This is a genomic window from Azospirillum sp. ST 5-10, assembly GCF_051225715.1.
Lineage (GTDB): Bacteria > Pseudomonadota > Alphaproteobacteria > Azospirillales > Azospirillaceae > Azospirillum.
In genome coordinates, this window is sequence record NZ_JBPJSP010000002.1 from 115,343 (window position 1) to 226,140 (window position 110,798).

Annotated in this window: 100 protein-coding genes (1 of these 100 cut by a window edge); 61 read left to right on the forward strand and 39 right to left on the reverse strand. The window is 72.6% G+C overall.

Annotation, left to right across the window (positions count from 1 at the left end; translation table 11 throughout):
- Positions 1–265 precede the first annotated feature (265 nt).
- Together ACSBPG_RS02870 and ACSBPG_RS02875 are read left to right on the forward strand one after the other, a co-directional pair.
- Positions 266–1,507 (forward strand): glycosyltransferase family 4 protein, encoded by a 1,242-nt coding sequence (locus tag ACSBPG_RS02870; protein WP_435535594.1) that lies wholly within the window; start codon positions 266–268, stop codon positions 1,505–1,507.
- 10 nt (positions 1,508–1,517) lie between these two features.
- Positions 1,518–3,236 carry a tetratricopeptide repeat protein gene (locus tag ACSBPG_RS02875; protein WP_435535595.1) on the forward strand — a complete coding sequence of 573 codons (1,719 nt, stop codon included), beginning with the start codon at positions 1,518–1,520 and terminating at the stop codon, positions 3,234–3,236.
- Between the two features lie 3 nt (positions 3,237–3,239).
- On the opposite strand, the gene ACSBPG_RS02880 is transcribed toward ACSBPG_RS02875, so the two are convergent.
- From ACSBPG_RS02880 to aroF, 6 genes are all read right to left on the reverse strand, one after another.
- Positions 3,240–4,373: a LysM peptidoglycan-binding domain-containing protein gene (locus tag ACSBPG_RS02880; RefSeq protein ID WP_435535596.1), complete on the reverse strand. Its 1,134-nt coding sequence runs from the start codon at positions 4,371–4,373 to the stop codon at positions 3,240–3,242.
- A gap of 52 nt (positions 4,374–4,425) precedes the next feature.
- Entirely contained in the window at positions 4,426–5,130 is a 705-nt protein-coding gene (locus tag ACSBPG_RS02885) for a cytidylyltransferase domain-containing protein (protein WP_435535597.1), read from the reverse strand.
- Positions 5,127–5,804, reverse strand: coding sequence for an NTP transferase domain-containing protein (locus ACSBPG_RS02890; RefSeq protein WP_435535598.1), 678 nt, complete (start codon positions 5,802–5,804; stop codon positions 5,127–5,129). Before ACSBPG_RS02890 ends, ACSBPG_RS02885 begins: the two co-directional genes overlap by 4 nt.
- Positions 5,801–6,481, reverse strand: a complete 681-nt coding sequence (locus ACSBPG_RS02895) for a glycosyltransferase family 2 protein (RefSeq protein ID WP_435535599.1) — start codon at positions 6,479–6,481, stop codon at positions 5,801–5,803. The genes ACSBPG_RS02890 and ACSBPG_RS02895 overlap by 4 nt, the downstream gene beginning before the upstream one ends.
- A 131-nt stretch (positions 6,482–6,612) precedes the next feature.
- Positions 6,613–7,614 (reverse strand): matrixin family metalloprotease, encoded by a 1,002-nt coding sequence (locus ACSBPG_RS02900; protein ID WP_435535600.1) that lies wholly within the window; start codon positions 7,612–7,614, stop codon positions 6,613–6,615.
- Between the two features lie 337 nt (positions 7,615–7,951).
- Positions 7,952–8,839 (reverse strand): 3-deoxy-7-phosphoheptulonate synthase, encoded by an 888-nt coding sequence (aroF, locus tag ACSBPG_RS02905; RefSeq protein ID WP_435535601.1) that lies wholly within the window; start codon positions 8,837–8,839, stop codon positions 7,952–7,954.
- A gap of 178 nt (positions 8,840–9,017) precedes the next feature.
- Here aroF and ACSBPG_RS02910 point away from each other — a divergent pair, with 178 nt between their 5' ends.
- The 11 genes from ACSBPG_RS02910 (at position 9,018) to ACSBPG_RS02960 (ending at position 17,361) form a co-directional block, all read left to right on the forward strand.
- Positions 9,018–9,722, forward strand: a complete 705-nt coding sequence (locus tag ACSBPG_RS02910; RefSeq protein WP_435535602.1) for a hypothetical protein — start codon at positions 9,018–9,020, stop codon at positions 9,720–9,722.
- Positions 9,723–9,945: 223 nt separating this feature from the next.
- Positions 9,946–10,737, forward strand: a complete 792-nt coding sequence (locus ACSBPG_RS02915) for a TOBE domain-containing protein (RefSeq protein WP_435535603.1) — start codon at positions 9,946–9,948, stop codon at positions 10,735–10,737.
- 22 nt (positions 10,738–10,759) lie between these two features.
- Positions 10,760–11,515: a molybdate ABC transporter substrate-binding protein gene (gene modA, locus ACSBPG_RS02920; RefSeq protein ID WP_435535604.1), complete on the forward strand. Its 756-nt coding sequence runs from the start codon at positions 10,760–10,762 to the stop codon at positions 11,513–11,515.
- A 31-nt stretch (positions 11,516–11,546) separates the two neighbouring features.
- Positions 11,547–12,215 (forward strand): molybdate ABC transporter permease subunit, encoded by a 669-nt coding sequence (gene modB, locus ACSBPG_RS02925; RefSeq protein WP_435535605.1) that lies wholly within the window; start codon positions 11,547–11,549, stop codon positions 12,213–12,215.
- 20 nt (positions 12,216–12,235) lie between these two features.
- Positions 12,236–13,315, forward strand: coding sequence for a molybdenum ABC transporter ATP-binding protein (gene modC / locus ACSBPG_RS02930; protein ID WP_435535606.1), 1,080 nt, complete (start codon positions 12,236–12,238; stop codon positions 13,313–13,315).
- A gap of 345 nt (positions 13,316–13,660) precedes the next feature.
- On the forward strand, positions 13,661–14,389 hold the full coding sequence (locus ACSBPG_RS02935; RefSeq protein ID WP_435535607.1) for a Bax inhibitor-1/YccA family protein: 729 nt from the start codon (positions 13,661–13,663) through the stop codon (positions 14,387–14,389).
- 36 nt (positions 14,390–14,425) lie between these two features.
- The gene (locus ACSBPG_RS02940) at positions 14,426–15,100 is read left to right on the forward strand and encodes a DUF2076 domain-containing protein (protein ID WP_435535608.1); all 675 of its coding nucleotides are present in this window, start codon (positions 14,426–14,428) and stop codon (positions 15,098–15,100) included.
- A gap of 114 nt (positions 15,101–15,214) precedes the next feature.
- Complete coding sequence (locus ACSBPG_RS02945) at positions 15,215–15,631, forward strand: hypothetical protein (RefSeq protein WP_435535609.1); 417 nt, start codon at positions 15,215–15,217, stop codon at positions 15,629–15,631.
- 97 nt (positions 15,632–15,728) lie between these two features.
- Complete coding sequence (gene tatA, locus ACSBPG_RS02950; protein ID WP_435535610.1) at positions 15,729–15,884, forward strand: twin-arginine translocase TatA/TatE family subunit; 156 nt, start codon at positions 15,729–15,731, stop codon at positions 15,882–15,884.
- A gap of 155 nt (positions 15,885–16,039) precedes the next feature.
- Positions 16,040–16,465, forward strand: coding sequence for a YqaA family protein (locus ACSBPG_RS02955; RefSeq protein ID WP_435535611.1), 426 nt, complete (start codon positions 16,040–16,042; stop codon positions 16,463–16,465).
- A gap of 107 nt (positions 16,466–16,572) precedes the next feature.
- Complete coding sequence (locus ACSBPG_RS02960) at positions 16,573–17,361, forward strand: rhomboid family intramembrane serine protease (RefSeq protein WP_435535612.1); 789 nt, start codon at positions 16,573–16,575, stop codon at positions 17,359–17,361.
- A gap of 4 nt (positions 17,362–17,365) precedes the next feature.
- Here ACSBPG_RS02960 and ACSBPG_RS02965 read toward each other — a convergent pair whose 3' ends face one another.
- Entirely contained in the window at positions 17,366–17,743 is a 378-nt protein-coding gene (locus tag ACSBPG_RS02965) for a hypothetical protein (RefSeq protein WP_435535613.1), read from the reverse strand.
- A gap of 88 nt (positions 17,744–17,831) precedes the next feature.
- Between ACSBPG_RS02965 and ACSBPG_RS02970 the strand changes: the two genes are divergently transcribed.
- Complete coding sequence (locus ACSBPG_RS02970) at positions 17,832–18,473, forward strand: class I SAM-dependent methyltransferase (protein WP_435535614.1); 642 nt, start codon at positions 17,832–17,834, stop codon at positions 18,471–18,473.
- A 58-nt stretch (positions 18,474–18,531) separates the two neighbouring features.
- Positions 18,532–18,750 carry a hypothetical protein gene (locus ACSBPG_RS02975; RefSeq protein ID WP_435535615.1) on the forward strand — a complete coding sequence of 73 codons (219 nt, stop codon included), beginning with the start codon at positions 18,532–18,534 and terminating at the stop codon, positions 18,748–18,750.
- Here ACSBPG_RS02975 and ACSBPG_RS02980 read toward each other — a convergent pair.
- Entirely contained in the window at positions 18,723–19,133 is a 411-nt protein-coding gene (locus tag ACSBPG_RS02980) for a GIY-YIG nuclease family protein (protein ID WP_435535616.1), read from the reverse strand. The two genes, ACSBPG_RS02975 and ACSBPG_RS02980, sit on opposite strands and share 28 nt — an antisense overlap.
- Before the next feature lie 370 nt (positions 19,134–19,503).
- On the opposite strand from ACSBPG_RS02980, the gene ACSBPG_RS02985 reads away from it, so the two are divergent.
- The 6 genes from ACSBPG_RS02985 (at position 19,504) to ACSBPG_RS03010 (ending at position 24,751) form a co-directional block, all read left to right on the forward strand.
- Entirely contained in the window at positions 19,504–20,703 is a 1,200-nt protein-coding gene (locus tag ACSBPG_RS02985; protein WP_435535617.1) for a 4Fe-4S dicluster domain-containing protein, read from the forward strand.
- 21 nt (positions 20,704–20,724) lie between these two features.
- Complete coding sequence (locus ACSBPG_RS02990; protein ID WP_435535618.1) at positions 20,725–21,207, forward strand: cyclic nucleotide-binding domain-containing protein; 483 nt, start codon at positions 20,725–20,727, stop codon at positions 21,205–21,207.
- Between the two features lie 11 nt (positions 21,208–21,218).
- Positions 21,219–22,088, forward strand: a complete 870-nt coding sequence (locus ACSBPG_RS02995) for an FAD/NAD(P)-binding protein (RefSeq protein WP_435535619.1) — start codon at positions 21,219–21,221, stop codon at positions 22,086–22,088.
- Positions 22,089–22,090: 2 nt separating this feature from the next.
- Positions 22,091–22,894, forward strand: a complete 804-nt coding sequence (locus tag ACSBPG_RS03000; protein WP_435535620.1) for an oxidoreductase — start codon at positions 22,091–22,093, stop codon at positions 22,892–22,894.
- Between the two features lie 130 nt (positions 22,895–23,024).
- A complete protein-coding gene (locus ACSBPG_RS03005; RefSeq protein ID WP_435535621.1) occupies positions 23,025–23,441 on the forward strand; it encodes an endonuclease domain-containing protein in 417 nt (138 codons plus the stop codon).
- On the forward strand, positions 23,438–24,751 hold the full coding sequence (locus tag ACSBPG_RS03010; protein ID WP_435535622.1) for a Ni/Fe hydrogenase subunit alpha: 1,314 nt from the start codon (positions 23,438–23,440) through the stop codon (positions 24,749–24,751). Before ACSBPG_RS03005 ends, ACSBPG_RS03010 begins: the two co-directional genes overlap by 4 nt.
- Here ACSBPG_RS03010 and ACSBPG_RS03015 read toward each other — a convergent pair.
- Positions 24,732–25,904, reverse strand: a complete 1,173-nt coding sequence (locus ACSBPG_RS03015; RefSeq protein ID WP_435535623.1) for a PLP-dependent cysteine synthase family protein — start codon at positions 25,902–25,904, stop codon at positions 24,732–24,734. The genes ACSBPG_RS03010 and ACSBPG_RS03015 overlap by 20 nt on opposite strands.
- Before the next feature lie 118 nt (positions 25,905–26,022).
- Between ACSBPG_RS03015 and ACSBPG_RS03020 the strand changes: the two genes are divergently transcribed.
- Positions 26,023–26,493, forward strand: coding sequence for an Lrp/AsnC family transcriptional regulator (locus ACSBPG_RS03020; RefSeq protein WP_435535624.1), 471 nt, complete (start codon positions 26,023–26,025; stop codon positions 26,491–26,493).
- Between the two features lie 186 nt (positions 26,494–26,679).
- Here the strand turns inward: ACSBPG_RS03020 and ACSBPG_RS03025 are convergent, their stop codons facing one another.
- Positions 26,680–27,579 (reverse strand): DMT family transporter, encoded by a 900-nt coding sequence (locus ACSBPG_RS03025; protein WP_435535625.1) that lies wholly within the window; start codon positions 27,577–27,579, stop codon positions 26,680–26,682.
- A gap of 102 nt (positions 27,580–27,681) precedes the next feature.
- Between ACSBPG_RS03025 and ACSBPG_RS03030 the strand changes: the two genes are divergently transcribed.
- Positions 27,682–28,575, forward strand: coding sequence for a LysR substrate-binding domain-containing protein (locus ACSBPG_RS03030; RefSeq protein WP_435535626.1), 894 nt, complete (start codon positions 27,682–27,684; stop codon positions 28,573–28,575).
- Complete coding sequence (locus ACSBPG_RS03035; protein ID WP_435535627.1) at positions 28,560–29,015, forward strand: hydrogenase maturation protease; 456 nt, start codon at positions 28,560–28,562, stop codon at positions 29,013–29,015. Before ACSBPG_RS03030 ends, ACSBPG_RS03035 begins: the two co-directional genes overlap by 16 nt.
- Here ACSBPG_RS03035 and ACSBPG_RS03040 read toward each other — a convergent pair.
- On the reverse strand, positions 28,990–29,919 hold the full coding sequence (locus ACSBPG_RS03040; protein ID WP_435535628.1) for an NAD-dependent epimerase/dehydratase family protein: 930 nt from the start codon (positions 29,917–29,919) through the stop codon (positions 28,990–28,992). The genes ACSBPG_RS03035 and ACSBPG_RS03040 overlap by 26 nt on opposite strands.
- Before the next feature lie 340 nt (positions 29,920–30,259).
- Here ACSBPG_RS03040 and ACSBPG_RS03045 point away from each other — a divergent pair, with 340 nt between their 5' ends.
- From ACSBPG_RS03045 to ACSBPG_RS03060, 4 genes are all read left to right on the forward strand, one after another.
- Positions 30,260–30,493: a hypothetical protein gene (locus ACSBPG_RS03045; RefSeq protein ID WP_435535629.1), complete on the forward strand. Its 234-nt coding sequence runs from the start codon at positions 30,260–30,262 to the stop codon at positions 30,491–30,493.
- 372 nt (positions 30,494–30,865) lie between these two features.
- On the forward strand, positions 30,866–32,362 hold the full coding sequence (locus ACSBPG_RS03050) for a CHASE2 domain-containing protein (protein WP_435535630.1): 1,497 nt from the start codon (positions 30,866–30,868) through the stop codon (positions 32,360–32,362).
- A gap of 16 nt (positions 32,363–32,378) precedes the next feature.
- Positions 32,379–32,768 carry a hypothetical protein gene (locus ACSBPG_RS03055; RefSeq protein ID WP_435535631.1) on the forward strand — a complete coding sequence of 130 codons (390 nt, stop codon included), beginning with the start codon at positions 32,379–32,381 and terminating at the stop codon, positions 32,766–32,768.
- Positions 32,759–34,267 carry a M48 family metalloprotease gene (locus ACSBPG_RS03060; protein ID WP_435535632.1) on the forward strand — a complete coding sequence of 503 codons (1,509 nt, stop codon included), beginning with the start codon at positions 32,759–32,761 and terminating at the stop codon, positions 34,265–34,267. Before ACSBPG_RS03055 ends, ACSBPG_RS03060 begins: the two co-directional genes overlap by 10 nt.
- A gap of 19 nt (positions 34,268–34,286) precedes the next feature.
- On the opposite strand, the gene ACSBPG_RS03065 is transcribed toward ACSBPG_RS03060, so the two are convergent.
- Positions 34,287–35,036 (reverse strand): glycosyltransferase family 2 protein, encoded by a 750-nt coding sequence (locus ACSBPG_RS03065; RefSeq protein WP_435535633.1) that lies wholly within the window; start codon positions 35,034–35,036, stop codon positions 34,287–34,289.
- A gap of 243 nt (positions 35,037–35,279) precedes the next feature.
- Here ACSBPG_RS03065 and ACSBPG_RS03070 point away from each other — a divergent pair, with 243 nt between their 5' ends.
- From ACSBPG_RS03070 to alkB, 3 genes are read left to right on the forward strand one after another with little or no spacing between them, the layout of a single operon-like run.
- Entirely contained in the window at positions 35,280–35,561 is a 282-nt protein-coding gene (locus ACSBPG_RS03070) for an Ada metal-binding domain-containing protein (RefSeq protein WP_435535634.1), read from the forward strand.
- Positions 35,558–36,313: a 2OG-Fe(II) oxygenase gene (locus ACSBPG_RS03075; RefSeq protein ID WP_435535635.1), complete on the forward strand. Its 756-nt coding sequence runs from the start codon at positions 35,558–35,560 to the stop codon at positions 36,311–36,313. Before ACSBPG_RS03070 ends, ACSBPG_RS03075 begins: the two co-directional genes overlap by 4 nt.
- Positions 36,314–36,323: 10 nt before the next feature.
- Positions 36,324–36,965: a DNA oxidative demethylase AlkB gene (alkB, locus tag ACSBPG_RS03080; RefSeq protein WP_435535636.1), complete on the forward strand. Its 642-nt coding sequence runs from the start codon at positions 36,324–36,326 to the stop codon at positions 36,963–36,965.
- Between the two features lie 117 nt (positions 36,966–37,082).
- On the opposite strand, the gene mgrA is transcribed toward alkB, so the two are convergent.
- The 4 genes from mgrA to ACSBPG_RS03100 are packed head-to-tail and all read right to left on the reverse strand — an operon-like array spanning position 37,083 to position 41,050.
- On the reverse strand, positions 37,083–38,135 hold the full coding sequence (mgrA, locus tag ACSBPG_RS03085; protein WP_435535637.1) for an L-glyceraldehyde 3-phosphate reductase: 1,053 nt from the start codon (positions 38,133–38,135) through the stop codon (positions 37,083–37,085).
- Between the two features lie 34 nt (positions 38,136–38,169).
- On the reverse strand, positions 38,170–39,087 hold the full coding sequence (locus ACSBPG_RS03090; protein ID WP_435535638.1) for a sugar kinase: 918 nt from the start codon (positions 39,085–39,087) through the stop codon (positions 38,170–38,172).
- Positions 39,088–39,091: 4 nt separating this feature from the next.
- The gene (gene manD, locus ACSBPG_RS03095; RefSeq protein ID WP_435535639.1) at positions 39,092–40,297 is read right to left on the reverse strand and encodes a D-mannonate dehydratase ManD; all 1,206 of its coding nucleotides are present in this window, start codon (positions 40,295–40,297) and stop codon (positions 39,092–39,094) included.
- A gap of 30 nt (positions 40,298–40,327) precedes the next feature.
- Positions 40,328–41,050 carry a GntR family transcriptional regulator gene (locus ACSBPG_RS03100; RefSeq protein WP_435535640.1) on the reverse strand — a complete coding sequence of 241 codons (723 nt, stop codon included), beginning with the start codon at positions 41,048–41,050 and terminating at the stop codon, positions 40,328–40,330.
- Between the two features lie 167 nt (positions 41,051–41,217).
- Between ACSBPG_RS03100 and ACSBPG_RS03105 the strand changes: the two genes are divergently transcribed.
- The 14 genes from ACSBPG_RS03105 to ACSBPG_RS03170 all read left to right on the forward strand — a co-directional run bounded on the left by ACSBPG_RS03105 (position 41,218) and on the right by ACSBPG_RS03170 (position 57,775).
- Positions 41,218–42,201: a C4-dicarboxylate TRAP transporter substrate-binding protein gene (locus ACSBPG_RS03105; RefSeq protein WP_435535641.1), complete on the forward strand. Its 984-nt coding sequence runs from the start codon at positions 41,218–41,220 to the stop codon at positions 42,199–42,201.
- 80 nt (positions 42,202–42,281) lie between these two features.
- Positions 42,282–42,803, forward strand: a complete 522-nt coding sequence (locus ACSBPG_RS03110; protein WP_435535642.1) for a TRAP transporter small permease — start codon at positions 42,282–42,284, stop codon at positions 42,801–42,803.
- Complete coding sequence (locus ACSBPG_RS03115; RefSeq protein WP_435535643.1) at positions 42,800–44,077, forward strand: TRAP transporter large permease; 1,278 nt, start codon at positions 42,800–42,802, stop codon at positions 44,075–44,077. The genes ACSBPG_RS03110 and ACSBPG_RS03115 overlap by 4 nt, the downstream gene beginning before the upstream one ends.
- Positions 44,078–44,084: 7 nt before the next feature.
- Positions 44,085–45,485: a glucuronate isomerase gene (uxaC, locus tag ACSBPG_RS03120; RefSeq protein ID WP_435535644.1), complete on the forward strand. Its 1,401-nt coding sequence runs from the start codon at positions 44,085–44,087 to the stop codon at positions 45,483–45,485.
- Positions 45,482–46,960: a mannitol dehydrogenase family protein gene (locus tag ACSBPG_RS03125; protein WP_435535645.1), complete on the forward strand. Its 1,479-nt coding sequence runs from the start codon at positions 45,482–45,484 to the stop codon at positions 46,958–46,960. The genes uxaC and ACSBPG_RS03125 overlap by 4 nt, the downstream gene beginning before the upstream one ends.
- Positions 46,957–47,592, forward strand: a complete 636-nt coding sequence (eda, locus tag ACSBPG_RS03130; RefSeq protein WP_435535646.1) for a bifunctional 4-hydroxy-2-oxoglutarate aldolase/2-dehydro-3-deoxy-phosphogluconate aldolase — start codon at positions 46,957–46,959, stop codon at positions 47,590–47,592. Before ACSBPG_RS03125 ends, eda begins: the two co-directional genes overlap by 4 nt.
- A gap of 115 nt (positions 47,593–47,707) precedes the next feature.
- A complete protein-coding gene (locus tag ACSBPG_RS03135; protein WP_435535647.1) occupies positions 47,708–48,907 on the forward strand; it encodes a glycosyltransferase family 2 protein in 1,200 nt (399 codons plus the stop codon).
- A gap of 11 nt (positions 48,908–48,918) precedes the next feature.
- On the forward strand, positions 48,919–49,749 hold the full coding sequence (locus ACSBPG_RS03140) for a glycosyltransferase family 2 protein (RefSeq protein WP_435535648.1): 831 nt from the start codon (positions 48,919–48,921) through the stop codon (positions 49,747–49,749).
- Positions 49,746–50,933, forward strand: a complete 1,188-nt coding sequence (locus ACSBPG_RS03145) for a hypothetical protein (RefSeq protein ID WP_435535649.1) — start codon at positions 49,746–49,748, stop codon at positions 50,931–50,933. Before ACSBPG_RS03140 ends, ACSBPG_RS03145 begins: the two co-directional genes overlap by 4 nt.
- A 121-nt stretch (positions 50,934–51,054) precedes the next feature.
- Entirely contained in the window at positions 51,055–51,867 is an 813-nt protein-coding gene (locus tag ACSBPG_RS03150; RefSeq protein WP_435535650.1) for a hypothetical protein, read from the forward strand.
- Between the two features lie 123 nt (positions 51,868–51,990).
- The gene (locus ACSBPG_RS03155) at positions 51,991–54,225 is read left to right on the forward strand and encodes a helicase-related protein (RefSeq protein WP_435535651.1); all 2,235 of its coding nucleotides are present in this window, start codon (positions 51,991–51,993) and stop codon (positions 54,223–54,225) included.
- 550 nt (positions 54,226–54,775) lie between these two features.
- Complete coding sequence (locus ACSBPG_RS03160; protein ID WP_435535652.1) at positions 54,776–55,762, forward strand: hypothetical protein; 987 nt, start codon at positions 54,776–54,778, stop codon at positions 55,760–55,762.
- A gap of 110 nt (positions 55,763–55,872) precedes the next feature.
- A complete protein-coding gene (locus ACSBPG_RS03165; protein ID WP_435535653.1) occupies positions 55,873–56,856 on the forward strand; it encodes an SDR family NAD(P)-dependent oxidoreductase in 984 nt (327 codons plus the stop codon).
- Positions 56,857–56,998: 142 nt separating this feature from the next.
- Entirely contained in the window at positions 56,999–57,775 is a 777-nt protein-coding gene (locus tag ACSBPG_RS03170) for a class I SAM-dependent methyltransferase (RefSeq protein ID WP_435535654.1), read from the forward strand.
- Positions 57,776–57,840: 65 nt separating this feature from the next.
- On the opposite strand, the gene cysN (ACSBPG_RS03175) is transcribed toward ACSBPG_RS03170, so the two are convergent.
- The 9 genes from cysN (ACSBPG_RS03175) to ACSBPG_RS03215 form a co-directional block, all read right to left on the reverse strand.
- Positions 57,841–59,799: a sulfate adenylyltransferase subunit CysN gene (gene cysN, locus ACSBPG_RS03175; RefSeq protein WP_435535655.1), complete on the reverse strand. Its 1,959-nt coding sequence runs from the start codon at positions 59,797–59,799 to the stop codon at positions 57,841–57,843.
- A complete protein-coding gene (cysD, locus tag ACSBPG_RS03180; protein ID WP_435535880.1) occupies positions 59,799–60,692 on the reverse strand; it encodes a sulfate adenylyltransferase subunit CysD in 894 nt (297 codons plus the stop codon). Before cysD (ACSBPG_RS03180) ends, cysN (ACSBPG_RS03175) begins: the two co-directional genes overlap by 1 nt.
- On the reverse strand, positions 60,689–62,017 hold the full coding sequence (locus ACSBPG_RS03185) for an O-antigen ligase family protein (protein ID WP_435535656.1): 1,329 nt from the start codon (positions 62,015–62,017) through the stop codon (positions 60,689–60,691). Before ACSBPG_RS03185 ends, cysD (ACSBPG_RS03180) begins: the two co-directional genes overlap by 4 nt.
- A gap of 4 nt (positions 62,018–62,021) precedes the next feature.
- Entirely contained in the window at positions 62,022–64,259 is a 2,238-nt protein-coding gene (locus ACSBPG_RS03190) for a GumC family protein (RefSeq protein ID WP_435535657.1), read from the reverse strand.
- Between the two features lie 26 nt (positions 64,260–64,285).
- The gene (locus tag ACSBPG_RS03195) at positions 64,286–65,455 is read right to left on the reverse strand and encodes a glycosyltransferase family 4 protein (RefSeq protein WP_435535658.1); all 1,170 of its coding nucleotides are present in this window, start codon (positions 65,453–65,455) and stop codon (positions 64,286–64,288) included.
- 2 nt (positions 65,456–65,457) lie between these two features.
- Complete coding sequence (locus ACSBPG_RS03200; protein WP_435535659.1) at positions 65,458–66,669, reverse strand: glycosyltransferase; 1,212 nt, start codon at positions 66,667–66,669, stop codon at positions 65,458–65,460.
- 71 nt (positions 66,670–66,740) lie between these two features.
- The gene (locus ACSBPG_RS03205; protein ID WP_435535881.1) at positions 66,741–67,445 is read right to left on the reverse strand and encodes a sugar transferase; all 705 of its coding nucleotides are present in this window, start codon (positions 67,443–67,445) and stop codon (positions 66,741–66,743) included.
- A 356-nt stretch (positions 67,446–67,801) separates the two neighbouring features.
- Positions 67,802–69,142: a lipopolysaccharide biosynthesis protein gene (locus ACSBPG_RS03210; protein ID WP_435535660.1), complete on the reverse strand. Its 1,341-nt coding sequence runs from the start codon at positions 69,140–69,142 to the stop codon at positions 67,802–67,804.
- Positions 69,143–69,152: 10 nt separating this feature from the next.
- Entirely contained in the window at positions 69,153–69,983 is an 831-nt protein-coding gene (locus tag ACSBPG_RS03215) for a hypothetical protein (protein WP_435535661.1), read from the reverse strand.
- 364 nt (positions 69,984–70,347) lie between these two features.
- Between ACSBPG_RS03215 and ACSBPG_RS03220 the strand changes: the two genes are divergently transcribed.
- The gene (locus ACSBPG_RS03220; protein WP_435535662.1) at positions 70,348–71,871 is read left to right on the forward strand and encodes a hypothetical protein; all 1,524 of its coding nucleotides are present in this window, start codon (positions 70,348–70,350) and stop codon (positions 71,869–71,871) included.
- Positions 71,872–71,921: 50 nt separating this feature from the next.
- Here the strand turns inward: ACSBPG_RS03220 and ACSBPG_RS03225 are convergent, their stop codons facing one another.
- Complete coding sequence (locus ACSBPG_RS03225) at positions 71,922–74,129, reverse strand: family 16 glycosylhydrolase (RefSeq protein ID WP_435535663.1); 2,208 nt, start codon at positions 74,127–74,129, stop codon at positions 71,922–71,924.
- A 349-nt stretch (positions 74,130–74,478) separates the two neighbouring features.
- On the opposite strand from ACSBPG_RS03225, the gene ACSBPG_RS03230 reads away from it, so the two are divergent.
- Positions 74,479–75,312 carry a glycoside hydrolase family 16 protein gene (locus ACSBPG_RS03230; protein ID WP_435535664.1) on the forward strand — a complete coding sequence of 278 codons (834 nt, stop codon included), beginning with the start codon at positions 74,479–74,481 and terminating at the stop codon, positions 75,310–75,312.
- On the opposite strand, the gene ACSBPG_RS03235 is transcribed toward ACSBPG_RS03230, so the two are convergent.
- Positions 75,300–75,755: an Rrf2 family transcriptional regulator gene (locus tag ACSBPG_RS03235; RefSeq protein ID WP_435535665.1), complete on the reverse strand. Its 456-nt coding sequence runs from the start codon at positions 75,753–75,755 to the stop codon at positions 75,300–75,302. The two genes, ACSBPG_RS03230 and ACSBPG_RS03235, sit on opposite strands and share 13 nt — an antisense overlap.
- A gap of 185 nt (positions 75,756–75,940) precedes the next feature.
- Between ACSBPG_RS03235 and ACSBPG_RS03240 the strand changes: the two genes are divergently transcribed.
- Entirely contained in the window at positions 75,941–76,864 is a 924-nt protein-coding gene (locus tag ACSBPG_RS03240; protein ID WP_435535666.1) for an NAD(P)/FAD-dependent oxidoreductase, read from the forward strand.
- 67 nt (positions 76,865–76,931) lie between these two features.
- Here the strand turns inward: ACSBPG_RS03240 and ACSBPG_RS03245 are convergent, their stop codons facing one another.
- The 5 genes from ACSBPG_RS03245 to gpmA form a co-directional block, all read right to left on the reverse strand.
- Positions 76,932–77,891 carry a glycosyltransferase family 2 protein gene (locus tag ACSBPG_RS03245; protein WP_435535667.1) on the reverse strand — a complete coding sequence of 320 codons (960 nt, stop codon included), beginning with the start codon at positions 77,889–77,891 and terminating at the stop codon, positions 76,932–76,934.
- Between the two features lie 214 nt (positions 77,892–78,105).
- Positions 78,106–80,064 (reverse strand): sulfate adenylyltransferase subunit CysN, encoded by a 1,959-nt coding sequence (gene cysN, locus ACSBPG_RS03250; protein WP_435535668.1) that lies wholly within the window; start codon positions 80,062–80,064, stop codon positions 78,106–78,108.
- Complete coding sequence (gene cysD, locus ACSBPG_RS03255; RefSeq protein ID WP_435535669.1) at positions 80,064–80,975, reverse strand: sulfate adenylyltransferase subunit CysD; 912 nt, start codon at positions 80,973–80,975, stop codon at positions 80,064–80,066. The genes cysN (ACSBPG_RS03250) and cysD (ACSBPG_RS03255) overlap by 1 nt, the downstream gene beginning before the upstream one ends.
- Before the next feature lie 98 nt (positions 80,976–81,073).
- A complete protein-coding gene (locus tag ACSBPG_RS03260; protein WP_435535670.1) occupies positions 81,074–84,412 on the reverse strand; it encodes an SNF2-related protein in 3,339 nt (1,112 codons plus the stop codon).
- A 58-nt stretch (positions 84,413–84,470) separates the two neighbouring features.
- Entirely contained in the window at positions 84,471–85,205 is a 735-nt protein-coding gene (gene gpmA / locus ACSBPG_RS03265) for a 2,3-diphosphoglycerate-dependent phosphoglycerate mutase (protein ID WP_435535671.1), read from the reverse strand.
- A 232-nt stretch (positions 85,206–85,437) separates the two neighbouring features.
- On the opposite strand from gpmA, the gene ACSBPG_RS03270 reads away from it, so the two are divergent.
- Together ACSBPG_RS03270 and ACSBPG_RS03275 are read left to right on the forward strand one after the other, a co-directional pair.
- Positions 85,438–85,848, forward strand: a complete 411-nt coding sequence (locus tag ACSBPG_RS03270) for a MarR family transcriptional regulator (RefSeq protein WP_435535672.1) — start codon at positions 85,438–85,440, stop codon at positions 85,846–85,848.
- Positions 85,849–85,975: 127 nt separating this feature from the next.
- A complete protein-coding gene (locus ACSBPG_RS03275) occupies positions 85,976–86,752 on the forward strand; it encodes a glycosyltransferase family 2 protein (RefSeq protein ID WP_435535673.1) in 777 nt (258 codons plus the stop codon).
- A gap of 6 nt (positions 86,753–86,758) precedes the next feature.
- On the opposite strand, the gene glgX is transcribed toward ACSBPG_RS03275, so the two are convergent.
- On the reverse strand, positions 86,759–89,002 hold the full coding sequence (gene glgX / locus ACSBPG_RS03280) for a glycogen debranching protein GlgX (RefSeq protein WP_435535674.1): 2,244 nt from the start codon (positions 89,000–89,002) through the stop codon (positions 86,759–86,761).
- Between the two features lie 534 nt (positions 89,003–89,536).
- Here glgX and ACSBPG_RS03285 point away from each other — a divergent pair.
- From ACSBPG_RS03285 to ACSBPG_RS03310, 6 genes are all read left to right on the forward strand, one after another.
- Complete coding sequence (locus ACSBPG_RS03285) at positions 89,537–91,669, forward strand: ATP-binding response regulator (protein WP_435535675.1); 2,133 nt, start codon at positions 89,537–89,539, stop codon at positions 91,667–91,669.
- 85 nt (positions 91,670–91,754) lie between these two features.
- Positions 91,755–93,050, forward strand: a complete 1,296-nt coding sequence (locus ACSBPG_RS03290; RefSeq protein WP_435535676.1) for a pentapeptide repeat-containing protein — start codon at positions 91,755–91,757, stop codon at positions 93,048–93,050.
- A 215-nt stretch (positions 93,051–93,265) separates the two neighbouring features.
- Complete coding sequence (locus ACSBPG_RS03295) at positions 93,266–94,819, forward strand: acyl-CoA carboxylase subunit beta (RefSeq protein WP_435535677.1); 1,554 nt, start codon at positions 93,266–93,268, stop codon at positions 94,817–94,819.
- Positions 94,820–94,825: 6 nt separating this feature from the next.
- Positions 94,826–95,182 carry an OadG family transporter subunit gene (locus ACSBPG_RS03300; RefSeq protein WP_435535678.1) on the forward strand — a complete coding sequence of 119 codons (357 nt, stop codon included), beginning with the start codon at positions 94,826–94,828 and terminating at the stop codon, positions 95,180–95,182.
- 9 nt (positions 95,183–95,191) lie between these two features.
- Positions 95,192–95,599, forward strand: a complete 408-nt coding sequence (locus ACSBPG_RS03305; protein WP_435535679.1) for a biotin/lipoyl-containing protein — start codon at positions 95,192–95,194, stop codon at positions 95,597–95,599.
- Between the two features lie 10 nt (positions 95,600–95,609).
- Positions 95,610–96,737, forward strand: coding sequence for a sodium ion-translocating decarboxylase subunit beta (locus tag ACSBPG_RS03310; RefSeq protein WP_435535680.1), 1,128 nt, complete (start codon positions 95,610–95,612; stop codon positions 96,735–96,737).
- 19 nt (positions 96,738–96,756) lie between these two features.
- Here the strand turns inward: ACSBPG_RS03310 and ACSBPG_RS03315 are convergent, their stop codons facing one another.
- Positions 96,757–97,089, reverse strand: a complete 333-nt coding sequence (locus tag ACSBPG_RS03315; protein ID WP_435535681.1) for a hypothetical protein — start codon at positions 97,087–97,089, stop codon at positions 96,757–96,759.
- A gap of 205 nt (positions 97,090–97,294) precedes the next feature.
- Between ACSBPG_RS03315 and ACSBPG_RS03320 the strand changes: the two genes are divergently transcribed.
- On the forward strand, positions 97,295–101,020 hold the full coding sequence (locus ACSBPG_RS03320) for a tetratricopeptide repeat protein (RefSeq protein WP_435535682.1): 3,726 nt from the start codon (positions 97,295–97,297) through the stop codon (positions 101,018–101,020).
- Positions 101,021–101,217: 197 nt separating this feature from the next.
- Here the strand turns inward: ACSBPG_RS03320 and ACSBPG_RS03325 are convergent, their stop codons facing one another.
- Together ACSBPG_RS03325 and ACSBPG_RS03330 are read right to left on the reverse strand one after the other, a co-directional pair.
- The gene (locus ACSBPG_RS03325) at positions 101,218–102,129 is read right to left on the reverse strand and encodes a LysR family transcriptional regulator (protein ID WP_435535683.1); all 912 of its coding nucleotides are present in this window, start codon (positions 102,127–102,129) and stop codon (positions 101,218–101,220) included.
- 81 nt (positions 102,130–102,210) lie between these two features.
- Positions 102,211–103,161, reverse strand: a complete 951-nt coding sequence (locus ACSBPG_RS03330) for a hypothetical protein (protein WP_435535684.1) — start codon at positions 103,159–103,161, stop codon at positions 102,211–102,213.
- Between the two features lie 126 nt (positions 103,162–103,287).
- On the opposite strand from ACSBPG_RS03330, the gene ACSBPG_RS03335 reads away from it, so the two are divergent.
- Complete coding sequence (locus ACSBPG_RS03335; protein ID WP_435535685.1) at positions 103,288–104,214, forward strand: AraC family transcriptional regulator; 927 nt, start codon at positions 103,288–103,290, stop codon at positions 104,212–104,214.
- A gap of 159 nt (positions 104,215–104,373) precedes the next feature.
- Here the strand turns inward: ACSBPG_RS03335 and ACSBPG_RS03340 are convergent, their stop codons facing one another.
- The 3 genes from ACSBPG_RS03340 to uraD are packed head-to-tail and all read right to left on the reverse strand — an operon-like array spanning position 104,374 to position 107,335.
- Positions 104,374–105,600, reverse strand: a complete 1,227-nt coding sequence (locus ACSBPG_RS03340; protein WP_435535686.1) for a M20/M25/M40 family metallo-hydrolase — start codon at positions 105,598–105,600, stop codon at positions 104,374–104,376.
- Positions 105,597–106,835 (reverse strand): allantoate amidohydrolase, encoded by a 1,239-nt coding sequence (locus ACSBPG_RS03345; protein WP_435535687.1) that lies wholly within the window; start codon positions 106,833–106,835, stop codon positions 105,597–105,599. Before ACSBPG_RS03345 ends, ACSBPG_RS03340 begins: the two co-directional genes overlap by 4 nt.
- On the reverse strand, positions 106,832–107,335 hold the full coding sequence (gene uraD / locus ACSBPG_RS03350) for a 2-oxo-4-hydroxy-4-carboxy-5-ureidoimidazoline decarboxylase (protein ID WP_435535688.1): 504 nt from the start codon (positions 107,333–107,335) through the stop codon (positions 106,832–106,834). The genes ACSBPG_RS03345 and uraD overlap by 4 nt, the downstream gene beginning before the upstream one ends.
- Before the next feature lie 255 nt (positions 107,336–107,590).
- Here uraD and ACSBPG_RS03355 point away from each other — a divergent pair, with 255 nt between their 5' ends.
- From ACSBPG_RS03355 to ACSBPG_RS03365, 3 genes are all read left to right on the forward strand, one after another.
- On the forward strand, positions 107,591–108,796 hold the full coding sequence (locus ACSBPG_RS03355) for a urate hydroxylase PuuD (RefSeq protein WP_435535689.1): 1,206 nt from the start codon (positions 107,591–107,593) through the stop codon (positions 108,794–108,796).
- Between the two features lie 13 nt (positions 108,797–108,809).
- A complete protein-coding gene (gene guaD, locus ACSBPG_RS03360) occupies positions 108,810–110,132 on the forward strand; it encodes a guanine deaminase (protein ID WP_435535690.1) in 1,323 nt (440 codons plus the stop codon).
- Positions 110,133–110,199: 67 nt separating this feature from the next.
- Positions 110,200–110,798, forward strand: the 5' portion of a protein-coding gene (locus ACSBPG_RS03365; protein WP_435535691.1) for an IclR family transcriptional regulator domain-containing protein. It continues 253 nt past the right edge of the window; the window shows 599 of its 852 coding nt (coding positions 1–599); it begins with the start codon at positions 110,200–110,202; the stop codon falls past the right edge of the window.

Sequence of the window (110,798 nt, forward strand, 5' to 3'; positions counted from 1 at the left end):
TACGAAATCGGCGGGGGAAAGGGGCAGGACCTTTCGCGTTGCCAAATAAGATCTGCCCACTTCCGGTCGCGTCCGCCACCCCGGCGGGCGGCCGCACCCCCGAAGGACCCGCCCGGAATCGGCGGGCGCGGCGCGCGCATCGCGCATTGATCGGTTCATGGCCGAGAGTGTATAGCCCTGAGCCGCGTCGGGAACCAGCCGATTCTTTGCGGGCCCCCGGCCCCGCCCCCATCGCGCAACCACGGACACCGCACGGCCCCGCCCCATGAAGATCCTGTTCATCCACCAGAACATGCCCGGCCAGTACAAGCATCTGGCCCGCCTGATGGCCGAGGACAAGGCCAACCAGGTCGCCTTCATCACCCGTGAGGGCAAGCCGGACATGGCGGGTGTGCAGAAATCCACCTACAAGCCGTCGCGCGAGCCGCACCCCTCGACCCACCATTACCTCCGCCTGCTCGAGGGGCACGTGCTCTACGGCCAAGGGGTGGTGCGCGCCGCGCTGTCGCTGCAGCAGCGCGGCTTCCGTCCCGACGTCATCTGCGCCCACACCGGCTGGGGCGAGGCGATGTTCATCAAGGACGTCTTTCCCGACAGCCCGCTGCTGGCCTACTGCGAGTTCTACTACCGCGCCCGCGGCGCCGACATCGGCTTCGACCCCGAGTCCGCGCCCGACGTCGACAAGATGGCGCGCACCCGCTGCCGCAACGCCCACATGCTGATCGGCATGGAGGCGATGGACTGGGGCGTCACCCCCACCCGCTGGCAGTGGAGCCTGCACCCGGAACCCTTCCGCGAGCGCATCTCCGTCATCCACGAGGGCGTCGACACCGAGCTCTGCCGCCCCGACGAGACGGCGACCCTGCCGCTGCCCGACGGCACCGTGCTGACCCGGCGCGACGAGGTGATCACCTACGTCGCCCGCAACCTCGAACCGTACCGCGGCTTCCCCACCTTCATGCGGGCGCTGGAGGAGGTCTGCCGGCGCCGGCCCAACGCCCGCGTCGTCGTCGTCGGCGGCGACGAGGTCAGCTACGGCAGCGCCCCGGCCGACGCCGCCAACTGGCGGGAGAAGATGCTCGCCGAGGTGCGCATCGACCCGACCCGCGTCCACTTCCTCGGCAAGGTGCCCTACGACCGCTTCCTGCGCGTGCTGCAGGTGTCGCGGGCCCACGTCTACCTGACCTTCCCCTTCGTCCTGTCCTGGTCGATGCTGGAGGCCATGGCGGCCGGCTGCCTGATCGTCGGTTCCGACACCGCCCCCGTCGCCGAGGTCATCGAGGACGGCCGCAACGGCCTGCTGGTCGACTTCTGGGACCCCAGGGCCGTCGCCGACCGCCTCGACGCCGTCCTCGACCACCCCGACCACATGGCCGGCCTGCGCGCCGCGGCGCGGCGCACCGTGCAGGAGCGCTACGACCTGCGCAGCGTCTGCATCCCGGCGCAGATGAAGCTGATCGAGGACGTCGCGGCGCGGCGCCGGCCGGCCGGCCTCGGCGCGCCGTGACGGCGCCGGCATGAGCACCGGCGCGCCCGATCCCGTCGCCGCCGCGGCCGCCGCGGCGCGGCGCGGCGCCTTCGCCGAGACCTGCCGCCATCTCGAGGCGGCGCTTCGCCTCGGCGACCGCTCGGCGCGCGTGTACTACAACCTGGGCGTGGCGTACGGCCGGCTCGGCGATCTTCCCCGCGCGGTTGCCGGCTACCGGTTGGCGCTGGCCGAGGACCCCGCCCATGGCGGGGCGCACACCAACCTCGGGCAGGCGCTGCTGGCCCGGGGCGACCGCGCCGGCGCGGCGGCGGCGCTGCGCCGGGCGCTGCGGCTGGCACCGGACGACGCCCGCGCCCACAGCAACCTGGCCGTGCTGTTCATGAGCGGCGAGGGCGGTGACGGTGAAGGCGGGGGCGGCGAGGGCGCCGGCACCGCGCGCCGGCTGCGCGCCGCGCTGGCGCTGGCGCCGGCCTACGGGCAGGGCTGGTACAACCTGGCCCTGCTCGCCCAGAAGCGCGAGGCCGCCGACACCGGCACCCTCTTCGCCCGCGCCATCGCCTGCGGCGACGCCCCGGCCCGTGCCTGGTACGGCCTCGGCGTGGTCGAACAGCAGCGCGGCCGCGCCGACCTCGCCGAGGCGCTCTACGCCCGCACCCTCGCCGCCGATCCCGAGGACGTCGACGCCCGCGCCAACCGCATCATCGCCCTCCAGGAGGAGGGCCGGCTCGACGAGGCCATGGCCGAGGTGGACCGCCTGCTGGCGCGCGTTCCCGACCACGCGACCGCCGTCTACGTCCGCGGCTGGACGGCGCTGCTGCGCGGCGACCTCGCCGCCGGCTATCCCGACTACGACACCCGCTGGCGGCGGCCGGCGCCCGAGCTGCGCCAGCACCGCTTCTCCGCGCCCTTGTGGGACGGGCAGCCGCTCGGCAGCGGCCGGCTGCTGCTGTGGGGCGAGTTCGGCGTCGGCGACGAGATCGTCATGGCCGGCCTGCTGGACGAGGTGCTGGCGCGGGGCATCGCCGTCGTCCTGGAGACCGATCAGCGGTTCGTCGCGCTCTTCGCGCGGTCGTGGCCCGGGGTGACGGTGGTTCCCCGCGGCGACCCGCCGGACCCGCGGACCCTGGCCCCCGACATCGCGGCGCAGAGCTCGACCATGCGGCTGCCCCTGCTGCTCCGCCCCGACATCGCCGCCTTCCGCTCCCACCGTGGCTATCTCCGCCCCGATCCCGACCGCGTGCGCCACCACCGGGCGGCGTTCGCGGCGCTCGGGCCCGGCCGCACGGTGGGGCTGGCCTGGACCAGCGGCAACCCGCGCACCGGCGGGCGCAAGTCCATCCCGCTGGAACGCTGGGCCCCGGTGCTGGACGTGCCGGGGCTGCAGTTCGTCAGCCTGCAGTACGACGCGGCGGCGGCCGACCTCGCGGCGGCGCGCGCCGCCGGCCGGACCAACCTGTGGCCCAACGCCAATCCGGACTTGCGCGACGATCTGGAGGACCTGGCGGCCCAGGTGGCGGCCCTCGACGCCGTGGTCACCATCGCCGGCATCAACGCCCACATGGCCGGGGCGCTCGGCCGGCCCGGGCTGGTGCTGCTGCCGCGCACGCCTTTGTGGTTCTGGTTCGACCGCGGCGCCGACTGTCCCTGGTACCCCAGCCTGCGGCTGATCCGCCAGACCGCCGAGGGCGACTGGGCCGGTCCCATCGCCCGGCTGGCGCGGGAACTGCGGGCGCTGGCGGCCGCCTGACGGCTACCCCGCGGGCGCCACGTCGATCACCATCCGATGCCCCCGCTCGCCCGACGGCGCGAAGGGGGCGCTGTACTTCAGGCGGATCGGCGCGTCGGCGTCGAGGATCAGGCGGGTCCCCGCCGGGGGCAGCGGCTCGGTGCGGAAGCGCAGGCCCGGCGTTCCGCGCAGCGTGCCCTTGGGCGCCGCCGTCCAGCCGACGTCGGCCAGATCGAACACCAGGGTGCGGTCGTCGCGCCGGCGCGCCGGCGGCGGCGGCATCGGTCCGGACAGGTCGAGGACGATCCGCGTGGCATCGGGGTGCGCGCCGTAGCGGACCCCCGTCACCGTGAGCCGCGGCGCGGCGTCGGCGGCCGGCTTGCGCGGCGGCGCGGCCGGAGCGGGAGCGGCGGCGGGAGAAGGGGCAGAAGGGGCCGAAGGGGCGGGGGAGGCGGCCGGCGGAGCGGGAACGGCGGCTGGCGCCGCCGCCGGCGGAGCCGGGCGTGCGCCGTCCGCGGCCGGCAGACGGACCACCGTGCCGGCCGGCAGCCACGTGTCCGGCAGCTCCGGGTTGGCGGCGCGCAGGGCGGCGGCCGAGCGGCCGGTGATCTCCGCGACCCGGTCGAGGCTGCCGCCGCTGCGGACGACGTAGCGGCCGTCACCGCCAGCGGCGGGCCGGTCCCCGCCGCCAGCGGCCGGCCGGTCGTCGGCAGGCTCCGCCGGCGCGGTGGGGGGCGGTGCGGCGGATGGCGGCGGTTCGGGTGCGGCCGCGGCGGGCGGCTGGGACGGCGGCGGCGAGGGAACCGGCGGCGCCGACGGGGGGACCGCCGCGGGTGGCGTGTCCTGGGCGCGGTGCACGGTCGCGCCGGGCGCCAGCCCGGCGGTGCGCCCTTCGGCCTCGCCGAACTTGCGGTAGTGCTCGTAGCCGCTGGCGAACGTGCCGCGCAGCACGGCGGCGGCCACGTCCGGGTAGGCCGTGAGGTAGGCGTTCTCGCGCCAGCCCGGCGGCGGCGCGGCGGCGTCCCACACCGCCTCGTCCGGCGCCGGACCGAACAGCGCCTCGGCGAAGTCGCCGCGCACGCCCAGGCGGTCGGCCAGCGTCGAGGCCAGCCAGGGCAGCAGGACGACGCTCAGCAGCGCGACGAGGCTTTTCCACATCGCAGATCGGCCATCCCGTTGCGGTCGGCCCGGCCGTCCGGCCGGGGAGCGGTCAGCGCCCGCCCTTTTCGTTCAGGTACCGGTAGGCCTGATCGGCCAGCCACAGGTCGAAGGCGTCGTGGATGTCGATGCCGGACGCCGTGTCGGTGACCTCGATGATCTCGACCCGGTCGCCGATGCGGCGGCCCTGGCGGATCAGCGCGGACCGGCTGGCGCAGGCCAGCCCGGTGTCCTCCCGGAAGATCGGCGTGCGCGTCTGGCGCGGCCCGTACACCGCCATCCAGTCGAACACCCGCTTCAGCTCGCCCTCGGGCGTGCGGTACCAGAAGTTCTTGTGGGTCTTGTAGGCGGCGAAGACGCTCTCCAGCTCCGGGCGCTCCTTCAGCAGGGTGACGGCGCGGGTGATCCAGGCGGGATCGCGGAAGATGTCGGTGGGCTGCAGGAAGACGACGATGTCGAACGGCCCGTCCACCGCCTCGGCCCGCTCCAGCGCGTCCTTCAGCACCGGCTCGGTGGGCGTCAGGTCCTCGGCGAGCGACGGCTCGCGCAGGAACGGGGCCCAGGCGCCGGCGGCGACGGCGGCGTCGCGGATCGCCTCGCTGTCGGTGGTGATCAGCACCCGGTCGCAGACGCCGGAGCGCACGGCGTGCTCCACCGAATGGGCGATCAGCGGCTTGCCGCCCACCGGCAGCACGTTCTTGTTGGGCAGGCCCTTGGAGCCGCCGCGGGCGGGGAGGATGGCGATGACGCGGCTCATTGGATGCTGCCCTCCAGGCTTACGAGTTCGTCGGCGATCACCCGGGCCACCGCCAGGCTGACCGCATCGCGGATGTCGACGAGGCCCCAGAACTGGTCGACCACCTCGAAGCCGACGGCGTCCCCCAGGCGGCGCCCGTGGCGCAGCAGGTGCGGCCGCGTCGCCAGGCCGAGGCCGATCATCTCCTGATAGTACGTCCGGTCGCGCAGGTCGCCGCCGGGGCTCAGCGCTGTGATGGTGGAATCCTCGTCGAGGTGCCAGAGGTTGGCCTTGAACTGGCGCACGCACACCACGCTGTCGAGGTGCGGCCGGGCGCGCAGGTTCTCCACGGTGCGTCCCACCAGGCCGCGCGGGCGGAAGGGATGGGTGGCCTCCAGCACGGCGATCACCGCGGCGTCCGGCCGCAGGTCGGTCATCGCCGCCAGCAGGGCCGGCACGTAGTCGCGCTCCGTCCGCTCGTGCACCCGCACGCCGTGGCCGAAGGCGCGGGCGGCGTCCTTGACCTCGGCCGAGTCGGTGGTCACGGCGATGGTGGCGCCGGGCAGCTCCTCGACCGCGGCGGCCAGGGTGCGCTCCAGGCTGGAACGGCCGGCCAGCGGTTCCAGCAGGCGGTCGGTGCGGCCGCCGGCCAGCACCGGCACGAGGACGAGAAGGGCCTGCTCCGGCGCGCTCATCGCTTGGAACTCCGGATGATCTCGATGACCTCGGCGACCCGCTTGGCGCGGCCCTCGTCGCGGCCCTGGTGGATGCCGTGGTGGTGGTAGACCCGCATGTGCGGCTCGTAGACGATCTCGTAGCCGGCGCCGATCATGCGCCGGCCCCATTCGCGATCCTCGACGCCGCGGATCTCCTCGTCGAACGGCTGGTCGCGCCAGATCGACTTGCGGATGCCGGAATTGGCGTTGTGGAAGAAATAGTCCTTGCGCTGGCGCACCCGCTCCTCGCGGAAGGTGGTCCACAGGTCGCGGCGGTCCATGTAGGAGGTCTCCGGCAGCGGCTCCTGGCGGCCGTAGACGCCGCACACGCGCTCGTCGCCCTCCGGCCCGAGATGGGCCAGGAGATAGTCGCCCCACAGCTCGTCCACCGGCACGCAGTGGGCCGAGACGAGCGCCACCACCTCGTGGCTGGCCGCCTCGATGCCGATGTTGAGGGCGCGCCCGTAGCTGAACGCGTCGCGGCCGATGGTCAGAACCTTGCAGCCGAAGCGCCGCGCGATCGCCACGGTGTCGTCGGTGGAGTCGTTGTCCACCAGGACGATCTCGATGTCGCGCACGCGCTGGTTCCGCAGGGCGGTGCAACACCGCCCGATCCAGGCGGCTTCGTTTTTGGAGCGGAGGACGACGCTGATCATGGGGCCCGTTGCGGCGATCCGGAATCTCGCCGATCAAGTACCCCATCCACCCCCCTCGTTACAACCGGCCATCGGGCGGCCCGTCGCCGGACGACGCGGCGGCCGGTGCGGCACGGCGGCGCGGGCGCCGTTCAGACGGCGAGCCAGCCCGGCTCCAGCGCCGCGGGGTCGACCCCCTGGAGCGTCACCGACGCCCCGGCGCCGAGAGCGAGCCGGAGGCTGCCGTCCGCCGCGACCAACCATCCTTCCTCCGGCGGGAGGGCGCCGGCAAGGAGGACCAGGCGGTCGCCTTCGGCCGGGTCGAAGCCGATCACCGTGTCGGCGCCGCCGCCCGGGCCGAACACGAAGGAGTCGGCCCCGGCGCCGCCGTCCAGCGTGTCGTCGCCGGCGTTGCCGTGCAGCACGTCGTCCCCGGCGCCGCCCATCACCAGATCGGCCCCTTGCCCGCCGAACACGGTGTCGGCGCCCTGGCCGCCGTGCAGGGTGTCGTCGCCGCCGTGGCCGTAGAGGATGTCCGGGGCCTGGAAGCCGTGCACGAGGTCGGCGCCGTCGGCGCCGCGGATCAGGTCGTAGCCGGCGCCGCCCGCCAGCGGCGCGCCGCCGCCGTCGCCGAGGATCTCCTCGTCGTAGCCGTAGAGCCGCTGGACGGCCGCCACGTCCAGCGGCATGGGGGTGGAGGGGTAGCCGCCGTCCGGCGCCGGGTTGTAGGACATCACCGTGGCGGCGTGGTCGCCGGCCAGCCCCAGATCCTGCTGGAAGGGGTGCGACAGGCCGAGCACGTGGCCGATCTCGTGCACGGCGATCCACGCCGACTGCGCGGCCCCGTAGAACTCGGGCGAGTCCGGCAGGCCGACGAAGCCGCGGGTGATCGCCGCGCCCTCGTCGTCGGCCCAGAACAGCGACCAGCCCTTGGCGTCGGCGGGCGCCTCCAGCGCCTCCAGGGTGGTGATCCGTATGTCGGCCACGTCGGCCGACCCGACCTGGGTCAGCGTCAGGCCGCTGGCGCGATCCCACGCGCCCATCGCCGCATGGACGTACGGCGTCCAGGCCTCGAGGCTGCCGTCGATGTGGTAGGTCAGCCCGGTGTCCGCCCAGCGCCAGCCGGCGGGATACAGAATGGCGTCGACGTCCATGCCCGTGCCTCCGCGGACGCACGGTCGCGCCGTGCCTGCCGCCATGTCGTGCCGGACCGCGTCCAGCAGGCACGAGACGTGAGGAGGAATTCCCGTCCTTCCATGGTCGAAAAAGGAAGACAAGGGAACGCAGAGGGGCCGCTTCCTTCGGCGGTGCCCCTAATGCCGTCGATGTCCCGGCGGAGACCGGGCGGCAAGAACGGGGTCGGACGGCGGCACACCCGGAGAGGTCCGCCCGACGAGGATTGCCTCGGTCGGGCGGAACCGGTGCGGATTGCTTAGGGCGTCCTTGGTCCCCTTTCGGCGAGGGCGGGCCCGGCAGGGCCCGCGCAGGGGCTCAGACGGTGCGGCCGACCGCTTCGGCGACCGCGCGCATGGCGGTCACCATCGTCGCGAACTCGGCGAAATCGACGGGCTGCAGCGGGTCGACGGCGGCGTTGGCCGGGTCGGGGTGCACCTCGATCATCACGCCGTCGGCCCCGGCGGCGATCGAGGCCAGCGCCATCGGCTTCACCCAGGGGCGCCAGAAGGTGGCGTGCGAGGGGTCGGTGACCACCGGCAGGTGCGTCACCTCCTTGGCCGCCGGCACCACCTGCAGGTCGAGCAGGAAGCGCGAGGTGCCGCGGTGGGTGTGCGGGGCGACGATGCCGCGCTCGCACAGGATCACCTGGCTGTTGCCCTCGACCAGGATGTATTCGGCGGCGCCCAGCCAGTCGCGCAGCGAGCAGCCGAAGCCGCGCTTGAGCATCACCGGCTTGCCCGTGCGCCCCACCGCCGTCAGCAGCGGATAGTTCTGCATGTTGCGGGTGCCGATCTGCAGGATGTCGGCGACGGCGGCGACGGCGTCGAGATGCTCGGTGGCCATCACCTCGGTGATGATCGGCAGGCCGCTGGCCGCCCGCGCCTTGGCGAGCCATTCCAGGCCCTGCTCGCGGGTGTCGAAGTACTTCTCCGACCGGTAGGGGAAGGTCAGCGGCTTGAAGGCGCCGCCGCGCAGGATGTGGGCCCCGGCCGCCTTCACCGCCTTGGCGGTGTCGACGATCATCGCCTCGTTCTCCACCGTGTTGGGTCCGGCCATGATCGGCACCAGCGGCCCGCCGAACTCGACGCCGGCCACGGTGAAGCGGGTGACGTGATCGGGGTCCTTCTTGGCGGCGAGCGGGAACTTGGAGGCGAGATCCTCGGCCGAGATGTCCTTGCCGGGGGCTGCGTTGCTGATGGCCATGATCGATCCTGGTGCGTGAAGCCGACGTGGGTCGGGCGTCGAACGGCGCGGAGTATAGGCCCGCCCGCCGGCCCGGCCAACATCGTGTTCGGGCATCGTCTCCGGGGCGCGTCCCTTGACAGCGACCGGGAGCGTGGGTGTTGTGGAGGCCCGTTCCCTGCCGTCCGGTGCCGCGCCCATGTCCGATCAGCGTATCGTCGGCTTCATCGACTCCATCAGCGGCGACCGGGTGTACGGCTGGGTGTGGGACCGCGAGGAGCCGGAGCGGCGCCTGGAGGTGGAGATCCGCGACGGCGACCGCCGCCTCGGCGCCGTGGTCGCCGACCTGCCCCGTCCGGACCTGCGCATGAACGGCATCGGCGACGGCCGCTACGCCTTCGAGTTCCTGCTGAACGGGGCCGAGGTCGATCCGCTCCACCTGCGCGCCCTGGTGCGCCCGGCCCCGGACGCGGCCCCCGTCGAGGTGCCGAAGAGCGCCAACGCCGTGAACCCCGAGCTCCTCGACACGGGCAAGGCGCTGTTCCGCCTGATCGAGCTGTTCGAGATGCTGCACGGCAACCAGGTCGCCGTCGCCCGCTCCCTGCCGGCCTCGCTGGGCGAGCTGCGCGGCGCCGTCCAGCAGGATCTGCGCACCGAGGTGGTGCGCCCGCTCGACGGCCTCGCCGCCGCGTCCGGCGCCGGCTTCGCCGGCCTGGAGAAGCGGCTGTCCGACCTGGAGGTGTTCGTCACCCGGATCGACGCCACCCTGCGCTCCATCGACCGCAAGGTGGAGGCGGCCGCCGTCCGGCGCGACGACCGGGCGCTGCGCCTCATGGTGGGTGCCCTGCTGGCCGTGGTGCTCGCCGCCGTCGGCGCGGCGGCGGTCCTGTACGCCACCCCGTAGCCGCCACCGTTTTCGGCCTTTGCGCCGTCCGCCGCCGCGCCCTTTGCGGAGGCGGGCAGACTCGCAAAAGCCGCCCCCGGTCCCGAGGGCGGCTTCTTTCATGCCCGCACGCGCCGTGTGGACATGGGGCTGGACGCGGCCCGCCCACCGCTATATAGTCCGGCTATATTGCGCGGCCCGGACCTCCTCCAGGCGGACCGTGCCGCGGGACAGGGAGGACGGCATGCCGGTGGAGGCCTCGGTCGCGTTGCGCGGAGACGGTGGATCGCCGGTGGGGCGCGAGCGCATCCGCCTCCTCGAGGCGGTGGGCCGGCAGGGCAGCATCTCCGCCGCCGCCCGCACCGTGGGGCTGACCTACAAGGCGGCGTGGGACGCCATCGACGCCATGAACAACCTGTTCGGCCGGCCGCTGGTCGGCACCCGGGCCGGCGGGCGCAAGGGCGGCGGCGCCGTCCTCACCGCCGAGGGGGTGCGGGTGGTGGAGACCTTCCACCGCCTCGAGGCGGAACTGGCGCGGACCTTGAAAGCGCTCGAACCGCAGCTCGACGGGACGGGCATCTCGGCGACCAACCTGATGTGGGGATTCCTGATGCGGACCAGCGCGCGCAACGCCCTGCGCGGCACCGTGACCGCGGTCGCCGAGGACGCCGTCAACGCCGAGGTGTCCCTCGCCATTTCCGGAACGACCACGCTCCACGCCGTGATCACCCGCGACGGCGCCCGGACCCTCGGCCTGGTGCCCGGCCGCGAGGCGGTGGCGCTCATCAAGTCCTCCTTCGTGCTGCTGGCGCCGGCCGGCGAGGTCGGCCGGGTGTCGGCGCGCAACCAGATCGCCGGCACCGTCTGCCGGCGCGAGGAGGGCGGGGTGAACACCGAGATCGTGCTCGACATCGGCGGCGGCAAGACGCTGACCGCCGTCATCACCGCGCACAGCGCCGCCGAGCTGGACCTGCGGGTCGGCGCCCGCGCCTGCGCGCTCGTCAAGGCGTCGGACGTCCTCCTGGCGGTCGACTGAAGCAGAACCGGAGACCCAGCGCATGAAGCGGACCTTCCTTGCCCCCCTGGTCGCCCTGGCCCTTTCGGCGGCCGCCCTGCCGGCCGCGGCCGGCGAGACCAACATCGCCGTCGCCGCCAACTTCACCGAGGCCGCCAAGGAGATCGCCGCGGCCTTCGCGGCGAAGACCGGGCACAAGGCGGTGCTGAGCTTCGGCTCGACCGGGCAGCTCTACACCCAGATCACCCAGGACGCGCCGTTCGACGTCCTGCTGGCGGCCGACGACGAGCGTCCGCAGAGGGCGGTGGACGAAGGGCTGGGGGTCGCCGGCACCGTGTTCCCCTACGCCGTCGGCCGGCTGGTGCTGTGGAGCCGGGAGCCGGGCAAGGTCACCGGCGAGGACACCCTGACGTCCGGCGCCTTCGACAAGGTGGCGATTGCCAGCCCGAAGGCCGCGCCCTACGGGGCCGCCGCCGTGCAGGCGATGAAGGCGCTCGGCGTCTACGCCGCGCTGGAGCCGAAGATCGTCCAGGGCAACAACATCGCCCAGACCTTCCAGTTCGTCGACACCGGCAACGCCGAAGTGGGATTCGTCGCCCTGTCCCAGGTGATCGCCCGGGACGGGGGGTCGCGCTGGGTCGTTCCCGAGACGCTGCACGATCCGATCCGCCAGGACGCCGTCCTGCTGAAGAAGGGCGCCGACGACGCGGCGGCCAGGGCCTTCGTCGACTTCCTCAAGGGGCCGGAAGCTGCCAAGGTGATCCAGAAGTACGGCTACGGCACCGCGGCCAACGGCTGAGCGCCGTGCCGCCGGGAGGGGAGGACGGGCGATGATCTGGCCGCCGGTGCTGCTGACTCTGCAGCTTGCGACGCTCACCACGTTCATCCTGCTGCTGGTCGGCACGCCGGTGGCCTGGTGGCTCGCCCGCTCCGGCGCCTGGTGGAAGGAGGCGGTGGCGACGGTGGTGGCGCTGCCCCTGGTGCTGCCGCCGACGGTGCTCGGCTTCTACCTGCTGGTGCTGCTGGGCCCCGACGGCCCCGGCGGCTGGCTGGCCGGACTGTGGGGGGCGCGGTCGCTGGCCTTCACCTTCGAAGGGCTGGTCTTCGGCTCCGTCCTCTATTCCATGCCGTTCGTCGTGCAGCCCATCCGCAACGCCTTCGAGGCGTTCGGCGACCGTCCGCTGGAGGTGGCGGCGACCTTGCGCGCCTCGCCGCTCGACGCCTTCCTCACCGTGGCCCTGCCGCTGGCCCGGCCGGGCTTCCTCACCGGCGCCGTGCTGGGCTTCGCCCACACGGTGGGCGAGTTCGGCGTGGTGCTGATGATCGGCGGCAACATCCCTGGCGAGACCAAGGTGCTGTCGGTCGCCATCTACGACTATGTGGAGACGTTGGAGTGGGACAAGGCGCATCTGCTGGCCGGCGGCATGCTGGTGTTCTCGTTCGTCGTGATCCTGGCGATGATGACGCTGGAGAAGCGGATCGGCCGTCCGCGGAGCTGACCGGGGCGGCGCCCGCCGGCATGGCGGCCCGCTTCCGCGGGCCGCTCGGCGCGTTCCGGCTGGACGTCGCGTTCACCGCACCGGGACGCGGCGTCACCGCCCTGTTCGGGCCGTCGGGGTGCGGCAAGACGACGGTGCTGCGCTGCGTCGCCGGCCTGCACCGGCCGGGCGACGGGCATTTCTCCCTGGACGGCGAGGTCTGGCAGGACCATGCCACCTTCCGTCCCACCCACCGCCGTCCCGTCGGCTACGTCTTCCAGGAGGCGAGCCTCTTCGCCCACCTCTCGGTGCGCGACAACCTGCTGTTCGGCCGGCGCCGCGCCATGCGCGGCGGGGCGCCGGAGTCGGTGCGGTTCGACGACGTGGTCGGCCTGCTCGGCCTCGGCCGCCTGCTCGACCGCGCCCCGGCGCGGCTGTCGGGCGGCGAGCGCCAGCGGGTGGCGATGGGGCGGGCGCTCCTGTCGCAGCCGCGCCTCCTGCTGATGGACGAGCCGCTGGCGGCGCTCGACCGCTTCAGCAAGGAGGAGATCCTGCCCTACCTGGAGGCGCTGCACGACGCCCTGTCGATCCCGGTCCTCTACGTCAGCCACGACATCGCCGAGGTCGAGCGGCTGGCCGACCACCTCGTGCTGCTGCAGGAGGGGCGGGTGCTGGCGGCGGGGCCGCTGCCGCTGCTGCAGGCCGACCCGGCGCTGCCGATCGCCCGCATGCCCGACGCCGGGGTGACCTTGCCGGCGGTGGTCGTCGGCTTCGACGCGGCGTACGGGCTGACGGCCCTCGGCGTCGAGGGCGCCACCCTGCAGGTGCCGGGCGATCTCGGCGCCGTCGGCACCCGCCGCCGCGTGCGCATCGCCGCCTCCGACGTCAGCCTGGCGCGCCAGCCTTCGGCCGACAGCACCATCGTCAACACGCTGCCGGCCCGCATCCTCTCCGCCGACGTCCAGGACATCGCCCAGGTGACCGTCCTCCTCCGCCTCGGCGCCGAGCGGCAGGGCGCCCGCGTGCTCGCCCGCGTCACCCGCAAATCCTGGGAGGCGTTGCGCTTCACCCCCGGCGAGGCGGTGCACGTCCAGGTCAAGGGCATCGCCCTGGTGGCGTAGATCGGGCGCGCCGCCCCCCTTGACGGCGCGGCCGCGCCTCCTTACGTGATCGGCGCGAAATGGATCCGGGCCCCTCTGGCGGTCGAGTCGTCGACCGCGATGTCGGATCCCTTCACCTGCTCTTGCGCCGACGGGCGCGACCGCATCTGGAGGGTTCGATGACGACGGCGGTGCTGTGGTGGAACGGCGGCAGAGCCGTTGCGCCCGCGGCCGCGGTCCGCGTCCGGTCCCGTGATCCCCATCCAAGAAAAACCGTCCTGTCCATTGCCGGCGCCCGCCCGGCCGTTCCCCGTCCCGCGCGACGGGACGGCGGCGGGCGTCGTGCGTCCTGAGGGAGCTTCCGCTATGTTCGACCCGCACCCGCAACAGAGCCGCTGGGGCAGTCCCACCCGCGCCGTCGACGCGGGCGTCTTCGACGAGGGCCTGCGCCGGCACATGCTGCGCGTCTACAACTTCATGGTGCTGGGCCTGGCGCTGACCGGCGTCGTCGCCTTCGTCGTCGCCAGCACCCCGGCGCTCTACGTGCCGATCTTCACCACGCCGCTGAAGTGGGTGGTGATGCTGGCCCCGCTCGCCTTCGTCATGGTCCTGTCCTGGCGCTTCGACCGCATGTCGGCCAGCGGCCTGCAGGCCCTGTTCTGGACCTTCTGCGGCGTCATGGGCCTGTCCATGGCGTCGATCTTCCTGGTGTTCACCGGCGCCAGCGTGGCCCGGGTGTTCTTCATCACCGCCGCCATGTTCGCGGCGATGAGCCTGTGGGGCTACACCACGAAGGCCGACCTGTCGAAGATGGGCTCGTTCCTGATCATGGGCCTGATCGGCATCGTCATCGCCAGCCTGGTCAACATCTTCGTCGGCTCCAGCGCGCTGCAGTTCGCGATCTCGGTGATCGGCGTCATCGTCTTCACCGGCCTCACCGCCTACGACACGCAGACCATTAAGGAATCCTACGCCGAGCACTACGGCGAGGAGGCCAACACGAAACTGGCGGTGATGGGCGCGCTGTCGCTCTATCTCAACTTCATCAACCTGTTCCAGATGCTGCTGCAGCTCATGGGGCAGCGCGAGGAGTAAGGCGGCCGACGCCAACCCGAGGACATCGAGACGACCATGGACCAGACCGAACGCCAGATCATCGACGAGCTGTTCGCCAAGCTCCGCCAGGCCGAGGCCCAGTCGGGCCCCCGTGACGCCGAGGCCGAGGCCCACATCCGCGAACGCGTCACCGCCCAGCCCGCCGCGCCCTACCTGATGACCCAGGCGGTCGTCATGCTGGAGAACGCGCTGGCGGCCGCCCAGGCCCGCAGCCAGGAACTGGAGCGGGAGGTGCAGGAGCTGCGGGAGCGTCCGGCGGCGTCCGCCGGCATCTTCGGCGGCCTGTTCGGCGGCGGGGCCAAGCCGGCCGCCGCGCCGTCGCGTCCCGCGGTCCCGTCGGGCGGGCCGCGCCCCGGCTCGCCCTGGGGCGGGGCGCCGGCCGCGACGGTGCCCGGCGTCGACCCGCGCCTCGGCGCCTACGCTCAGCCGGGCGGCCGCTTCGGCGGCGGCGGCGGCGGCTTCCTGGCCGGCGCCATGCAGACGGCGCTGGGCGTTGCCGGCGGCGTGCTGCTGGGCAACGCGCTGGCCGACGCCTTCATGGGCAACGACGCGGCCGCCGCCGAGCCCGCGGCCGAACCGGCCGCCGAGCCCGCCGCCTACGAGGCTCCGGCCGAGGAGCCGCCGGCCGAGGACGCCGGCTGGGGCGGCGACTTCGGCGGCTTCGACGACGGCGGCGGCGAGGAGATCTGAGCCGCACGCGCGACGGGGCGGAAGGGGCGGGGCGGCGGACGCTCCGCCCCTTTCGCTTTCCCCCCGGACTTCCCACCCTATAGATCCTCGGAAGCAGGCGCCGGCGGAGGCGGGATGGCGGAGGAAGCGGCGGCGCGGCGGATCGCCGCGGTGGCGACGGGGGAAGGGCACGTGGTCTTCGTCACGTGGGGCGACGGAACCGACCACGACGTCGACCTCTCCGCCGCCTGTGCCCACCTCTGCGGCGGGCCCTTCCGCAGCGTCGCGGTGGTCGACGGCGGTGGCGCCCTGCGCTGGGCCGACGGCACCGGGATCGCCGTCGGGGAGCTCTGGGACATGGCGCTGGTCCAGGACGCCGAGCGGCTGCACCGCTGGGCGGACCGGCGCCGGCTGGCGCCGGACGCGCTCGCCGACGCGCTCGGGCTCGACGGCGCGGCGGCGCGGCGCTACCTCGCCGGGGAACGGCCGATCCCGAAGACGGTCAAGCTCGCCATGATCGGCTACGACGTGGTGTGCCGGCCGGCCCGGTGAACGGCCCGGGCTCCCGCCGTCGGGTTGCCGATTGCCAAGCCGCCGGATTCCCGCCACAGTCCGGCCGTCGACCGCTGCGGAGGGCGCCGTCTTGGGATTGAACGCCTGGGAAATCCTGATCGTCCTGGTGATCGTGCTGATCATCTTCGGGGCGGGAAAGCTGCCGTCGGTGATGGGCGACCTCGGCCGCAGCATCCGCGTCTTCAAGGCCGGCCTGAAGGACGGGAGTGACGACACGCCGCGCGGCGGCTGAGCGGCAGGGCACCAAAGCGCACCCTGCGCTGTTCGCTAAGCAAGTTTGCCCGGAGCGGGCCGCATGCGGCCCGCTCCGGGCAAACTTGCGGACACCATGGTTTTGCAGGATGTCCGGGACATCACCGGGAAGGGGGACAGGGTGCCGAGGCGGGCATGAACCATCTAGTGGCGTACGGCAGCCTGTTTCTGACGTCGCTGGGGGCCGCCACCTTCCTGCCGATCCAGTCGGAGTTCGTCCTGATCGGCCTCTACCTGTCCGGCGACTATTCGAACTTCTGGCTGCTGGTGATCTCGACGGTGGGCAACACCCTGGGCTCCACCGTCAACTGGGCGCTCGGCCGCTACATCGAGCACTTCAAGGACCGCCGCTGGTTCCCCATCAAGCCGGCGCTGATCGAGCGCGCCTCGGGCTGGTACGAGCGATGGGGGGCGTGGTCGCTGCTGCTGGCCTGGGCGCCCTTCATCGGCGATCCCCTGACCTTCGCCGCCGGCATCCTGCGCGTCAACTTCTGGCTCTTTGTGTCGCTCGTCGCCATGGGAAAGATGATGCGCTACGCGCTGGTGATGACGGCGCTGTGACCGGCGGGCGGCGGCTGCGGTGCGGAACACCGGCCTTCGCGGCGGCGTTCGTCCGCGGTAGGCTCGGGCTCGACCGTGGCGTCCGACACCACCAGGCAGGACCGGCGATGTTCTTCTTTCCCCTGTACGACGACAACCCGACCCGGCGCTTTCCGGCGGTGACGCTCGCCATCGTCGCGCTCTGCGTCCTGGTGTTCGCCTGGCAGTTCACGCTGGGGCCGCGCGCCGAGGCGCTGGCGGTGTTCTCCTACGGGCTGGTGCCGGCGCTGCTGTTCGGCTACGCCGAGCTGCCGCCGCAGGTGGCGGCGGTGCCGCCCTGGGCGACGGTGGTCACCTCGCTGTTCCTGCACGGCGGCTTCCTGCACCTCGGCGGCAACATGCTGTACCTCTGGATCTTCGGCAACAACGTCGAGGACAGCATGGGGCGCGGCCGCTTCGTCCTGTTCTACCTGCTGTGCGGGGTCGCGGCGGCGCTCGCCCAGAGCCTGGCCGCGCCGCAGTCGGAGGTGCCGATGATCGGCGCCAGCGGCGCCATCGGCGGCGTGCTCGGCGCCTATCTCGTGCTGCACCCGCGGGCCAACGTGCGGGTGCTGCTGTGGATCGTCATCTTCGTCACCCTGGTGAACGTGCCGGCGGTGATCGTGCTGGGCGTCTGGTTCCTCGGCCAGATCCTCAGCGGCATGGCCACCCCGACCGGCGGCGGCGGGGTCGCCTTCTGGGCCCATGTCGGCGGCTTCATCGCCGGGGTGGTGCTGATCCCTTTCTTCCGCCGCCGCGACGTCGGCCTGTGGCAGCCCGCCCACAGCCGCGCCTTCACCACCCTGCCGCCATCCAGCGCCCTGCGCCGCCGCGGCAGCGTGCCGGACGCCGGCGACCGCCGCCGCCCCTGGGGCTGAGCGGTCAGCGCCGCTGCCGCCACCAGCTCGCCAGCCGGCGCCAGCGGCGCTCGCCCACCACCACCATGACGGCGGCGGGGCGTTTCAGCAGCGCCACGTCGAGGGCCAGCAGCAGCAGCCCCAGCGGCAGCATCCACAGCCCCAGAACCGGCAGGAACGAGAACAGGCCGCCGACCATCATCAGCACGCCGACGGGGATGCGGATCCAACTGGCCGACGGCTTGCGCAGGTGCGCGAGCCAGGCCCGGAAGATCTCCGGCAGATGCCGCTCGGCGCGGTCGAAGCGCCGGTCGATCATGCGGTCGGCCTTGGCCGTGGGATGGTCGGATCGCGGCTCGTCCGTGGTCTGTCGGTCGGTCATGGGAGCGTCGGTGCTGGTCATGGCTTCCTAGATGAGGTTTGATCCCGTCGCGCGCAATCGCCCGCCATCGCCCGCCGTCGGCGGGCCGGGGCACGAAGGGAGGAACAGTTTGGACACCGAATCCATCCGGTCCGCGTACCGGCGCTACGCCCGCATCTACGACGACGTGTTCGGCCGCCTGCTGGCATCGGGCCGTCACGCCGCGGTGGCGCGGATCAACCGCCGGGGCGGGCGCCGCGTCCTGGAGGTCGGGGTCGGCACCGGCATTTCCCTGTCGGAGTACCGCCGCGACCTGTCCATCGTCGGCATCGACCTCTCCAGCGAGATGCTGGCGGTGGCGCAGGGCCGCGTGCGCCGCGAGGGGCTCGACCACGTCGAGGGGCTGCTGGAGATGGACGCCGGCCGGCTGGCCTTCGCCGACGCCAGCTTCGACGTGGTGGCCGCCATGTACGTGCTGACGGTGGTGCCCGATCCCCAGGGCACCCTGGCCGAGCTGGAGCGGGTGTGCCGGCCCGGCGGCGAGATCGTCATCGTCAACCATTTCGCCGAGACCCGCCCCGGCCTGCGCCGCAGCGTCGAGCGCGGGCTCGCCCCCTTCTCGCGCAAGCTCGGCTGGCGGCCCGACTTCACCCTCGACGCCCTGCTGTCCGGCTCCGCGGTCGAGGTGGAGGAGATCGACACGGTGCCGCCGCTCGGCCTGTTCAGCGTCCTGCAATGCCGCCGTGCGGCCGCCGCGGGGGAACGGCTCTGAGCCCGCGCGGTTGACGGGGGACGAACCGTTCCCCGAACCGCGAGCAGGAGGTTGGAGCATGGCCGGCAAGCACGAACGCAGCCCGGAGCACGCCGAGGCGCACGACCTCGCCGAGAAGGCGATCGACAAGGCCATCGCCGGCGACCAGGACAAGGCGCGCGACCTGGCCAAGCAGGCGCGCAAGGTCGACCCGAAGATCGGCGAGGAGATGGCCCGCGAGGTCGAGGAGGACCGCCGCGACGCCGAGGGTTACGGCGGCGGCAAGACCGGGCGCTGAGCGAAGGCGGGCGGCAGCGCGGTGCCCGCCGGCCACGCCAGCAGATGGCTCCGGCACACCGCGCAGTCGCTGCTGCCGAAGCCCGGCAGCGGCAGCGGCAGCGCGGCCAGCGCCGCCGCCAGCGCGCATTCGTCGGCGTCCGGGAACACCCAGGCGCCGAGCGCCGTCCCCGCCTCGGTGAGGCGGTCGACGTGCCAGCGCACCGCCTTGCCGCGGCGCATGTGGCGGGCCAGGCGGGCCCGCAGGCCGCCCGGCCCGCGGGCGCTGCCGCAGTAGAGATAGCGTCCGGGCGGCAGCACCGCCGCGGCCCGGCCGGGCAGGGCGACCGGCACCGCCGTGTCGAGGCGGATCGCCAGCACATAGGCCCCGGGGACGGCCGGCACGGTCGCCGCCGCGGCGTGGAAAGCGCAGGGATTTGGCCCGTCCATGACGGCCCAGGATAACCGCCGGCGTGCCGATCCGCCAGCATGCGTCCGGCGGGCCCCTTCCTGATTCCCGGCTGCCATGGGCAAGTGCGTGCGGGTCCCGACCGCCAAATGCAAAGCATTCGCAGCCCCGCCGGACCCGCGCCGTCCAGTCGAGACCATGAAGAGGGTGTGTGGTTTTCACCGGGAACATCGGTTCCGGACGGCCCCAGGGCGGCATTCTGCCGCGTGTGGGGCAAACTGTCGGTGCTGCGACGCGAAATCATTTAACGGCTGGTTTCGGCGGAGTATACTCCGGTCCACGGGGTCGCTTCGTGGAGACGAGGCCATGGATCGCAACGACACGCCGATCGACCGACGGATGGTGGTGGGCCGCAACGGCCTCGACTCCCTCATCGCGGCCCTGCGGGGCGACGGCTACACGGTCGTCGGGCCGCAGGCGCGCGACGGCGCGATCGTCCTCGACCCCCTGGACTCGACCGACGCGCTCCCCGTCGGCCTGATCGACGAGCAGGACGGCGGCCGCTACCGGCTGGTCGACGGGCCGGACGACGCGCTGTTCGGCGCCGCCCTCGGGCCGCACGCCTGGAAGCGCTGGCTCTATCCGCCGCGCCAGACGCTGTGGTCGGCCGAGCGGCGGGAGGGCGGCGGGTTCGCGGTGACGCCGCCGGCCGGAGAGCCGCCGCGCTACGCCTTCTTCGGCGTGCGCCCGTGCGACGTGCGGGCGATGGCCGTGCAGGACCGGGTGTTCGGGGCCGACGCCGGCGCCTCGTCCCGCGCCGGCTCCTACACCGACCGGGGCTACGCGGCCCGGCGCGCCGCCGCCTTCATCGTCGCCGTCAATTGCGGCCGGCCCGGCGGCACCTGCTTCTGCGTCTCCATGGACGGCGGACCCAAGGCCGATTCCGGCTACGACCTCGCGGTCACCGAGCTGCTCGGCGACGGCCGCCACGATTTCCTGCTGGAGTCCGGCAGCGAGCGCGGTGCGGCCATGCTGGCGAAGCTGCCGGGGCGGCGCGCCGAGAGCCGCGACCTGGCGAGGGCCGAGGCCGCCATCCTCGGCGCCCGCACCCGGATGGGCCGGGAGATGGTGCCGGGCGTGGCGGAGCTGCTGGCCGGCAACCTGGAGCATCCGCGCTGGGACCACGTGGCGGCGCGCTGCCTCTCCTGCGCCAACTGCACCATGGTCTGCCCGACCTGCTTCTGCTCCACCGTCGAGGACACGACCGATCTGTCGGGCAACGGCGCCGAGCGGGTGCGGCGCTGGGATTCCTGCTTCACGCTCGACTTCTCCTACATCCACGGCGGCAGCGTGCGGCGCGAGACGCGCTCGCGCTACCGCCAGTGGATCACCCACAAGCTGTCGACCTGGCACGCCCAGTTCGGCGGCTCGGGCTGCACCGGCTGCGGGCGCTGCATCACCTGGTGCCCGGTCGGCATCGACATCACCGAGGAGGCCCGCGCGATCCGCGACTCCGGCCGCGATCCGGGCCGCGGCTCGGGCATGCCCGGCCGGACGGGGGGATGACCGCCAGAAGGGGAGGTGACGATGGTCCAGGTCGAGGGATTGGACCGCCTGCTCCGGGAGCACGCGTTCTTCCGGGACTTCGCGCCGGACGCCCTGGCGCTGCTGGCGGGGTGTGCGCGCAACGAGGTGTTCGGGGCGGGAACGGTGATCATGCGGGCCGGCGCGCCGGCCGACCGTTTCTACATCCTGCGCCACGGCGACGTGTCGGTGGAGATCGGCGTCCCCGGCCGCGGCAAGGCGCCGCTGGAGACCCTGCACGAGGGCGACATCCTCGGCTGGTCGTGGCTGGTGGCGCCCTACCGGTGGAGCTTCGACGCCCGCGCCCTGACCCTGGTGCGCGCCGTCAGCCTCGACGCCGTCTGCCTGCGCGGCAAGATGGAGGAGAACCACGAGCTGGGCTACCGGCTGCTGCAGCGCTTCGTGCCGGTGATGGCCGAGCGGCTCACCGCGGCGCGCCTGCAGCTGCAGGACCTCTACGCCGCGCCCAAGGCGCCGGCGCTGTAAGGGAGGGGCCGATGACCATGGACCTCCTCGCCCCCGCGGTGGCGCCGCCGCCGGCCGCGCTCGACCCGATGATCCCGCGTCCCTTCGTCGTCCAGCGCGTCAAGCGCGAGCTGTCGGACACCTTCACCCTGTGGCTGCGGGCCGAGGACGGCCGTCCCTTCGCCTTCCTCCCCGGCCAGTTCAACATGCTCTACGCCTTCGGCGTGGGCGAGGTGCCGATCTCCATCTCCGGCGACCCCGCCGACCCGGCGGCGCTGGTGCACACCATCCGCTCCGTCGGCAAGGTGACGGAAGCCCTGGGCCGCCTCGGCCCCGGCGCCACCGTCGGCGTGCGCGGCCCCTTCGGCTCGGCCTGGCCGGTGGCGAGCGCGCAGGGCCAGGACGTGGTCTTCGTCGCCGGCGGCGTCGGCCTGGCGCCGCTGCGCCCGGCCATCTACCGGGTGCTGGCGGAGCGGGCGAAGCACGGCAACGTGGTGATCCTCTACGGCGCCCGCACGCCGGAGGACATGCTGTTCGCCCGCGAGCTGCAGCAGTGGCGGGGGCGCTTCGACGTGTCCGTGCACGTCACCGTCGACCGCGTCACCGGAAGCTGGGCCGGCAAGGTCGGGGTGGTGACCAACCTGATCCGCGCCGGCGGCTTCGACCGCCGCAACGCCGTCGCCTTCGTCTGCGGACCCGAGGTGATGATGCGCTACGCCGCCGAGGCCCTGGTGGAGCGCGGCACGGCGCGCGAGCGCGTGTGGCTGTCCATGGAGCGCAACATGAAGTGCGCCGTCGGCTTCTGCGGCCATTGCCAGTTCGGGCCGACCTTCGTCTGCCGCGACGGGCCGGTCTACCGCTACGACGCGCTGGAGAAGCTGCTCACGGTCTGGGAGCTCTAGCCATGGCCGAGATCCGCAAAGCCCAACAGGCCCGGCCCAAGCTGGCGGTGTGGAAGTTCTCGTCGTGCGACGGCTGCCAGCTCTCCCTGCTCGACTGCGAGGACGAGCTGCTGGCGGTCGCCGGGGCGGTGGAGATCGCCTATTTCCTCGAGGCGACGCGGATGGAGATCAAGGGCCCCTACGACGTGTCGCTGGTCGAGGGCTCGATCACCACGCCCCACGACGCCGCCCGCATCCGCCGCATCCGCCGCCAGTCGAAGGTGCTGATCACCATCGGCGCCTGCGCCACCGCCGGCGGCATCCAGGCGATGCGCAACTTCCGCGATGTCGCGGCCTTCACCCGCGCCGTCTACGCCCGTCCCGAGTACATCGACACGCTGGCCACCTCGACGGCGATCCAGGACCACGTGGCGGTGGACTTTGAGCTGCGCGGCTGCCCGATCGACCGGTTCCAGCTGCTCGAGGTGCTGAACGCCTATCTCAACGGCCGCAAGGCGGTGGTGCCGGCGCACAGCCAGTGCGTGGAGTGCAAGATGGCCGGCAGCGTCTGCGTGATGGTGGCGCAGGGCACGCCGTGCCTCGGCCCGGTCACCCAGGCCGGCTGCGGCAACCTGTGCCCGCGGGTCGGGCGCGGCTGCTACGCCTGCTTCGGCCCGCAGGACTCGCCCAACACGGCGAGCCTCGCCCACCGCATGGGCGAACTCGGCTTGGCGCGCCGCGACGTCGCCATGGCCTTCCGCTCCTTCACCGCCAACGCCGAAGCCTTCCGCCAGGAAGGCGACGTGCACGACGAGCGCCCTGGATGAGATCTCAAGATCGACCCCCACCCAACCCTCCCCCACTGCGCGGGGGAGGGCTCATCTCCTCCCCCCGCGTGAGTGGGGGGAGGCCGGGAGGGGGGACCGGCGCAACCACCCTGACCGGGAGCCCGCACCCATGGCGCACCTCCCCGCCGCGACTCGACAGCAGGCCCGCATCCTCCGGTCCACGCCGACGGAAGCCGAGCGGACCCTCTGGCGCATGCTGAAGGGGCGCCGGCTCGGCGGCTGGCGGTTTCGCCGGCAGCATCCGGCCCCACCCTATATTCTCGATTTCGCCTGCCTGGAGGCGATGGTTGCCGTCGAGGCCGACGGCGGCCAGCACAACGGCTCGTCCCACGACGCCGGCTGCGACCGGGACCTGCGCCGCGCCGGATGGCGGATCCTGCGCTTCTGGAACGCCGACATTCTCGCCAACCCGGACTACGTCGCCGAGACGGTCCTCGCGGTTCTCGTCGGCGCGGCGGAGCCGGACCCCCTCCCTGACCCTCCCCCATCTTCGACGGGGGAGGGAACCGTTGAGGTGACCCCATGACCGCTCTCGACGCCGCCACCGCCACCCGCACCATCAAGGTCGACGCGCTCGCCCGGGTCGAGGGCGAGGGGGCGCTGTACGTCCGGGTCAAGGACGGCGCGGTCCGCGACGTGAAGTTCCGCATCTTCGAGCCGCCGCGCTTCTTCGAGGCGCTCCTGCAGGGGCGCGCCTATGCCGACGCCCCCGACATCACCGCGCGCATCTGCGGCATCTGCCCCGTCGCCTACCTCCTGGGCGCCAGCCTCGCCATGGAGGAGGCGCTGGGGGTGGCGGTCTCCGAGGCGATCCGCCGCACCCGGCGGCTGATGTACTGCGGCGAGTGGATCGAGAGCCACGTGCTGCACGCCTACCTGCTGCACGCCCCCGATTTCCTCGGCTTCGAGGACGCCCTGCAGATCGCCCGCGTCCACCCCGGCGTGGTCGAGCGGGCGCTGGCCCTGAAGAAGCTGGGCAACCGCATCCTCGAGACCGTCGGCGGGCGCGCCGTCCACCCCGTCAACACCCGGGTCGGCGGCTTCTACAAGGCGCCGCGCAAGGCCGAGGTCCGGGCGCTGGCCGAGCCGCTGAAGCGCGCCGTCGAGGATTCCCTCGCCACCATCCGGCTGTTCGCCGGCCTCGACTTCCCCGCCTTCGAGCAGGACTACACCTTCGTCGCCCTGCACCACCCCGAGGACTACGCGATCGAGCGCGGCCGGCTGGTCTCCAACCGCGGCCTCGACATCGCCGTGGCGGCGTTCGAGGAGCATTTCGACGAGGAGCACGTGCGCCACTCCAACGCCCTGCACGGCGTGCTGAAGGACGGCAGCGGCCCCTACATGACCGGGCCGCTCGCCCGCTACGCCCTCAACCACGACCAGCTCTCGCCGCTGTGCCGGGAGGCCGCCGCCGGGGCCGGCCTCGGCCGGGTCGTGCGCAATCCCTTCCAGAGCATCCTGGTGCGCGCCGTCGAGACCCTCTACGCCTGCGAGGAGGCGCTGGCGCTCGCCGAAGCCTACGAGGAGCCGGACCCGCCCGCCGCGCCGGTCGCGGTGCGCGCCGGCCGGGGCACCGGCTGCACCGAGGCGCCGCGCGGCATCTGCTGGCACCGCTACGACCTGGACGGCGAGGGGCGCATCCTCGCCGCCCGCATCGTCCCGCCGACCGCGCAGAACCAGAAGCAGATCGAGCGCGACCTGCGGGACGTGGTGGCCGCCAACCTCGACCTTCCCGACGACCGCCTGAAGTGGCGCTGCGAGCAGGCGATCCGCAACTACGATCCCTGCATCTCCTGCGCCACCCATTTCCTCGATCTCACGGTGGAGCGGGACTGACGCCGGCCGGGACGCCGTCCTGAAGACCGCCGTGGAGACCGTCGAGGAAGCCGTCGAGGGCGTCCTCGTAGGGCGCGGTGTCGAGGCCGCTCGCGCGCATCCAGCCCTCGTCGTAGTAGGTGCCGCCGTAGCGCTCGCCGCCGTCGCACAGCAGGGTGACGAGCGAGCCGCCCCGGCCGGCCCCGCGCATCCGCGCGGCGAGGCAGCACAGGCCGAAGAAGTTGGTGCCGGTGGAGCCGCCGACCCGCCGGCCGAGCCGGCGCGACAGCACCTTCATGGCGGCGAGCGAGGCCGCGTCGGGGACCTTGATCATGTGGTCCACCACCTCGGGGATGAAGGACGGCTCGACCCGGGGCCGGCCGATCCCCTCGATGCGCGACGGCCGGGCGCCGGTCACGGCGGCGGACCGGCTGCGGAAGCTGTCGTAGAAGACGGAATGCTCGGCGTCGGCGACGCACAGCCGGGTGGCGTGGCGGCGGTAGCGGATGTGGCGGCCGATGGTCGCCGCCGTGCCGCCGGTGCCGGCGCTCATGACGATCCAGGCGGGGACGGGGTGCCGCTCGCCGCGCAACTGGTCGAAGATGGCCTGGGCGACGTTGTGGGAGCGCCAGTCGGTCGCCCGCTCGGCGTAGGTGAACTGGTCGAGATAGACGCCCCCCAGGCGCTCGCCCAGCGCCGCCGCCGCGGCGTAGATGGTGTCCGGCGGGTCGACGAGGTGGCAGTGCCCGCCGTGCCGCTCGATGACGGCGATCTTCTCCGGCGAGGTGCCGCGCGGCATCACCGCATGGAAGGGCAGGCCGAGGAGGCGCGTGAAGTAGGCCTCCGACACGGCGGTCGAGCCCGACGACGCCTCGATCACCGGCGTCCCCTCGTGGATGCGGCCGTTGCAGAGGGCGAACAGCAGCAGCGAACGGGCGAGGCGGTGCTTCAGGCTGCCCGTGGGGTGCGCCGATTCGTCCTTCAGATAGAGGTCGAGCCCGGGCAGCGCCGGCACGGCCAGCCGCACGAGCGGCGTCTCGGCGGCGCGGCCGGCCTCCTCGTCGAGGATGCCGATGGCGCGCCGGGTCCACGCGCGGTCGCTGCCGGCGGCGCCGGTCCAGGCCGGGAACGCGGTCTCCGGCGGGGCGACGGCGGAGGCGGTGGAAATGGTCATGTCCCGTGATCTTCCAGAAGCGGCGGAGCCGGGCGTCCATGGATTGGAAAAACTTTGCGCCGGTCGCCGAAGATGGGGAAACTGATCGCTGCCAACGGGGGATGGAGGGATGAGAGGCATGGCCATCGACGCGACCGACCGCCGCATTCTGGCGGCGCTGCAGAGCGACGCGACCCTGTCCCTGGCCGACCTCGGGAAGCGGGTCGGCCTGTCGGCGACGCCGTGCTGGCGCCGGGTGCAGCGGCTGGAGCAGGACGGCTACATCCGCCGCCGGGTGGCGCTGCTGGACCGCGCCAAGCTGAACGTCGACGTCACCGTCTTCGTCGCCGTCCGCACCAGCAAACACTCCGCCGAATGGCTGGAAACCTTCCGCCGCGTCGTCGCCGACATCCCCGAGGTCGTCGATTTCTACCGTCTGAGCGGCGACGTCGACTACCTCCTGCGCATCGTCATCCCCGACATCAAGGCGTACGACGCGGTCTACAAGCGGCTGATCGAGCGGATCGAGTTGCAGGACGTCTCATCGATGTTCGCCATGGAAGAGTTGAAGTCGACGACCGAGATCCCGCTCTGCTACGTCGCCGGCTGATCGGCCGGCGGCGTCGGCGGTGAACGGTCCGGCGCAAGGCACTCCCTCATGGTACGGGGACGGGCCTGGATTTTTGTTCCTTTGTTGGCGGGGAAAGCGGACGGCGGTGGAATGGTTTTTCCTTAGTGACGCGAAATGGGGAAAATCATTCCATAGGCAGGGGGCGGCCGCGATGCCGGCCGCTGCTCACCGTCGCCCCGTCACCAGCCAGATTCCGAGGGCCACCGGCAGGATGCCGACCAGGTCCGGCAGGTGGACCGATTCGCCCAGCAACGCCCAGCCGAACAGCAGGCCGAGCGGCGGCATCAGGAAATGGTAGGCGCTGGCCGCGGTGGCCGTGGTCCGCTCCAGGAGCGCGAACCACAGCAGTTGGGCGCCCAGCGACACCCCCAGCACCATGTAGACGAAGACGAGCGCCAGGGACGCCGTGGGCCGGACGGCGGCCACGTCCTCGACGGCCAGGGCCAGCGGCAGCAGCGCCAGCCCGCCGGCCAGCGTCTGGACGCCGCCGTTGACCAGCAGCCCGGCGGCCGGGGCGAAGCGCTTGTAGAGCACGCCGCCGCCCGCCAGCGCCAGCAGGGCGCCCAGCGCCAGCAGGATGCCGACGGGGTCGTCGGCGCCGGTCCCCAGCCGTCCGCGGACGACGAGGCCGACCCCGAACACCCCCAGCGCCAGCCCGACGATCCGCCGCCCCGTCAGCGCCTCGCCCAGCACCAGCGCGGCGGCGGCGGCGGCGGCCACCGGGGCCGAACTGACGATGATGGCGACCACCCCCGAGGAGACCATCGTCAGGGCGCCGAACGTCAGGCCGAGATAGAGGGCGGTGTTGGTCACGCCGAGCACCGCCAGCACCGCCCAGCCGCGCCCCGTCAGCCGGCCCAGATGGCCGCGCACCGCGGCGGCGGCGAGCAGCACCGCCCCGGCCAGCAGGAAGCGCACGGCGAGGAACAGCAGCGGCGGCGCGTCCGCCAGCCCGATCTTGCCCACCGCGAAGGCCGAGCTCCAGGTCAGGCAGAAGGGGATCACCAGGGACAGCGGCGCGGCCGTCCGCCGCCGCGTCGTTCCACCCGCCACCGCGTCCGTCATCGCCGTCTCCACCGCTGCGTTCGCCGCCACCCTAGACAGCCGCTTCCCCAGTGGGAAATGAAATGCTATGATGAGATTCATTCGATTTATGAATGGACGGTGATGACCGAGCTGGACCTGACCCTGTTGCGCACCTTCGTCTCGGTGGTGGAGACCGGCGGCTTCACCCGCGCCGGCGAGCGGGTGCACCGCACCCAGTCCACCGTCAGCCAGCAGGTCCGGCGGCTGGAGGAGTCGCTGGGGCTGGTGCTGCTGGACCGCGGCACCCGGTCGGTGGCGCTGACCGACGACGGGGAGCGGGTGCTCACCTACGCCCGCCGTCTGCTCACCCTGAACGACGAGGCGCACGCCGCCCTCAAGGGCGACGGGGCGGCCGTGGAGGTGGTGCGCCTGGGCGTGCCGGAGGACTACGCCGTCGACCGGCTGCCGCGCCTGCTCTCGGCCTTCGCGCGGCGCAACCGCACCATCCGCCTCGACGTCTGTTGCGACATCAGCGTGCGGCTGCGCGCCGGGTTCGAGGCGGGGGAGCTCGATCTCGCCCTGCTGAAGCAGGAGCCCGGCCGCCCCGGCGCCACCGCGGTGTGGCGGGAGCCGCTGTGCTGGGTCGCCGCCGCCGCCGACCCGCCGCACCGTGCCGACCCGCTGCCGCTGGTCCTGTTCCCGCTCGGCTGCGTCTACCGCCACCGCGCCGTCCACGAGCTGGAGGCGGCCGGCCGGGCGTGGCGGGTCGCCTACAGCAGCCCCAACCTGTCGGGCGTCCAGGCGGCGGTGCTGGCCGGATTGGGGGTGGGGGTGCTGGCCCGCTCGTCGGTGCCGGCGGCGGCGCGCGTCCTCGGTCCGGCCGACGGGCTGCCGGCGCTGCCCGACAGCGAGGTGGCGCTGCTGGCCCCGGCGGCGCCCGAGGGCGCGGTCGGCTTGGTGGCCGGGCTGCTGAAGCGGTCGCTGGCCGGACCGCCGGACGGGATCGGGGAGGACGGGCCATGGCCGACCGCGTGATCGGCATCGGCAACCGCTTCCGCAGCGACGACGGGGTCGGGCCCCTGGTGGCCGACCGGCTGGCCGCGCTGGGGCTGGATGCGGTCGAGCACTCCGGCGAGGGAGCCGGGCTGATCGACGCCTGGGACGGCGCCGGGCGGGTCGTCCTGGTCGACGCCACCCGCTCCGGCGGCGCCCCCGGCACCCTGGTGCGCCTCGACGCGCTGGCGGCGCCGCTGCCGCGCGACCTGCTGCGCTGCTCCAGCCACCGCTTCGGCGTGGCCGAGGCGGTGGAGACGGCGCGCGCCCTGGGCCGCCTGCCGCCGGCGCTGATCGTCTACGGCATCGAGGGCGCCCGCTTCGACTTCGGCCTGGCGCTGAGCCCGGCGGTGGCCGACGCGGTCGACGAGGTGGTCCGCCGCGTCCGCGCCGAGATCACGCCGGCACCCGGTCCAGGGTAGCCGCCAGCCCGTCCAGCAGGCCGGTGCGGCAGGCCGTGCCGAAGGTCCGGCGCAGCAGGGCCGGGTCGCCGATGGAGACGCGGATGTCGCCGGCGCGCGGAGGATGATGGCGCCGCCCGACACGCACCCCGCTCAGCTCCTCCAGCACGGTGGCGAGCATGGCGATCGAGGTCGGGCGGCCGGTGCACAGGTTGAACACGCCGGCGCCGCGCGGCCGGCGCGCCATCGCCATGGTCAGATAGTCGACCACGTCCTGGACGAAGACGAAGTCGCGCACCTGCTCGCCGTCGCCGAAGACGTCGATGTCCTGGGAGCGGGCGATGCGCTGGGCGAAGATGGAGATGACCCCGGAATAGGGCGACTGCGGGTCCTGGCGCGGCCCGTAGACGTTGAAGAAGCGGAAGCCCACCGTCGGCACGCCGTGGATCGACCAGGCGACGCGGCCGTGCAGCTCGCAGCCCAGCTTGTCGGCGCCGTAGGCCGACAGCGGCCGGGTCGCCGCGTCCTCGGCGAGCGGGGTCGCCGGATTGTCGCCGTAGACCGCCGCGGAGGAGGCGTAGACCACCGGCACCGGCTCGCCGAAGCGGGCGGTGCGGGCGGCGTCGAAGACGGTCACGGCGCCGCTCAGGTTGGTGCGGTGGGTCTCGCTCCAGTGCTCCCGGGACCGCTGCACCGAGGCGACGGCGGCGAGATGGAAGATCCCGTCGACGCCGCGGCTCGCCTCGGCCACCGCCTCGGGGTCGGCGACGTCACCGACCGTCAGGCGGGCGTCCACCGGCTTGTTCTCCAGACGCCCCGTCGACAGGTCGTCGAGGATGGTCACGGCGTGGCCCTCGGCGAGCAGCCGGTCGGCGAGATGGGAGCCGATGAAGCCACAGCCGCCGGTGACCAGATAGTGCGCCATGCCGTCTCTCCTGAAGGCCGCTTGCGTCGTCGCAACAACGGCCAAGATCGGCCGCGGGTGGCGGTCCCGCCAGATCTTCTTCGGCGTTACCCGTGGCTTGCCCGGGGGAGGACGTTTTCCTTCCCCGGTCCCTCCGATGGGCGAGGCGCCGCGCCGAAGGTCTCCAAAGGACGGTGCCGAACGGGGGAGCGGCGGCCACCCCGGCGGCGACGCCGCAACCGGACAGGCGGGGCCGCTGGTTCAACAGGCTTATCCACCGGGTTGCCAACAGAGCGGTGGATAACTTTCGACTCGTGGCGCGGTCTTGCGGCGACACCCGATTTTATGGTAAATGCCGCGCATGATCGACACCCGACGCACCGGCGACCGCAGCAACGAACCGATCCACCCCGACGTGGGCGGCGGCCGGCTGGCGCCCGCCGGCCCCGGCGGCCGCGCCGCCCGGATCGGCGAGGTCGGCGGCCGCGGCGGCCGCATCCCGACCGTCCGCCAGCTCGCCAACCTGATCGTCAACGGCTTCCTGACGCTTCCCCGCAACTACCGCCGCGGCATGTTCCTCGACATCGTGGTGTGACGCCGCGCCCGTCGAGTCCCGACGGCGCCTAGGGAGCGAGCTTGACGGCCCCAGTACCCTCTCCGAGTGGCGTCGTGCCGCACGGTGGGCTTTTTGCGTGTTCCCACGGTCGCCATGGCGATTGCAAGCTTCCTCCGTCGCGCTATGATGTCTCGGCGATCGGATAAAAATTATGCCGAACGCTGTTGGGGCGCACTGTACGGCGGGGGGACGCCCTATGGTGGATGGACGGGGCGAGCCACGGACGCTTTCTGAAAGCGATGGCGCGGTGCCGGCAACCGCCGGGACGGGGGAGCGCGCGTCACCACCCGCCCGGTGGGGGCGGGCTCGGTGAGCCGTCGCGGCCGATCCCCGGAGGATCGTTCCGTCTGGTTGCATTTCAGGCAGGCCGGCCGCATCGTGCGGGAGGCATGCGCGCGCCCCTTCATCCCCCGTCCGGCGGACAGGAGTGGCTTTCTGCCGGCGGTGCGGACGGCGTTGCGTCTGGTGCACTTCCGCCGGTTCCACGCGGCCGTGCTGTGGTTGTGGTTTCTGTGGATTGCCGGCTATCTGGTCGTCGAGAAGGTGGATCCTTTCGGTCTCGCCGCCGCGGCGACCCAGCAGTCCCGGGCCATCGCCGATCGGGTGATGGCGTCCTTCTACGATTCCGACGCCAAGAACCACACGGCCGTCGTTCTCGTCGACGACGTCACGTTGAACAAGCGGGAACAACCATGGCCGCCGAGCTACGACTACTACAGCTCGGTTCTCCTGAGGGTGGCGCTGCAGGGGCCGAAGGCCATCTTCCTCGACTTCATGTTCACCCGCGTTCGGGATGATCAGGAGGGATTCCGCCGTCTCGTCGATGCCGGGACGCTTGTGCAGCGTGAGCTGAAGATTCCGATCTTCGTCGCGGAGGTCGCCTCCGAACCGTGCACGCGTCCGGAGATCGCCGGGTTCTCGACACCCGCCATGGCGGTCTGGAGCGGCTACGGCGATGCCTATCCGCTCACGCTGCGCGGCGAGGACACGGTCTGCCGGCAGGGCACGGACCCGAAGACGCCCGCGCCTTCCGTCGCCTTCCTGCTGTACCAAACCTATTGCCGGGAGGCCGCCGGCCGCTGCCGTCCGGACCCGAACGTCGATTCCGCGGCGTTCGCCGAACCGCTGGTCCCCCGCTGGGCGCGGTGGGCGCCGGCGACGGCGCCGCCGGCGCCCGGCTTCGACTGCCCGCCGCTGCACGGCTTTTCCTGGGCGCGCGCATGGGACGCCCTGACCATGTTTTCCCTTGGGCTGGTCCAGGGATTCGGCGGCGGCGACGCGGCGCTGACGCCCTGCCCGACGACCTTGACGGTGGCCGAGCACACGCTGCGCAACCCGCAGGTCGGGGCCCTGCTGGGCGGGCGGATCGTGCTGGTCGGCTCCAATGTGGAAGCCTCGGGCGATCTCACGCTGTCGAATATCCATGGGCTGCTGCCGGGCGTCTACATGCACGCCACGGCGCTCGAAAATCTCATGGACTACGGTGACCGGTACTTCCGGAATGCTCCCGTGCTGTTCGCCAATTTCACCATTTCCGACGCCGCGGTCGTGCTTTTCGGGATGGTGCTGATCGTCGTGCAGACGCTGTATCTGGAATTTCGCCGGCTCTGGGGGCTGTCGCCGCCGAATCTGATCTACGCGTCCATCATGTCCTTCGTTCTGCTGGGGGCGCTGCTGTCGATGGCGGCGGCGTTCGCCGAGCTGGTTCGCTGGCCGCCGTCCAACTGGCTGAGCATCCTGGCGCTGGAGATCGCCTTTTCCGCTGCGGAATGGTGGCAACGGAAGCTCGAGCCCTTCGGCGCGCCCCGGTCCGCCGACCCGTCACCGTCCGTGGGTGACCTGATGTGAGAGGAGTGAACGCACGATGAGAACCTTCGCGTTCGGCGTCATCGTCGCCCTGCTCGGGACGCTCTGCGCGCCGGCGGCCATGGCGCAATCCGGGACCCAGAGGGTGGTCGCCGTTTCCGGGGCGGCGACGGGGCTGTTCAACCGGATCGCCGATGGCGAGTTCGCGCTGTCGAGGATGGTGCCGGCGGGGAGCATTCCGCTGCCGAGCCCGGTGGTGGAGAAGGACGCCGTCGGCTACGTCGCGATCCAGCTCGGCGGCGACCGCGTGTGGCTGGACGAGACGACCGTGTCCCTTGACCCGCCCAACGCCGTCGTGGTGGGCCCCGCGGGGCCCTGCATCACCAAGCCGACCGACTATGCGGCGCTGGGCGGCCTCGGCGCCAAGGAGAAACGCCGATGCCCGTGAACGTGATGCCCGTGAATGCGATGCGCCGTGCCGCGGCGCTGGTCGTCGCGCTGCTCGCGCTGGCCGCCTGCCAGACCGCCGGAACCGGCGCCGACCGGCCGGAACGCGCCACCTTCGAACCCGGCCGTTCGATCCTGTCGCAATTGCCCGCCGGCGGGGCGACGGCCGCGGCACAGGCCACGCCCGTGTCGTTCAGCGCGCACCTCCAGCAGCGCCTGGCCGGCAACGGAACGTTTCAGGCGCCGGCGTGGGAAGACTATGCCAACAGGGTGCTGGCGAAGCTGCAGGCCCATGCGCCGCCGGTCGCGACGCCGCTGCGCGTCTATCTCCGTCCGGATCGCGATCTGCAGGCCATGGCCCACCCCGACGGCTCGATCGCCGTGTCGCTCGGTCTGATCGACGCCCTGGAGAGCGAGGACGAACTCGCCGCCGTGCTCGCCCACGAACTCGCCCACTTCGTGCTGGGCCACCACGACAAGACCGTTCTCCAGCGGCTGTACAATCAGGCGTCGACCGGCCTCAGCGTCTATCTTCGTCTGCGCGCCGGCAACGAGGACGACGCCCAGGTCCGGGGCATGCTGCTGTCGATGGCGGTGCTGGAGGCCGGGCGGACCGGTCTGTTCCCGGCATGGAGCCGCGGCGACGAGGAGACGGCGGACCTGCTGGGCATCGACATCGCGGTGGCCGCCAATTACAGCAAGCTCGGCATGCTGAAATACATGGAGAAGGTGGAGGCCTACGAGGCACAGCTCATCACGCAGCGCCAAGCCGACCAGCGACGCCTCGACGAGCTGGACGACCGGAAGATGCGGGAAGCCGGCCCGGACTACCGCGCACTCATCGAAACGGTCTCCAACGTGATGCGCAGGAAGCTGAACGATGCGCTGGAGGCGCTGCGGGAAGGCCACGAAACGGCGAAGCTGCGGATCGCCGCCATCAAGGAGTACAATGCCAACGTCCATGCCGGCGTTCCGAACCGGCGTCTGCAGACGGCACCGTGGACCGCGGCGCGTGGCCACCGGCAGGCGAAGCCGCACCTCGACAGCGTTCGGGACAGCTTGCGGGCGCTGGAGCATCTGGCGGAAAACGACGTGCCGGCCGCCCGCAGGGTGTTGCGCTCCTCCGCGATCGCCCGCGGCCCGGGCCTCGCGTTCACCGACTACGCGCAGGCCGTCGTGGCCAAGACGGCGGGCGACACCCGGACCGCGGAAGGCATGTTCCGGTCGGCGATCGACCGGCGCGACGCGTCGATCTCGGCCTACCAGGAGCTGGCCGGCCTGTTTCTCGTGACGGGGGATGCGCGCCAGGCGCTGGACGTCACCAACCGCGCCAATGAGGAGCTGGGCAAGCCCGAGCAGCTCCTGCCGGATTTCATTCGCGCCAGCACGGCCCTGGGCAACCAGCTGGAAGCCCTGGGATACCGTGGATCGTGCCTGGTTTCGGGCAACGTCGAGCTCGTGCCGTACTGCGAAGCCGCGTCCACCGGAGCAGGCGGGTGACGCCGGTCGGCGCGCGCCCTCACGGCCGGCGGACATGCGCCCGGGCGGCCGGCCCGAACAGCCGCTCCAGCAGGAAGTCCGGCAGCTCGTGCTGGGGCAGGCACAGGCTGGTGGAGCGCTCGTGCAGGACGTGCAGGCAGAGACCCGTGGTGTCGGGCCGCGCGGTGAAGCGGAAGCCTTCGCGGGCGGCGCGGGCGAAGGGGGCGTCCTCCAGCGCGGGCAGGGACGGAAAGGGCTCCGCCTGCCACACCCGCCGCCGGTAGGCGTAGGAGAAGCCGTAGCCGACCAGATTGTCGTCGGACGCCGGCACGTCCTGCTCGACCCGCGCGCGCGAGCGGCGGGCCCAGCGGAAGTGCGGTCCGCCGGCCGCCGTGTCCCAGTAGCCCAGGCGCCCGTGCACGGCGGTGTGGAGGAACCATCCCGACAGCTTGGCGAAGTCGTGCCCCTCCTCCAGCCAGCCGACCAGGGTCTCCACGTAGGTCGGCGCGTAGAAGTCGTCGTCGTCGAAATGGACGATGATGTCGCCGCGGGCGTGCTCCAGCAGGACGTTGCGCTTGTCGCCGAGCGGGACGCGCTGGCGGGCGTGCAGATAGCGCAGCCGCTCCCCCTGGCGGGACGTCAGGTAGGGGGACGGCTCCGGGCTGTCGTCGAAGACCAGCCACTCCACCGCCGGGTAGGTCTGGCCGGCGACGCAGGCGTGGCACAGCGGCAGGAACGCCTCCCTCAGGAAGGTCGGCGTGACGATGCTGACGAGCGGCCGGTCGGCCATGGCCGGGAACCTCCCCTGAAGGCGCCGGAGCGGCCGGGACGCCGCCGGGAGCCCGATCATAGCATCCGGCGCCCCGCCGGACTTCCCTTCGGTCGGCATCCTCGACATATCAGGGACGGGACCGCGCCGCCGCCGCAAGAAGCGGGTGGAGGACGGCCGGGCGGTCTGGCAAGCAAGGGCCGGCGTGCCGCGCGCCGCCTCGACGTCCGGGCGCGCGGCGACCAACGGTCAGGGAGATTGGTCATGGGCTCTTCGGTGATCCAGGGCCGTCCAGCCGCCCCGGCGGCGCTGGACGACTCGGCCATGTGGGCGGCCGTCGCACGGCGCGACGCGGCGGCGGACGGGCGTTTCGTCTACGCCGTCCGCACGACCGGCGTCTACTGCCGGCCCTCCTGCGCGGCGCGGCCGCGGCGGGAGAACGTGCGCTTCCACCCGACCGCCGCGGCCGCCGCGGCCGCCGGCTTCCGTCCCTGCAAGCGGTGCCGGCCGGAGCGGCCGGACGGACACGCGGGGAGACCGGCATGACCGCCGCCCCGGTCGCCGCCGTTGCCGCCGATTCGGCCGGCGCGGGCGCCGCGCCCGCCCGGGTGGAGGCCGTCGACTGGACGCGCGTCGCCGCCGACCTCGACGCCCAGGGCTGGGCGCGGATCGAAGGGCTGCTCGGCCCGGCCGACTGCGCCGCCGTCGCCGCCCTCTACGGGCGCCCCGACGGGTTCCGCAAGCAGGTCGTGATGGCCCGCCACGGCTACGGCCGCGGCGAGTACAAGTATTTCGCCTACCCGCTGCCCGGACCGATCGCCGCGCTGCGCACGGCGATCTACCCGCACCTGGCACCGGTCGCCAACCGCTGGCACGAGGCGATGGGCCTGGCCGCCCGCTTTCCCGACGACCACGCCGCCTTCCTCGAACGCTGCCACGCGGCCGGCCAGACCCGCCCGACGCCGCTGCTGCTGCGCTACGGGGAGGGCGACTACAACGCCCTGCACCAGGACCTCTACGGTGAGCACGTCTTTCCCCTGCAGGTCGTGATCCTGCTGTCGGCGCCGGGCCGCGACTTCTCCGGCGGCGAGTTCGTGCTGACCGAGCAGAGGCCGCGCCTGCAGACGCGCGCCGAGGTGGTGCCGCTGGCCCAGGGCGACGCCGCGGTCTTCGCCGTCAACAGCCGTCCGGTGCGGGGTGCCCGCGGCGTCCACCGGGTGGCCCACCGCCACGGCGTCAGCCGCCTGCGCTCCGGCCAGCGCTACACCGCGGGGCTGATCTTCCACGACGCCGGGTGATCGCGCCGCCATGACCCCCGACCTGTTCGACGACCAGCCGCGCGACCTGCCGCTCGACGACGGCGCCGTGCTGCTCGGCGGCTTCGCCCGGCCGGCCGCGGCGGCGCTGCTGGACGCCGTCGGGCGGGTGCTGGAGACGGCACCGTTCCGGCACATGGAGACGCCCGGCGGCCATGTGATGTCGGTGGCGATGACCAACTGCGGCGCGGCCGGCTGGGTCACCGACCGCCGCGGCTACCGCTACGGTCCGGACGACCCGCGGACCGGCCGGCCCTGGCCGCCCATGCCCGACGTCTTCGCCGACCTGGCGGCCCGGGCCGCCGCCGCGGCCGGCTTCGCCGGCTTCGTCCCCGATGCGTGCCTGATCAACCGCTACCGGCCCGGGGCGCGGCTGTCGCTGCACCAGGACCGCAACGAGCGCGATTTCTCCTGGCCCATCGTCTCGGTCTCGCTGGGCCTGCCGGCGACGTTCCTGTGGGGCGGCCCGCGGCGCGGCGACCCGCCGCGCCGGATCGGGCTGCGGCACGGCGACGTCGTCGTCTGGGGAGGCCCGGCGCGCCTCGCCTTCCACGGCGTCGGCCCGCTGGCCGACGGCGAGCACCCGCTCGTCGGCCGGCAGCGCCTCAACCTGACCTTCCGCCGCGCTTCGTGAGCGTCGCGCCGTCCCTCTCCCGCTCCCGGGGAGGGACGGCAACGGAGCGATCCCACTCTAAACATTTGAATTTAGGGTGGGATCGCTCCAGGCGATCCCACCTGGAGCGATCCCGTTCTAGGCGCCGGCGTCCGGGGCCGTCGCCGTGGACGAGGCCTGCCACAGGTTGACGCCGCTCTCCACGGCGTGGGCGTCGATCTCGCGCAGCTCCTCGGCCGTGAACTCGGTCACCGCCAGGGCGTCGAGCGAGTCGTCGAGCTGCTGCACCGTGCGCGCGCCGATCAGCGCCGAGGTGACCTGCGGCTGGCGCAGCACCCAGGCGATCGCCATCTGCGCCAGGGTCTGGCCGCGCCGCTTCGCCATGGCGTCGAGCGCCCGGATGTGGGCGAGGTTCTCCGGCGTCAGGAAATGCTCCTTGAAGGTGCGGCCCTTGGTCACCCGGGCGCCGGCGGGCACGCCGTCGAGGTACTTGTCGGTGAGCAGCCCCTGGGCCAGCGGCGAGAAGGCGATGCAGCCGATCCCCAGGTCGTCCAACGTGTCGAGCAGCCCGTTCTCCACCCAGCGGTTGAGCATGGAGTAGGAGGGCTGGTGGATCAGGCACGGCGTGCCCAGCTCCTTGAGGATCGCCGCCGCCCGGCGGGTCATCTCCGGCGAGTAGGAGGAGATGCCGACGTAGAGCGCCTTGCCCTGGCGCACCACGTGGTCGAGCGCCCCCATCGTCTCCTCCAGCGGGGTGCGCGGGTCGACGCGATGGGAGTAGAAGATGTCGACGTACTCCAGCCCCATGCGCCTGAGGCTCTGGTCCAGGCTGGCGACCAGGTACTTGCGCGAGCCCCAGTTGCCGTAGGGGCCGGGCCACATGTCGTAGCCGGCCTTGGTGGAGACGATCAGCTCGTCGCGGTGGCCCCGGAAGTCGGTCGCCAGCACCCGGCCGAAGGTCTCCTCGGCCGAGCCGTAGGGCGGGCCGTAGTTGTTGGCGAGGTCGAAATGGGTGACGCCGCGGTCGAAGGCGCGGCGCAGGATGGCGCGCGCCGTTTCGAACACGTCGGCGCCGCCGAAGTTCTGCCACAGCCCCAGCGAGACCGCCGGCAGGTCGAGGCCGCTGCGCCCGCAGCGGCGGTAGCTCATGCGCTCGTAGCGGGCGGGATCGGCCAGATAGGATTGCTGCATGGTGTTCCCTGTCGTTTGCACGCCGCGACGCCCGTCACCGGTCCTTGGGGACGATGGCGCCGCGGTGACGGATGACCTGCCCCGCCAGCCGGTGCCCGTGCAGCGCCGCCTCGGCCGGCGGCAGGCCGCGCAGGCGGGCGGCGATGTAGGCGGCGTTGAAACTGTCGCCGGCCGCCGTGGTGTCAACGGGAACGATGCGTTCGGGCACCGGCACCGCCCGTAGGCCGCCGTAGGCGCCGCGGACCAGGCAGCCGTCCTCGCCGGCCTTCACCACCGCCTCGGCGACGCCGAACGACGCCAGCCGGTCGAGCGCCGACTCGGGCGTGGCGTCGCCGTAGAGCGCCTGCATGTCCTCCAGCGAGGGCAGGGCGACGTCGCAGGCGGCGAACAGCGCCGCCATGGCGTCGCCGGCCGCCGCCGCGGACGGCCAGCCGGCCGGGCGGTAGTTGGTGTCGAAGGCGATCCACGCCCCGTGCCCGCGCGCCTGGGCCAGGGCGTCCATCAGGTCGGCCCGGCGGCGCTCGTCGAACAGCGACAGGGTGATGCCGGAGAGGTAGACGACGGCGGCGCCGGCCAGCCCGGCGACCAGGCGGTCGGTGCCGTCGTCGAGCATGCGGCGAACCGCCGCGCTGTCGCGCCAGTAGAAGAAGCGCCGCTCCCCCCGCTCGTCGGTGCGGATGATGTAGAGGCCGGGCCGCCCGCCGGGGCGGCGGCCGACGAAGCGGGTGCCCACCCCTTCGGCCCGCCAGCGCTCCAGCAGCCAGTCGCTGTAGGGATCGTCGCCGAGGTCGGTGAGATAGTCCGCCGCCACCCCCTCGCGCACGAGGTAGACGGCGGTGTTGAAGGTGTCGCCGCCGAAGCCGAAGCGGGCCTCGCCGGAACCTCCCTGGGCGCCGAGATCGACGATCTCCAGCATGCACTCGCCGATCACGGCCACGCGTTTGCCGGCCATCGGGTCACCAGTTCCACAGGGTGCCGTCGGCCAGCCGGGCGACGGGCAGGTAGGCCGGGCTGTAGGGATACCGGGCCGCCAGCTCCTCGTCGATGTCGACGCCGTGGCCGGGCACCTCGCCCGGGTGCATGTAGCCGTCCTCGAAGCGGTAGGCGTGCGGGAACACGGCGTCGGTCTCCGGGCAGTGGGCCATGTGCTCCTGCACGCCGAAGTTCGGCACCCACAGGCCGAAGTGCAGCGCCGCTCCCATGCACACCGGCGACAGGTCGGTGGCGCCGTGGCAGCCGGTGCGCACCTGGTAGAGCGCCGCCAGGTCGGCGATGCGGCGCAGGTGCGTGATGCCGCCGGCGTGCACCACCGACGCCCGGATGTAGTCGATGAGCTGCTCCTGGATCAGGTCCTTGCAGTCCCAGATGGAGTTGAACACCTCGCCCACCGCGACCGGCGTCACCGTGTGCTGGCGGATCAGGCGGAACGCCTCCTGGTTCTCGGCCGGAGTCGGGTCCTCCATCCAGAACAGCCGGTAGGGCTCCAGCGACTTGCCGAGCCGGCCGGCCTCGATGGGGGTGAGGCGGTGGTGCACGTCGTGCAGCAGGTGCGGCCCCATGCCGTGCTTGACGCGGACCGCCTCGAACAGCTTGGGCACGAAGTCGAGATAGGCCTCGGTCGACCACACCGACTCCTCGGGCAGGCCGCGGGTCGCCGGCTCGTAGAACTTGCCCTTGGCGACGCCGTAGACGCCCTCCAGGCCGGGCACGCCGGACTGGGCGCGGATCGCCTTGTAGCCCTTCTCGATGTACTCGCCCACGCGGTCCACCGTCTCGGCCAGGTCGCGGCCGTTGGCGTGGGCGTAGACCATGACGCCGGCGCGGCTGGCGCCGCCCAGCAGCTGGTAGAGCGGCAGCCCCGCCGCCTTGGCCTTGATGTCCCACAGCGCGGTGTCGACCGCGGCGATGGCGGCCATGGTGACCGGCCCGCGGCGCCAGTAGGCGCCCTTGTAGAGATACTGCCAGGTGTCCTCGATGCGGTGCGGGTCGCGGCCGATCAGGCAGGGAACGACGTGGTCCTGGAGGTACGACGCCACGGCCAGCTCGCGGCCGTTCAGCGTCGCGTCGCCGATGCCGTAGATCCCCTCGTCGGTGACGATCTTCAGGGTGACGAAGTTCCGCCCGGGGGAGGTGACGATGACCGAGGCGCTCTGGATCTTCATGGGGGAGGGCTCCGGAGGGGACGTTGCCCGTCAGGCGACGGCAACGGGGGAGGCCGCCACGGCGGCCGTGTCGTGGTCGAAGAGGTCGGGGAAGCGCGTCTCCAGCTCCGGCAGGGAGGTCAGGATCTCGCGCAGGTGCAGGCGCATGGCGGTCTCGGCCGCCTCGGGGTTCTCGTCGGCGATGGCGTCGACCACCATCTCGTGCTGGGTGATCAGCCGGTCGAGCGGGGTCGCCTGGGGCAGGCTGAGATAGCGCACGCGGTCCATCTGCGCCTTGGTCTCCTCGACCACCCGCCAGGCGTACTCGCAGCCGATGCCCAGCGCCAGGGTGCGGTGAAACGCCTCATCCAGCTCCAGGAACCGTTCCGGCCGGTGGTCGTCGGCGGCGTCGTGCTGCGCCTTCAGATTGTCCCGCAGGTCGGCCAGCACGGTCGCCGGCAGGCCTTCGCCGGCCTTGCGGGCGACCGCCAGCTCCACCGCCTCGCGCACGAAGCGGGCGTCCATCACCTGCTTGACCGAGATCTTGACGACGAACGTGCCGCGCTGCGGCCGGATCAGCACCAGACCGGCGTCGCTCAGCTTGATGAAGGCCTCGCGCACGGGCTGGCGGCTGATGCCCATCCGGGTCGCCACCTCCTGCTCGGAGAGCGGCTGGCCCGGTTTGAACTGCATGGTGACGATCGCCTGCCGCAGCGCCTTGTAGACGCGCCGTGCCACCGGTTCGCTCGAATCCGGCTCCAGTCTCTCCAGCATGCCCTTCCTCCCCATCGGTCGGTCCAACCGGCCGGCCTCTCTGTACCCCGGCCTCATCTTGCACCGTCAAATCGGCATTGCCAACATCATTCTGCTATACTACCATACCACGGTCACCTCAACAATGCCTGTCGCTGCGCAGGCATCTCCCGTGGGAGGGAACCCGCATGAGCTTCATCACCCGTACATGGCGCGCCGCCACGCTCGGCCTGGCGATGGTCACGCTCGCCGGCGGCGCGCTCGCCGCCGACTACACGCTCAACATCAACACCGCCCTGACCCCGCAGGACCCGCTGTTCAAGGGCCTCGAGGAGTTCAAGGCCAGCGTCGAGAAGCGCACCGACGGCAAGCTCGGCGTGCGCCTCTTCCCCGGCTCGCAGCTCGGCAAGGACGAGGACGTGCTGGAGCAGGCCCGCGCCGGCGCCGGCGTCGCCGTGGTCGTCGACGGCGGCCGTCTCGCGGTCTTCGTCAAGGAGTTCGGCGTCCTCGGCGCGCCCTACCTGGCCCAGGGCTACGAGGGCATCCGCAAGGTCGTCACCTCGCCGCTCTTCGAGGAATGGGCGGAGAAGCTGCGCAAGGCGTCCGGCCACCAGATCCTGTCCTTCAACTGGTGGCAGGGCGAGCGCCACCTGCTGACCAACAAGCCGGTCAAGACGCCCGCCGACCTCGCCGGCGTGCGCATGCGCACCCCCGGCGCGCCGGTGTGGATGGAGACCATCCGCGCCATGGGCGCCACGCCGACGCCGATGGGCTGGTCGGAGGTCTATTCCGCCCTCCAGCAGCAGGTCATCGACGCCGTCGAGGCGCAGGACCCCGCCAGCTACGGCGCCCGCCTCTACGAGGTCACCAAGTACCTGACCAAGACCGGCCACATCAACCTGATCACCGGCCTCGTCACCAGCGCCGCCTGGTTCGACCAGCTGCCGAAGGAGTACCGCACGATCCTGCGCGAGGAGGCCCTGAAGGCCGGCGACAGCGCGTCGCGCGGCACCGAGGCGTCGCTCGCCGACTTCGAAAAGCAGATGACCGAGAAGGGCATGACGATCAACGAGATCGACGTGACCCCGTTCCGCGAGGCGACCAAGCCCGTGTACGACACCCTGGGCTACGGCGACCTCCGCAAGCAGGTGGACGCGATCTTGCAGAAGTAAGTCGCTCCGCCCTCGCTCTTCCCTCGCGGGCCGCCGTCTGCCACGGCACCATGGCGGCCCGCGCTTGAAGGACTGCCGCCATGACGTCCTGGTTCTCGAAGGTAGAAGCGGCGGTCGCCATGCTTCTCCTCGCCGTCATCGTCGTTCTCGTCTTCGCCGCCGGCCTGATGCGCTGGTTCGGCCATCCCCTGGTCTGGTCGGTCGACCTGGCCCAGCTGCTGTTCGTGTGGGTGGCCTTCCTCGGCGCCGACATGGCGCTGCGCAAGCGGGCCCACATCGGCATCGACTACGTCGTCAAGCGCCTGCCGGTGCGCGTCCGCGCCATCCTGGAGCTGGTGCTGGGGGCCGTGGTGCTCGGCTTCCTGCTCAGCATGACCGTGCTCGGCTACCGCCTCACCATGCTGAACCTGGAACGCCAGTTCGGCGACAGCGGCATCAGCTACGCCTTCGTCACGTCGGCCGTGCCCATCGGCTGCCTCCTGCTGGCCTTCACCCTGCTGAGCCAGATTCTGCAGACCGCTTGGCGCCTGCGCAGCCGCCCGCAACCCGTCTTCGCGCCGGCCCAGCCGACGGTGGCGCCGGTCGAGGAGATCGCCCCATGACTCTCCTGGCCCTATCCTTCTTCGCGCTGATGATCCTCGGCGTCCCCATCGCCTTCGCCATCGGCATCGCCGGCTTCAGCTTCTTCGCCACCAGCGACGTCATGCCGATGTCGATCGGCGTGCAGCAGGTGGCGACGGCGTCGCAGAGCTTCCCGCTGCTGGCCGTGCCCTTCTTCGTGCTGGCCGGCCACATGATGAACCGCACCGGCATCACCACGCGCCTCATCGCCTGCTCCAACGTCCTGGTGTCGTGGATGGCGGGCGGCTTGGCGCAGGTCTGCATCGTGCTGTCGACGCTGATGGGCGGCGTCTCCGGCTCGGCCGTGGCCGATGCCGCCATGGAGGCGCGCATCCTCGGGCCCAGCCTGATCCAGCGCGGCTATTCCAAGGGCTTCACCTCGGCGACCATCGCCGTGGGCTCGCTCATCACCGCGACCATCCCGCCGAGCCTCGGCCTGATCCTCTACGGCTTCGTCGGCAACGTGTCGATCGGCCGGCTGTTCCTCGCCGGCATCGTCCCGGGCCTCCTGATGATGACGGTGCTGATGGTGACCGTGTGGGTCATCGCCCGGCGCCGCAACTACCGCCCGGAAAGCGCCCACCGGCCGAACCGCCACGAGGTGTGGCGCGCCGTCGCCGACGCCAAGTGGGCCCTGCTGTTCCCGGTGGCCCTGCTCGTCGCCATCCGCGGCGGCCTGTTCACCCCGTCGGAGGTGGGCGCCTTCGCCGTGGTCTACGCCGTGGTCGTCGGCTTCCTCCTGCACCGCGAGCTGACGATCGCGAGCATGCTCGAGGCGCTCAAGGAAGCGGTGGTCGACACCGGCCTGATCATGCTGATCATCCTGTTCTCGGGCATGGTCGGCTACGCCATCATCTTCGAGCAGGCGCCGCAGACGATCGCCGCGGCGATGACCGAGCTGACGCGCGAGCCGATCCTGGTGGTGGGGCTGATCCTCTTCTTCCTGTTCATCGCCGGCCTGTTCGTCGAGAGCACGGTGCTGGTGCTGCTGCTGACGCCGATCTTCCTGCCGATCGTCCAGCCCCTGGGCGTCGACCCCGTGCACTTCGGCATCCTGATGATGACCATCGTCACGCTCGGCTCGATGACGCCGCCGGTGGGGGTGGCCATGTACACGGTGTGCAGCCTGCTGGACTGCCCGGTCGAGGAGTACATCGTCGAATCGCTCCCCTTCGTGGCGGCGGTTCTGGCGCTGGTGGCCGTGCTGGCGCTGTTCCCCGGCATCGTCCTGTTCGTGCCGAACGCGCTGATGTGAGGGCGGCATGCTTCACGAGGACCGACTGTTCCCGGCGGAGCCGACGACGCGGGCGATCGCCCGGCGCCTCTACGCCGAGGTGCGCGACCTGCCGATCGTCAGCCCGCACGGCCACACCGACCCGGCGTGGTTCGCCGGCGACGCGCCCTTCGCCGACCCGGCCAGCCTGCTGGTCGTCCCCGACCACTACCTGCTGCGCATGATGTACAGCCAGGGGGTGCCGCTGGAGCGGCTCGGCGTCCCCCGCCTGGACGGCGGCCCGGTGGAGACCGACCCGCGCGCCATCTGGCGCACGGTGGCCGAGCACTGGCACCTCTACCGCGGCACGCCCACCCGCCTGTGGTGGGAGTACGCGCTGGAGCGTGTGTTCGGCGTCACCGAGCGGCTGGCGCCGGCCACCGCCGACGCCATCTACGACCGCGTCGCCGACTGCCTGGCCCGCCCCGAGTTCCGCCCCCGGGCCCTCTACGAGCGCTTCAACATCGAGGTGCTGGCGACCACCGAGGGGCCGCTCGACACCCTGGAGCACCACAAGGCGATCCAGGCCTCGGGCTGGCGCGGCCGGGTGGTCACCACCTTCCGGCCCGATCCGGTGCTCGATCCCGACACCCCGGGCTTCCGCGCCAATCTCGAGGCGCTGGGGGCGATGACCGGCGAGGACGCCCTCACCTGGGCCGGCTACCTCGCGGCGCTGGAGCGGCGGCGGGCCGACTTCCGGGCGTGCGGCGCCACGGCGACCGACCACGGCCATGCCACCGCGGCCACCGCCGATCTGGCGCCCGGCGAGGCGGCGGCGCTGTTCGACCGCATCGTCGCCGGCCGCGGCGGGCCCGGCGACGCCGAGCTGTTCCGCGCCCAGATGCTGACCGAGATGGCGCGGATGAGCCTGGAGGACGGGATGGTCATGCAGATCCACCCCGGCGTCCACCGCAATCACAACGCCTGGATGCACCGCACCTTCGGCCCCCACCACGGCGACGACATGCCGGTGCGCGGCGGCTTCGTCGCCGAACTGAAGCCGCTGCTCGACCGCTTCGGCAACGAGCCGGGCCTCACCGTCATCCTGTTCACGCTCGACGAGACGACGTACGCTCGCGAGCTTGCGCCGCTGGCCGGCCACTACCCGGCCCTGCGCCTCGGCCCGGCCTGGTGGTTCCACGACAGCCCCGAGGGGATGATGCGCTACCGCGAGCGGATGACGGAGACGGCGGGCTTCTACAACACGGTCGGCTTCAACGACGACACCCGCGCCTTCCCGTCGATCCCGGCGCGCCACGACGTGGCCCGTCGGGTCGACTGCGCCTTCCTCGCCCGGCTCGTCGCCGAGCACCGCCTCGACGAGGACGAGGCGCGGGAGCTGGCGGTCGACCTCTCCCACACCCTGGCGAAGAAGGCGTACAAGCTGTGAGCAAGCGTCTCGACGCGAACACGCTGGCCTCCCTGCCGGCCGCGGTGGCGCGGCCGCGCTACGACCGGGCCGCCCTGGAGACCGGCATCGTCCACATCGGCCTGGGCGCCTTCCACCGCGCCCACCAGGCGGTCTACACCGAGGACGCGCTGAACCGCGACGGCGGCGGGCCGTGGGGCATCTGCGGCGTGTCGCTGCGCAGCCCCGAGACCCGCGACGCGCTGGCCCCGCAGGACGGGCTCTACACCGTCGTCGTCCGCGACGCCGACGGCGAGCGCCTGCGGGTGGTCGGCTCGGTCACCGAGTCGCTGGTGGCGCCCGAGGACCCCGCCGCCGTGCTCGACCGCCTGGTCCGTCCGGCGGTGCGGGTGGTCACGGTGACGGTGACCGAGAAGGGCTACTGCCACGAGCCGTCCACCGGCGCGCTCGACGAGCGGCACCCGGACGTCCTGCGCGACCTCGCCGACCCCGGCCGGCCGCGCACCCTGGCCGGCTTCCTGGTGGAGGCGCTGGCGCGCCGCCGCGCCGCCGGCCTGACGCCCTTCACCGTGCTGTCCTGCGACAACCTGCCGGGCAACGGCGAGGTGACCGCCGGCATCCTGCGCCGCTTCGCCGAGCTGCGCGATCCCGCGCTCGGCCGCTGGATCGAGGACACGGTCGCCTGTCCCAACAGTATGGTCGACCGCATCGTGCCGGCCACCACGGCCGAGGACCGCGCCGCCGTCGCCCGGCTGCTCGGCGTCGAGGACGCCTGGCCGGTGATGACCGAGCCCTTCAGCCAGTGGGTCATCGAGGACCGCTTCCCCACCGGCCGTCCCGCCTGGGAGCGGGAGGGAGCGGAGCTGGTGGCCGACGTCCGGCCGTTCGAGACGATGAAGCTGCGCCTGCTCAACGCCAGCCATTCCTGCATCGCCTATCTCGGCTACCTCGCGGGCTACGAGACGGTGGCCCGGACCATCGCCGACCCGGCCTTCGCCCGCATGGTCGCCCGGCTGATGGACGAGGAGGTGACGCCGACCCTTGCCATGCCGGCCGGCGTCGACCTCGCCGGCTACAAGGCGGCGCTGCTGAAGCGCTTCGCCAACCCGGCGCTCAAGCACCGCACCTGGCAGATCGCCATGGACGGGTCGCAGAAGCTGCCGCAGCGCCTGCTCGGCACCATCGCCGACCGGCTGGCCGCCGGCGCCCCCATCGACCGTCTGGCCCTTGGCGTGGCGGCCTGGATGCGCTACGTCACCGGGGTCGACGAGAAGGGACAGCCGATCGACGTCCGCGATCCGCTGGCCGCCCGGCTGCGGGCGGTGGCGGACGAGGCCGGACCGGTGGCGGGGCGGCTGGCGCCGGCCCTGCTGGCGGTGTCGGAGATCTTCGGTGAGGCGCTGCCCCGCAACCCTGTGTTCGTGCAGGCGGTGACGACGGCCCTGGAGCGTCTACTGGCGAAGGGGGCGCGCGCCTGCGTGGAGGAGCTGTCATGAGTTTGCCCCGCTTCGAGCCCCTGCTGACCGGCACCACGGTGATCCCGGTGCTGGTCATCGACGACCCGGCCGACGCCGTCCCCGTCGCCCGCGCCCTGGTGGGCGGCGGCCTCAAGGCGCTCGAGGTGACCCTGCGCACCGAGGCGGCACTCGCCTGCATCGAGGCGATGGCCAAGGCGGTGCCCGACGCGCTGGTGGGGGCGGGCACCCTGACCCGGCCGGAGCACTTCGCCCGGGCGCGCGACGCCGGCGCGTCCTTCCTGGTGAGCCCCGGCCTGACCGACCGGCTGGCCGAGGCGGCGCGCGCCACCGGGCTGCCCTACCTGCCCGGCGTCGCCACGGTGACCGAGGCCCTGCTCGCCCGCGAGCACGGCTTCCTGGAGCAGAAGTTCTTCCCCGCCGGAATCGCCGGCGGCGCCCCGGCCCTGCAGGGCTTCGCGCCGCTGCTGCCGGACGTGCGCTTCTGCCCGACGGGCGGGGTGAAGCTCGGCACCATGAAGGACTATCTCGCCCTGCCCAACGTCTTCGCCGTGGGCGGCACCTGGCTCCTTCCGGCCGACGCCGTGAAGGCCAAGGACTGGGGCGCGGTGGAGCGCCTCGCCCGCGAGGCGGCGGAGGCGTCGCGGCGGTGAACCAGTTCCCTCCCCCGGCGGGGCCGGGGGAGGGTTTCGCCGCGGTTGACATTGCCCCCGCCGGTCCGCTTACTGCGGCCCGATTTGCCCGCAACGGTTCCGGCGCCGCGTCCGCATGCAGTCCCTGTCCGTCGTCATTCCCACCCGCGACCGCGCGCCGGCCCTGATCGAGACGCTGGAGGCCTGCCGGCGCCACGCCGACGGGCTGGAGATCGAATTCGTCGTCGTCGACCTCGGGTCGCGCGACGACACGGCCGCACGCCTCGCCGCGTTGGCCGGCGCCGAGCCGCGGCTGCGCTGGGACCGGCTGGAGGGCTCCGCCAGCCCGGCCGCCGCCCGCAACCGGGGGGCGGCGCTGGCCGGCAACGCCCTGGTGCTGTTCCTCGGCGACACGGCACGGCCCGCCGACGCCGGCTTCTTCAAGGCGCACCTCGAGATCCACGCCCGCTTCCCCGACCGCGGCACCGCCGTCATCGGGCAGGTCGGCTGGGAAGACCGGCCGGGCGCCGGCAGCGGGTTGCTGGAGCCGCTGCCCCAGGCCGCCGGCGGACCGGGCGAGCTGACCCCCTACGGCTGGCACGACTGGCGCGCCGCCCGGGCGGACAACCTCTCGGTCAAGCGGGCGCTGGTCGACGACTGGGCGGGCGGCGGCTTCGACGCCGCCCTGGCGCCGGACCTCGACGGCGGCGCGCTCGACGCGGTGGAGCTGGCGTGGCGGCTGGCCCGCGCGCCGGCGGGCCTGCGGCTCTTCCACACCCCGGCGGCGCGGGCGGTGGACGGCCGCGGCTGGAGCCTGGAGCGCCTGATGGGCCGCCACACCGCGGCCGGCGGTCTGGTGCGCACCGTGCTCGACCGCGGCGCCGGACCGTCGGCGGCCGACTTCGGGCTGGAGGCGGTCGAGGCGGCGCTCAACCGGCCGGCCGCGCCGGCCGATCCCGGCGTGGTCGCCGATTACCTGGCGATGGTCGAGGGGGTGAAGGCGTGGACGCGGCTGTTCGATCCCCAGGACGGGACCGGCGGCGCCGCCCTGAAGCCGGCGCTGGCGCTGGCCTTCGCTGAAGGCTACCTGCTGACCGCCCCGGCCGGCGCCAACCTGGCCGAGGGCTGCCGCATCGCGCTGGAATCCTGCCGCCAGCGCATCGGCCGGGTGATGCAGAGCGTCGCCACCGGGGAACCGCTGGGGCCGGGCGCGGCGGACGCCGCGGGCTGGCGCGGGCCGCGCCAGGGCCGGCTGGCCCGCCTGCGCGCCTGGGCGCGGCAGAAGCCGGCCCTCGTGCGGACCTATCTGTGGCTGCGGTCCGTCCAGGGCCGCTGAAGCGAGGGGTCATGTTCTCGGTCGTCATTCCCGTCTACAATCATCGGCCCTACGTGCTGGACGGCCTGGTGTCGGCGCTGCGCTCGCGCCTGGTGAGCGAGGTGCTGGTGGTCGACGACGGCTCGCGCGACGGCTCGGCCGCGTTCCTGGAGCGCATCGCCGCGCCGCACGGGGCGCGGGTGCGCGACCTGACGCCGCCCGGCGGCGGCAACGCCGGCGCCCACGCCCGCCTCAACCAGCTGGTCGCCGCGGCGGCCCAGCCCTGGATCGCCGTCCTCAACTCCGACGACGCGTTCCTGCCGGACCGTTTCGCGACGGCGGCGATGCGGGTGCGCCGTTCGGCGGTCGACTTCGTCTCCGGGCACATCCTCATCATGGACGAGGAGGGGCGGCCGCTCGGGCGCAAGCGCGGCCCGCTCGACCCGGAATACCCGTTCCCGCCGGGTCTCGACGTCGCCCGCCTCCTGGCGGCCGGCGACCTGCTGCCGCTGCTGGCCTGCCAGAACTTCCTGGCGACCACCTCCAACATGATGTTCACCAAGGCGCTGTGGGAGCGGGTCGGCGGCTTCGCCGACCACCGTTACGTGCACGACTGGGACTTCGCCCTGCGCGCCGTGGCGCTCGGCACGCCGGCCTACGTGCCGCTCTACCTCACGCGCTACCGCGTCCACCGCGCCAACACCATCAGCGAGAGCACCGAGCGGGTCGACCGCGAGACCACCGCGGTGTTCCAGCGCTTCCTCGCCGACTTCCCCGGCCTCGCCGCCCGGCCCGAGGTGGCGGCGGCGCTCGCCGGCAACCGGCACGTCCTGCACGGCGTGCTGGAGGGCCGGGCGGCATGAGACATCCTGTGTCAAGCGGCGGCGTCCACGTCTTCACCAGCATCGCCCCGAATTACCTGCCCAAGGCGCGGGTGCTGGCGCGGTCCGTGCGGCGCTGGCTGCCCGAGGCGCGCATCCACCTGGCGCTGGTCGACGGCTGGCCGGCCGACCTCGACCCGGCGGCCGAGCCCTTCGACGAGATCCACACCCTCGACGCCATGGCCGCGGCCGGGCTGGCGGCGGACGTCATGCCCAACGGTTTCCGCCCCTGGGTCTTCATCCACACGCTGGTGGAGCTGTCCACCGCGGTGAAGGGCTTCATGGTGCAGCGCCTGCTGGAGCGTCCGGGCTGCGCCAAGGTCCTCTACTTCGATCCCGACATCGCTCTGTTCGCCCGCCCCGATCCGGTGCTCGACGCGCTGGAGCGCCACGACCTGGTGCTGACGCCGCACGCCTGCGAGCCCGAGGAGACGATCCAGGCGATCCACGACAACGAGCTGGTGGCGATGCGCCACGGCATCTTCAACCTGGGCTTCGTCGGCGTGGCCAACCGTCCGGAGGGGCGGCGCTTCGCCGCCTTCTGGCGGCACCGGCTGGAGCATTTCTGCTTCGACGACGTGCCGGCCGGCCTGTTCACCGACCAGAAATGGCTGGACCACGCGCCCGCCTATTTCTCCACCACCGGCGTGCTGCGCCACCCCGGGCTCAACGTCTCGACCTGGAACCTGACCCACCGCAGCGTCGAGGGGGCGGTCGGCGGCGCGCTGACGGTCAACGGCCAGCCGCTCGTCTTCTACCATTTCACCGGCTTCGACAGCGGCGCCCAGCGCACCATGCTGGGCCTCTACGGCGGCGGCCGGCCGGCGCTGGAGTCGCTCTACGCCTGGTACGCCGAGGCCTGCCGTGCCCAGGGGGAGGAGCGCGACCGCGCCCGGCCCTGGACCTTCGCCGCCTACGACGACGGCGTGCCGGTGGCGAAGGCGGAGCGCAGCTTCCTGCGCCACCATCCCGACGTCGCCGCCACCTTCGCCGACCCCTTCAGCGCCGGCGATCCGGCGCGCTCCTACCGCCATTGGTACGAGGGGCACGTGGCCGCTCCCGCGCCGCCGCCGGTTCCGCCGCCGGCACCCGCACCGGCACCCGGACCGGGCCGCTGGTGGCGGCGGCTCGGCGGGCTGACCGGGCAGGGATCGTCCGGCTGCTGACGGCGCCGGCCGGACGTCGCGATTCACCTTTCGGGTCGCCCGTTGCCTCTGTAAGGATGGGGCGGCACGCCCTCGCGCTCGGGACGGGCGAGGGCGGTCGGGACGGAGGGAAAGGGCGGTCATGACGGTCAAGATCATCGTCGCCAACGACAAGGGCGGCGTCGGCAAGAGCACCCTGGCGCAGATGTGCGTCATCCACGTCGGGAAGGCCTTCGGCGAGGTGCGCGCCGTCGAGTACGACCGCCAGCCGAAACTTGGCCGCTTCTTCGACAAGGGGTTCGTCCAGACCTTCTCGATCGCCCCGGACTGGCAGGCGCAGCTCGCCCAGCCCAAGCGCCTGGCCGAGTTCTGGGACCCCATGGTCAAGTGGCTGACGGTGAAGCGGCCGCTGGTCGCCGACTTCGGCGCCCAGGTCTGGGACTACTTCGCGAGCTGGGCCGACGACTCCTCCCTCGGCGAGCTGGTGGACACGGCGCCGGTGGTGGTGCTCGTTCCCTTCACCGCCGACATCGAGGCCATCGCCGCCGCCCGCCGCGTCGTCGAGACGGCGCCGCGCCTGATGCCGGCGGCGCGGGTCGTCCTGCTGCCGTGCGACAAGGACGGCGAACTGGCGCTGCTCGGGCGCCATCCGGCCCTGGTCGACCTGCGCGCCCAGGCCGCGCAGCGCAACGTGCCGACGGTGGCGCTGCCGGCGCTGGTCGCCGAGGGCTATCCGGTGCTGGCCGCCTTCGCGCTGCGCTTCGACGCCATCTGCGCGGCGACGCCCAAGGAGCTGCTGGCGCGCACCGGCCTGCCGCCGGCGACCGGGGTGCGGACGATCAAGGCGGTGCGCGCCTGGGTCGCCGAGATGGACGCGCTGCTGGCGGGCATCGTCGGCCCGGGGCGCGCCAAGGGTCGGCCGCGGACCGCGTCGGCCCTCTCCACGGCGTCCTGACCACAGCCGCGCCTCGCTTGCCGTCCCTGCCGCCGGCACCCATATGGAACTGCCATCGGTTCCGTTTCGCCGTGAGCTTCGGCCGGTGGACGCCCCCGGGGCCGCGAAGGAACGAAGCGCACCATGAGTTCGGACATCATCCCCGAGATCCCCGGCGCCCCCGACGAGGCCGACCGCCGCGCCGCCATGCGGCTGATCGCCGCGCAGGTGCGCGGCGACGGCGTCGAGGCCGACATCGAATCCGTGCCGGCCCGCTGGATGGTGACGGCGGTGCACGAGGTGGTGGTGCCCGGGACCGACCGCCGCCTGCGGCTGCGCTTCCGCGTGCCCGTCGGCCCGCTGCCCGAGGTCGAGGCGGTGGTGTGGGAACGCCTCGTCCGTCCCGAGGGCTTCACCCGCGCCGACGCCAAGGCGCTGGGCAAGACGGTCAAGGCGGCCTGCCTCGGCTCCAACGCGCTGGAGAAGGGGCGGGGGCGGGTCGACGCGTGGTTCGCCTCCATGGCCGAACGCGCGGCGCCGCTGGGCGAGGCGTGGAAACCGCGCGGCGTCGTCGACGAGCTGGCCCGCGCCGCGTCCTACGGCGGCCGCATCCCGCGCCTGCAGGCGCTGCTCGACGCGCTCGAGGAGGCGTTCTCCACCGCCGTCGCCCGGGCCGGCCTGCGGGTGCGCCGCTCCAAGCTGGAGGAGGCGTCGGGCCTCGGCGTCTACCTCGACGGCTTCGCGGCGGCGCGCGCCATGGTGCGCCGGCTGCGCCTGTTCGTCGGCCCGACCAACTCCGGCAAGACCCACGCCGCCATGGACCGGCTGGCCCAGGCCGACAGCGGCTGCTATCTGGCACCGCTGCGCCTGCTGGCTCTGGAGGGGCAGGAGGCGCTGGAGTCGCGCGGCCGGCCCTGCAGCCTGGTCACCGGCGAGGAGCGCGACGTCCGCCCCGGGGCGGCGCACGTGTCCTCCACCATCGAGATGGTCAACACCAACCGGGTGTGGGGGGCCTGCGTCATCGACGAGATCCAGATGATCGGCGATCCCGACCGCGGCTGGGCCTGGACCCAGGCGGTGGCCGGCGTGGCGGCGCCGGAGATCGTCATGACCGGCTCGGCCGACGCCATCCCCTACATCCGGCGGCTGGTGGAGGCGACCGGCGAGGAGCTGGAGATCGTCGAGTTCACCCGCAAGTCGCCCCTCAAGGTGCAGGAGGAGCGGGTGCCGCTCGACGAGGTGCGCCGCGGCGACGCGGTGGTCGCCTTCTCGCGGCGCGACGTCATGGGGCTGCGGCGCGACCTGCTGGCCCGCGACCACACGGTGGCGGTGATCTACGGCGCCCTGTCGCCGGAGGTGCGCCGGGCCGAGGCGCGGCGCTTCCGCGAGGGGACGGCCGACGTGCTGGTCGCCACCGACGCCATCGGCATGGGCCTCAACCTGCCGATCGCCCGGGTCGTGCTGTCGACCACCCGGAAGTTCGACGGCCGCGAGGAGCGCGAGCTGTCGCCGTCGGAGATCCGCCAGATCGGCGGCCGCGCCGGGCGCTACGGCATGCACGAGGAGGGGCGGGTGGCGGTGCTCGAGGGGGAATCCATCAACCCCGTGCGCCGGGCGCTCACCAGCCCGCCGCTGCCGCCCGAAGACCCGCGCCCCTGGATTTCGCCCAACCTGATCCACGTCGAGGCGATCGCCCGCGAGCTCGACACCGACAGCCTGGCCAAGGTGCTGCGCACGGCCGGGCAGGAGTTGCTGCGGGCCCACCAGACCTTCCGCATGACCGACCTCGAGGCGCGCATCCAGGCGGCGCTGGCGGTCGACCGCGCCCGCCTGCCGCTGGCGGTGCGCGACGTGCTGGCCCGCTGTCCCATCGACAGCCGCGACCAGAACCAGCTCCGCATGCTCGGCCAGTGGGCGATGAACCAGGGCAAGGGCCGCCCCAACGCGGTGCCGGCGGAGGCGGAGCAGTTCACCCACCGGGTCGGCACCGACGTCGAGCTGGAGGCGGCCGAGCGCGCGGTGAAGGCGCTGACCTCCTACGCCTGGCTCGCCTACCGCTTCCCGGAATCGTACCCCGACATGGACCTGTGTCAGGAACGGCGGGCCACGCTCAACGCCTTCATCGAGCGCACGCTCGCCGAGCGCAGCCTGCAGCGGGCCTGTCCGGTGTGCGGCACGCGCCTCAAGGCGACCCACCGCTTCCGGGTGTGCGACGCCTGCTACGGCCAGCGGCTGGAGCGGCAGGGTCCGCGCCGCGGCGGTCCGCCCCACCGCCACCCGCCCTTCCACCACCCGGTGGAGGAGCGCGAGAGCGCCGGTGCGGCGCCGCGGCGCGGCCGCGGCGGCGGAAAGCGCTCCGGGCGGCGGCCGGCGCCGTAGCGTCGGCGGCGATGGTCGTCGGCCTTTTGAAGAAAAGCCGCGATCATGAATCAGTAACCATGATCGCGATGGTCTTGGATACTTCGACGATCCTGCCGCTTTGTACGCGGTCGTCTTGCGGTGCGCTGCACATTGCGACGCCTCCCGCAGACTGCGAGACGATCTCACGGGGCGCCACCGGCCGCCGACGGCCGGCCCACCCGTCAAGGGTCTGAATTTCCTGGCAGGCGCCGGCGCCGCCGACGGCCTGGGGAGGCCGCGGGCGACTGGCACGGCGGGTGCTGTCGAGGCCGTGGGGCCGGCGTGCCGCCGCGCCCGTACGACGAGAGGACCGAGACCACCCGACCCTGACGGAGCCGCCCGCGGCCGCCGGCCGTGACGGCCGCCGACGGCGCAGGCGCTCCCGATGGCCCCACCCCGCCAGGCGCCCGCGTTCCGCGGGCGCCGAGGCCCGCCCATTCCCCCGCTACGACGCCGCGTCGGCCAGACCGGTGGAGCCATCGGCTCCGCCGTCGGGCGAGCCGCGTGCGTCCGCTCAACGATCGAGACCATGGCACCCGATGCAATCCTGTACCCCGCCGGCTGGCGCTGGGAAAAGACCGCTCTGACCTACCACGTCGACCCCGACCTGGAGGCGTGGACCCCCTACATCCACGGCGCCATGGCGGGCTGGGACCAGGCCTGCGGCCTCGAACTGACCCAGGTCCACTGGACGAGCCCCGCCGACATCGAGATCACCGGCCTCCGGGACCTCGCCGCTCCGGCCAACGCCAAGGGCTGGTCGGTGTTCTGGACCGAGGACGCCGGAACGGCGATCACGCAGGGCTTCGTCGGCCTGCCGGTGTCGCCCGATCTGTACGGCGGCGAGCAGTCCGCCTGGATCGCGGTGCACGAGATCGGCCACGTCCTCGGCCTGTCCCATCCCCACCAGAGCGAGCTGGGCTGGTCCGGCACCCAGCGCGACACGGTCATGTCCTACAGCCTCACGCCGGACGGCCGCTACGCGGCCCTGCCGACCGCGCTCGACGTGGCCGCCGTCCGCACGCTCTACGGTCCCGACCCGGACGGCGCCGCGACGCCGGCCGTCCTCGCGGATTCCCGGGAATGGCGCGGCACCGCGGGCGACGATGCCATCCTCGGCGGGATGGGCCCCGACCGGCTCTTCGGTCACCAGGGCCGCGACGTCCTGCACGGCGGCGACGGCGACGACACGCTGTTCGGCGGCCAGGGGGCCGACCGGCTCGTCGGCGAGGCCGGGAACGACGAGCTGGGCGGCAACGTCGGCGACGACACCCTGTCCGGCGGCACCGGCGCCGACCGCTTCGTCTTCGGGCCCGGCGGCGGCGCGGACACGATCGTCGATTTCGACGCGGCGGCCGGCGACCGCCTCGTCCTGGCGGCCGGCACGGCGGTGCCGCCGCTGCCGTGGACGCCGGCCGACGACGGCAGCCTGCGGCTCGATCTCGGCGGCGGAACGGTGGTGACCCTCCAGGGCGTGGCTCCGGCGGCGTTCTCGGCCGACTGGGTCCTCGCCTGAAGGCGGTGGCGGCACCGTCCGCCGCACGCAGGTTCCGCCTTGATCCGGGAGAACGGGATGGTCTAGATGCATCACCCACCGGCGGCGGGCAGCAGAGAGGGGCGGAGGACATGACCATCGTGGTGACCGGCGCGGCCGGCTTCATCGGCTCCCACGTGGCGGCGGCGCTGCTGGCGCGCGGCGAGGCCGTCGTCGGCGTCGACAACCTGAACGACTACTACGACGTCGGCCTGAAGCGGGCGCGGCTCGCCCGCCTCGACGGAAAGCCCGGATTCCGCTTCGTCCACGCCGACATCGGCGACCGCGCCGCCGTCGAGGCCCTGTTGCCCGAGGTGCAGGACTGCCGCGGCATCGTCCACCTGGCCGCCCAGGCCGGCGTGCGCTACTCCCTCGAGAATCCCTACGCGTACGTCGACACCAACGTCACCGGCCAGGTGGCGATGCTGGAGGCGGCGCGCCGGCTGCCCGGGCTGAAGCACTTCGTGTACGCCTCCTCCTCCTCGGTCTACGGCGGCAACACCGAGCTGCCGTTCTCCGTCGACGACCGCGTCGACCGGCCCCTGTCGGTCTACGCCGCCACCAAGAAGGCCGGCGAGATGCTCGCCCACGCCTACGCCCACAATTACGGCGTCGCCGCGACGGGCCTGCGCTTCTTCACCGTGTACGGCCCCTGGGGACGGCCGGACATGGCGGCCTATCTCTTCGCCGACGCCATCGTCGCCGGGCGGCCGATCCGTGTCTTCAACGGCGGCGACATGAAGCGCGACTTCACCTACATCGACGACATCGTCGCCGGCGTCGTGGCGGCGCTCGACCGCCCGGCGCCGCCCGACGACCACGGCGTGCCGCACCGCGTCTTCAATCTCGGCAACCACCGCTGCGAGGAGCTGATGCGCTTCATCGGCCTGCTCGAACAGGCGTTCGGCCGGGTCGCGGAGAAGCGCATGGAGCCGATGCAGATGGCCGACGTGCCGGCGACCTACGCCGACATCGAAGCGAGCCGGCGCGAACTGGGCTACGAGCCGACCACCCCCATCGACGTCGGCATCCCCCGCTTCGTCGAGTGGTACAAGGCCTATCACGCGGCTTCTTGAGGTCCGCCCCTCTTCGGGATAGCCGGCGGCGCGTTTGCGCCACCCGGTTGGCCGGCTTGGCACAGCCCGGGGCAGACGTGCGAAGCTGTGCCTGCTGTCGCGCGGCTTCCAACCGCTTGGGGCGACCACCGTGATCCCGGCTTTGACGAAACTCGTCCCGAACCGCATGAGAGGCACCCTGCGCACGGGGTTGCGGCAATTGCGCCGGGTCGCTCTCCTCGTCGAGGACGGTCCTTCCTTCGCCTGCCCCTGCTGCGGCTATGAAGGCAAGTTCCTTTCGCGCGGACGCAACGCGGAGGCGAAGCCGTATGCCCAATGTCCGAAGTGCGGGGCCCTGGGGCGGCACCGGCTGCAGCGCTGCGTCCTGGACGACCTGTTCCGATCGGCCGCGCTGAGCGGCGGCCGTGTCCTGCACTTCGCGCCGGAACCGTTCCTCGCCGCCACCCTGAAGGAACGCTTCGAGACCTACGTTGGCGCCGACATCCGGCCGCTGCCCGGCCAAGTGCGGGCGGACATGCGGAGCCTGCAGTTCGACAGCGCGACGTTCGATCTCGTGTACGCCTCCCACGTCCTGGAACACATCGACGACGATGCCCACGCCCTTGCCGAGGTTCGCCGGGTCCTGCGTCCCGGCGGAGTGGCGATCCTGCCCGTTCCCGTGGTGGCGGAACGCACGGTCGAGTATCCCGAACCATGCGCCTCCGAACACGGCCACGTGCGGGCTCCCGGCCGTGACTATTACGATCGCTACAAGGCGCACTTCGCCAGGGTCGAGATCAAGACGTCGGCCGACTATGCCGAGCGGTTTCAGCTCTACGCCTACGAAGACCGGACCATCTTCCCCAACGCAGCGGCGCCGTACCGGCCGCCGATGGCGGGCGACCGCCACGAACTGGACGTTCCCGTCTGCTACGCTTAGAGCAAGATTCACACTCCAGGTGGAAGCACCTGGAGTGTGAATCTTGCTCTAAGGGCTGGGGAGCGTCAGGCGATGCCGCGTGCCCTGAGGGCGTCGACGACCTGTGCGGCGAGGGTCTCCGGGTCGTGGTTTCCGGCGGCGAGGGTGAGCTCCGGGGCCTCGGGGGGCTCGTAGGGGGAGGAGATGCCGGTGAAGTTGGCGATGGCGCCGGCGCGCGCCTTGGCGTAGAGGCCCTTGGGATCGCGCCGCTCGCACACCTCCAGCGGCGCGTCGACGAACACCTCCAGGAACTCCCCCTGCTCGACCAGCGCGCGGGCCATCCGCCGCTCCTCGCGGAACGGCGAGATGAACGACACCAGGACGATCAGCCCGGCGTCGACGAACAGCTTGGCCGTCTCCGCGACGCGGCGGATGTTCTCCACCCGGTCCTCCTCGGTGAAGCCGAGGTCCTTGTTCAGGCCGTGGCGCACGTTGTCGCCGTCGAGCATGTAGGTGTGGAAGCCCTGGCGGTGCAGGCGCTGCTCCACCAGGTTGGCCACCGTCGACTTGCCCGCCCCGGACAGGCCGGTGAACCACAGCACGCACGGCCTCTGCCCCTTGGCCGCGGCGCGCGCCGCCTTGTCCACCGCCACCGGCTGCCAGTGGATGTTCTGCGCCCGCCGCAGGGCGAAGGAGACCGTGCCGCAGCCCAGCGTGGCGTTCGTCACCCGGTCGATCAGGATGAACGAGCCGGTCTCCCGGCAGGCGGCGTAGGCGTCGAACGGCACCGCCTGGTCGAGCGCCAGGTTGCAGAACCCCACCTCGTTCAGCTCCAGCCGCTTGGCCGCGGTGTGCTCCAGGGTGTTGACGTTGACCTTGTGCTTGATCTCGGTGACCTGGCCGCCGACCAGCCGGGTGCCGAACTGCAGCAGGTAGCCGCGCCCCGGCATCAGCGCGTGGTCGTTCATCCACACGATGTGGGCGGCGAACTGGTCGGCCACCTCGGGCCGCGCCGCGGCGGCGGCGAGGATGTCGCCGCGGCTGACGTCGATCTCGTCGGCCAGGGTCAGGGTGACGGCCTGGCCGGCCACCGCCTCGTCGAGATCGCCGTCCATGGTGACGATGCGCGCCACCGTGGAGGTGCGCGCCGAGGGCAGCACGGCCACCGCGTCGCCCGGGCGCACCCGGCCGGCCACCAGGGTGCCGGAGAAGCCGCGGAAGTCCTGGTTGGGGCGGTTGACCCACTGCACCGGCAGGCGGAACGGCGCCTCGCTGCGGGCGGCGGCGACCTCGACCGTCTCCAGGAAGGGCAGCAGCGCCGGGCCGTCCCACCACGCCATGGCGGCGCCGGGGCCCGAGACGTTCTCGCCGGCCAGGGCGGAGATGGGGATGCAGGTGACCCGGGCGATGCCGAGGCGCTCGGCGAAGGCCTGGTAGTCGGCGGCGATCGCGGCGAAGCGGGCCTGGTCGTAGCCGACCAGGTCCATCTTGTTGACCGCCAGCACGACGTGGCGGATGCCCAGCAGCGAGACGATGTAGCTGTGGCGCCGGGTCTGGGTGAGCACGCCCTTGCGGGCGTCGACCAGCAGCACGGCGAGGTCGGCGGTGGAGGCGCCGGTGGCCATGTTGCGGGTGTACTGCTCGTGGCCGGGGGTGTCGGCGACGATGAACTTGCGCCGGTCGGTGGCGAAGAAGCGGTAGGCGACGTCGATGGTGATGCCCTGCTCGCGCTCGGCCTGCAGGCCGTCGGTGAGCAGCGCCAGGTCGAGGGCGCCGCCGGTGGTGCCCCAGCGCGCGCTGTCGCGGTCGAGCGCGGCGAGCTGGTCCTCGAAGATCTGCTTGGCGTCGAGCAGCAGGCGGCCGATCAGCGTGCTCTTGCCGTCGTCGACCGAGCCGCAGGTGATGAAGCGCAGCAGGTCCTTGTTCTCCTGCTCGCGCAGGTACGCCACCACCTCGGCCGTGGCGCTCTCGCGCTGGTCCCCGTGAAGCCGGTCCCCGTGACGCTGGTCCCCGTGACGCTGGTCCCCGTGACGATCGCCGGGCATCAGAAGTATCCTTCCTGCTTCTTGCGCTCCATGGAGGCGGACTGGTCGTGGTCGATGACCCGGCCCTGGCGCTCGGAGGTGCGCGACAGCAGCATCTCGCGGATGATCTCGGGCAGGCTGGCGGCGCGGCTCTCCACCGCGCCGGTCAGGGGATAGCAGCCCAGCGTGCGGAAGCGCACCCAGCGCATCTGCGGCTCCTCGCCGGGGGCGAGCGGCATGCGCTCGTCGTCGACCATGATCAGGGTGCCGTCGCGCTCGACGACCGGCCGCGGCTTGGCGAAGTAGAGCGGCACCACGGGAATGTCCTCGAGGTAGATGTACTGCCAGATGTCCTGCTCGGTCCAGTTGGAGAGCGGGAAGACGCGGATGCTCTCGCCCTTGTGGATGCGGCCCTGGTAGAGGTTCCACAGCTCCGGGCGCTGGTTCTTGGGGTCCCAGCGGTGGCTGGCGGAGCGGAAGGAGAAGATGCGCTCCTTGGCGCGGCTCTTCTCCTCGTCGCGCCGGGCCCCGCCGAAGGCGGCGTCGAAGCCGAAGCGGTCCAGCGCCTGGCGCAGCGCCTGGGTCTTCATGACGTCGGTGTGGACGGCGGAGCCGTGGGTGAACGGGCCGATGCCCTGGGCCAGGCCGTCCTGGTTGACGTGGACGATCAGCTCCAGGCCGAGCTCGCGGGCGCGCCGGTCGCGGAACGCGATCATCTCGCGGAACTTCCAGGTCGTGTCGACGTGGAGCAGCGGAAACGGCGGCTTGGACGGGAAGAACGCCTTCATGGCGAGGTGCAGCATGACCGCGCTGTCCTTGCCGATGGAATAGAGCATCACCGGGTTGCGGAACTGCGCCGCCACCTCGCGCATGATGTGGATGCTCTCCGCCTCAAGGCGCTGCAGATGGCTCAGACGTGCGGGATCGGGCATGGGTCCACTCGGATACCGGGTCGGGGGGCGCGGACGGCGGCGCGCGCGGCCGGCGGGACCGGGTCCGGCCGCTCCGCCGCGCGGCGGGCGGCGACGATGCTCACCAGGGTCGCGACGACCAGGATCTGCGTCATCCGCAGCTCGCGCAACAGCACATGTTCGCCCAGCGCGTAGAGGGAGGTTATCAGAAACAGCAGCGCCGGCCACACCGACATGGCGTCGGCGACGCGCCGGCGGTGCTCGATGGCCGCGACGATGGCCGTCGCCATGCCGCCCACCAGCGCGACGATGCCGACCGCGCCCATGCCGACCCCGACATTGACGATGTCGTTGTGGAAGTGCTGCACCTCGTCGCCCAGCATCCGCGCGATGAACGACGCCTGGTGGTGGAAGTCGGCGCTCCAGAAGGCGCCGAAGCCGATGCCGAGCAGCGGGTGCTCGGCGATCACCTCGGCGCCGATGCCCCACAGCAGGGTGCGGCCGGTCAGGGTCTCGTTGCGGCCGACCGCCGTCAGCACCTCCCGCACCACGTCGATGTTGAGCACGGTGAGCTGGAACACGGCGAGCGCCGCCGCGGCGATCCCGAACAGCGCCGTCAGCACCAGCGCCGTGGGCGGGCGCCCGACGACCGACACGGTCATGTAGAGGAAGGGCGCGGCGACGGTGACCAGCACGGCGGTGGCGGAGTTGGCGACGCTGAGCAGCCACAGCGAGGCCGCCATCGCCAGGGGCGCCAGCAGCCGCGACCGCCCGGCCATCAGCAGGACGAGTCCGGTGGCGAACTGGAACGCCGCGTGCTGGCCCAGCAGGTTCTTGTGGGAGAGGACGCCGACCGGGACGCCTTCGACGTAGGCGAAGGGCTGGTGCGTCGCCAGCGCCAGCGTGCTGAGCGCGGTGGCCGGCAGCAGCGCCAGGAAGACGAGCCACAGCAGAAGCCGCGGCCCGGCCCGCAACCCGACCGCGACACCGGCCACCACCGTCATGCCGAGGCGCACCCCGCCGACGGCGGAGGCCGAGGGGGCGACGGACCACAGCGCCGACAGCGTCGCCAGCACGGCCCACAGGACGAACGGCCACGCCATGACCAGCCCGTCGCCCAGGCTGCGCCAGTGGTTGCGGACGACGAGCAGCACCATGAGCGCGGCGAGGTGCCACTGGTAGTCGTAGAGGACGTACGGCCCGACGGTGCGGAACGGCGCCATGGCGTCGCAGGCCACCGCCAGGACGCCGAAGACCAGCCCGAGATCGAACAGGTCGGCCGCGGACAGCCGCCGGGCGCCGCTTCCGCTCCCGCTGCTGACGCTCATGGCCTCACCCCCTGCCGATCAGATCGGGCCGCGGGGCGTAGTACTTGTGGAACTGCTTCGACGCGTACTTGATGCTGTAGGCGCCGAAGTCCCCGGCGGTCCGCATCGGCACCTGGCAGAGCACCACGCCGTCGATGGCCGCCCCCATCTTCGCCAGCCGGCCCACGGTGTCGCGCACCTCGCTCTTGGGCGAAGCCGGCTTCATCACCAGGACGGTCTGCATGGCGTGCGCCCCGAGGACCAGCGCGTCGGGAGCCGCCAGCACCGGCGGCGCGTCGACGATCACCACGTCGAAGCGCTGGCCCAGCTCGCCGAGGAGGGTGCGCACCCGTTCGTTGGTGACGACGCCGTGGGGATCGACCGGACGCCCCGCCGGCAGGACGGTGACGTTCGACTCCTCGGTGGTGGTCAGGGCGACGTCGAGCGGTGCTCCGTCGGCGAACACGTCGCCCACCCCCTCGTAGTCGCGCAGTTGCAGCCGGTGCGTGATCGAGGGGTTGCGCAGGTCGAAGTCGACGACGCAGACCCGGCGGTTGGCGAGCGCGTAGAGGCTGGCCAGGGCGAGGCTGGTGGTCGACTTGCCCTCGCCCGACACGGCGGACGTCACCAGGATGGTCCGCGCCCCCTCGGTGCGGTGGGGCGACAGGTCCAGCGCCTTGGCCACCTGGTTGTAGCCCTCCATCATCAGCGCACGCCGGTGGACGAAGGAGCGCGTGGGGTGGTGCGGGACGTGCAGCGGATCGCCCGGCAGCTTGGGAATCGTCGCCAGCACCGGCAGGTCGAGCGCGCGTTCGATCTCCTCCACGTTGCGGAAGCCGCGCAGCAGGGCCAGCCGCATCACCGCCATGGCCGAGGCGCCGGCGCCGCCCATGACGAAGCCGAGGGCGGCGAACATCAACGGCCTGGGGAAGGACGGCTTCACCGGGTAGCTGGCCGAGGAGACCACGTCGGCGTTGACCGGCGCGTAGTCGTTCTCCACCTCCTTGGCGCGGTGCAGGAAGCTCTCGTACACCGAGCGCGTCGCCCCCGCCTGACGCTCCAGCGCGCGCAGCCGCACCTCCGCCTGCATGAGGTCGGCGAGGCGGGTGCGCGACGCCATCATCGTCCGCTGCAGGGATTCCCGCTCCTCGCTCAGGGACCCGATGTCGCGGGCCAGCTTGCGCATGAGGATCTGCCCCTCGTTGCGCAGCCGCGCCTGGACCTCGGCAACCTGGGATTCGATGCCGACCAGGCGGGGGTGGGCGGGGCCGAGCTTCTCGCGGGTCTCGGCGCGCTGCGCCATCAGGTCGGCGAGGCGCAGCCCGAGCTCGCTGATCAGGTCGTTGTCGACGCCGTCGAGGGCGGCCGTGCTGCCGTGCTCCTCGACCGCGCGCTCCACCGCGTCGTAGTGCGCTTGGGCGGCGTTGATCTCCGACGACAGGGTGGCGACGCGGGTGCTGAAGTTGTCGATCTGGCTCTGCAGCGATGCGGCGCTCTGGTTGGCGGCCAGCGCCGAATTGGAGCGGAATTCCTCGACCCGCTGTTCGGCCGCGAAGACCTCGCGCTGCAGTTGAGCCGATTTGTCCTCGAGATAGTCTCCGGCCTTGCTGGCGAAGCTGGAGAAATCGCCCGCCTTGCGGTCGAGATAGCCGGCGAGGACGGCGTTCACCACGTCGTGGGAGAGTTTCGGGTCGGGCGAGGCGTAGGCGACCTCGAACACCCAGGACTTGCCGACGATGTCGACCCGCAGCCCGGCGAGGAAGGCGTCGATCAGCGTCTCGCGGTCGGCCTGCGGGTCGCTGACGGCCGGTGGGTCCAGCATGGCCCGGGCCTCGCCCGGTCCGAGCAGGCCGCTGCCCTCGGCCAGCCCGATGGCGGCTTCGGTCACCGCCGCCTTGGCCTGGTCGACCAAGCCCATCTCGTCGGGAGCGGGCGGCAGGAAGGCGGGGTTGTGGGCGAGGTCGAGGGTCTGGATCACCCGCCAGGCGAAGTCGCGCGACAGGAGGATCTGCGCCTCGCTCTCCATGTATTCCGCCGTCGTCGTGACGTCGGTGAGCAGCGCCTCGATGTTGGTGACCCGCTGGCGTTCCGGTTCGATGGCGAGGCGCCCCACCGCCGTGTAGGACGGCGGCAGCGCCTTGGCCACGGCGAAGCCCGCCACCGCCAGCAGCAGCGCCGCCCCGGCGATGGCGAACCGCCGGCGCCACAGGGTCGACAGGAGCTCGGAGAACGACAGTTCGGGCGCGCCGTCGTTCACGGGCATCGCGGAGGTTTCCAACTGGCGCATGATCAACGTCCTGTACGGTTGCCGGAGCGGGCGGCCAGGCCGTCGCCGGGAGCGACGGCCGGCGCCGGGCCGGCGAGCAGGCGGTCGTAGAAGGCGAGCAGCGCCGCCTCCTGGCTGCGCCAGGAGAAGCGCGCGTGGGCCTCGCGCACGCCGTTGTCCGCCATCCGGCGGTGCAGGGCGGGGTCGGCGTGGATGCGCCGGACGGCCTCGGCCGCGGCGTCGGCGTCGCCCGGCGGCACGCAGATCCCGGCGCCGGTGTCGGCGACGAGCGCGCGCCAGGCGGGGAAGTCGGAGGCGACGACGGGGATGCCCGCCGCCATGTACTCGAACACCTTGGTCAGTTCCTTGCGGCGGTAGTGCTCGTCGTCGGGAAACACCGCGAGCGCGCAGGTCCAGGGCTCGGCGTAGGCCTCGAGGATTCGCGCGAACGGCACGTAGCGGCCGGCGCCGGTCAGGCGCAGCCGGTCGGGGTGGCGCATCGCCGCCGCCAGCTCGTCCGCCAGCGCGGTGCCGCAGCGGCCGATCATGTGCAGCTCGGCACCGTCCAGCCGGTCGGCCAGCGCCGCGTGGACGCGCGCGCCCCGCTGGGTGCTGACGTTGCCGGTGTAGAGGAGGCGCGGGTGCGGCGGCGGCGCGGCGGCGACCGCCCGGCCGAAGCCGTCGAGGCTGGGATAGTTCAGCACCGGCACCGCCGCGGGAAACCGCTCCTCGTAATAGCGCTCGGCGATGATCTGCCGGAAGGCGCGGGCGGCCCAGCGCTCGCCGTGGTCGAGGACGCGGCGCAGCAGAGGCCGCAGCGCCGCCGGGATGTAGTCGGACCGGTTGACCGCGGTGACGTAGTCCTCGTGGATGTCGTAGACGACCGGCTTGCCCAGAAGGCGCAACAGCATGCCGACGGGGATCAGCTCCGGATCGTGGAAATGGTAGACGTCCCCCTTGAGGCGCAGCGCCCGCAACCCGACCTGGACGGTGGTCACCGCCAGGCGCGCCGCCCGGCTGCGCCGCCGCGGCACGGAGGCGAAGGCGACGCCGCCGTGCGGGACGTCCGGCGCGCCGGGCACCACCAGCGTGACGCGGTGGCCGCGCCGCGCCAGCGACGCGCACTCCTTCAGCAGGATGCGGGGGTCGTTCCACTCGTGGACGCTGGAGAGATGGACGATGTGGTGGGCCATGGTCAGTCTCCCGCCTCGCCGGTGCCGGCGATCCGGCCGGCGCGGTTGCTCTCGGCCACCCGCCAGGTCTGGTAACGGTCGCCGCGCAGCGCCTTGAAGACGCCGACCGCGGTGCCGGCCAGCGCCACCGCGACCTCGAAGGGCAGCCGCGCCGCCTTGACCCCGGCGACGGCGCCCAGGGCCAGCACCGCCGGCACCGCCACCATGGCGGGCACCGCCCAGGCGGCGTGCGGGCCGGCCGCCAGCGAGGCGGCCAGGGCGACGCCGCCCAGCGCCAGCAGCGGCCCGGCGACCCAGCGCAGGATCTTGTGGGAGACGAACTTGTAGAGCGTCCACGGCGACTGGCGCCGCAGCCGCGGCCACAGGTGGCGCGTGCAGTTGACGGCGCGGCAGGCGATCCGCTCCTTGCGCCTGTACGATTCCGCGGAGCGCACCACGCAGTGCATGACGCCGACCGCCTCGGCGCCCTGCACGACCCGCCAGCCGTCGCACAGGATCGACATCGACGTGAACATGTCGTCGATGATGTCGGCCGGCACCGGGCGGAACAGGTGGCGGCGGATGGCGAACAGAGGGCCGTCGGCGCCCATGCACGAGCCCGTCTCGCTCTCCACCCGCTTCAGCCAGCGTTCGAAGCGGCAATAGGCGGCGCCGAGCGCCGCCGTGGCGTTGTCGCGGGGCTTGCTGGGGCGCAGCAGGCCGGTCACGCAACCCACCGCGGGATCCGCGAAATGGGCCTCGAACGTGGCGAGGCAGTCGGGAGTCAACTGCACGTTGGCGTCGGTGAAGACGACGAGGTCGCCGCGGGCGTTCGCCAGCAGCGTGTTCATGCCCACCGACTTGCCGTGATGGCTGGTGCCGACGATGACCCGCACCCGGCCCTCGAACCGCCGCAGCGCCTCCACCGTGCGGTCGGTGCAGGCGTCGGCGTAGACCAGGATCTCCACCGCGCCGGGTGGCGCCGCCAGGGCCAGCAGGTTGGCCATGCGGCCGGCGATCACGGCTTCCTCGTTGTGGGCGCACAGCACGACGGAGTAGCGCGGCCGCCCGCCGGCCGCCGGCGCGGCCGTCCGCTGCGCAGCGCGCCGGGCCGGTGCCCTGATCGGCGGCCGGCCGAAGGCGGCGGCGCCCAGCAGCGACAGCGGGTAGGTGGTGAACGGGTGCGCCGCCAGCGCGAACAGCAGCAGGGCGACGGTCAGCAAGGTCTCGGACATGGCGATTGGCCCCCGGACGGTGGCCCGGGCGGTGGCCCGGATGGTGGAAGGTGGCGGTCGGCGTCCGCCGGTCAGCAGGCGCCGTCGGCGGTGAGGACGACGCGGACGGTGCGCACCATGATGACGAGGTCGAGCCGCCACGATCGGTTGTGGGCGTAATGCCGGTCCAGGGCGACGCGCTGGGCGTAGCTGGTGCGGCTGCGGCCGCTGACCTGCCACAGTCCGGTGATCCCGGGGCGCACGGCGGTGTAGCAGGCGAAGTCGTCGCCGTAGCGCGGGATCTCCGCCTCCGAGATCGGCCGCGGCCCGACCAGGCTCATGTCGCCGCGCAGCACGTTCACCAGCTGCGGCAGCTCGTCGACGCTGGAACGCCGCAGGAAGCGGCCGAGCGGCGTGATCCGCGGGTCGTTGCTGAGCTTGCGCTTGGTCGCCCATTCCGCGGCGGCCTCGGGGCTGCGCGCGAGATGCTCCGCCAGCACCCGGTCGGCGTCGCGCGTCATCGTGCGCAGCTTGTAGCAGGCGAACCGGCGGCCGTTGCGGCCGATCCGCTCCTGCTTGAACAGCGGCGCGCCGCCGTCGAGCCAGATCAGGTAGACGGCGAGAACCAGGAGCGGAAAGACAATGAACAGGCAGATCAAACTGAAAAAAATGTCGACTGTTCTTTTGAAAGCGTCGGCGATCGCCCGGCCGCCGGGAGCGGCGTCCGCCCGCGCCAGAGGCGGCGCCGGGGGAGCCAGGACCCTGCCATGATCGCGCTGGGCCGCGTCATGGATCAGCGAGCTTGAAAAATTCGCCGCAAATTTGTCCGTAAGCCCTAGATCTTGCTGTGATGGCGTACGCCATGGAGTGGTCATGAAAGACCTCCTCTTGGACTCGTGGCCGATGATTGGGATTTTGGTTGCTGTTTATATTTTGTGACATGCGCTTTTGCTCTGAGCGATGCTCAGGCGTCGCGATTCTGTCTTTGGATGTACTGCCCCTCAAGTGCGGAAAAGTGTTACGGATCAGTCAATGGGCGTATTGAGGGCTATGGTTCTCGACCTGCGAGAACGAATCGACCCCGGCCGCCGCCGCAGAGGCGTGCCGGGGTCGCTGGGTGGCAAGCGGGCGAAGCCGATGGCGGGCCGCTGTCCTACCTGTGCTTGAAGAGCATGCGCACGGCGGCGGCAAGCGAGACGTCGATGCCGGCGTGCCGGCGCACCAGCAGGCTCAGCAGCGCGTTCCAGAAGAGGACCGTCAGCAGCACCGAGACGGCGGCGCCGTCCAGCCCGTAGCGGGGAATGAGGACGGCGTTGCCGGCGGCCATCACCGCCAGCGAGGCCAGGAGGACCGGCAACGCCGCCAGATGGGCGCCGACGATCGACAGCACCTGGAGGAGCTGGCCGGCCGAGGCGATGACGAGGTAGGCCAGCCCGAGGATCAGCAGGGCGACGGCGCCGTCGGTGAAGTCCGGCCCGAACAGGGACAGGAGGGTGGGGCCGGCCACCGTCAGGACGGCGAGCCCGGCGACGGCGAACAACGACTTCATCAGCGACGCGTTGAGGGCCGTGCGCTGCATCCGCTCCAGGTCGTTGTTGGCGTGGTGCCGGGCGATGTCGGCGCCGCCGACCATGTTGAACGAGAGGTTGAAGAGCGCGATCAGCCCGGCCAGGCGGAAGCAGACGTTGAACACGCCGAGATCGCCGGCGGGCAGGTACCACCCCGTGAGGATCGTCGAGAGCTCCTGGAAATAGCCGGCGAACAGGGTGGGGATCATCAGCTGGATGCCGGTGCCGGTCCACAGGGCGGGCTCGTACTCCGGCGTCGCCGTGCCGAAGCGGCGGCGGGCCTCGCCCGCCACCATCACGAGCTGGCCCAGCGCGATGGCCCCGGCGGCGGCCACGTAGAGGGTGACCGCGCCCGGCGCGTCCAGGGTCACCCCGGCGGCCAGCAGCGCGGCCACCACCACCAGCATGCCGGCCTGGCGCAGCACCGAGCGCGGCAGCGTCGCCAGCAGGAAGCGGGACAGGCCGTGCGCCAGGCCGGAGTTGAGGTTGATCAGTGTCAGGAAGGGGACGCCGACCAGCGCCACGGCGAGCGCCGTCGTCCGCTCGCCGCCGTCGCCGGCCAGCAGAAGCGCCACGCCGGCCGCGGCGGCGCTGCCGCCGACCAGCGTCGCCACCGCCCAGCCCAGACGCAGGAAGCCGCGCGCCCGGCCCGGCCGGGCGCCGGCGTCGTGCTGCACCAGGAAGCGCAGGGTGCCGGACTGGTAGCCGAGCGTCGTCAGCATCCCCAGCAGCAGGCACCAGGAGGTGGCGTAGACGTAGACGCCGAAGGCGGGGGCGCCGAGCATGCGGGCCAGCGACAGCTGCAGGAGGAAGGCGGCGCCGACGCCGGCGATGCGCGCCGCCATGACCGGCGCGGAGCGGCGGGTCAGCCCCATCAGGGCCGCCGGCAGCCCCGCCGCCAGGGTGCGTGTCTGGGCGTCGCTCATCGGCGTGCCCTCAGCGTTCCTGGTCGCGGATGGCGCGGGCCGCCTCGTGGATGCGGCGGTCGAGGGCGCAGATCTCCTCCAGGCGCCGCCGCGCGGCCGGCGTCAGCTCCGGCTTGGCGCCGCGCGCCGGGCGGTGATGGCGCACCCGCAGGCCGGCGCCGAAGCGGCGGCGGAAGCCCGCCTCGAAGGCCTCCATGTCGTCGGTGAAGCCGATCAGGGCGAAGCGGCGCAGGTTGTCGACGGCCGTGGCGAGCGCCTCCTCGCCGGCGTCCCAGGGGATCTCGGAGCGGCCGCTGAAGTAGCGCAGGTTGACGGTGGCGTGGCGCCGCGCGACGTCGCCCTCCAGGTACTCCTCGAACGGCTCGGTGACGAAGCCGGCCGAGCGGGCGTCGACGTAGTTGGACAGCACCCGCTGCACGGGGTCGCGCAGCACCGTGACGAACCGGTAGGCGTCGCCGAAGAAGCGGGCGACGGCCGGGCTGAACAGGCAGTGGCCGATGATCAGCTTCGCCTCCAGCGACATGGCGTAGAGCATCTGCGCCTCGCGCAGCCGGAACAGCTCCTCGCTGCGCGGCCCGTCCTCGTGCACGGCGTCGACGCTGTCCACCCCGGCGAAGGCCATGGCCGCGGCCCGGCGCGACGGCCGGGCGTAGACCACCTCCACCCGCTCGGTCAGCGGGCAGAGGGCGCGCAGGGCGTGCCCGACGGCCGTGCCGGCGCATTTGGGGAGGTGGATGAAGCAGCAGCGGCCGGCGAATCCCGGTGCGACGGTGCTGAGGGCGCGGCCCGTCAGCACCGTGAGGTTGGTCCGGTTGATCCGGTCGGCGAGAAGGCGTGCCATGACATCTCCCGAGTCTGGACATGCGTTCGATTGCAGCGCCGCTCCCTGGCGCCATCTTGCCTTGGCACCAGGAGAATCAAGAATCCGATGTCTAAAAAATGTCTCCGGGTCTGTCTCGCGGAGAACGGCGGCGCCAGAATTATCATTCGTCGACGGAGAATCTCCGGCGATGGTCAACGGACCGCGCCACCCAATACTATTTCCGGCGGAGTGATATCAAACCGACAGAAGGGTTAATCCGATTCTGGAGTGCGCGCTTGCGGCGGTATCTCAGAAGAGGGCCTTGGGTTGCACGGTCCGGTCGGGCTCTGCTCAGGCGGGGACGGCGCGGCCGGACGCGCGCCGCAACGACGGAGGCTGCCGCATGGATTCGACCAGCGTTCGACCGGCCGTTCACCGGCGCCAGTTCGTGCTGGCCCGGACGCCGGTCGATCGGCCGGACTGGCGGCACGCCGAGGTGGGCGACGGCTGGGTGCTGTCCCACTGCCCGACGCTGCCGGTCCAGCCGGTGGTTGGCGATCGCCGCCGGCCGGCCTGGCTGCTCGGCCATGCCCTGTCGTGCGACTCGGCCGCGCCGGCGCCGGCGGAGGCGCTGCGGCGGTGCACGACCGTCGACGCGACGCTCCACGAACGCTGGTTCGGCCGCTGGGTGCTGATCGCCGACGGGGCCGTCCATCCCGACGCCGGGGCCAATCTGCCGGTGTTCTATGGTCCCGACCGGACCGGCACGCCGCTCGTCTCGTCGTCCGCCGCCCTGGTGCAGGAGTTGGGCGGGCGCAGTGGCGGTCCGGCCTCGGTGATCAGCCACGCCATCCCGCTCAACTGGTTTCCCGGACCGCACTCCGGCCTGCCGGGAATCGCCCGGCTGCTGCCGGCGCAGACGCTGCGCCTGGCGCCCCTGCTGCGCGGCGAGGCGCCGGTCGCGCCGCGGCGTCTCGTCGACACCGGCCTGCACGGCGGCGACACGGAGACCATCCTCGGCGAGCTGGCGGCACTGTTGCGGGACGGGGCACGGGCGGCGGGGGAGCGGTTCGGCGACCTCCTGGTGCCGCTCACCGCCGGCCAGGACTCCCGACTCGTCCTCGCGGCGGCGCTGGCCAGCGGCTTCCGCCCGGCCACCTACACCTTCCACAAGGATCTGCTCGACCACGGTTCCGCCATCAGCCGCAGCGACGCGGTGCTGCCGCCGTGCCTGGCCCGGGCCTGCGGCCTGGAACACCTCTACATCCGGCCGCTGGGCCGCGACGCCGGCGCCGCGGCGGCGTTCGCCCGGCACACGGCCGGGCGCATGGACGACGTGGACCGCCATTACATCGCCCAGGGGCAGTGGGACGCGCTGCCGCGGCGGGGCGTCGTCCTGCGCGGCGGCATGTTCGAGATCGGCCGGCGCTACTTCGAAGGGAAGCTGGGGGGCGTCATGGCCGGGCATGGCGGCGACCGCGCCGGCGCCGTGCTGGGGGCCTTCCGGCTCGGCCTCTACCATCGCGACGCGCGGCCGCTGCGCCGGGCCCTCGAGGCGTGGCTGGGCACGGTCGCCGCGGCGGACCTGCCCGGGGTGGACCTCGTCGACCGCTTCTACCTCGACCAGCGGATCGGCTGCTGGCTCGCCGACATCGAGCAGGCGCTCGACCTCGTGGCGGCGGAGCGCGTGCACCTCGCCAACTGCGCGCGGGTGTTCTCGCTGCTGCTGTCGCTGCCCGAGGCGGTGCGGCGCCAGGGCGTCCATCAGGCCGAGCTGGTCCGCCGCCTGGCGCCGGACTTGGCGGCCTTTCCGGTCAATCCGCCCGAGCACGCCGCCGTGCGGCTGGCGCAGAAGCTGGCCTTCCGGCTGGTCCGCCTGCCCGACCTTCTCCGCGCCCGCTTTGGCCGCGGCCCGCTGGCGGCGTGACGGCGCCGCCCGGGCGCCCGTCCGATCGGGCGGATCGGACGGACACCGGATCAGCCGACGACGAACCAGTCAGCCGCGACGTCGGCGGCGTGCACCCCGTCCAGCACCAGCCGACTGCCGTCGTCGAGCAGGATCGCCGCGCTGCCGCCGTCGTCCACCACCGTCCAACCCAGGCCGGGCCCGACGCCGATGGCGTCGCCGGCGGCACGGTCGAAGTCGACGACGTGGTCGACGCCGCCGCGCAGCTGGAGGATGAAGAGGTCGGCCCCGTCGCCGCCGTGCAGCACGTCGTTGCCCTGGCCGCCGATCATCCGGTCGTCGCCCAGGTTCCCGTACAGCCGGTCTTCGCCCTGGCCGCCGTGCATCAGGTCGTCGCCCTGGCCGCCGAACAGCGTGTCGTCGCCGAGGTTCCCATAGACGCCGTCGCTCGCCAGCTGGCCGTACAGGACGTCCGCGTCCTGGCCACCGAACAGGAGATCGGCGTCCTGGCCGCCGAACAGGGTGTCCGCCCCTGTGTTGCCGTACAGCAGGTCGTCGCCCCGGTTGCCGTACAGCAGGTCGGTCCCGTCGCCGGCCTCGACCGTGTCGTTGCCGCCCCCGGCGTACACCGTGTCCGGGGCGGCGCTGCCGAGGAAGCGGTCGTGGCCGTCGCCCCCGGCCTGGCGCAGCACGCCGGAGCTGAAGGCGGTATCGCCGATGGCCGACTCGGTCGCACCGCCCGTCGAACCGCCGCCGCTCCCGCTGCTCCCGCCGCTGCTTCCGCCGCCGCCGGAGCTGCCGCCACCGCCGGAACTGCCGCCGCTTCCACCGCTGCCGCCGCTGGACAGGTCGCTGTTGGAAACCGGCTGGGGTGCGGCCGGCGGCGGATCGATGCTGTAGGCGCGGATGTAGTCGATCGTCATCTGCGCGGGAAAGGCGGTCTCGGCATCGGGCATGCCCGGCCAGTTGCCGCCGACGCCGAGGTTGGCGAGGAGGTACATGGGGTCGTGCATGTCGGCCGGCGTGCGGGTCGCCCCGCGCTCGATGCCGTCGACGAACCAGACGATCTCGGTGGGCGTCCAGGCCACGCCGTAGGTGTGGTAGCCGCTGGGGCTGTCCTCGATGTCGATCAGCCGGGTGTCGCTGGTGTGCACACCGGTTTCCTGGCTGTGCGTCGTCATGTGGAAGCGGGTCGGCTCGTCGCCCAGCATCTCCATGGCGTCCAGTTCCGGCGGCCAGCCGTTCTCGACCGGGCGCAGCCAGAACGCCGGCCACAGACCCTGCCCCTCGGGCAGGGCCGCGCGCATCTCGAAGTAGCCGTAGGTCTGGGAGAAGCTGTGCTGCGTCGTGATCATGCCGGACAGGTAGGTCCGGCCTTCGATGGCGTCCGTGCCGGCGTAGACACCGGCGGGAACCGCGTTGATCGCGAGCTGGCCCGCGGCGACCTGGAACGGGTTGAAGTCGGTGACCGGCTCGGTGGGATCGCCGGGATTGACGTAGTAGCTGGCCTGGTCGCCGATCAGGCCGCGGCCGGAGCGGGTGCTGGCGTACCAAGTGCCGGTGCTGCCGTTCCACAGGCTGAGGGAGTCGAATTCGTCGCGAAACGTCAGCGTCAGGTTGTAGTCCGACGCCGACCGGGCGAACGAGAAGTCGTCGGCGGCGAAATCGCCGATGCGGTGGTTGGCGAAGGTCAGGGTCTGCCCGTTGCCGAGGCCGACGACGACGTTGCCGTCCTGCTCCGACATGGCCGCGCGGACGGCGTCGAAGCTGCGGAACGGCAGGCCCTGGAACAGGACGACGTCGCTTCCTGCCGATCCCGCCGCGAAATCGGCGATGACGTCGTTGCCCGCACCGGCGCGGATCACGACGGTGTCGCTGCCGCCGGCGGTGATGATCAGGTCGTCGCCGTCGCGGCCGTCGATCAGGTTGTCGACGTCGTTGCCCTGGATGCGGTTGGCCAGCCCGTTGCCGTAGACCTCGCGCGACGAGTTGCCGAAGACGGCGAGGTTCTCGATGTGGTCGGGAAGGCGGAAGTAGGGGCTCCAGGTGTTGACGGTGTCGATGCCGCCGCCGGGCGCCTCGACGATGGTGGTGGCGGCGGTGCCGGTGTAGACGTCGTCGCCGCCGCCGCCGATCAGGGTGTCGTCGCCGCCGTTGCCGACGAACCGCTCGGCGGCGTCGGAACCGGTGAACAGGTCCGCACCGCTTCCTCCGGTGAAGGTCGTCACCCAATTGGCGCTGAGCGGATAGCGGAGGAGGACGGCGTCGTAGGTGGCCATGGCAGATCTCACGTGCGCGAAGAAACTGCCGGACACTACGTCCAGAGGTATTAACCCGAATTATAGAGAGCCGGTCAAGGGCGAGACATAGCTGTGATAAAAAGCGGACGGCCGCCGCCATGCCCGCCACCGCTTGACTGAGGGGCGAGCGAGCCCCGATCCTCGCCACAATAAATCAGCGCGATTGAATGTATTTTTCTTGGATTGTTGTCTTGTGTTGGACGAGAGTTGGGGGTGGTAAGCCGGACCGATGGTCCTGATCCATGATTGCACTTTGGATCCGGTCGCCCTGGAGGCGATAGTTCTCGTCCTGTCCAGTGATCCCGGCTGTCCGGAACGAGGAATCCCCATGCTGCGCTCCTGCCTCCAGGCCCTTTTCCTGGCCATCCTCCTCGCCGCTCCGGCAATGGCGGGGGACCTGCCGGTCGACGCGGCCGGGCGGGTGGATCCGTCGCGCATGACGCTCACCTTCGCCGACGACTTCGACGGCTTCGACCTGTGGGACGGGACTGGCGGGACGTGGCGCGCCGACACCCGTTCCGGACGGGGCGTGATCGCCCGGCAGGCGACCTACTACGTGAACCCGGCCGACGCCGCCGACGCGGTCTTCGGCTTCGACCCGTTCAGCGTGTCCGCCGGCATCCTGTCGATCGAGGCGCGGGAGGCCGGCGCGCACGCCGGCGAACGCACGGAGGGGCGGACCTACCTCTCCGGCCTGATCACCACCGAGCCGTCCTTCGCCCAGCAGTACGGCTACTTCGAGGTCCGGGCACGCCTGCCCGACGGGAAGGGGATGTGGCCGGCGTTCTGGCTGCGCCCGGTGAAGCGCGGCTGGCCGCCGGAGATCGACGTCATGGAGGTTCTCGGCGACCGGCCGTCCACCGTCTACCTGACGCTGCACACCCGCGAGGGCGGCAAGCGGTCGAAGGCGGCGTTCCGGGCGGAGGTGCCGGGCACCGCCGAGGACTTCCACACCTACGGGCTCGCCTGGACGCCCGACTACGTCGCCTGGTTCGTCGACGGGCGCGAACGGGCCCGCACCCGCACGCCGGACGACATGCACACGCCGATGTACCTGCTGATCAACCTCGGCGTCGGCGGGAAATGGCCGGGCATGCCCGACGCCGACACCGCGTTTCCGGCGCGGATGCTCGTCGACTACGCCCGCGCCTACCGGTTCTGAGGCGGGACGGTGTGGCCGGCCGCCGCGAACCGGCGGTCGAAGTCGGCGGCGATGTCGGCCAGCGTCACCGTGCCGAGACGCGCCAGGAGGGTGGCTTCCGCGGCGCGCAGGGCGTCGGCCAGCGAGGCGTTGACCGCCTGCTCCACGAGGCAGTCGGGATGGTCGGCCGACAGGCCCATGGCGAACAGCGGCGGCTCCCCCAGCGCCCGGTGGACGTCCAGGAGCGTGATCCGGGACAGCGGGCGCGCCAGCCGCCAGCCGCCGCCATGCCCCTTCTCCGACGTCACGTAGCCCTTGTCCCGCAGGCCCGCCATGGTGCGGCGGACGACCACGGGATTGGTGTTGAGCATCGCCGCGATGGCCTCGGACGTCGCCGCCCCCTCGTGCCGGTCCATGTGGATGAGCACGTGGAGCATGCGGGAAAGGCGGCTGTCGTGGCGCACGGGATGCGGTCTTCCGTCGGACGCTGCGGGACCGGCCCTGGGTAGCATCTTCGCCGTCACGGCACAACACGGGTTACGAGACCCGTTGCGCACGCCCTTTCATGTAACTTATAATGTTATGAAAATGGCGGGAGGATCGCCCGTGTGGGCAGCCGCCGGCCGCGCCGTCGGAGGGAATGACGAAGATGACCCGTGATGCGATCGTCGTGGGCGGCAGCTACGCCGGCCTCGCCGCCGCCCTGCAGCTGGCCCGCGCGCGACGGAGCGTGCTGGTGCTCGACGAAGGGGTGCGCCGCAACCGTTTCGCCGCCGCGTCGCACGGCTTTCTCGGCCAGGACGGCCGGGCGCCGGGGGCGATCGTGGCCGACGCCCGCGCTCAGCTCATGGCCTATGGCACGGTGGCCTGGCTGGACGGACGCGCCGAGCACGCCGAGCGGAGCGGGCGGGGGTTCTCGGTGGTCGATGCGACCGGCCGGCGGCACGAGGCCAGGCGGCTGGTGCTGGCGACCGGGGTCGCCGACGATCTGCCTCCCGTTCCCGGTCTTGCCGAGCGGTGGGGGCGCTTCGTCTTCCATTGCCCCTACTGCCACGGTTATGAGCTGATGAACGGCCGCATCGGCGTGGTCGCCGTATCGCCGCTGTCGATGCACCATGCGCTGATGCTGCCGGACTGGGGGCGGACGACGTTGCTCCTCAACGGCGCCTTCGAGCCGGATTCCGGGCAGTGCGCACAGCTCGAGCGGCGCGGTGTCGCGGTGGAGGCCGGGCGGATCCGCGACATCGGCGGTGCCAAGGCCGACGTGCGGCTTGCCGACGGGCGCACCCTGCCGTTCGACGGGCTGTTCGTCCTGTCGCGCACGCGCCCGGCGGGTCCGCTGGCCGGGCAGCTCGGCTGCGCGCTCGAGCAGGGTCCGCTCGGCACCGTCGTCAGGACGAGCGAGGGCAAGGAAACCAGCGTCCCCGGCGTGTTCGCCTGCGGCGACGCGGCGCGGGCGGGCGGTTCCGTGGCGCTGGCGGTCGGCGACGGCACCCTGGCGGGGGCCATGGCGCACCAGTCCCTGATCTTCCGGGACGGCGCGGACCCGTCGGGTCCCCGGGATGGGGCATAGGCAGGCTTGCCCGGATCTCGCGGGATTGCCGGGCCGGCCCACGGGGGGCGGAGGCCGGACATCGTGTTCAGTCGCTGTGGACGACCTCGTATTCGCGGTATTCGCCGATGAAGGCGCTGGCGACCATGCCGGCGCCGCGGCACACGGTGTAGCACCGCCGCAGCGCCCGCACCCGCGCTCCCCGGCCGGGCGGCAGCAGGCTGACGGCGAGCAGGCCGCTGCCGGCGACGACCCGCGCGGCGCCCCGTGCCACCGTCTTCAGGGGGGCGAGACGGGAGGGGTTCTGCTTGCGGTAGAGCATCGCCTCGGTGCGCCCGGTCCGGTACCAGCGCTTCACCAGCCACGCCGGGTTGGCGCGCGTCGGCGGCACCCATTCGTGGACCACCGCGTGGTCGGCCCAGACGATGGTGAAGCCGCGGGCTACCGCCTGGCGGAACAGCAGGCTGTCCTCGCCGCCGACGAGCGACAGCGCTTCGTCGAAGCGCAGCCCGGCCGACACGAAGAGGTGGGCGCCGATCAGGACGTTGCCGGTCCGCGCGTAGGCGATCCGCTCACCGTCGCCGTGGCGCGGGCGGTCGAAGAACTTGCCGTCCGCGATCCAGGGCGGCACCGGTCCGGCGAAGCGGGCCAGCACCGGCCCGGTCACCACGTCGGCGCCGCTGCGTCGCTGCACCGCCAGCAGCTGGTCGAGCCACTGCGGCTCCGGCTCCTCGTCGTCGTCGATGAAGGCGACGAAGTCGCAGCGGTGCGCGGCGTGCTCGACGGCCGTGTTGCGGGCGCAGGCGATGCCGCGGCGCGGCTCGTGCACGTAGTCGAGGGCCAGCCGGCCGCGCCCGCGCACCCGGGCGACCTGGTCGGCCGCCGTTCCTTCCGGGCTGTTGTCGATCACGGTGACGGCGAGGTCCGGTGGCGGTCCGGCGGCGAAGCTCAGCCGCTCCAGGGCGTCGAGCAGACGCTGCAGCCCCTTGGGGCGGCGGAACGTCAGGATGCACACCGCCACGCGGCATCCGGCGTCGGGGAGTGTCATGGTGGGGCTGCCGTCGGTTTCGCTGCGCTGCCACAATGACCCAGGGTTGCCGCCGCCTCAACCCGGGCAGAGGGGGAGGGACGTACGCCTTTCGAGCGCTTCCATCCCCCTGCGGCATGGCCGCTCGCAAGGTGGGATGAGGCCACGCCGGCGGGGTGGAGGTGTGGACCAGGACCGCGAAGCCCGTGGCTGGTCCGCACCGTGTCCGCCGGGTTTAGACGATGCCGCGTGCCTTGAGGGCGTCGACGACCTGTGCGGCGAGGGTCTCCGGGTCGTGGTTTCCGGCGGCGAGGGTGAGCTCCGGGGCCTCGGGGGGCTCGTAGGGGGAGGAGATGCCGGTGAAGTTGGCGATGGCGCCGGCGCGCGCCTTGGCGTAGAGGCCCTTGGGATCGCGCCGCTCGCACACCTCCAGCGGCGCGTCGACGAACACCTCCAGGAACTCCCCCTGCTCGACCAGCGCGCGGGCCATCCGCCGCTCCTCGCGGAACGGCGAGATGAACGACACCAGGACGATCAGCCCGGCGTCGACGAACAGCTTGGCCGTCTCCGCGACGCGGCGGATGTTCTCCACCCGGTCCTCCTCGGTGAAGCCGAGGTCCTTGTTCAGGCCGTGGCGCACGTTGTCGCCGTCGAGCATGTAGGTGTGGAAGCCCTGGCGGTGCAGGCGCTGCTCCACCAGGTTGGCCACCGTCGACTTGCCCGCCCCGGACAGGCCGGTGAACCACAGCACGCACGGCCTCTGCCCCTTGGCCGCGGCGCGCGCCGCCTTGTCCACCGCCACCGGCTGCCAGTGGATGTTCTGCGCCCGCCGCAGGGCGAAGGAGACCGTGCCGCAGCCCAGCGTGGCGTTCGTCACCCGGTCGATCAGGATGAACGAGCCGGTCTCCCGGCAGGCGGCGTAGGCGTCGAACGGCACCGCCTGGTCGAGCGCCAGGTTGCAGAACCCCACCTCGTTCAGCTCCAGCCGCTTGGCCGCGGTGTGCTCCAGGGTGTTGACGTTGACCTTGTGCTTGATCTCGGTGACCTGGCCGCCGACCAGCCGGGTGCCGAACTGCAGCAGGTAGCCGCGCCCCGGCATCAGCGCGTGGTCGTTCATCCACACGATGTGGGCGGCGAACTGGTCGGCCACCTCGGGCCGCGCCGCGGCGGCGGCGAGGATGTCGCCGCGGCTGACGTCGATCTCGTCGGCCAGGGTCAGGGTGACGGCCTGGCCGGCCACCGCCTCGTCGAGATCGCCGTCCATGGTGACGATGCGCGCCACCGTGGAGGTGCGCGCCGAGGGCAGCACGGCCACCGCGTCGCCCGGGCGCACCCGGCCGGCCACCAGGGTGCCGGAGAAGCCGCGGAAGTCCTGGTTGGGGCGGTTGACCCACTGCACCGGCAGGCGGAACGGCGCCTCGCTGCGGGCGGCGGCGACCTCGACCGTCTCCAGGAAGGGCAGCAGCGCCGGGCCGTCCCACCACGCCATGGCGGCGCCGGGGCCCGAGACGTTCTCGCCGGCCAGGGCGGAGATGGGGATGCAGGTGACCCGGGCGATGCCGAGGCGCTCGGCGAAGGCCTGGTAGTCGGCGGCGATCGCGGCGAAGCGGGCCTGGTCGTAGCCGACCAGGTCCATCTTGTTGACCGCCAGCACGACGTGGCGGATGCCCAGCAGCGAGACGATGTAGCTGTGGCGCCGGGTCTGGGTGAGCACGCCCTTGCGGGCGTCGACCAGCAGCACGGCGAGGTCGGCGGTGGAGGCGCCGGTGGCCATGTTGCGGGTGTACTGCTCGTGGCCGGGGGTGTCGGCGACGATGAACTTGCGCCGGTCGGTGGCGAAGAAGCGGTAGGCGACGTCGATGGTGATGCCCTGCTCGCGCTCGGCCTGCAGGCCGTCGGTGAGCAGCGCCAGGTCGAGGGCGCCGCCGGTGGTGCCCCAGCGCGCGCTGTCGCGGTCGAGCGCGGCGAGCTGGTCCTCGAAGATCTGCTTGGCGTCGAGCAGCAGGCGGCCGATCAGCGTGCTCTTGCCGTCGTCGACCGAGCCGCAGGTGATGAAGCGCAGCAGGTCCTTGTTCTCCTGCTCGCGCAGGTACGCCACCACCTCGGCCGTGGCGCTCTCGCGCTGGTCCCCGTGAAGCCGGTCCCCGTGACGCTGGTCCCCGTGACGCTGGTCCCCGTGACGATCGCCGGGCATCAGAAGTATCCTTCCTGCTTCTTGCGCTCCATGGAGGCGGACTGGTCGTGGTCGATGACCCGGCCCTGGCGCTCGGAGGTGCGCGACAGCAGCATCTCGCGGATGATCTCGGGCAGGCTGGCGGCGCGGCTCTCCACCGCGCCGGTCAGGGGATAGCAGCCCAGCGTGCGGAAGCGCACCCAGCGCATCTGCGGCTCCTCGCCGGGGGCGAGCGGCATGCGCTCGTCGTCGACCATGATCAGGGTGCCGTCGCGCTCGACGACCGGCCGCGGCTTGGCGAAGTAGAGCGGCACCACGGGAATGTCCTCGAGGTAGATGTACTGCCAGATGTCCTGCTCGGTCCAGTTGGAGAGCGGGAAGACGCGGATGCTCTCGCCCTTGTGGATGCGGCCCTGGTAGAGGTTCCACAGCTCCGGGCGCTGGTTCTTGGGGTCCCAGCGGTGGCTGGCGGAGCGGAAGGAGAAGATGCGCTCCTTGGCGCGGCTCTTCTCCTCGTCGCGCCGGGCCCCGCCGAAGGCGGCGTCGAAGCCGAAGCGGTCCAGCGCCTGGCGCAGCGCCTGGGTCTTCATGACGTCGGTGTGGACGGCGGAGCCGTGGGTGAACGGGCCGATGCCCTGGGCCAGGCCGTCCTGGTTGACGTGGACGATCAGCTCCAGGCCGAGCTCGCGGGCGCGCCGGTCGCGGAACGCGATCATCTCGCGGAACTTCCAGGTCGTGTCGACGTGGAGCAGCGGAAACGGCGGCTTGGACGGGAAGAACGCCTTCATGGCGAGGTGCAGCATGACCGCGCTGTCCTTGCCGATGGAATAGAGCATCACCGGGTTGCGGAACTGCGCCGCCACCTCGCGCATGATGTGGATGCTCTCCGCCTCAAGGCGCTGCAGATGGCTCAGGCGTGCGGGATCGGGCATGGATCTACTCGGATACCGGGTCGCATTGCGTCCGAGGTGTGTATCACGGGGAAATAACAAAGGCGAGCGATAAAATACCGCAGCGCACCGGGATAAATTCACATTGCTATCGGGCGAAATAGGGCCTCCAGGTCGTCGGGGGTGAGCGCCGCGGCATCGCGGGCGTCGGGGTCGAACAGGGCGTCGGCCAGCGCCTGCTTGCGGGCCTGGAGGTCGAGGATCGCCTCCTCCACCGTGCCGACGCTCACCAGCTTGTGGACGAACACCGGCTTGTCCTGGCCGATGCGGTGGGCGCGGTCGGTGGCTTGGCGCTCCACCGCCGGATTCCACCAGGGATCGTAGTGGATCACCGTGTCGGCGGCGGTCAGGTTGAGGCCGGTGCCGCCGGCCTTCGGGCTGATCAGGAACAGCGGCACCTCGCCCGCCTGGAAGCGGGTGATCGGGGCCTCACGGTTCCGCGTCTGGCCGGTGAGCGTGACGAACGGGATGCGCAGGCGCTCCAGTTCCGGCGCGATCAGGTCCAGCATCGAGGTGAATTGCGAGAACAGCAGGATGCGCCGCCCTTCGGCCGCCATCTCCGGCACCATCTCCAGGAGCCGCGCCAGCTTCGCCGACGTCCTGGCCTTGCCGGCCCCGGAGAGCTTCACCAGCCGGGGATCGCAGCACACCTGGCGCAGCTTCAGCAGCGCCTCCAGAATGACGATGTGGCTGCGCGCGAGGCCTTTCTTCGACACCTCGGCGCGCACCTTCGCGTCCATCGCCAGGCGGATGGTCTCGTAGAGATCCCGCTGCGCCCCTTCCAGCTCGACCCACTCGACGATCTCAGTCTTCGGCGGCAGGTCCGCCGCGACCTGCTCCTTCGTCCGCCGGAGCAGGAAGGGGCGCACGCGGCGTGCCAGCAGGCGGCCGCGGACGGCGTCGCCCTTCTTTTCGATCGGGGTGCGGAAGGTGGTCTGGAAACCGCGCTGGTCACCCAGCAGGCCGGGCATCAGGAAGTGGAACAACGACCACAGCTCGGCGAGGTTGTTCTCCAGCGGTGTTCCGGTCAGGCACAGGCGGTGCCGTGCGCGCAGCTGCACGGCCACCCGGCTGAGCTGGGCCTGCGGGTTCTTGATCGCCTGCGCCTCGTCGAGGATCAGCAGGTGCCACTCCTGCGCCAGCAGCACGTCCCTATCACGCGGCAGCAACGGATAGGTGGTCAGCACGAGGTCGTGCTCGTCCAGGCGTTCGTGGCCGGCCTTGCGGCCGGCGCCGTGCAGGACGAGGGTGCGCAGGCCCGGCGCGAAGCGCGCCGCCTCGGCCTTCCAGTTGGCCATCAGGCTGGTCGGCGCGACGACGAGACAGGGGCGGTCGAGGCGCCCGGCCTCCTTCTCCGTCAGCGCGTGGGCGAGCGCCTGCACGGTCTTGCCCAGCCCCATGTCGTCGGCGAGCACGCCGCCCAGGCCATATTCGCGCAGGAACTGCATCCAGCTCAGCCCGGCGGACTGATAGGGGCGCAGGCTCGCCGCCAGGCCGGCCGGCGGCGGCACCGGCGCGATGCCGGCGAAGTCGCGCAGCTTCGCGCCGATCTGCCGCAGCCGCTCGCCGCCCATCCAGCGCAGGCCGGCGGCGGCGGTGGCCGCCTCGATCTCGGCAAGCTCGGCGCTCTGGGCCGCCGAGAGGCGGATCTGCCCGTCGTCGTCGATCGCGCCGACACGATAGAGCTCGTAGAGGGTGCGAACGACCGTGCCGAGGCGGCCCGCCGGCATCGGCAGGATGCGACCGTCGGGCATCGGCAGGAACAGGGTGGCGTCCGGCTCGCGGCCGCCGATGGATTCGGGAGCGATGCCGTCGGGCAGTGTCCGCAGCACGGGCAGAAGCATGGGCAGCAGGTCGATCCGCTGCCCGTCGACGACGACGCCGAGCGACAGGCCGAACCAGTCGACGCCCGACGGCTCCTCGACCTCGGCGGTCCAGCCCTCGGGCTCGGCGAAGTCGGGCAGGGTGCCGTCGAGGAACGCGACGGTCCAGCCCTCGGCCGTCAGCGACGGGGCGGTGCGGTGGAGAAACGCCAGCAGTTCCTGTCCCGGATCGCCCACGGCGGCGTCCGCATCGTCGTCCGGCGCCAGGACGAGGACGCCCCCGTCCGCCGTTTCCAGGAAGCCGAGGCCGGCGAGCCGCTCCGCCGCCGCGGCCTCGAGGTCGGGACGCCGGGGAATCACCACGAAGCGCCCGGCCTCGGTGCGGCGCAGCTCGCCGCGCGGATCGCCGGCGTCGACCGTCTGCCCGTCATAGTCGAAGCTGAGGCGGCCGTGGACCGCCTCGATCGGCTCGTCGTCGAGGTCGAAGGCGTCCAGCGCGTCGTCCCAGGCCTGGATCCACAGGTGCAGCATCGGCCGCGGCCGCACTGCGCGGCGCACCGTCTCCTCGAAGGTGGACGGCAGCAGGTCGGCGCGGTCGGGCAGGCGGGTGGCGAGCGCGGCGCGGACCCTGGCGGCGGCTTCGGCCGAGACGGTCGGCGCGGTGGCCAGGAGATGGGCCGCGCGGTCGTCGAGACCGGTCGCCAGCGGGCCGCAGGTGCCGTCGGCGGCGACGTACCAGGGCGGCGCCAGCGGCAGCACGACGGCCTCGCCGTCGACGGCGAACGCGAAGCTCTGGGTGCCGTCGGCGGCGGGGTCCCAGCGGCCTTCGGCGCGCCGCGGCGGACCGCGCCGCAGGGCCGGCCCGTGGGGCGTGCGCCAGTGGGCGCGGCCGGTCGTCACGATGGCGTCCAGCACGCTGGCGGCGAAGGCTCCCTGCAGCGCGAAGCCGGCGCCGACGTGGCCGACGTGGCCGACGTGACCGGCGCGGCCGCTCCGCGTCGCCCACAGGAAGCGCAGGATCTCCGTATCGGCGGCGTCGACGTACTGCGGCGCGCCGTAGCCGCTGACGACGCTGGTCAGGGTCGACGATCCCATCGGCTTGGTCCCGGCGCCGGGCGACCCGTCCTTGCGCAGGGACGCCGACAGCACCTCCACCGCGACGGTGCGGGCGTCCGGCGCCAGATCGAGCCGGTAGAGGACCGCGCGTGCCGCCCCGACGCCCGGGGCCGGCTCCGTCGGTTCCAGGGACGCGAGCCAGCGGCCGAGCGCCGGGTCGACTCCCGGCGCGGCGGCGGGGACCGCGGCGTCGCGGGCGAGCAGTTCCAGCAGCACCGCCGCCATGTGCTTGCAGTAGCCGCCGAGGAAGCAGGTGCAGTCGCCTTCGAACGTCGGTCCGCGCCGCGTGCCCAGGCCGTCCAGATGCACCGTCACGCCGTAGGGCACGCGCTCCGACCCCCGCACCGACCCGTCGACGGCGCTGCCGTCGTCGGACAGGAACGCGCTGAGGACCCGACGGCCGCGCTGGTAGTCGCGACCCTTGGCGAAGGTCCGGTCACCGAAGTATCGGCGGACGTCGGCCTCGGTGAATGGAAGCATGGCACCGCCGGAGAAGCGTTGAGGCATCGCCCCGTCTTAGCCGACCACGCCCTCCGCCTCAAGGCGCCGGCTTGCTCCACTCGATGGGTTCGACGGTGCCCCCGTCGCCGAGGAAGTAGCGGCGCAACGGCCGCAAGTCCTCGCCCAGCTCGTAGACCAGCGGACGGCTCGTCGGGATCTCGAACAGCGGGATGTCCCGGTCCGCCACGTCGTCCAGGTACTTCACCAGGCCGCGCAGGCTGTTGCCGTGGGCCGACACGACCACCCGCGCGCCCAGCCGCAGCGCCGGGACGATGCCCTCGTGCCAATAGGGGACGACGCGCTCGGTCGTGTCCTTGAGGCTCTCGCCGCGCGGCTTCTGGGCGGCGGCGAGGCCGGCGTAGCGGCGGTCGTCGAGGGCGGAGACGGGATCCTCCGGGGCGACCGGCGGCGGCGGCACGTCCCAGCTCCGCCGCCACAGGAAGACCTGGTCGGCGCCGTGGCGCGCCGCCGTCTCGGCCTTGTTGAGGCCCTGCAGGGCGCCGTAGTGCCGTTCGTTGAGGCGCCAGTGCTTGTGCACCGGCAGCCACAGCCGGTCCATGTCCTCCAGCAGCAGGTGCAGCGTCTTGATGGCCCGGGTCAGCACCGAGGTGAAGGCGACGTCGAAGTCGAACCCGGCGTCCTTGAGGATGCCGGCGGCGGTCCGGGTGTCGGCCACCCCCTGTTCGGTCAGGTCGACGTCGGTCCAGCCGGTGAACCGGTCCTCGCGGTTCCACACGCTCTGGCCGTGCCGCAGCAGGACGAGACGGTGCATGACGATCCTCCTTCCTCGACCGGCGGGCCGCCGGCCGGCCGGTTCGCTTCCCGCCACGGGCAACGGCGGCGGTCGGCGAGGGTTCCGCGCACCGGCGTGGCGCCACCGCAGCGGGTTTATGTCAGCGTCGAAACAACGAAGACATATCCGGATAACATTTGCGCTCTAGGCTTTCCGCAGGGTTAGCCGGTTCGGCGGAACAACCGCCGAGTCGCAAAGGGAGGGGAAGACGATGCCATTGGACCTGCACGGTTCCGACCGACGGCATGAGAAGGGGCGTGTCGCCGCGCGCTCCGGGGCGTTCCCGACCTGCACCGCGTCTCCCGACCGAGATTCGATCAACCTGCGCACCGAGGTCGCCATGCATCATCATGACCACATCTCCAGGGCCGTGTCCACCGACCGGGAAATCACGCTCGAAGCGCTCCGCGTCTTCACCTATCTCAGCCGTCGGCTCCATTTCGACCGTTCGGTCCCCGTCCTGCAGTCCGAGCTGGCCGACGCCCTGGGCATGCAGCGGCCCAACGTGAACCGTGCCATCAAGCTTCTGGAGAACAAGCAGATCCTGCTGCGGGAATCGAAGCTCGGCCGGGCCATCACCTTCCGCCTCAACCCGGAGATCGGCGTCAGCCGGGCGGCGTGACCGGCAGTGCGCGGCCGCCGGCCTGTCCGGACGGCTCCGGGGTCGCCCCCGCAGCGACCCCGCTGACGCCGCCACCGCTTTTGCGGTACCCTGTCCGGAGGATCATCGCGGTCGAAGGGATGGGGCTGTGGGACGGAGCGCGCTCGTCTGCGTGACGCACAACAATTGCGGCACGCTGGTCCGCTGTCTGGAATCCATCTTCAACAACACCAGCGCGCCCTACCACCTGTTCCTGGTGGACAACGCCTCCGGCGACGCGACGCCGGACCTGTACCGCCAGCTGCCGCCCACCGCGACCGTGGTGCGCAACGGCACCAACCGCTGGTGGGCCGGCGGCATCAACCAGGGCATCCGCCTGGCCGGCGACGATTTCGACCGGATCTTCTTCCTCAACGACGACATCGAGCTGCCCAGGCGCTGGCTGGAGCGGCTGGGCGGCCTGCTGGACGCCAACCCGGACGTCGGCGCCATCGGCCCGCTGAACTCCAACCCCAACGACTGGCAGTGCTACGACCGGGTGCGGACCGAGATGGGCGTCGCGACGCTGCCCGCCGCGCCGGACGTCGACCGCCACGACCTCGCCGCCATGGACGCCCTGGTGTCGCGGAACGCCGACCCGCCGGGCATCGGCATCCGTGGCATGCTGGCCTTCTTCTGCGTCGGCCTGCGCCGGGAGGCGGTGGCGCGGGTCGGCCTGCTGGACGAGGCGTTCGTCATGGGCGGGGACGACGACGACTACTGCCGCCGCTTGGCGCGCGCCGGCTTCGGCCTCGCCCTGGCGCTCAACACCTACGTCCTGCACCACGGCAGCCAGTCGATCAACCGTCTCGACGAGGGCACCCGCGCCGAGTTCCGCCGCCGCAACCTGGCCCGCCTGGCCGAGAAGTATCCCCCGTCTCCCTGAGAGGCTCTACTTGACCGGCGCGTCGGCGCGGCCGGCCACGGCCTCGGCCGTGTCGCGCAGCGCCCGGGCGGTCGAGCGCAGCCCCGCCTCGTTGCGGCGGTCGGGCATCAGCTCGAACAGCAGCAGCGACCGTCCCGGGACGGGCAGCTCGTCGCCGCTGCGGCCGGTCGACAGCTCGATCCGGTCGGGTTCGGCGGTGTCGACCAGGCGCAGCCAGCGGGTTCCCCCCACCACCGCCGGCAGGGTGAAGGGCACCACGTCGTGGTGGGAATTGACGATCAGCAGCAAGGTCGCGTCGGACGCCCGCTTCTTGATGCCGGTCGCCTGGGCGCGGCCGTCCAGCAGCATGCCGAGGCAGCGCGCCAGCGGGTCCTGCCACTGCTCGGTGGTCTTCTCCTCGCCGGCGGGGGTGATCCAGGTGACGTCCTTGACCTCGAGCTCGGGGTTGAAGGCGCCCACCAGGAAGCGGCCGCGCCGCAGCAGCGGATGGCTCTGGCGCAGGGTCAGCAGGCGGCGCACGAAGTCGGTCAGGGCGCGGCCGTCGTCGTCGATCGCCTCCCAGTCGATCCACGAGATCTCGTTGTCCTGGCAGTAGGCGTTGTTGTTGCCGTCCTGGCTGCGGGCGAACTCGTCGCCCGCCAGCAGCATCGGCGTGCCCTGCGAGAAGAGCAGCGTCGCCAGCATGTTGCGCATCTGCTGCAGGCGCAGCGCCTTGATCTCCGGATCGTCGGTCGGGCCCTCGGCACCGTGGTTCCAGGACAGGTTGTGGGAATGGCCGTCGTTGTTGCCCTCGCCGTTGGCCGCGTTGTGCTTGTCGTTGTAGGACACGAGGTCGGCCAGGGTGAAGCCGTCGTGGGCGGTGACGAAGTTCACCGAGGCCCAGGGCCGCCGGCCGCGCCGGGCGAACAGGTCGGCCGACGCGGTCATCCGGGTCGCCAGCTCCGGCAGCTTGGCCTCGTCGCCCTTCCAGTAGGCGCGCACCGTGTCGCGGTAGCGGTCGTTCCACTCCGCCCAGCCCGGCGGGAAGCCGCCGACCTGGTAGCCGCCGGGGCCGCAGTCCCAGGGCTCGGCGATCAGCTTGACGCGCGACAGCACCGGATCCTGGCGGCAGGAATCGAGGAAGCCGCCGCCCTGGTCGAAGCCGTGGGGCTCGCGCCCGAGGATGGTGGCGAGGTCGAAACGGAAGCCGTCGACGTGCATGTCCTCGACCCAGTAGCGCAAGCTGTCCGTCACCATCTGCAGCACCCGCGGGTGGCTGAGGTTCAGCGTGTTGCCGGTGCCGGTGTCGTTGATGTAGTAGCGCGGGTCCGGCGCCAGCCGGTAGTAGCTGGCGTTGTCGATGCCCTTGAACGAGAGGGTCGGCCCCATCTCGTTGCCCTCGGCGGTGTGGTTGTAGACGACGTCGAGGATCACCTCGATGCCGGCGTCGTGGTAGCGCGCCACCATCTCCTTGAACTCGGCGATGCTGCCCATCGCCATGTAGCGGGGATCGGGGGCGAAGAAGGCGATGGTGTTGTAGCCCCAGTAATTGCGCAGCCCCTTCTCCAGGAGATAGCGGTCGTCGACGAAGGCGTGGACGGGCAGCAGCTCCACCGCCGTGACCCCCAGCGAGCGGACGTAGTCCACCACCGGCTGCGCCGCCAGCCCGGCGAAGGTGCCGCGGTCCTGCGGCGGCACCTCCGGGTGGCGCATGGTGTAGCCGCGGACGTGCGTCTCGTAGAGGACGGTGCGCTCCCAGGGGGTGCAGGGGTGGCGGTCGTGGCCCCAGGTGAAGGCGGAATCGACGACCACGCACTTGGGCATGCCGGCGGCGGAATCCCGGCGGTCGAAGGACAGGTCGGCCCGGTTCGAGCCGACGCGGTAGCCGAAATGGGCGTCCGACCAGCGCAGCGGGCCGAGAAGATGCTTGGCGTAGGGGTCGATCAGCAGCTTGTTCGGGTTGAAGCGGTGGCCGGCCTTGGGCTCGTAGGGGCCGTGCACGCGGTAGCCGTAGACGGTGCCCGGCCGGGCGTCGGGCAGATAGCCGTGCCACACCTCGTCGGTGTACTCCGGCAGTTCGATGCGCTCCAGTTCGCGCCGGCCCTCGCGGTCGAACAGGCACAGCTCCACCTTCGTGGCGTTGGCCGAGAACAGGGCGAAGTTGACCCCCAGCCCGTCCCAGGTGGCGCCCAGCGGATAGGGGAGTCCCTCCTGAACGCGGGACCGGCGTGCGACGGCGGGAGTGCGGGGGCCGCGGGGACGTTCGATCACGGATGATCCTCGGCGCTGGGGAAATCTGCGGGCGGTGCCACCCAACAACGGGAATTCCGCCCGGTCGATCCGCGGTTTCATGGTTTTACCCGCCCTGTTCTTTGGTGTTGGCGGCTTTATGAGGATGGTCATAGTCGTCAAGACAGGTCGAATCCCAACAATGCGCATGTTATCATCGCCTCCATCAAAAAAGGATAAATGAAGGCCGGAAAGAACCCTGTCGGATGGATGATTCGGCTCCTGTTGCCGACAATTTGCGCGGGATCGGACAGATGCGGCGGGCCGGCTTCTTCCTGTTTGGACGGGTTGGAATGCGCAACAGAATGACACCGCCGGTGTCCACCGGGACTCCCCGTGCCGGCGCCGTGACACACGCCGTCACGGCGCCGGTCGTTCCGGCAACGGTCGTTCCGGAAACGGCCGTCACGGGAACCGCCGGTGGGGTCTGGGCGGCCGCGGGGCGCGGCGAGTCCGTCCAGCGAGCCGCCGCATCGGCTTCCGTCCATCCCCTTCCGCCTTGACGCCGGCCGTTTCATGTTCCGCTCCCTGGTGCGCTCCCTTCTTCCCTCCCTGTGCCCGCGCACGGCCCTGCTGGTGATCGTCGTCACGGTGAGCGCCTTCGGCGGCGTTTCCTGGAGCGCCGTCACGCTGCTGGACCGCCGCGACACCTTGGAGCGCGCCGGCCGCGACCTCGCACGGGCGGCCGAGGTGCTGGCCGGGCACGGCCGCACCGTCATGGAGCCGCGCCGGCTGCTGCTGGACCGCGTGGCGCATCGGCTTGACGGCCTCGATCCCGCCGCCCTGGCCGGCGGCGGGGCGTCGGGGCAGGCGCTGGGCGAGGCGTTCGCCGCGCCGGAGGGCGCCGTGGCGGTGCTCGACGCCAAGGGGCGCGCCGTCTTCGGTCCCGACGTCACGATGGCGGATGCGGCGGCGCTGCTCGCCGGCGGCCCCGCCGGGACCGGCGGCGGCGCCGGGCCGCCGGTGCTGGCGGCGCGGGTCGACGGTGCCGCGACGGTGGTTTTCGCCCGGCCGCTGCGGGGAGGCGACGGGCAGCCCCGCGGCGCGGTCGTCGCCGTGGTGCCGCCGGCGTCGCTGTCGGCGGTGCTCGACGCCCTGGGCGCCGCCGGCGCCGGTGGCGGGCCGCAGGCGGGTCTCTACCGGCTCTCCGGCGAACGGCTCGCCGGCACCGGGCCGGACCGCTGGCCGGCCAGCGACGACGCCAGCGTGCGCGCCGTGCGGACGCTGGCCGGGCTGCCGCTGTTCGCCGGCGTGCTGGAGCCGCGCACCGACGTCCTCGCCCCCTGGCGGGACCGTCTGGAGCGCGGGCTCGCGGTCGCCGCCGTCGGCCTGCTGGCGCTGCTGGGGCTGGCGGCCGTCGGCTGGCGCAGCCTGCGGCGGGAGGAGGCGGCGATGCGGGCCCTGGCCGACGCCAACACCCGCCTGGAACGGCGGGTCGGCGAGCGCACCGCCGACCTCAGCGCCCTCAACCAGCAGCTCGTCGCGGCGCTGGCCGAGAAGGAGCGGGCGAACCAGGCCAAGGCGCGCTTCCTGTCGGCCGCCAACCATGATCTGCGGCAGCCCTTCCAGGCGCTGCGGCTGTTCCACCATCTGTTGGACGCGCGGCTGAAGGACCCGCGCGACCGCGCCATCGCCGACAAGATGGGGGCGGCGCTCGACAGCGGGGAGACGCTGCTCCATTCCCTGCTCGAGGTCGCCACCCTCGACGCCGGCGTGGTGAAGCCGACCATCGCGGCGGTGGCGGTCAGCCAGGTCATGGAGACGGTCGCCGCCGAGTTCCGCAAGATGGCCGACGCCAAGGGGCTGGAGCTGCGCGTCCATCCCACCGCCGCGGTGGTGCGCAGCGACCCCGCGCTGCTCACCCGCATGCTGCGCGACCTCGTCCGCAACGCCGTCGTCTACACCGCCAGCGGCTGCATCCTCATCGGCTGCCGGCCGCGCGGCCAGTGGCTGCGCATCGAGGTGTGGGACACCGGCCCCGGCATCGCGGCCGAGCATCTCGACACCATCTTCGAGGACTTCGTGCAGCTCGGCAATCCGGAGCGCGACCGCAGCCGCGGCCTCGGCCTCGGCCTGGCCAAGGTGCGGCGCAAGGCGGCGCTGCTCGGCCACACGGTGGACGTCCGCTCGCGCCCGGGCCAGGGGTCGGTGTTCTCGATCACCGTGCCGGTGGCCGCCTTCGAGCCGGTCGCCGAGACCGCCGACAGCGCCGTGGCGGCCGAGGCACGCCCATCGGTGGCCTGGCACATCCTGGTGGTGGAGGACGATCCGGTGCAGCGCTCCGGCATGCAGCTCCTGCTGGAAAGCTGGGGCCATGTGGTGACGGCCGCCGCCGACGGGACGGCGGCGGTGCAGGCGGTGCGGGACGGCGACGGCGTGCCCGACGCCATCGTCACCGATTTCCGCCTGCCCGGCGCCCTCAACGGCGTGCAGGTGGTGACCCGGGTGGGCGAGATCGCCAACCGGCCGGTGCCGGGGATCATCCTCACCGGCGACACCGCGCCCGAGCGCATCCGCGAGGCGGTGACCACGGGCTGCCGGCTGCTGCACAAGCCCTTCACACCCGACCTCCTGCGCGACGCCCTGGCGGCGCTCGCCGCGTCGCCGGAGGCGGCCGGCGCACGCGGCGCGCAGCACGTGGCCGCATGACGCGGCCGGCCGCCGGCGGCCGCTCCCATTATCCAATCCTTAAGTCCACGAGCGTCATCGTGGGGCGTCCCGGAGCCCTTCGCCCATGACCCAGTCACGCGCGCTCACCCGACTTGACCAGGCCCAGCTCGACGTCGTCGTCCGGCGCCATGAGATGTTCCGCAACGCCCGCATGGGCGGCGCGCGGGCGACGCTGTCGTTCTGCGACCTCTCCGGTCTCAACCTGGCGGGGCGCGACCTCGCCCACGCCGACATGGTCGGCGCCGTCCTCAAGGGGGCCAACCTGTCGGGGGCCCGGCTCGATTGCGCCGCCATGTTCGCCTGCGACCTGCGCCAGGCCAACCTGGAGGGGGCCAGCCTGATCAAGACCGATCTGCGCGGCGCCTGCCTGCGCGGGGCGATCCTGGTGGGCGCCAACCTGTTCGAGGCCGACCTGCGCGACGGCTCGCTGGCCGAGAAGGACCGCTCGGGCAACCTGCGGATGGTGCATGTGGAGGAGAGCCAGCCGGCGGAGGCGTCCGGCGCCGACCTCTCCGGCGCCAACCTGACCAACGCCCGCCTGTCCGGAGCCATGGCGATCCACACCGATTTCACCGACGCCGTGATGAAGGGCTGCAAGCTGGTGCGCGCCACCATGCGCGGCGCCAACTTCACCGGCTCGAACCTGGAGGGGGCCGACCTGTCGGGCGCCGACCTGCGCGGCGCCTGCCTGCGCGGTGCCGTGCTGACCGGGGCGGCCATGACGATGGCCGACCTCACCGACGCCGAGCTGGAGGACACCCTGACCGACGAGCCGGTGGGGCGCGTCGTCGCCGAGTTCGGCCGGCCCCTGGAGGACCTGCTGCACGACCACATCCAGTGGGTCGGCACCGGCGGGTCGCAGGGGGCGCCGCTCGACCTCTCGGGATTCGACCTGCGCCACGCGCCGTCGCTGGCGCACGCCTGCCTGACCATGCTGCGGGCCTCGCGCGCCACCTTCTACGGGCTCGACCTCACCAACGTTCAGCTCCAGGCGGCCACCCTCGACGGCGCGGACCTGCGCGTCTCGCGCCTCATCGGCGCCGACCTGCGCGGCACCAACCTCAAGGGTGCCCGCCTGAACAACGCCGACCTGCGCAACAGCAACCTGCGTCCGCTGGTGTTCGACGAAAGGCGCGCCATGCGCACCGACCTGTCCGGCGCCAAGCTGCGCTACGTCGATTTCCGGGGCTGCTGCCTGCGCGAGGTGAACTTCACCGGTGCCGACCTGTCCTACGCCAACCTGCTGGGCTGCGACCTCGCCAAGGCCGACTTCCGCGACGCCAAGCTGTTCGGGGCCAAGCTGGAGCGCCGGGCGCTCGACGGCGCCCTGCTCGACGGGGCCGTCGGGCTGAAACCGTAGCGGGGGCGGAGCGCGTCGCCGGCACCGTCGGCGACGCCCGGGGCGGCGGTGCGACATTTGCGCCGGTCCTCAGCCGAACGGCCTATCCTTTTGATCCAGGTCACGGTCCGGCCGGAGGGCCCGGCCTATGGTCGTCGCACCGACCCGCCCCCCGCGGCGCGCCCGGCCCGGGCTCCCCGCCCGCCCTCCCGCCCCTTCTGCCGACGACCGGACCCATGGCGATCAGACCGGACCTGCTCAAGGAACTCGCCGAGCGCCGCGAGCGCAGCGCCGCTTCGGCCAGCGAAGACAAGATCGCGCAGCGCCACGCCAAAGGGCTGCTGACCGCGCGCGAACGACTCGACCGGCTGTTCCAGCCCGGCACCTTCCAGGAGTTCGGGCGGCACGTGCTGCACGCCACCCGCCAGTTCGGCATGGAGGGCAAGGAACTGCCCGGCGACGGCGTGATCGCCGGCACCGGCTTCGTCGACGGCCGTCCGATCGCCGCCTTCTCCCAGGACTTCCTGGTGGCCGGCGGCTCGCTGGGACGCATGCACGCCCAGAAGATCTGCGACGTCATGGACCACGCGGCCCGCGCCGGCGTGCCCCTGGTCGGCTTCAACGACAGCGGCGGCGCACGCATCCAGGAGGGGGTGGAGAGCCTGTCCGGCTACGGCCAGGTCTTCAACCGCAACGTCCTGCTGTCGGGGGTCGTGCCCCAGGTCGCGGTGGTCTGCGGCACCTGCGCCGGCGGGGCGGCCTACAGCCCGGCGCTGATGGACTTCATCGTCATGACCCGGCGCGGCGCCAGCATGTTCATCTGCGGCCCGCAGGTCATCAAGGCGGCCACCGGCCAGGACACGACGATGGACGAGATCGGCAGCGCCGAGGCGCACGCCGCCATCTCCGGCAACATCCATTTCGTCGCCGAGGACGACGAGCACGCCGCCGCCCTGGTGCGCGAGCTGCTGTCCTTCCTGCCCTCCAACAACATGGAGGAGCCGCCGCACCGCCTCGATCCCGAGATCACGCTGGCCGACGATCCCGGCATCGAGGAGCTGATCCCCGAGGCCGGGAACGCCGCCTTCGACGTCCGCCAGGTGATCGGCCGGCTGGTCGACGACGGGCGGTTCCTGGAGGTGCAGGCGGCCTTCGCCGGCAACATCGTCGTCGGCTTCGCGCGGATCGACGGCATGGTGGTCGGCGTCATCGCCAACCAGCCCAACGTCAAGGCCGGCGCGCTCGACATCGACGCCGCCGACAAGGCGGCGCGCTTCATCCGCGTGTGCAACGTCTTCTCGATCCCGCTGCTCACGCTGGTCGACGTGCCGGGCTTCCTGCCCGGCGTCTTCCAGGAACGCCACGGCATCATCCGCCACGGCGCCAAGATGCTGTTCGCCTACGGCTCCGCCACCGTGCCGAAGATCACCGTCATCATGCGCAAGGCCTACGGCGGCGCCTTTCTCGCCATGTGCTCGCGCGACATGGGGGCGGACCTGGTGCTGGCCTGGCCGACCGCGGAGATCGCCGTGATGGGCGCGGAAGGGGCGGTCAACATCCTCTACCGGCACGAGCTGGAGAAGGCCGAGAACCGCGCCGCCCGCGCCGCCGAGCTGGCCCAGGCGTACCGCCAGGAGTTCGCCTCGCCCTACCTGTCCGCCGGCAAGCTCTTCGTGCACGACGTCATCGAGCCGCGGCGCACGCGCGCCGCGGTCTCCCTCGCCCTGCGCACCCTGCTCTCCAAGCGGGAGACCCGCCCGCCGAAGAAGCACGGCAACATCCCGCTGTAGGCCGCCATGGAGCACGTCCTCTTCATCCTGACCGGTTTCGCCACCGTGATGGCCGTGCTGGCGCTGCTGTGGGGCGTGCTGGCGCTGATCGGCCGGATCTTCATCGCCCGCGCGGCGGCCACCCTTCCGGCGCCGGCGGCTCCGGCCGTGCCCGCGGCGACCGCGCCGGGCGTGCCCGCCCATCATCTCGCGGCGATCGCCGCGGCGGTGACGGCGATCACCGACGGCCGCGGCCGCGTCGTCCGCGTCCAGGCCGCCGCGCACCAGTCCGCCGGCTGGGCCCGGCACGGGCGCACCGAGCAGTTCGCCGGCCACCGCGTGCGCTGGGGTTGGGCACCCCATGCCCCCCACAAGACTCGCTGAGGAGCTGCCATGAGACGTTTCCGCATCACGGTCGAGGGCACCGCCTACGAGGTGACGGTCGAGGAGCTGGACGCCGGGGCGTCCGCCCTGCCGGCGCCGTCGGCCGGCGGGCCGACCCGCGACGTCCGCCCCGCCGTCGTCGCCGGTCCCGCCGCCGCCCCGTCCGCGCCGAGGGCGGCCCAGGCGGACGCGCGCGCCGCGTCGCCCGGCGACGTGGTCAGCCCGCTCGCCGGCACCATCGTCGCCGTCGCCGCCAAGGTCGGCGACCGGGTCGAGGCGGGGCAGAGCCTGCTGACCCTGGAGGCCATGAAGATGCAGACCTCGGTGGCGGCGCCGCGCGCCGGCACCGTCGCGGTCGTGGCGGTCGCCGCCGGGACCGCCGTCCAGGAGGGCCAGATCCTCCTCACCCTGGCGTAGGAGCCGCGCCATGGAAGCCTTGTCCGAGATGTGGGCGTTGACGGCCCTTCCGCGCCTGACCTGGGAGATGGTGGTCATGTGGGGCGTGGTCGCCGGGCTTCTGTACCTGGCGATCTGGCGCAACTTCGAGCCGCTGCTGCTGGTGCCCATCGCCTTCGGCGCGCTGCTCGCCAACCTGCCCACCGAAGGGCTGGTCAACCTGCCGGCCGGCGAGACGCCGGGCGGGCTCTACCACTACATCTCCCAGGGCATCCACCTGGAACTCTTCCCGCCCATCATCTTCCTGGGAGTCGGCGCGCTGACCGACTTCGGGCCGCTGATCGCCAACCCGCGCACCCTGATGCTGGGAGCGGCCGCGCAGTTCGGCGTGTTCGCCACCTATCTCGGCGCCGTGGCGCTGGGGTTCACGCCGGACCAGGCCTCCTCCATCGGCATCATCGGCGGCGCCGACGGCCCGACCTCGATCTTCCTCGCCAACAAGCTGGCGCCGGAGCTGCTGGCGCCGATCGCGGTCGCCGCCTATTCCTACATGGCGCTGGTGCCGCTGATCCAGCCACCGATCATGCGGGCGCTGACCAGCGACGGCGAGCGGCGCATCCGCATGCGCTCCCTGCGCAAGGTGACGCGGCTGGAGAAGGTGATCTTCGCCTTCGTGGTGACGGTGGCCTGCATCCTGCTGGTGCCGGCGGCCTCGGCGCTGATCGGCATGCTGATGCTGGGCAACCTGCTGCGCGAGTGCGCCGTCGCCGAGCGGCTGTCCAAGGCGGCGCAGAACGAGATCATCAACGCCGTCACCATCTTCCTCGGCACCAGCGTCGGCGTCACCATGACGGGCGAGCGTTTCCTCAACCCCGAGACCCTGGCGATCCTGGCGCTCGGCGTCGTCGCCTTCGCCGTGTCGACGGCCGCCGGCGTGCTGATGGCCAAGGCCATGAACCTGGTGTCGCGGGAGAAGATCAACCCGCTGATCGGCGCCGCCGGCGTCTCCGCCGTGCCGATGGCGGCGCGCGTCGCCCAGGTCGAGGGGCAGCGCGCCGACCCCGCCAACTATCTGCTGATGCACGCGATGGGGCCGAACGTCGCCGGTGTCATCGGCACCGCCGTGGTCGCCGGCTACTTCATCGCCATGCTGGGCTGAGGGGCGCCGCGGGCTCGGTTCAGAGCCCGTCGAGGCACCGCCTGAGCTTCTTGTCGTTGCCCTTGTAGCGCTTGTAGCAGCCGTCGATCAGCGCGTCCTCGCTGTGGCGCACGCCGTCCACGCATTGCCGGTATTTCCGGCTGTGGTCGCCATAGCGGTCCTTGCAGCCCTGCTTCAGGGCACGGCGCTGGCTCTTGTCGAGCGTGCTGAGGCTGGGCGCCGGCTCGTCGTATCCGCCGCTGCTGTAGCCGCTGCCTCTGTAACCGCCGCCGGACGGGACGCACCCCGCCAGCACGAAGGGAACCAGAACGACCGCGAGCAGGGGAAGCGGCCGGAAACGGTGGGCAGGCATCGGCGGAACTCCGGAACGTCCGAACCCGATCAATGGCAGGTATCCTGTTGCCAACTGGTTAAGCGCGCCGGGCGGGCGCCACGTCCGGCCCCCTCCGGCGCCGGCCGGCCGGGGGCCCGTCGCGGCCGTGCGGTGTGCGGCGCGCGATCTGCGGCGCGACCGTCGGTTCATGCTATGAAGGGAGCGCCACGGACGGGACGGCCGCATGACGGGACAGCGCAACAGCACGGCGGAGGATCTGGCCCGCGCCCTCGCGCACCACCGCGACGGCGACCTCCCGGGCGCCGAGCGCTTCTACCGCAGGGTGCTGGCCGCCGATTCCGGACACGCCGAGGCGCTGCATCTCCTCGGCGTCCTCGCCCACCAGACCGGACGTCACGACGCCGCCCTGGAGCTGCTCGGCCGGGCGCTGGCGCAGGATGCCGGGCGGGCCGAGGTGCACGCCAATCACGGCCTCGTCCTGCACGCGCTGGGGCGCGTCGGCGACGCCGAGGCCGCCTACCGCCGGGCTTTGGAGCTGCGGGAGGCCTATCCGGAAGCCCACAACAGCCTGGGCAGCGCGCTCCAGGACCAGGGCCGGTTCGACGAGGCGGAGCGGCACTACCGCCGCGCCCTCGCCCTGGACCGCGATTACGCCGCCGCCCTGGTGAACCTCGGCGCGCTGCTGCGCGACGCCGACCGGACGGCGGAGGCCGAGGAGGCGCTGCGCCACGCGGTCGCCGTGGCGCCGGGGAACGCCGAGGCGCACAGCAATCTGGGCGTCGTCCTCAAGGAGACCGGGCGCCTGGCCGAGGCGGAGGCGTGCCAGCGCGAGGCGCTGCGCCTCGCCCCCGGCGATCCCGAGGCGCTGGTGAACCTCGGTCTGGTGCGCCAGGCCCAGGGCCGCGCCGACGAGGCGGAGGCGTGCTACCGGCAGGCCCTGCGGGGCGCTCCCGGCGACGCGCTCGCGCGCTGGAACCTGGCGCTGCTGCTGATCGGCCGCGGCGCGCTCGCCGAGGGGCGCGAGCTCTACGAGGCGCGCTTCGACTCCCGGCGGGTGCTCGGCGCCCGTGCCCCCGGCATCCCGCGCTGGCACGGCGAGAACCCCGCGGGCACGCGCATCCTGGTGTGGCGCGAGCAGGGCATCGGCGACGAGCTGCTGTACGGCACCTGCCTGCCCGACCTCGTCGCCCACGCCGGCCATGTGGTGCTGGAGGTGGACCGGCGTCTCGTCGGGCTGTTCGCCCGCTCGTTCCCCCGGGCGACGGTGCGGGTGGAGACGCTGGCGCCGGACGGGCGCGAGACCGTCGTGCCGCCCGACGCCGACTGGCACGTCCCGATGGCCTCGCTGCCGCGCGTCTTCCGGCGCTCGCTCGCGGAGTTTCCGCCGCGCAACGGCTATCTCGTCGCCGATCCCGCCCGGGTCGAGGCGTGGCGGCGGCGGCTGGCCGAGCTCGGCCCCGGGCTGCGCGTCGGCGTGTGCTGGCGCAGCCAGCGCACGCACGGGGAGCGGAAGGCGTCCTACACCAGCCTCGACCAGTGGGCGCCGCTGTGGGCGCTGCCGGGCGTGCGCTACGTCAACCTGCAGTACGACGTCCGCGACGACGAGATCGCCCACGCCGCCGACCGCCTGGGCGTACGCCTCCACCGCTGGGCCGACACCGACCTGAAGAACGACCTGGAGGCGGCGGCGGCCCTCACCGCCGGGCTGGATCTGGTGATCACCGTCCAGTCCTCGGTGGGGGAGATGGCCGGCGCGCTGGGCGTGCCGGTGTGGCGCTTCAGCGGCGGACCGGACTGGACGCAGCAGGGCACCGGCTGCCGCCCGTGGTTTCCCGCCATGCGCATGTGGCGGCCGCGCGGCGGCGAGGGGCTGGCGGGCGTCCTGCGGGCCATGGCGGCGGAGCTGGCGCGCCTGCGGGACGCCGCCGACCCGGTGGAGGAGCTGGTGGCGGAGGCCGACCGCCTCCAGGCGGCGGGGCAGGGCGCGGCGGCGGAGGCGCTCTACCAGCGCGCGCTGGCGGCCCGGCAGGAGCATCCCGGCGCGCTGCACGGCTACGGCCGGCTGGCGGCGCGCAACGGCCGGCCCGACATCGGCGCCCACCTCGTCGGCCGCGCCATCGCCGCCGGCGGCGGCACCGCGGCGCGCCACCGCGACCACGCCGAGGCGCTCCAGGCGCTGGGCGCGTACGCTGAGGCGGAGGCCGCGTACGGCGCCGCCCTCGACCGCGCCGACGAGGCGGAGGCCCGGGGTCAGCGCGGCGTGCTCCGCCTCACCCTCGGCCGCGCCGCCGAGGCGGAGGCCGATCTCGCCGCCGCCCTACGGCGGGCGCCGGACTGGGCGGCGTTGCACGCCAACCATGGCTTGGCCCTGCAGATGCTGGACCGCGGCGGCGAGGCCGGGGCGGCGCTGCGGCGCGCGCTGGCGCTGGCGCCCGACCTGGCCGAGGCGTGGAACGCGCTGGCCCATGGCGTGCGCGCGGCCGACGCCGCGGCCGCGGTATCGTGCGCGTCACGGGCCGTGCGCATACGGCCGGCGTACGCCGAAGCGCACGGCAACCTCGGCCTGGCGTTCGCGGCCCTCGGCCGCCACGCGGACGCGCTCGCCTGCCAGCGCCGGGCGGTGGACCTGCGCGAGGATGCGGCGACGCTGGCCAATCTCGCCCTCGCCCTCGAGGCGGCGGGGGAGGGCGGCGCCGCCGGTCTGGCGTGGTGGCGTCTGCTGCTGCGCGATCCCGCCGCCGCCGACGGCTGGGCCGGGCTGGCCGATCTGCGTTCCCGCCAGGGGCGCCCCGACGCCGCGGCGCGGGCGTGGCGGCGGGCGCTCGTCCTGGCGCCGCGGCGGGCGGCGTGGCACTACAACCACGGCAACGCGCTTCATGCGCTGGGCCGCCCGGACGAGGCGGACGCCGCCTACCGCCGCGCCGTCGAGGCGGACCCCTCGCTGGCGCTCGCCCGTTTCAACCGAGGCTACGCCGCGCTGGCGCAGGGCGACCTGGTGGAGGGCTGGACCGGGCTCGAGGCGCGCTTCGCCGCGGGCCGGGCGCAGCCGGACCGCCGCTTCCGCCGGCCGGCCTGGGACGGCGGCGACCTCGCCGGGCGCACCGTCCTGGTCTGGCGTGAGCAGGGGGTGGGGGACGAGCTGATGTACGCCTCCTGCTACCCCGACCTGATCGCCCGGGCGGGGCGGGTGATCGTCGAGTGCGACCCGCGCCTGGTGCCGTTGTTCGCCCGCTCGTTTCCGCAGGCCGAGGTGCGTGCGGCGACGACCGATCCCGACGACTTCGACGTTCACGTCGCCGCCGGCTCGCTCCCCCTTCACCTGCGCCGTCGCCTGGCGGACCATCCGCCGCGCGCCGCCTGGCTCGTCGCCGATCCGCGACGGGCCGCCGCGTTCCGTGACGGACTGGGGCCGGGGCTCGCCGTCGGCCTGTGCTGGCGCAGCCGGTTCCGGACCGCGGCGCGCGACCGCGGCTACACGCGGCTCGACGACTGGGCGCCGCTGCTCGCGCTCCCCGGCGTGCGCGTGGTGAATCTGCAATACGACGACTGCGACGACGAGATCGCGGCGACACGCGCGCGGCTCGGCACGGCGCCCCTGCGTTGGCCGGATCTCGACCTGCTGAACGATCTCGACGGCGCGGCGGCGCTGACCGCGTCGCTCGATCTCGTCGTCTCCGCCGGCACGTCGGTGGCGGAGATGGCGGGAGCGCTCGGCGTGCCGGTCTGGCGGACGGGTGCCGTCGGCGAATGGACCGCGCTCGGCACCGCCGTCCGCCCCTGGTATCCCTCCATGCGCCTGTTCGCGCCCCGGCTCGGCGAGACCGTGGCGGACCTGCCGGCGCGGATCGCCGGGGCCCTGCGGACGATTTGCTATGCGGACGATTGTTTCGGAACGCCGAAAACTGTTTTTCGCAGTCCCGCCCTCCCGCAACCGGCGGAGAGGGGGTAGCCTTTCGGTCCTTGGGTTATCGGCCCCGGCGCAATCGATCGGCTCTCGGCCGGGGGCGTCCTCACGACCTGCGGTCGCCGCTCCGCTGCGGCGACCGCATTTCTTTGCCCACGACAAACCCGGACCGCGCCGATGGGCTGGTCCCCACCCCGCCGCCGCAGGCGTCGATCCGGCCGGGCCGCCTCGTTCCGGCCGGTTCACACGACGGCGTCGGGGTCCAGGGCGGCGCGGGTGCGCTCCACCACGAACTCGGCGAAGGCGCGCACCTTGGCCGGCAGCAGGTTGCGGTGGGGGTACAGCACCGCCAGCGCCACCGGTTCGGGCGGATGGTCCGGCAGGACGACCTGGAGGGCGCCGCTGCGCAGGTGCTCGGCCACCTCCCACACCGGCTTCAGGGCGATGCCCTGCCCGGCCAGGGCCCAGGCGGTGAGGACGTCGCCGTCGTCGGCGTCGATCGGGCCGGCGACCGCCAGGGCCATCGGCCCGTCGCCGCCCTGCAGCGTCCAGCGGTACTGCTGCGATCCGGGGAAGCGGAGCTGCAGGCAGGCGTGGTCCAGCAGGTCCTCCGGCCGTTCCGGACGGCCGCGGGCGTCGAGGTAGGACGGGGCGGCGCACAGCACGCGGCGCAGGTCGGCGATCTTGCGCACCACCAGGCTGGAATCCTTCAGCACCGCCATGCGGATGGCGACGTCGACGGCCTCGCGCAGCAGGTCCAGCAGATGGTCGGAGAGGCGCAGGCGCACCTCGACGTTGGGGTGGGCGGCGCGGAACTCCGGCACCAGCGGCGCCAGCACGCGGCGTCCGAAGCCGAGCGGCGCCGTCACCCGCAGGCTGCCCGTCGGCACCGCCGACTCGCTGGCGACGGCGCTGGTGGCCCGCTCCACCGACTCCAGCACCTCCAGGCAGCTCTCGTAGAAGACCAGTCCGGCCTCGGTGGACTGGATGCGCCGGGTGGTGCGGTTGAGGAGGCGCACGCCGAGATGCTCCTCGAGCTGCTGGATGCGGTGGCTGACCACCGCCGGCGACATGCGCAGGTTGCGCCCGGCCGCCGACAGGCTGCCCAGCTCGACGACGCGTACGAAGACGCGCATGTTCTCCAGCAACGCCATCCCGATCCCCTTGTCCGACGGGCCATGCTAGGCCGGCCGGGCGCGCCGCGGGAAGGGGCGGCGCCCGCGGCGTTTCCACGCTCAGGCCCGGTCGGGCCGGACGATGTACCGGACGTCGGGGTCCCCGTTCCAGACCGTTGCCACCCGGTCGAGCGGCACGCTCGCGAAGGGGGGCGCGAATCCGGCGGCCGGGGCGGCCGCCAGCAGCTCGCCAGCCCCGCGCAGAAGCTCCTTCACGGAGACGCTGCCGATGCCGCTGCCCATCAGCTCCAGACCGGAGCCGCGCAGCATGTCACCGCGAATCGGGACGTCGTCGCCCGCCACGGTGCCGAGCTGGACGTAACGCACGCGTGGTTCGCCCGCCCGCGAGCCGCGATGGCTCGTCGCCGCCCTGAGGATGCGGCTGGCCGGATCGCCCCAGACGAAGTCCAGGACGACGTCCACGCCCCGGTCGAACTCGGCCCGCAAGGCCTGGTCGGCGTCGCCGTCCAGGGCGATCCTCACCTCCGCATCGAGCGTGGCGAGCTTGGCGCTGTTCCGGCCGACCGCGACGATCCTGCTCGCCCCGAAGTGACGGGCGACGTGCACGGCCATCCGGCCCGCGGCTCCCGTCGCGCCGCTGACGAGCACGGTTTCTCCCCCCTGGAGGGGGGTGCGCCGTGACAGCGCGATCCAGGAGGCCAGACCCGCCGTGGCGACCGCGGCGGCACGGTCGTCGGACAGCGTGTCGGGCACCGGCACGAGCATGTCCCTGGAAGCGAGGGACTTCTGCGCCATCGAGCCGAACGGGGCTTTCGGGAAGAGGAAATAGACGCGGCGCCCGTCCGGGTCGGTGCCGACGCCGTCGACGCCCGGAACGAACCCGGCCGTCCTGCCGCTCGCATAGTGCTTGCCCGAGGCCAATCCCTTCACGATCGGGCTCAAGGGGGCGGCGTTGACCGTCACGACGACGTCGTCGTCCCCGGTTTCGGGCTCCGGAAAATCGCCGAACTCCGGTGCATCCCCAAACGCCCTTATGATTGCCGCCTTCATGGTCGACCTCCGCAGACTGTCCCGGTCTTCCCACGAAGACCGCATCGCGCAGAGACATGGACACGGCGTGGCAAACGATCTATGCGTCCGTATCCGGATTTTGTTCGCAATCGTCCGAGGCGCGTGATGGATCCCCTGTCCGAGGTGCTCGCCCTCCTGAAGCCGCGCAGCTACATCACCGCAGGGTTCGATGCCGGCGGCGCGTGGGCCCTGACCCTGGACGACCTCGCCGGCCGCATCAAATGCTACGCGGTCATCAGGGGCACGTGCTGGCTGTCCCTCGACGGCGACGACGTGCCGGTCCGGCTGGACGAGGGCGACTGCTTCGTTCTTCCCAGTGGCCGTTCCGTCCGCATCGCCAGCGATCTGACCGTGCGGGCGCAGCGTGCGAGCGAGGTGCTGGCGCCGAACCGGAGCGGTGAGATCGTCGTCTTCAATGGTGGAGGCGATGTCTTTCTCGTCGGCAGCCGCTTCGAAGTGAATGGACGCCATGCCGAAGTGCTGCTGCGGACCCTCCCGCCGCTCATTCGGGTGGAGACGTCGGGTGATCAGGCGAAGCTGAGATGGTCCATCGCGCTCATGATGGAGGAATTGCGCGAGGCGCAGCCGGGATCGTCGCTGGTTGCGCAGCATCTCTCCCACATGATGCTGGTGCAGGCGCTCCGCCTCCATCTTGCGCAGCGGCCCGCCGACGAAGTCGGGTGGTTCGCGGCCCTGGCCGATCCGCACATGAGCGCGGCGATCGCGGCGATGCACGAGGATCCGTCATTTGCGTGGACGTTGCCGGAGCTGGCGCGCCGGGCCGGCATGTCGCGCTCGACCTTTGCCCAGCGGTTCCGCGACAAGGTCGGCGAGACGCCGATCGGCTATCTCACGCGGTGGCGGATGATGCTCGCCGGCGAGCGGCTGATCCACGGCGGCGACACGATCGCGCGCGTCGCCATGTCCCTGGGCTATACGTCCGAACACGCCTTCAACACGGCGTTCAGGCGCACCATGGGCTGCTCGCCACGGCGCTACGCCCGGGACCGTCGACATCCGGCCGATCCCTGAGGCGGCACGCCGGTGTGGCGCAGCGCCCGGTCCGCGCGCCCCGTTTGCCCCCACCCCGACCCTCACCCGCTTCGCAGGGGGGTGCCTATCCTCGCCCTCCCCTGCGAAGCGGGGGAGGGAAGGGTGGGGGCGAACCCGACCCGGCCGCCGCCGCCGTGCTCAGGCCCGCAGCAGGTCGCGCAGGGTGAGCGCCACCACCTCGGTGGCCTTGAAGAGGTCGGACAGCGGCAGCCGCTCGTCGGCGCGGTGGGCGTTGGCCTCCTCGATGCTGCGGGGACCGGCGCCGTAGAGGGCGATCGGCACGCCGGCGGCGGCGTAGTGGCGGGCGTCGGTGTAGAGCGGCACTCCGGTCGCCGCCACCGGCTCGCCCATCACCGCCTCGGCGTGGCGGCACAGCAGCGCCGCCAGGCGGTCGGTGGCCGCCGTCGGCTTGAGCGGTTCGGCCAGCAGGATGCGGCGCACGCGGACCTGCGCCCGCGGGAAGGCGGCCGCGGCGGTCTCCAGCACGTTCCGCAGTTCCGCCTCGACGGCCGCCCCGTTCTCCTCCGGGATCATCCGCCGGTCGAGGCGGAAGGTGATGCGGTCGGGCACCACGTTGGTGTTGATGCCGCCCTGGATCAGCCCGACCGTGAGCTGCGGCGAGCCGATGCCGGGGATCGCCGAGACGGTGGCGGCGTAGCCCTGGCGGTGGGCGTAGAGGGCGCCCAGCAGGTGGGTGGCCGCCTCCAGCGCGTCGACGCCGGTGGCGGGCAGGGCGGCGTGGGCGGACTTGCCCGCGACCTCCACCTCCAGGTGCAGGCAGCCGTTGTGGGCGGTGACGACGGCATAGCTGAAGCCGGCGGCGATGGCGCAGTCGGGCCGGGTGATCCCCTGTTCCAGCAGCCAGCGCGGGCCGATCTCGCCGCCCGCCTCCTCGTCGTAGGTGAGGTGCAGCTCGACGGTCCCGGCGAGCGGCGTCCCGAGCTGCTCCAGGGCCTTGAGCGCGAAGGCGTAGGTGGCGAAGTCGGACTTCGACACGGCGACGCCGCGGCCGTACATCCAGCCGTCGACGATCTCGGCGCCGAAGGGGTCGCGGGTCCAGCCGCGGCCCGGCGGCACCACGTCGCCATGGGCGTTCAGCGCCACCACGGGGCCGTCGCCGAAGCGCCGGCGCACCACCAGGTTGGTGGCGGACACCATGCCGTTGGCCCGCACCAGCTCGGCCGGGACGGGGTGGCGCTCCACCGCGAAGCCCATCTCCTCCAGGAGCGCGGCGGCGCGTTCGGCGTGGGCGGCGCAGTCGCCGGGCGGATTGTCGGAGGGCACCTTGACCAGTTCCGCCAGGAACCGGGTCTGCGCCGCGCGCTGGCTTTCCAGCCAGCGGCCGATGGGGGTCTGTTCGCTCATGGGGTGGAACCGTCGCAAGCCTTGGGATCGAAGTGGCGCAGGAAGTCGAGCAGCACGGCGACCGCCAGCTCGGCGTCCTCGGCGGTGATGGACTCCGCGGGATTGTGGCTGACCCCGCCGCGGCAGCGCACGAACAGCATGCCCACCGGGCACAGCGCCGCCAGCGCCATGGCGTCGTGGCCGGCGCCGCTGACCAGCCGCCGCGGAGCGATGCCGGCGCGGGCCACCGCCGCCTCCAGGGCGGCGATCACCGGCTCGGCGCAGGCGGTGGCGGCGGCGTCGTGGTAGGGCGTCGCCGTGAAGGCGACGCCGCGGCGCGCGGCGATCGTCCGGCAGGTCTCCAGGATCTCCGCCAGGGCGGCCCGGCGCGCGGCGTCGCGCGGCGACCGGACGTCGAGGGTGAAGCGGGCGCCGCCGGGGATGACGTTGACGGCGCCGGGAAGCGCCTCCAGGCGGCCGACGGTGGCGACCAGCTCGGGCTCGGCGCGGCCGCGCGCCTCGACCGCCAGCACCATCTCGGCCGCCGCGGCGAGGGCGTCGCGGCGCAGGGCCATCGGCACGGTGCCGGCGTGGCCGGCCGTCCCGCTCACCGACAGGTTGGCGCGCGAGGCGCCGTTGATGGCGGTGACGACGCCCAGCGGCAGGCCCTCGGCCTCGAGGACCGGCCCCTGCTCGATGTGCAGCTCGACGAAGGCCAGCACCTCGTCGCGGCGGCGGGCGGCCGCCGGCAGGGCGGCGGGGTCGCCGCCGAAGGCGGCCAGCGCGTCGAGCAGGGCGACGCCGTCGCCGTCGCGGGCCGCCGCCAGGGCGTCGAGGTCGAGCGTGCCGGCGACGGCGCTGCTGCTGGTCAGGGTGACGGGGAAGCGCACCCCCTCCTCGTCGCCGAAGCCCAGCACCTCGACGGCGAAGGGCAGGCGCTCGCCGCGCCGGGCGAGTTCGGCGACGGCGGCGACGCCGGCCAGCACGCCGAAATTGCCGTCGTACCTGCCGGCGTTGCGCACCGTGTCGATGTGCGAGCCGATCAGCAGCGCCGGCCCGCCGGGCTCGCGCCCCTCGTAGCGGCCGATCACCGTGCCGGCGGCGTCCATCCGCACGCTCATCCCCGCCTCGTGCATCCACGCCATCAGTTGGTCGGCGGCGGCCCGGTGCTCCGGCGTCAGGTAGAGGCGGGTCAGCGCCCCCGCCTCGGCGGAGAAGGCGGCGAAGGCGTCCAGACGGTCCATCAAGGCGGTCATGGCAGCAGCTCCTTCAGGCGCAGGAGCGCGATCCGCTCCACCTCGGCCAGCGCGGTCGCGAATTCGGCGTCCGGCGTGTCGTCCACCCGGCGCGCGAAGGCGGCCAGGATCTCGTCGCGGCGCCGGCCGCGGACGGCCATGATGAAGGGGAAGCCGAAGCGCGCGGTGTAGGCCGCGTTGAGAGCGGTGAAGCGGGCGAACTCCTCGGGCGAACAGCGGTCGAGGCCGGCGGACGCCTGTTCGGCGGTCGATTCCGCCGTCAGGGCGCCGGCGACGGCGAGGCGGCCGGCGAGATCGGGGTGGGCGCGCAGCACCGCCAGCTGCCGGTCCCGCCCGGCGGCGCGGAACACCGTGCACATGGCCGCGTGGAGGCCGTCGGCCCGGTCGTGCTGCGGGCCGAGGCCGCCGTCCCACACGGCCTGCGCGATCCATGGCGAGTGCTCGAACACGCCGCCGAAGGCGGCGAGGAATCGCTCCCGGTCCATGCTGCTGGGCTTCATTGCGCTCCTCCGCCAGACGGGCGGGTCGTCCGCCTGCGCCCACCATAGCCGAGCCGGGAGGGTTCCACCTTTCCAATCCCTTTGAAACTGTTTTCGGGAGGTGCCCGGGCCCGGCCACCCGCAGGACCGGTCTGTCCCTCCATCTTTCGGAAAACTTTGAAACTGTTCGCGCCGGCGTGCTGCGTCGCAGCGGCAGCCGCCGGGCGCCGGTCCATGGTAGAACCGCGGGATGGCGTTTTCGGGGAGAGGGCGGCAATGGACGCGTTCGTCTGGGACTGGGTCAATTTCATGGTGCGCTGGCTGCACGTCGTCGCCGCCGTCGCGTGGATCGGTTCGTCCTTCTACTTCATCCACCTCGACGCCAGCCTGCAGCGGCGCGACCACCTGCCGGCCGGCACGGCGGGCGAGGCGTGGCAGATTCACGGCGGCGGCTTCTACAACATGGTCAAGTACCTGGTGGCGCCGCCGCACCTGCCGGAGGAGCTGACCTGGTTCAAGTGGGAAGCCTACACCACCTGGCTCAGCGGCTTCGCCCTGATGGTGGTGCTGTACTACCGCGAGGCCGACCTGCTGCTGGTCGACCCGGCGGTGCTGCCGCTGGCGGCGTGGCAGGCCGTGGCGATCTCGCTGGGCGCCCTGGTGCTGGGCTGGATCGTCTACGACCGGCTGTGCAAGTCGCCGCTCGGCGACCACGACGGCCGGCTCGCCGCCGTCGGCTTCCTCTTCCTGGTCGCGGTGGCGTGGGCCATGACGCAGGTCTTCAGCGGGCGCGGCGCCCTGCTCCAGGTCGGCGCGCTGGTCGGCACCATGATGGCGGCCAACGTCGCCATGGTCATCATCCCCAACCAGCGCAAGACGGTGGCGGCGATGCTGCGCGGCGAGACGCCCGACCCGATGCTGGGCAAGAAGGCCAAGCAGCGCTCGCTCCACAACAATTACCTGACCCTGCCGGTCGTCTTCCTGATGCTGTCGAACCACTACCCCCTGGCCTTCGCCACCCGCTACAACTGGGTGATCGTCGCCGTGGTGCTGGTGGTGGGGGCGTCGATCCGCCACTTCTTCAACAGCCGTCACGCCGGCAAGCCGACGCCGTGGTGGACCTGGGGCGTCGCCGTCGCCGGCATGCTGGTCGCCGCCTGGCTCGGCAGCTTCGGCCCCAACCGGCCGGTGACGGCCGCAGCCGCGGCGGCGGCGCCGGTCCGGTTCGCCGCGGTGGAGGAGATCGTCCTGTCGCGCTGCAGCATGTGCCACGCCGAGGCCCCGGTGTGGGAGGGCATTCCCGCCCCGCCGCGCGGCGTCGTGCTCGACACGCCCGAGGCGATCCGCCGCCACGCCGGCCCCATCGGCATCCAGGCCGGCCTGTCCGCCGCCATGCCGCCGGCCAACATCACCGGCATCACCGACGACGAGCGCCGCACCCTCGCCCTGTGGGCCGCCGACCCCGCCGCCGCCGCTGACTGACGGAGACGACATCATGGCCGACCCCGCCGTCCACGCCCTGCGCGGGCGCCTGCTCAGCTTCACCGCGGCGCCCGCCGGCCCGGGGGACGCCGCCAGCCACCGCTTCGTCGAGGACGGCATGGTCCTGGTGGAGGGCGGCCGCATCGCCGCCGTCGGGCCGGCGGCCGAGCTGGCGGCGCGGCTGCCGGCGGGGGCGGCGGTCGACCACCACCCGGACGGGCTGATCGTCCCCGGCTTCATCGACACCCACATCCACTTCCCGCAGACCCAGGTGATCGCCTCCTACGGGGCGCAGCTCCTCGACTGGCTGGCCACCTACACCTTCCCCGAGGAGCAGAAGTACGCCGATCCGGCGCACGCCGCGGCCAACGCCCGTTTCTTCGTCGACGAGCTGCTGCGCAACGGCACGACCACCGCGGTCGCCTACGGCTCGGTCCACCCGCAGTCGGTGGAGGCGCTGTTCACCGAGGCCGAGGCGCGCGGCATGGGGCTGGTCGCCGGCAAGGTGATGATGGACCGCAACGCCCCGGCGGCGCTCACCGACACCGCCGAAACCGGCTACACCGAGAGCCGGGCGCTGATCGAGCGCTGGCACGGCCGCGGCCGCCAGCGCTACGCGGTGACGCCCCGATTCGCCATCACCTCCACGGCGGCGCAGCTCGAGGCGGCGGGGACGCTGCTGAAGGAGTTCCCCGGCGTCTACCTGCAATCCCACCTGTCGGAAAACACCGACGAGATCGCCGCGGTGCGCGCCCTGTTCCCCGCCGCCGCCAGCTACACCGACGTCTACGACCGCTTCGGCCTGCTGGGACCCCGCTCCCTGTTCGGCCACTGCATCCACCTCGACGAGGCGGAGCTGCGGCGGCTGTCGGAGAGCGGCTCGGTCGCGGTGTTCTGCCCGACCTCCAACCTCTTCATCGGCAGCGGCCTGTTCGACCTGGAGCGGACGCTGCGGGCCGAGCGGCCGGTGCGGGTGGCGCTGGCCACCGACGTCGGCGGCGGCACCAGCTATTCCATGCTGCGCACCGCCGCCGAGGCCTACAAGGTGCTGCAGATGCGGGGCCAGAACCTGCCGGCGCTGGCCGCCTTCGACCGGATGACCCGCGGCAACGCCGCGGCGCTCGGCCTGGAGGACGAGATCGGCCGGCTGGAGCCCGGCCGCTGGGCCGACCTGGTGGTGCTCGACAGCCGCGCCACCCCCGCCATGGCCCACCGCATGGAGACCGTCCGCGGCGACCTGGAGGAGGAGCTGTTCGTGCTGATGACCCTGGGCGACGACCGGGCGGTCCGCGCCACCTACCTGCAGGGCCGCCGGGTGCATCGGCGGGACGCCTGATTCCGCTCGCCACGCCGCGCGAAATTGTGGAAACTCATCCGTATCGTGGAAGCGGCGGGGACGGATGATGGCGAAGGCGAGAGCGGTGGAGGCGGCGCGCACCCGCGTCAGGGTCGCGGACAAGGGCAACGCGGCCGACAAGGCGGGGCAGGTGCAATCCCTGCAGCGGGCGCTGTCGATCCTGCAGACCCTGGCCCACAGCCACGACGGCCTGACCCTGACCGAGCTGTCGCAGACGGTCGGGCTGGCGCCCTCCACCAGCCACCGGCTGCTCACCACCCTGCAGCAGCAGCAGTTCGCCCGCTTCGACCCGATCGGCAACGTCTGGCAGGTCGGGGTGGGGGCCTTCACCGTCGGCAACGCCTTCGTGCGCACCCGCGACGTGGCGCTGATGGCGCGCCCGCTGATGCGCGGCCTGATGGAGGAGAGCGGCGAGACCGTGAACCTCTACGTCGAGGATGGCGGCGAGGCGATGTGCCTGACGCAGATCGAGTGCCGCCAGCTCATGCGCGCCATCGCCCGGCCGGGCGGCCGGGTGAAGATGCACTGTTCGTCGGTCGGCAAGGCGATCCTCGCCTGGCTGCCCGACCGCGACGTCTCCAAGGTGCTGGAACGCCACGGCCTGCCCACCTTCACCGCGCACACCATCGCCACGCCGCGGGGGCT

Excerpts from the sequence above, each read along its gene's own strand:
- ACSBPG_RS02870 (WP_435535594.1), top strand. The coding sequence starts at position 266 with ATGAAGATCCTGTTCATCCACCAGAACATGCCCGGCCAGTACAAGCAT.
- ACSBPG_RS02875 (WP_435535595.1), top strand. The coding sequence starts at position 1,518 with ATGAGCACCGGCGCGCCCGATCCCGTCGCCGCCGCGGCCGCCGCGGCG.
- ACSBPG_RS02880 (WP_435535596.1), bottom strand. The coding sequence starts at position 4,373 with ATGTGGAAAAGCCTCGTCGCGCTGCTGAGCGTCGTCCTGCTGCCCTGG.
- ACSBPG_RS02885 (WP_435535597.1), bottom strand. The coding sequence starts at position 5,130 with ATGAGCCGCGTCATCGCCATCCTCCCCGCCCGCGGCGGCTCCAAGGGC.
- ACSBPG_RS02890 (WP_435535598.1), bottom strand. The coding sequence starts at position 5,804 with ATGAGCGCGCCGGAGCAGGCCCTTCTCGTCCTCGTGCCGGTGCTGGCC.
- ACSBPG_RS02895 (WP_435535599.1), bottom strand. The coding sequence starts at position 6,481 with ATGATCAGCGTCGTCCTCCGCTCCAAAAACGAAGCCGCCTGGATCGGG.
- ACSBPG_RS02900 (WP_435535600.1), bottom strand. The coding sequence starts at position 7,614 with ATGGACGTCGACGCCATTCTGTATCCCGCCGGCTGGCGCTGGGCGGAC.
- aroF (WP_435535601.1), bottom strand. The coding sequence starts at position 8,839 with ATGGCCATCAGCAACGCAGCCCCCGGCAAGGACATCTCGGCCGAGGAT.
- ACSBPG_RS02910 (WP_435535602.1), top strand. The coding sequence starts at position 9,018 with ATGTCCGATCAGCGTATCGTCGGCTTCATCGACTCCATCAGCGGCGAC.
- ACSBPG_RS02915 (WP_435535603.1), top strand. The coding sequence starts at position 9,946 with ATGCCGGTGGAGGCCTCGGTCGCGTTGCGCGGAGACGGTGGATCGCCG.
- modA (WP_435535604.1), top strand. The coding sequence starts at position 10,760 with ATGAAGCGGACCTTCCTTGCCCCCCTGGTCGCCCTGGCCCTTTCGGCG.
- modB (WP_435535605.1), top strand. The coding sequence starts at position 11,547 with ATGATCTGGCCGCCGGTGCTGCTGACTCTGCAGCTTGCGACGCTCACC.
- modC (WP_435535606.1), top strand. The coding sequence starts at position 12,236 with ATGGCGGCCCGCTTCCGCGGGCCGCTCGGCGCGTTCCGGCTGGACGTC.
- ACSBPG_RS02935 (WP_435535607.1), top strand. The coding sequence starts at position 13,661 with ATGTTCGACCCGCACCCGCAACAGAGCCGCTGGGGCAGTCCCACCCGC.
- ACSBPG_RS02940 (WP_435535608.1), top strand. The coding sequence starts at position 14,426 with ATGGACCAGACCGAACGCCAGATCATCGACGAGCTGTTCGCCAAGCTC.
- ACSBPG_RS02945 (WP_435535609.1), top strand. The coding sequence starts at position 15,215 with ATGGCGGAGGAAGCGGCGGCGCGGCGGATCGCCGCGGTGGCGACGGGG.
- ACSBPG_RS02955 (WP_435535611.1), top strand. The coding sequence starts at position 16,040 with ATGAACCATCTAGTGGCGTACGGCAGCCTGTTTCTGACGTCGCTGGGG.
- ACSBPG_RS02960 (WP_435535612.1), top strand. The coding sequence starts at position 16,573 with ATGTTCTTCTTTCCCCTGTACGACGACAACCCGACCCGGCGCTTTCCG.
- ACSBPG_RS02965 (WP_435535613.1), bottom strand. The coding sequence starts at position 17,743 with ATGACCAGCACCGACGCTCCCATGACCGACCGACAGACCACGGACGAG.
- ACSBPG_RS02975 (WP_435535615.1), top strand. The coding sequence starts at position 18,532 with ATGGCCGGCAAGCACGAACGCAGCCCGGAGCACGCCGAGGCGCACGAC.
- ACSBPG_RS02985 (WP_435535617.1), top strand. The coding sequence starts at position 19,504 with ATGGATCGCAACGACACGCCGATCGACCGACGGATGGTGGTGGGCCGC.
- ACSBPG_RS02990 (WP_435535618.1), top strand. The coding sequence starts at position 20,725 with ATGGTCCAGGTCGAGGGATTGGACCGCCTGCTCCGGGAGCACGCGTTC.
- ACSBPG_RS02995 (WP_435535619.1), top strand. The coding sequence starts at position 21,219 with ATGACCATGGACCTCCTCGCCCCCGCGGTGGCGCCGCCGCCGGCCGCG.
- ACSBPG_RS03000 (WP_435535620.1), top strand. The coding sequence starts at position 22,091 with ATGGCCGAGATCCGCAAAGCCCAACAGGCCCGGCCCAAGCTGGCGGTG.
- ACSBPG_RS03005 (WP_435535621.1), top strand. The coding sequence starts at position 23,025 with ATGGCGCACCTCCCCGCCGCGACTCGACAGCAGGCCCGCATCCTCCGG.
- ACSBPG_RS03010 (WP_435535622.1), top strand. The coding sequence starts at position 23,438 with ATGACCGCTCTCGACGCCGCCACCGCCACCCGCACCATCAAGGTCGAC.
- ACSBPG_RS03015 (WP_435535623.1), bottom strand. The coding sequence starts at position 25,904 with ATGACCATTTCCACCGCCTCCGCCGTCGCCCCGCCGGAGACCGCGTTC.
- ACSBPG_RS03020 (WP_435535624.1), top strand. The coding sequence starts at position 26,023 with ATGGCCATCGACGCGACCGACCGCCGCATTCTGGCGGCGCTGCAGAGC.
- ACSBPG_RS03025 (WP_435535625.1), bottom strand. The coding sequence starts at position 27,579 with ATGACGGACGCGGTGGCGGGTGGAACGACGCGGCGGCGGACGGCCGCG.
- ACSBPG_RS03030 (WP_435535626.1), top strand. The coding sequence starts at position 27,682 with ATGACCGAGCTGGACCTGACCCTGTTGCGCACCTTCGTCTCGGTGGTG.
- ACSBPG_RS03035 (WP_435535627.1), top strand. The coding sequence starts at position 28,560 with ATGGCCGACCGCGTGATCGGCATCGGCAACCGCTTCCGCAGCGACGAC.
- ACSBPG_RS03040 (WP_435535628.1), bottom strand. The coding sequence starts at position 29,919 with ATGGCGCACTATCTGGTCACCGGCGGCTGTGGCTTCATCGGCTCCCAT.
- ACSBPG_RS03045 (WP_435535629.1), top strand. The coding sequence starts at position 30,260 with ATGATCGACACCCGACGCACCGGCGACCGCAGCAACGAACCGATCCAC.
- ACSBPG_RS03055 (WP_435535631.1), top strand. The coding sequence starts at position 32,379 with ATGAGAACCTTCGCGTTCGGCGTCATCGTCGCCCTGCTCGGGACGCTC.
- ACSBPG_RS03060 (WP_435535632.1), top strand. The coding sequence starts at position 32,759 with ATGCCCGTGAACGTGATGCCCGTGAATGCGATGCGCCGTGCCGCGGCG.
- ACSBPG_RS03065 (WP_435535633.1), bottom strand. The coding sequence starts at position 35,036 with ATGGCCGACCGGCCGCTCGTCAGCATCGTCACGCCGACCTTCCTGAGG.
- ACSBPG_RS03070 (WP_435535634.1), top strand. The coding sequence starts at position 35,280 with ATGGGCTCTTCGGTGATCCAGGGCCGTCCAGCCGCCCCGGCGGCGCTG.
- ACSBPG_RS03075 (WP_435535635.1), top strand. The coding sequence starts at position 35,558 with ATGACCGCCGCCCCGGTCGCCGCCGTTGCCGCCGATTCGGCCGGCGCG.
- alkB (WP_435535636.1), top strand. The coding sequence starts at position 36,324 with ATGACCCCCGACCTGTTCGACGACCAGCCGCGCGACCTGCCGCTCGAC.
- mgrA (WP_435535637.1), bottom strand. The coding sequence starts at position 38,135 with ATGCAGCAATCCTATCTGGCCGATCCCGCCCGCTACGAGCGCATGAGC.
- ACSBPG_RS03090 (WP_435535638.1), bottom strand. The coding sequence starts at position 39,087 with ATGGCCGGCAAACGCGTGGCCGTGATCGGCGAGTGCATGCTGGAGATC.
- manD (WP_435535639.1), bottom strand. The coding sequence starts at position 40,297 with ATGAAGATCCAGAGCGCCTCGGTCATCGTCACCTCCCCCGGGCGGAAC.
- ACSBPG_RS03100 (WP_435535640.1), bottom strand. The coding sequence starts at position 41,050 with ATGCTGGAGAGACTGGAGCCGGATTCGAGCGAACCGGTGGCACGGCGC.
- ACSBPG_RS03105 (WP_435535641.1), top strand. The coding sequence starts at position 41,218 with ATGAGCTTCATCACCCGTACATGGCGCGCCGCCACGCTCGGCCTGGCG.
- ACSBPG_RS03110 (WP_435535642.1), top strand. The coding sequence starts at position 42,282 with ATGACGTCCTGGTTCTCGAAGGTAGAAGCGGCGGTCGCCATGCTTCTC.
- ACSBPG_RS03115 (WP_435535643.1), top strand. The coding sequence starts at position 42,800 with ATGACTCTCCTGGCCCTATCCTTCTTCGCGCTGATGATCCTCGGCGTC.
- uxaC (WP_435535644.1), top strand. The coding sequence starts at position 44,085 with ATGCTTCACGAGGACCGACTGTTCCCGGCGGAGCCGACGACGCGGGCG.
- eda (WP_435535646.1), top strand. The coding sequence starts at position 46,957 with ATGAGTTTGCCCCGCTTCGAGCCCCTGCTGACCGGCACCACGGTGATC.
- ACSBPG_RS03135 (WP_435535647.1), top strand. The coding sequence starts at position 47,708 with ATGCAGTCCCTGTCCGTCGTCATTCCCACCCGCGACCGCGCGCCGGCC.
- ACSBPG_RS03140 (WP_435535648.1), top strand. The coding sequence starts at position 48,919 with ATGTTCTCGGTCGTCATTCCCGTCTACAATCATCGGCCCTACGTGCTG.
- ACSBPG_RS03145 (WP_435535649.1), top strand. The coding sequence starts at position 49,746 with ATGAGACATCCTGTGTCAAGCGGCGGCGTCCACGTCTTCACCAGCATC.
- ACSBPG_RS03150 (WP_435535650.1), top strand. The coding sequence starts at position 51,055 with ATGACGGTCAAGATCATCGTCGCCAACGACAAGGGCGGCGTCGGCAAG.
- ACSBPG_RS03155 (WP_435535651.1), top strand. The coding sequence starts at position 51,991 with ATGAGTTCGGACATCATCCCCGAGATCCCCGGCGCCCCCGACGAGGCC.
- ACSBPG_RS03160 (WP_435535652.1), top strand. The coding sequence starts at position 54,776 with ATGGCACCCGATGCAATCCTGTACCCCGCCGGCTGGCGCTGGGAAAAG.
- ACSBPG_RS03165 (WP_435535653.1), top strand. The coding sequence starts at position 55,873 with ATGACCATCGTGGTGACCGGCGCGGCCGGCTTCATCGGCTCCCACGTG.
- cysN (WP_435535655.1), bottom strand. The coding sequence starts at position 59,799 with ATGCCCGGCGATCGTCACGGGGACCAGCGTCACGGGGACCAGCGTCAC.
- ACSBPG_RS03185 (WP_435535656.1), bottom strand. The coding sequence starts at position 62,017 with ATGAGCGTCAGCAGCGGGAGCGGAAGCGGCGCCCGGCGGCTGTCCGCG.
- ACSBPG_RS03190 (WP_435535657.1), bottom strand. The coding sequence starts at position 64,259 with ATGCCCGTGAACGACGGCGCGCCCGAACTGTCGTTCTCCGAGCTCCTG.
- ACSBPG_RS03195 (WP_435535658.1), bottom strand. The coding sequence starts at position 65,455 with ATGGCCCACCACATCGTCCATCTCTCCAGCGTCCACGAGTGGAACGAC.
- ACSBPG_RS03200 (WP_435535659.1), bottom strand. The coding sequence starts at position 66,669 with ATGTCCGAGACCTTGCTGACCGTCGCCCTGCTGCTGTTCGCGCTGGCG.
- ACSBPG_RS03210 (WP_435535660.1), bottom strand. The coding sequence starts at position 69,142 with ATGAGCGACGCCCAGACACGCACCCTGGCGGCGGGGCTGCCGGCGGCC.
- ACSBPG_RS03215 (WP_435535661.1), bottom strand. The coding sequence starts at position 69,983 with ATGGCACGCCTTCTCGCCGACCGGATCAACCGGACCAACCTCACGGTG.
- ACSBPG_RS03220 (WP_435535662.1), top strand. The coding sequence starts at position 70,348 with ATGGATTCGACCAGCGTTCGACCGGCCGTTCACCGGCGCCAGTTCGTG.
- ACSBPG_RS03225 (WP_435535663.1), bottom strand. The coding sequence starts at position 74,129 with ATGGCCACCTACGACGCCGTCCTCCTCCGCTATCCGCTCAGCGCCAAT.
- ACSBPG_RS03230 (WP_435535664.1), top strand. The coding sequence starts at position 74,479 with ATGCTGCGCTCCTGCCTCCAGGCCCTTTTCCTGGCCATCCTCCTCGCC.
- ACSBPG_RS03240 (WP_435535666.1), top strand. The coding sequence starts at position 75,941 with ATGACCCGTGATGCGATCGTCGTGGGCGGCAGCTACGCCGGCCTCGCC.
- ACSBPG_RS03245 (WP_435535667.1), bottom strand. The coding sequence starts at position 77,891 with ATGACACTCCCCGACGCCGGATGCCGCGTGGCGGTGTGCATCCTGACG.
- cysN (WP_435535668.1), bottom strand. The coding sequence starts at position 80,064 with ATGCCCGGCGATCGTCACGGGGACCAGCGTCACGGGGACCAGCGTCAC.
- cysD (WP_435535669.1), bottom strand. The coding sequence starts at position 80,975 with ATGCCCGATCCCGCACGCCTGAGCCATCTGCAGCGCCTTGAGGCGGAG.
- ACSBPG_RS03260 (WP_435535670.1), bottom strand. The coding sequence starts at position 84,412 with ATGCTTCCATTCACCGAGGCCGACGTCCGCCGATACTTCGGTGACCGG.
- gpmA (WP_435535671.1), bottom strand. The coding sequence starts at position 85,205 with ATGCACCGTCTCGTCCTGCTGCGGCACGGCCAGAGCGTGTGGAACCGC.
- ACSBPG_RS03270 (WP_435535672.1), top strand. The coding sequence starts at position 85,438 with ATGCCATTGGACCTGCACGGTTCCGACCGACGGCATGAGAAGGGGCGT.
- ACSBPG_RS03285 (WP_435535675.1), top strand. The coding sequence starts at position 89,537 with ATGTTCCGCTCCCTGGTGCGCTCCCTTCTTCCCTCCCTGTGCCCGCGC.
- ACSBPG_RS03290 (WP_435535676.1), top strand. The coding sequence starts at position 91,755 with ATGACCCAGTCACGCGCGCTCACCCGACTTGACCAGGCCCAGCTCGAC.
- ACSBPG_RS03295 (WP_435535677.1), top strand. The coding sequence starts at position 93,266 with ATGGCGATCAGACCGGACCTGCTCAAGGAACTCGCCGAGCGCCGCGAG.
- ACSBPG_RS03300 (WP_435535678.1), top strand. The coding sequence starts at position 94,826 with ATGGAGCACGTCCTCTTCATCCTGACCGGTTTCGCCACCGTGATGGCC.
- ACSBPG_RS03305 (WP_435535679.1), top strand. The coding sequence starts at position 95,192 with ATGAGACGTTTCCGCATCACGGTCGAGGGCACCGCCTACGAGGTGACG.
- ACSBPG_RS03310 (WP_435535680.1), top strand. The coding sequence starts at position 95,610 with ATGGAAGCCTTGTCCGAGATGTGGGCGTTGACGGCCCTTCCGCGCCTG.
- ACSBPG_RS03315 (WP_435535681.1), bottom strand. The coding sequence starts at position 97,089 with ATGCCTGCCCACCGTTTCCGGCCGCTTCCCCTGCTCGCGGTCGTTCTG.
- ACSBPG_RS03320 (WP_435535682.1), top strand. The coding sequence starts at position 97,295 with ATGACGGGACAGCGCAACAGCACGGCGGAGGATCTGGCCCGCGCCCTC.
- ACSBPG_RS03325 (WP_435535683.1), bottom strand. The coding sequence starts at position 102,129 with ATGGCGTTGCTGGAGAACATGCGCGTCTTCGTACGCGTCGTCGAGCTG.
- ACSBPG_RS03330 (WP_435535684.1), bottom strand. The coding sequence starts at position 103,161 with ATGAAGGCGGCAATCATAAGGGCGTTTGGGGATGCACCGGAGTTCGGC.
- ACSBPG_RS03335 (WP_435535685.1), top strand. The coding sequence starts at position 103,288 with ATGGATCCCCTGTCCGAGGTGCTCGCCCTCCTGAAGCCGCGCAGCTAC.
- ACSBPG_RS03340 (WP_435535686.1), bottom strand. The coding sequence starts at position 105,600 with ATGAGCGAACAGACCCCCATCGGCCGCTGGCTGGAAAGCCAGCGCGCG.
- ACSBPG_RS03345 (WP_435535687.1), bottom strand. The coding sequence starts at position 106,835 with ATGACCGCCTTGATGGACCGTCTGGACGCCTTCGCCGCCTTCTCCGCC.
- uraD (WP_435535688.1), bottom strand. The coding sequence starts at position 107,335 with ATGAAGCCCAGCAGCATGGACCGGGAGCGATTCCTCGCCGCCTTCGGC.
- ACSBPG_RS03355 (WP_435535689.1), top strand. The coding sequence starts at position 107,591 with ATGGACGCGTTCGTCTGGGACTGGGTCAATTTCATGGTGCGCTGGCTG.
- guaD (WP_435535690.1), top strand. The coding sequence starts at position 108,810 with ATGGCCGACCCCGCCGTCCACGCCCTGCGCGGGCGCCTGCTCAGCTTC.